Source organism: Sporanaerobacter sp., from assembly GCF_047830725.1.
In the GTDB taxonomy this organism is placed as follows: Bacteria; Bacillota; Clostridia; order Tissierellales; family Sporanaerobacteraceae; genus Sporanaerobacter.
The window spans coordinates 1,038,084-1,153,426 of record NZ_CP181252.1 but is presented as its reverse complement, the minus strand read 5'-3'; the positions used below and the strand labels follow the sequence as shown (position 1 = coordinate 1,153,426).

Below are 115,343 nucleotides of genomic sequence, written 5' to 3'. Positions count from 1 at the left end.
AAATGGTATTGTTATGGCACCCTATACAGATAAGAAAACATCTAGAAAATATAATCTAGATTTAACTGGAGCTGCAACTAGCGAATATGATGGAGTACCTACATTGGGAATTCCAGAATTGAAAATTAAAGAATCGGAAAAAACTGCCAAGGAATTGTTGGGCGGTGAAATGGGAATCTTCGTACTAATGGCCTCAGGTGGAGACTTTACGCCAGAAGGAAATTTTGGGACTCCTGTGCAATTGGCCTTTTTGTTTGATGGAGAAAAATTTGTAGGAAGACTTCCTGAACTAAATGTATCTTCAAATGTCTTTGATATGTTTGGAAATTCATTTAGAGGCGTAAGTAAAAACACTATAAGTCCTCTTTTAAATAGCAGATTCTTAATAATGGATATGAAAGTATCGGAAATATAAGCTGTCTTTTAAAAAATATCTTAGTGCTTTGCACTAAGATATTTTTTGGCCTTTATTCACTATGCTCTTTTAACAAATTCTCCTTCTTTCATTATAACTTCCATTTTTTCAACAGCAATATTATGAATGTCTTCTAATGGATTCCCATCAAGAACAAGTAAATCAGCAAACTTGCCATTTTCAAGAGTTCCTGTTATATCATCTATTTTAAGCATTTCAGCACCATTTTTGGTTGCAGCCATTATAGTTTCCATTTCCGTTAGTCCTGATTTGTTAAGTGTATATATTTCAGTGATAGCATATTTGCCATATGGAGTCAAACTACTACAGAAAGAATCAGAACCTACTGTGATTCTAATACCCTTTTTATTGGCATTTTGCAAATTGTCAATAATACGATTTAGTTCTTTTTCAGCAGTAGTTTTTCCTGGATACTTGTCATGAATTGGTCTATATGGTGGTTCATATACAGTAAACCATTCATAGAAGAATTGAAGAGTTGGACAAAATGTAATATCTTTTTCTTTCATTATTTGGAGACATTCTTCATTTAATTCTTGACCATGAATGATAGCTGATACTCCAGCCTTACAAGAATTTAATGCTCCTTCATACCCTTCAGCATGAGACCATACAGGTAGTCCTACCATATTGGCTTCATCAACAACTGCTTGAATTTCTTCCATACAATAATGAGGATCAGCCTTTGCGTCGTGCCTCCATATTCCTCCACCTGTTGACCAAATTTTAATAGCATCTGGATTTTCACGAATTCTTCTTCTCACAGCTTTTCTAAGCTCCCAAGGACCATCTACACGTTCAGCCCAAGGATGAGAGGCATCGTTATATTCTAATGGCAGTCTATGAGAATCTCCATGTCCTGCTGTCCTGCAAAATCCAAGTCCAGTTGCAACTACTCTTGGACCAGGGATGACACCTGCTTCAATCATATTTCGAATATGTATACCCGAACGAGAAATTTCTCCTACAGATGTAAGTCCGTGCTCTAATGCTTCACGAGCTTGTGCTACAGCGACTATTGTCTTTTGAATAACTGGTTCAAGAACCCAGTCTGAATCATCGTCAGTTAGATTTCCACTAAAATGAAGATGAGTATCAATAAGACCTGGCATAATGGTTTTCCCAGTGATATCTATTTTCTCATAATCTTCTCCAAATTCCATCATTGACCCAGCATATTGAATTTTCTTGTCTTCAACAAGCACCAGTGAATTTTTAACCGGCTCTCTTCCAGTACCATCTATTAGTAACCCACCTACAAATGCAACCTTCTTCATTTTTATCCCTCCTGCTATTTCTTGATTTCATCCCAATTTATATTGTACTCTATTCTATAGTCCTTATCAATAATCTTTTAAAACTAAAAGAAGATGGTATATACCATCTTCTTTTAGTTTCCTGCTACTGTTAAACTATTTATCTTTATAGAGGGAGAGCCAAAATAGTTCATATTTGGGAACGAAAATTTAGTGTCATTCCCTATAGCAGTTATATTAACCAATAAATCATAGAAATTTCCTGCAATAGTTATTTGACAAATCGGTTTAGAAATTTGTCCCTTTTCTATTAAAAATCCACTAGAAGATAGCGAAAAATCGCCTGAAATAGGATTGATTCCTGCGTGTAATCCTTGTATATCAGTAATCATAATTCCCATATTCATAGAATTTATCATATCTTCTAGAGTAGAATCTCCTTTTCCAATATACATATTAGTTGGTAAAACTCCTATAGAACCTTTATGAGAAGTTCTAAATCCATTGCCTGTTGATTTTAATCCTTCTTTTTCGGCAGTTTTTGTGTTGTGAAGAAAAGTCTTAAATATACCCTTCTCAATTATATATTTAGAAAATGTAGGATTCCCTTCATCATCAAAAGTTCTAGAAATTATACCATTACTAAGCAAAGGATCTTCCACTATATTCAATAAATCACTACCTACTTTTTCTCCAATTTTGCCCTTCATCATAGATAAATTTCTTTGCACTATATCTCCAAAAAAAACTTGGGCCATAGAGCTAAATAAATTAGCTGCTACATTGTTTCTAAGTATTATTTCATAATTCCCCGATGCTATTGTTGTAGCATTAAGCATATTTACAGCATCACTAGCAGCATCTTTTACTAAAACATTCTTATATTCATCTAATAAGTCATCAATGACCATATATGAATATCCTGTTTTTACATCTTCTCCATCCTTAGCTACAACAGAAAGATTTAAAATTCCAATACTATATTTATCTTCTAATTCTAATCCATTTGTATTTTTTATAAATACGCAATTTGTATACTCTTCATAGCTACAATTTTCAACTATATTTATCCTCTTATCATAATCAAAAGCTTCTTTTTCAATAGATTTCAAAAAATCTATTTTTTCTTCCTCTGTATATTTACTTAATTTACTATTTTTTTTACCTAAATTTTTATATTGTTCTTTTGGATTTGCCAATACTTCAATATATTCTTTTTCATTGCTTTCAGCATATTCAATTAAATTCCCAAGAAGTTCTTCTATGGAATCTTCTGTTATTTTTTCAGTATACGAATATCCCATTTTGCCTTTGTATATTCCTCTTAAAGACAAAGCATTTTCTTCCGCTATACTATAGCCTTCTAAATTCCCTTCATATATATTTATATTCATAGAAGAATTCTTCACCATATAAATTTCCATATCTTCAATTCCATATTCTTTTCCTCTATCAAATATCAATTGGGTATTCACTTATTCATCCTCCCTTCCACCTACCGTCATTGACTTAACTCTAATAGTAGGTTGGCCTGCCCCTATAAATATCGCTCCACTAGAAGCAAAACAATAACCTTGCCCTATTTTTAAATTGTTTCCTACCATATCTACATCTTGGAGGATTTTGCTTCCATTTCCAATAAGAGTCGCACCTTTTACAGGTTTAGTTATCTTGCCGTTTTCAATCATATAGGCCTCTGAAAGGGAAAAATTAAAATCGCCTGTAGCTGGATTTACAGATCCAGCATTTATATATTTTGCAAATAATCCATATTCAGTATTTTCTATTATTTCTTCTCTTGTACTACTTCCATTATCTATATAAGTATTAGTCATCCTTGAGGTTGGAGCAAATCTATAGGATTGTCTCCTACCTGAAGCTGTAGATTCCATGCCCATTCTTCTTCCATTTAATTTATCAATCATATAACTTTTTAGTATCCCATTTTCAATAAGAACATTTCTTTGAGTTTTCTTGCCCTCATCATCCACTCCAAGTGAGCCCCATGAATTCTCAATAGAACCATCATCTATCAATGTAACAACACTAGATGCTATTTGTTCTCCTATTTTATTTGAAAAAACAGATATTCCCTTTGATACAGATGAAGCTTCTAAGCTATGACCACATGCTTCATGAAACATTAATCCACCAAAGCCATTATCTACTACAACAGGCATTACCCCTGCTGGGCAATGATCTGCATGTACCATAGTTTTTGCAATCCTAGCTGCTTCTCTTGCATAGTCTTCAATATCTATAGTGTCATAGAACTCCAAGCCCATCAAAGCCCCAGGTCCTACATAACCTGTTTCCATTTGTCCACCATATTCTGCTGCTACTACCATTAGCATTCGTGTTCTGACTCTTTTATCTTCTACAAAAACACCTTCTGTATTAGCTATAAGAACATTTTGTTCTTGGTCTATAAAATTTATTGTTACTTGAGATATTTCATCATCATAATTTTGGGCCGCAGAAGTGGCTCTTTTCATAAGCTCTACTTTTTGCTTCATCTTTATATTACTTGGAAGTATTTTATATTTATGGACATTGGGTTGCACTATCTTATCAAAATTTATGACTAAATCCTTTTTATTTCCTTTAATAGTCTTTGACGCCTTTTCCGTGATTTTTATGAGATTGTCCCTTGATAAATCATTAGTATAGGCATAAATACTATTAAGACCATTAAAAATTCTAATACCTATACCATAATCTCTACCACTCATTCCGTTCTCAATACAGCCTCCTACAGTAGCCATTTCTGTAGTATAATTATCTTCCAAAAAAACTTCTACAAAATCGCCACCATTTGAAAGTGCTGTATAAAAAATATCCTCTATGATAGATTTGTTTAACATTTACATCTCTCCAATCTATCCATCCCTAAAAAAGATGACAAGCAACAAAATGATTTTTCTCTACTTCTTTTAGTTCTGGAGTTATTTTCCCGCATATCTCTTTGGCATGAATACATCTTTTCATAAATTTACATCCTTCAGGAGTATTTATAGGACTTGGAACTTCTCCTTCAAGTTTGATTCTATTTCTATTGTCCTCTATTTTAGGATCTGGTATAGGAATTGCCGATATCAACGCTTGAGTATAAGGATGCATAGGCTTTTCATATAAATCATGATTACTAGCTAGTTCTACAATTGAACCAAGATACATTACTCCTACTCTATCAGAAATATGTTTTACCATTGACAAATCATGGGATATAAACAAATACGTCAAGCCTAGTTCTCTTTGCAATTTAATTAACAAATTAACAATTTGAGCTTGAATAGACACATCTAATGCAGAAATAGGTTCATCACATACTATAAACTCTGGTTCCACTGCTAAAGCTCTAGCAATACCTATTCTCTGTCTTTGCCCACCTGAAAGTTCATGGGGAAACCTAGCACTATGTTCACTATTTAGCCCAACCTTTCCCAACAAGCTATCAATTTTTTCTTGTCTTTCTTTGTGGCTTAATTTTATATGAACATCAATCCCTTCACCTATAATATCTCCTATAGTCATTCTTGGATCTAACGAAGCATAAGGATCTTGAAAAATCATTTGAGCATTTTTTTTGAACTTAAGTTTTTCTTCTCTATTCATAGCATGAATATCTTTGCCATTGTAGTATACATGACCAGCTGTTGCCTGATAAATACCCAATACTGTTCTTCCACAAGTAGTCTTCCCGCAACCAGATTCTCCTACCAGTCCAAGAGTTTCACCTTTTTTTATATTGAAACTAACATTATCTACGGCTTTTAAGGTTCTATCTTTCCCCACAGAAAAATATTTTTTCAAATTTACTACTTCTATTAAATTTTCATTATTCATCTCTTTCACCTCTCAATACTGCTGGCCTTTCTGTTTTAGGAGCATAAGGGTGTTGTAACCAACAAGATAAACTATGTGTATCCGATAATTTTGTTATCTCCGGCTTTTCTTCTAGACATATTTCCATGCAATGCTCACATCTAGAACTAAATGGACATCCTTTTAAAGGTAGTATCAAATCTGGTGGTGTTCCTCCCAATGCATAAAGTTCTTCTTTACCTTTTGTATTTAGTCGTGGAACGGAACTTAACAATGCCCAAGTATAAGGGTGCATACTATTGTAGAAGATTTCATCCCTAGTTCCTCTTTCCACAACTTGCCCTGCATACATAACTTGAATTTTATCTGCAAAATTAGCAACAACTCCTAAATCATGAGTTACAAGTATTATAGCTGTCTCAAATTCTTTCTTTAATTCCTTTAATAAATCCAATATTTGTGCTTGTATAGTCACATCTAAAGCTGTTGTAGGTTCATCAGCTATCAATATTTTGGGATTGCACGATAGAGCAATAGCTATCATAACCCTTTGTCTCATACCGCCTGAAAGCTGATGAGGAAAGCTCTTTATTCTTTCCTTTGCATTTGGTATGTTCACCAATTCTAGAAGCTTTATAGCTTCTTTTTCCGCTTCTTTTTTATTTAATTTTTTGTGGATCTTCAAACTTTCCATAATTTGATTGCCTATAGTCATAGTTGGATTTAAAGAAGTCATTGGATCCTGAAATATCATGCTTATATCTTCTCCTCTAAAGGAGCTAAGCCTCTTTTTAGACATCTTTAAAACATCTTCACCGTTAAATATAATTTCTGATCCCTTTTTAATTTCAGCTGGAGGAACTTTTAGCAATCTCATTATGGCTTTTGCCGTTACAGTTTTGCCACAACCAGATTCACCAACCAATGCCAAAGTTTCCCCTTTGTCCAAATCAAAATCAATACCTCTTACAGCTCTAACTTCTCCTGCATAGGTATGAAAAGAAACTTGCAAATTTTTTACTTCTAAAATCTTTTCCACCATTATCCCTCCTTTTTATTGACGTAGTTTTGGATCTAGTGCGTCTCTAAGTCCATCACCTAAAAGCGTAAATGACAACATCGTTAAAGCAATCATCAAAGAAGGGAAAAACATTTGATGAGGATAGAAGATAAAGTTCTGTTGTGCTGCTGATGCTAATGCACCCCAAGAAGTATTTGGAGGCTGTACTCCAAGCCCTATATATGATAAAAATGTTTCAGCAAAAATGTATCCTGGAATATCAAAAGTTATAGCAACTATGACAATCCCAAGAACATTTGGTATAAGGTGTTTTGTTATTATCTTCCAAGGGCTTACCCCTAATGTCTCCGCTGCCATTATATATTCTTGTTGTTTTACTTGTAGCATTTGACCTCTAACCAATCTTGCCATACCACACCAGCCAGTCAATGTCAAAGATAAAATCATAGTTCCTAAACTTCTAGATTCAGTCACTATTGAGATGAGAATGACCACAATTAAATAAGGAATACTAATGAGTATTTCTACAATTCTCATCATAATATTATCTACTTTCCCACCAAAATAAGCTGCAATTCCTCCATATATACAGCCAATTATAGTATCTATAATTGCACCTAAAATACCAATTATCATGGAAATTCTACCTGCTTGCCAAACTCTTGAAAAAACATCCCTTCCCAATTCATCAGTACCAAACCAATGCTCACTATTAGGCTTCATATTTACTTTTGAAGGATCAACTGTTTTGTAAGAATACCCATTTAAATGAGGTCCTATTATTGTCATTATGATTAAAGTCAACAAAACAATAATCGATAACATAGCCACTTTATTTGTTTTAAGTCTTCTCCATGCATCTTGCCAATATCCCATTCTAGGTCTTGCCATTGTATCTCCCTTAGAAACATCCATTGGCACTTTTTTGAATTTATCCTTAGAAATTCCTTCCATAAATCTATCCTCCTACTTATCATTTGAAACTCTTATTCTTGGATCTACTACTCCATACAATAAATCAACAATTAATTGAGAAAATACAAACAATGCTGCAAAGAAAATCGTAGTACCTATTATCATGGTATAGTCTCTATCATTAATAGCACTTACATAATAAAATCCAAGTCCTGGAATTCCAAATATTTTTTCTATAACAAAAGAACCTGTAAAAATTCCAGCTATTTGTGGACCTAAAATGGTAATAGCAGGTAAAATGGCATTCCTAAATACATGCTTTCTAACCACATTGAAAGGACTAACGCCTTTAGCTTGAGCTGTAAGAATATAATCTTGATTGATCACTTCTAGTACATTAGAACGCATATACCTAGCATAAGTTGCTATAGAACCAAAACACATGGCAATAGTAGGAAGAATTGTATGTTTAAAATCCCCCCAACCAAATGTTGGCAACAACTCTAATTTCACAGTAAATACATACTGAAGTAATGCAGCTATAATAAACACTGGCACCGTAACTCCCAATATAGCAATAAACATAACCAAATAATCTGGCCATCTATTTCTATTTAAAGCTGCAACTATACCCAAAACTATTCCTATTGTGACTCCTATAAATAATGCCTGAAAACCTAGTTTCCCTGATATTTTGGCGTGTTTCAAAATAGTATCTGTAACAGGTCTACCAGGATATCTTAAAGACTCACCAAAATCTCCCTTTGTAAAAATATTCTTCAAAAATTTTCCATACTGAACTATGACTGGTTTGTTCAATCCATATTTTTCATAATAATTAAGTCTAATTTGTTCTGGCAATTTTTTAGCCATATGTGCTAATGGATCCCCAGGTATACTATGCATTAAAAAAAACGTCAATGTCATAATGATAAATAGGGTAAGAAACATATAGCCAATTCTTTTTACAATATATTTACCCATTGCAATTCTCCTTCCTGTTTGCTATAAGATAGCAGTTTGTAAACTAAATTCACAAACTGCTATCCATTTTTCAAACTATTGTCTTCCTTTAGTATATCCGTATTTGTATCCTGAAGTACCAAATGGCGTAACTCCCAAACCTTTAACATATTTGTATTTAAATACATTAGATCTTGGATATACTGTTGGCGCCAATACAGATTCATCATATAACAATATTTTTTCAGCTTCAGTGTAGTATTCTAAACGTTTCTTTTCATCCATTTCTTTAGAAGCTAAACTTATAAGTTCATCATATCTAGCATTAGACCAACCTGTTTGAATTGCCCCTGAGTCAGATTTTAACAAACTAAGCAATGATATAGGATCATTGAACTCTGCTCCCCAAGCCATATAGCCAATTTGGAATTCACCTTTCTCTACCATAGATGAAAACACTGGCCATTCAACAAATTCCACTTCAAAATTAACACCAAGGTTTTTGTTATACATTTGTTGTACATATTCCCCATAAGTCCTAAACCATTGATCAGTTGAACCTAGAGTCATTTTTACAGTAAGTTTGGATGGATCTGTATCCATACCCAATTCCTCTAATCCCTTAACTAAAAGAGCTTTTGGATCTTTATTTTCCTCTGCCAATTTCTTTAATGGCTCTTCAACTAAAGTTCTATACTCATCATCTCCAACATATATACTTGGAGATACCCAACCATATGCTGGAACATTAATGCCATGGAATATAACATCTGCCAATTCTTCTCTATCTATAGCTAAAGAAAAAGCTTTCCTCACATTAGCATTTTTGAATAATTCATCTTTAGTATTAAAAAACATGAAAAACGTATTTGGATTAATTACCTCAAGTTGCTCTAAATTCTTATTTTCTTTAAATCTTTCTATCCATTCTGGTTTGCCAACACCTGTTGAATCTATGGAACCATTTGCTAAAGAATTGTAAATCGCATTTTCATCAGAAAGTATTTTTATATTTACATTGTTCAATTTAACTTTATCTGCATCCCAGTAATTTTCATTTTTTGCTAAAACTATTTCGCTATTATGTGCCCAATTTGATATAATAAATGGTCCATTGTATACCAATGTATCAATTTCAGACCCATATTTATCTCCATATTTTTCTACCATATCTTGTCTTTGTGGCATCATGACTCTCTGATAAGTCAATTGCAAGAAATATGGTGTAGGAGATTCAAGAGTTATCTCAAGAGTTTTGTCATCAAGAGATTTAACACCCAATTCTTCTACTGGCAATTCTCCACTATTTACCTTTACTGCATTTTTTATAGGAGCCAATAAATATGCATATGGTGCAGCTGTATCTGGATTTAATGTTCTCTTGATACCATATTCATAATCTTGAGCTTTTACTGGTTCTCCATCAGACCATTTTGCATCTCTTATTTTAAAAGTCCATACAGTACCATCTTCATTGTGTTCCCAGCTTTCAGCACCTGCTGGAGCTAGAATATTCTTTAAATCTTTATCTTCCTCTAATCTAGTAAGTGGTTCAAGTACATTGTTTAAAATTCCATTTGAATAGGAATCTGAACCTTTAGAAGCATCTAATGTACTAGGTTCAGCACTCATGATAAGATTTAAATATTGTTCCTTATCAATTTCTTGTTCAGCTACTTCTTTACCACCTTGATCATTAACTTTAGATTCGTTTTTCCCACAACCCGTAAGAGTTGTTAGAAGTAATACTAACATAACAATTAGAGATAAATACCTTTTGGTTTTCATGATAAACCTCCTTATTTGTTTTTTATAATCCACGGAAAAGCTCTAGTACTATTAATGTAAAGCTTTTCACATTGGATTTTAGGGCCCTGTAACTACTTTGTTAGACTTTTAACTATAGATATTATTTATAGTCCATGCTTACAGTATAGAAAATTTTCTAACATTAGTCAATATTTTTCTAATATTGAATTAGAAAAATATCTAATATTTATTTTTAGATTGTTCACACATTAATCATATTGTGCTAATATATATATAGAATGGGGGTAGATGCTTTGGAATATGAAATAGAATACAACAAGGCCATGGAATTTATAAATGCCATATTTAAGTATTCAAATAGCAAGCAGCAACAGTCTATATGGAATAGTAAGGTTTTGAAAAATGACCCAGCAAAAGAACTACTGGATTTTTCTCCAAGTAAAGAAGTCAAAGATTGGCTTAAATATATAGATACTCACATTTCGCCTTTCTTAAGAAATGACTTAATTTTTATAGCAGGAAAAACCATTAATTTGTTAGATGTATGCTTTGATTTAGTTATAAAAAAAGATCTAAAAGAACCTTGTGAATTAATTGAAACTTTAAAAAGTTTGGACAGTTGGACCCTTGTTGAACTAATTTATGAAAAATATGATTCTAATATTAGTTTAGAAAATGATGATATGATCATAAAAAGTGCCCTAACTGAAATTTGCGATGAAGAAATATCTTCCATTTTCATGCAAATAAAAAATCATCCCGAGGAATACAAGACAGAAGTAATAAAAATATTTGAAACATTTTATGAATTGTATTATAACCCTTTTGAAAACAAAGTATACACATTTATGAAAGAAAGATGCAATAAACACAACAAAACATTCAAAGAAAATCCTATAAATTTTTTAAATACTATAGGACTAGGAGATTATTCAAAATTTATAATTGAAAAAAAGAAATTTAGAATTTTTGTCAGCTTTTATATTGATTTAGGAGTATTTCATTTCAATATTGATAACGATTTCATTATGCTATTTGGCCACACTATTGAACATAGATTTGAAAATAAACTGACTCGAGAAAAATGTAAAGCTCTATTCAAAGCCCTCTCTGATGAAACAAGATTAGATATAATAAAAATCACAAGCCAGCGTCCTTGGTACAATAAAGAATTAGCAGATTATTTTAATTTATCGACAGCAACTTTGTCCTATCATTTAAATTTGCTGCTTGATTTAGATATAATTAATTTCGAACCTAGCGTCAACAATAGATACTATTACACAACAGATAAAAAACATCTAAAAAAACTGTTTGATATGGCCTTAAATGAAATAGTTGAATAAATAAAAGGGAATCCCTCTAAGATTCCCTCTATTCCATCAATTCATAGTGACTATTTATAATTGGATATTTCAAAGTATCTAATACTCTTTCTAAAAGGACTCCCTCTCTTTCGGGATATCCAAATCCATAGCTTGCTGTAATTGCGTTTGTAATAAATTGAGCTGCTCTATTCAAAGCCATAGGCAAACTATCTCCTGTAAGTAGACTGCCAACTAAAACTGATGTAAATGCATCCCCTGTGCCTGGATATTTTACAGGAATATATTTACAATCCACTTTCCAAAACTTATTGTTTATCTTGTCATAAGCCATAACATCTGTAGTGTTTTCTTTGTCCTCATCTAGAACAGATGTTATGACAACTGTACTTGGTCCCATGTCTGACAATTCAACCAACCATTCTTTTATTTCATCTTCTCTGATACTTATAACATCAGATTTATTCAATAGATATGCTGCTTCTGTAAAATTTGGAGTGATAATATCTGCTTTTTTTATCAAATATCTCATCTTTTCTACCATATTCATATCCATAGTCGAATACAAATCTCCATTATCTCCCATGACAGGATCTATTACTATAAGATTGGAAGACCTTTTGAAACTTTCAATAAACTTAAATATTATATCTATTTGTTTTGGTGAACCTAAAAATCCACTGTATATACAGTCAAAGTCTAGATTTTCTCTCTTCCAATGATTCATATAACTTTCCATATGGCCAGTTAAATCTACAAATGTAAAATCTTCAAATCCATCTGTTTGAGTGGATAGTATTGCCGTTGGAAAGGGACATACTTGAATACCCATTGTTGAAAGTATGGGTATTATTGTGGTTAGAGACGCTCTGCCAAATCCAGACAAATCATGTATGGCAGCAACTCTTTTTACTGGATTTTTCATTAAGTTTCATCCCCTCGATAAAAATAATACTCTTATATGATTATAATACATTTTATACGATATCCATAGTCTTTACTTCAATTTTATAGTATATATCTAAGCATCGTTATGATTTCGCCATATATTCCTAAAATTGAGAACGAAATGAAACTATGTATAAATTTCAAGCCTTTTCTCCTAATGACTAATATGCACATCAAAATAACCACACTGTATAAAACACAAATTGTACTAATGATAATTTGTGTTTTTTGTCCTTCCACTCAATATGGCTATTTGTAAAAGAACTATTGTTACTGCTGAACCTTTTGGATAGGCTAAATATCTACTTTCCCATTTAGGTTGAAACTTTTCTTTATACTTCCTCAAACCATTAAAACTGTATATTTTATTTCCATATTGATAAAGATCTCTTACAAGTTTCTCTACATTTCTAGAATAAGGAACCACACCTACATTTGAAAGAGGTGCCATGCCAAAATTAAATCTGCTATATCCTTCAGATTTAGCCCATTCCATCAATTCAATAAACAAAGCATCCATAGTACCACTTGGAATATCATTCCTATATCTCATCAAATCTATAGATATACTTTCATTGTCATATAAAGGCATAAGATTGGCAAACGCAATTATCTTACCTTCTCGTTTCATTATAGCAATAGGAGTTCTGCTTAAATAATCCCTATCAAACCAGCCCATGGAATATCCTCTTTCTTTTCTATTTCCAAGCCACTCATCAGATATTTCTTTTATCTCTTCAAAAAAAGTTTCTTCAAATGGTGGATTCACTATCTCAAATTGGAGTTCTCCACTCTCCACTTTATTTTTTGCAAGCCGAAGATCTTTCTTTTTTTTGCCAGAAAGATTGAATTCATTTAAATTTATTATAGCTTCTTCTCCAAGCTTAAAGAAATCATACCCATAATCATGGTATATGGAAAAGTTTTCATCTGAAATTTCATAAAATACAGGTATCATAGCATATTTATCTGCAAATTCCCTAAATTCATATATAGCCTCTTTCAAAAAATCTCTTTCACCTATAGGTTCTCCCAATACCACTAGCTTATCCCCAATAGTAGCAAATGGAATAAGCATCCGTTTATCCTTCGTATAGTAAAAATACTTGTCTCTCAAGAAAAGTAAATGGGTCATTATATTGCCATTATTCTTATCTAAAAATTCTTCTAATTCCTTAATATCCTCATTGTCAGGATATTTAAATTTTGTCTTTCTGACTTTACTAAATAAAAAAACCCCCACAAATGCCCATATCATAAAAAATACCATACCTGCTTCAGCAAAAACTTCCTTTTTACTTCTAATTTTGATATGTTTAAAATGTCCAAGAATTGAATAGCTTATTGTTGCATAAAGTATACTCATAATTGCTGTTATTATAAGCAATAAAATTATATTTTTAAGTTTTATAGGTGCAGCCTCTCTATAAAAATTGTCTTTAGAAGAAAATAACAACAAATATATTATGATAAGCAAAAGTGCCTCTTCAAAGTCTAGACCTTTTATGAAAGTTAAAATAGATCCTAAAATCAATAAAGCAGCAGTTAAATTATATGCACTTTTGACCTTGTCAAATATTCCTTTAGATAAAATTATTAGCATTATTCCTATGGCCATGGAAGTAATTTTAGAAAATCTAAGAACAGGAACAGAAAGAATATTACTTATAATTTTATATCTTTCAACTAATGCAGGTATTGCTGCTGATAGAATAAGAATTATACCCGCAAAAAAAACTAAAACAGCTAATGCTTTTGTATTAAATTCAATCGTTAGTTTTGTAATTTGATTTTCCTTTTTAGTTTTAGTTTTAGTCTTAGTCTTTTCTTTTATTAGTTTTGACAAAAACAATATCATTGAAAGAACCCAGGGTACTACATAATAAAACAATCTATAGACAAGTATCCCTGCCAAGGCGTTCTCTGAAGTAGCACCTATAAGTTTTAATCCTATAAATGCCGACACGTCAAAAGAACCAAGACCACTTGGCAAAAAACTAATTATCCCTAATGTTATTGAAACTAAATACACAGGTATTATCTTTCTGAATGTAAGACCTTTTGAAAATATCATAATGGTTTCACAAAAAAATAAAGTTGCCATAGCCCAATCTAATATAGAAGCCCCAATCATCATAATTTTAAATCTATTAGATACTAGCTCAGTGTCTTCAAAGAATTTTTTCTTTAATATAGGTATTCGATCTATAAAAAAATACAAAGGTAAATAAAGAATAAAGCCAAGTAAAACAGCTAAATATAACTTATTTTTGCTTAACAATAATGAAAAATCATAAAACTTTAAAAATCCTAAGAGAATTAATACAGAAAGTCCTGTAATACTTGAGAGAATAATATATATGTTAATTCTTACAGCATTTTTAGTATCCACACCTTCTTTTTCATAAAGAAAAGTTCTTAAACCAGCACCTACTAAACCTCCCAGTCCAATAAAATTATTAATAGAACCAGAAATCCAACCTATTTTAAATACTTTAAAAAAAGGTATTTCAAAATGAAAATATTTATTTCCTACAAAATCGTATAATGTTAAAAATGTTATAGCTCCTAATCCACCTAAAAATATTAAAATAACTGTGACATTGTCAAGATTCTTTAATATTTTTAATGTATGTGGAAAATTAAAACTTTTAATTTCACCTTGAAATTCATATAACAATATAATGGATATTGTTACAGCAATAATGGCTTTTAATATCTTACTTCTATCTAATTTATCTCTCACAATATAAATCTCCTTTATCTTACTGGTATTGTCAAATAGACATCCAAACTTTTGTATTTAAAAAATTTACTTTGAGGAGTTACAAATCGTAAGACTTCCTAAGCAGCAAAGAAAATACACAACGTAGATATCTCATACTATAATAACTAATTATGCTAGAACTAATTCTGTATCTATTAAGCCATTTGTAGATAAATACAAATACAAAATTTTTAATACCTTAGTAGCTTATGAAACTTACATCTTAAAACCAGTAGAAATATTTCTACTGGTTTTAAGATAAATCTTTATAACAAAGATACCAATCTACACAACATAGACCTTCTTCACCTTCTACTCTTCTTAAAAGTTCTTCATAAGTTTGTGGTGCAGGTACAACAACTGGCTGACCAGGATACCAATTAGCTGGCGTTGCAACCTTTGCCATATCGGAGGTCTGCAGAGCAATCAAAAGTCGAAGCATTTCATTGGTGTTTCTACCATTGGTCAGTGGATAAACTAGTATTGCTCTTATTATTTGATTTGGATCTATAAAAAATACATTTCTTACTGTTGTTGTAGTCCCCGTAGTAGGCGAAAACATACCATACATTCTTGCTATGCTACCATCTCTATCTGAAATTATTGGAAAAGGTATTTGAATCCCTGTATTTTGATATATATTATAAACCCATGCCAAATGAGAAGAATTGCTATCTATACTGAGCCCCAAAAGTGCAGCATTTCTATCCATGAAGTAATTATATTGCTTTGCCAAAGCAATAAATTCAGTGGTTCAAACAGGAGTAAAATCACCTGGATGAGAAAACAGAACTACCCATTTGCCCTTAAAGTCTGAAAGTTTTATTGGTCCAAAAGTTGTCTGGGCTGAAAAATCAGGGGCTTTCATACCTATTTTTAAACAAACATCTTCATTCATTATATTCACCACCATAAAATATTTTATAATCTATCTACTACATAATATGCTTGTCATCATTAGGTGGTGAAATACTAATATTTACTTTTTCCTCAATTGTTCTATTCTATCCTTGACATTGTATGGAACCAAAGTTTTCTGTGAATAGGTAAGACCATCGTATTCACTAATTATTTCCGTTACTTCAAATATATCATCTTCTACCAATTCATCAACTTTATTGCTTAATTGCAAAGCTTTATACAAATCTTCTTGTGATGGTACCGTTGTTTTATATAAATTATTTAGATAATCCCTTACAATCGAAATACCATAGTCTAAATTCGGAGCCCAAAACCCTCCTAAATCTTCTACATACTCTACTGTTCCTGCCCATTTAGCTGTATTGGTCTTGTACCATCTTGGATGTGGTTCTCCTACTGGAGCAACCCCACAGTAGATACCCATATGATTAAAATGTCCCCTCACACCATCCTCTGGTGTAAGAAAAGTTTCATGATCTTCAGTTCTATCACCTATTGGATTAAGTATTTTTATTCCAGACCAATTGTTCATCTCTGGTCTCACTACTCCAGTATATCTTCCAAAATTAGTTTCTTTAGCTGCTTGTACATATAGTATTTCTGGATTCATTCCAGTCAATTCTCCATATTGCCAATAAATATGAGCTACATCCACAAATCTCTTATGGGCACCTTTTTTTATAGCCCATGCTTGTCCCTGTTCTACAGTTGCTTTAGTTCTTGACTTTATTTGAGTCTTTAAGGATTGAATTTTCGCTTCAATTTTCAAGAGTTTATCAATATCTTCTTGAGACACTTTAGATTTTTCTACATCTGGTAAACTATCAAATAATTTTCTTGCGCTTTCAGTCTTTGTTTTAGTTTCTACTGTAATTTCATTGATTTCACTTGAGTCTGGCAGTTCTTTAACCAATTTTACAAATTCTTCATCTTTTGAAATTTGTTTTACTGGTTCTGTAGGTTTAGAAATGATAGTTTCATCAAACTTCCTATTTGTCACAAAAGCTTGAAATCCTTTATAAATCACTTTCTCTTTGTATGCATCTGCATCTATTTTAGTTGAAAACTTTCCTGCCATTACACAATAATTTTGGTTGTTTGGATCTATAACTACAAAAGCATCTCCAAATCCTGCAGCTTTCAATGCAGCTTCTTGTACCAATGCTAGTTCTCCACTTCTATAAGTTCCGGTTTGGACATAATATAAATCAATATTTGTATTATTCTCTGGTTTAATTTCTGGAGTTTGTATCATATTTTTGCTAATATTGGCAAGTATTTTTGCACTTTCTGCTCTTGTTATCTGCTTTTTAGGACCAAAGGTCCCATCTGGGTATCCTGTCATATAACCAACATTTCTTACAGCTCCAACATAGCCAATAGCTAAATTACTTATCTCTGAGCAGTCCAAAAAATATGATGCAGAAAATATATCTTCCTCTAATCCACAAGTAATTCCTACAATTCTAGCTACCTCTTCACGTGTAATATATGTATTTGGCAAAATATTTTGACCTTCAGCTTCAAGAATATATCCAGCCTTGACTCCCTTAGCCACTTCATCATAGAACCAATTGCCTTTATTTACATCTGGGAAATTTATTTCTGCAGTTCCCGAATATCCCATTATTCCATTGATAATTTTATAAAATTCCGCTTTTTTTATATAATTATTTGGCTTAAAAGTACCATCTGGATAACCTTTCATGATATCTTTTTGACTTAAATATAGTATGTCATTCTTTGCCCAATGATTCACTATATCTGAAGCTCCTGCAAAAGAAGTAGTACCATTAGAAAATATAAATAATGACATAAACAAAATAGATAGTATCTTCTTCATCCTATTTTTCATCAAGTAATCCCCCATTCGATTTTTGCATTAATATATTTAGATTTTATATCAATTTATAACAAATTACTATCTAAATGCTTATATTGTCATAATATTTTAATATGTCATTTTCTCCCTATGCTCTTTAGCTCTTCTTCTGTTAAATATCTCCACTTTCCTACTGGCAAATCTTTTAAACTTATATTCATGATTCGAATTCGCTTTAAACTTATAACCTTATATCCAAGTTGATTGCACATTCTTCGAATTTGACGATTTAATCCTTGAGACAAAATGATTTTAAAAGTTCGGTCATTTATCTTAAATACTTTGCAACTCTTTGTGATTGTATATTCATTTTTAACTGGATTGTAAATTTTAACTCCTCTAGACATGTTTTTTATAAACGAAGAAGTGATTTTTTTGTTGACCATCACAATATATTCTTTTTCATGATTGTTTTCTTCTCTTAAAATTTCATTTACAATGCTGCCATCACTTGTAAGAAGAATTAATCCTTCAGAATCCTTGTCAAGTCTCCCAATTGGGAAAATTCTTTCAGGATAATTTACAAAATCTATAATATTTCCCTCCACATGTCTCTCAGTTGTACAAGTGATACCTACTGGTTTATTCAGTGCAATATATACATGGTCTTTCTTTTCCTCTAATACTTTTCCATTTACCTCAACTTTATCATCTGGTTTCACTACATATCCAAGTTCTGCAATTTGACCATTAACTTTCACCTTTTTTTGTTTAATCATCTCATCAGCTTCTCTCCTAGAACAAAGTCCTGTTGAACTAATAAAATTGTTAAGTCTCATACTACCATCCTTCCAATAAATCAACAAATTTTTCTGAAGCAGGAGAAAGAGATACACTTTTCAAATAACAAACTCCTATACTTCTCTTTGGTATCTCTTCAGTTGTTTGCACTTCATACAATACTCCCGCTTGTAGATATTCTTGTGAAAATTCTCGTATGACACATGATATGCCTAAATTAATTTTTGCAAATTCTAACAACAATTCATGAGAACCAAGTTCAATTTCTGGTTTAATTCTAATACCTTTAGATAAAATATATTTTTCTACATATTGTCTTGAATTTGACTTAGGTTCAAGTAATATAAGTGGAAATTTTGCTATCTCCTCTAGGGTTAAGTATTTAGATAGATCTTTCTTGTATTTTCCCCCATATACAAAGACATCATGAATTTCCATCAATTCTTTTACTTCCAAAGAAGAGTCCCTAATAGGCAAATTGCATATTGCAATATCAACTTCTCCAGATTTTAAAAGTGTACAAAGTTCGAGCGTTGTACGATTCACAACTTTTAGCTTGATATTTGGATATCCATTGTGAAACTTTTCCAAATAAGACAACAAAAAATAGCGTGAAATAGTATCTCCAACACCTATTTTCAATTCACCCACCATTAAATTTTTAGATTCCTGTAGCTTTTTTTCCCCTACACTGATTAAGTTCATAGCTGAATTTGCATATTCAAACAATATTTGACCTTCATTTGTAAGTATGACACCCTTAGGAGTTCTGGTGAAAAGCCGCATTCCAAGTTCTTCTTCAAGTTGCATGATTGCCTGACTGACAGCTGGTTGAGTCATAAAAAGCACTTTTGCAGCTTTTGAAAAGCTTTCACATTTGGCTACCTCACAAAAAATTTTATATAAATCCAATCTAACAGGCATATAAGCACTCCTTATATTTAGCATTCTTCTCACTTATTTTACTTATATCATAAGTTATTATATATCCCAAGAAATACTATGCAAAAAATTCTTGTTCCATTAAAATTTAAGCTTTTTTAGAGCATCTGCAAGATCTGTATTTATTGCTTCATTTTTAGATTTATTTTGCTCTTTTAAATATTTTGATACTTCTTTTTTAGAAACTGAATTTTTGTCTTTTTTCCTCCTCTCATTAAAAGAAGAGAGTTTTTCTCTATATCCACAGCTACATACAAATATTTGTCCTTCTCCTTCTCCACGCAATTCTAGCTTTTTATGACAATTAGGACATCTGGCATTAGTCACTTTAGATATATTTTTTCTATAACCACATTCTCTATCTTGACAAACAAGCATCTTGCCTTTTTTCCCTTTCACTTCAAGCATATACTTTCCGCATTGTGGACATTTAACCCTTGATATATTGTCATGTCTAAAAGTTTCATCGCTATTTTTTATTTCATTTGTAATAGCTTTTGAATAGATTCCCATTTCTTCTATGAAAGTATCCTTATTAAGTTTGCCTTTTGCAATAGCTTCCAATTTTTGCTCCCATTCTGCTGTTAAAGCTGGAGACTTCAAGTCTTCAGGAACCAACCCAAGAAGTTGCTTTCCCTTTCCAGTAATATAAATATCCTTCCCTCTCTTTTCAATTAAGAAGTTATTAAACAATTTTTCAATAATATCTGCTCTTGTAGCTACTGTACCAATTCCTCCAGTTTCTCCAATTATTTTAATCAAATCTTTGCTTTCATTTGCCATGTATTTTGCTGGGTTCTCCATAGCAGACAAAAGTGTTCCTTCAGTGAATTGTGCTGGCGGTTTAGTATATCCCTTAGTCTTTATAATAGAATTCACCTTCAAAACATCGCCTTTATTTATATTAGGTAAAAGTTGTTCCGGTATATCTTCTTGAACATCATCATCCTCATAGTTGTTGGCGTATACTTCTTTCCATCCTTGAGCCAATACCCTTTTCCCTTTTGCAAAAAAATTCTCATTTCCGATTTTAGCCTTAATAGTTGTTTGCTCAAATTCAAAAGGAGGATATAGTACTGCCATAAAACGTTTCACAACTAAATCATATATTTTCCGTTCCTTTTCATTCAATTTACTGAGTGGTAATCTCTCTTCTGTTGGTATGATAGCATGATGATCTGATACCTTGCTGTCATCAACAAAAGATTTATTTGCAACGATAGGTTTCTTTAAAATCCTTGAGGCCATTGATTGATATTGTCCAATTCCACAAGCTTTAATTCTTTCACCTAAAGTATCCACTATATCTGAAGTTAAATATCTAGAATCTGTCCTTGGATATGTGAGTATTTTATGAGTTTCATAGAGCCTTTGCATTATAGACAAAGTTTCTTTTGCAGAATAGCCAAAAATTTTATTCGCATCTCTCTGAAGCTCTGTCAAATCATACAATCTAGGAGAATAACTTTTTTTATAAGTTTTCTCCACATCATAAACCTGTGCATCTTTTTTCTCAATTGAAGCAAGTATTTTATCACATTTTTTCTCATCAAATGTTCTTATGTCTTTTGTGTGGTTATCTTGCCATACTAATTTTAAATCCTTAGTCGTAGCAGCAATACCATAAAACTCTTTTTCTTTAAAATTCTTAATTTCCTCTTCTCTTTTGGCAACCATGAAAAGAGTGGGCGTTTGAACTCTACCACAAGAAAGTTGAGCATTGTACTTGCAAGTCAAAGCACGAGTAGCATTTATCCCTACAATCCAATCTGCTTCAGCTCGAGCTACAGCTGATGCATAAAGATTTTCATATTCTTTCCCCTCTCTCAATTTGTTAAATCCATCTCTAATAGCTTTGTCTGTAACAGAAGAAATCCAAAGCCTTTTGATAGGTTTCCTTATATTAGCTTTTTCAATGATCCACCTTGCAACAAGTTCCCCTTCTCTACCTGCATCAGTTGCAATAACAATTTGTGATACATCTTTCCTGTTCATTTGCTCTTTAACAATATAAAACTGCTTTTGGGTTTGTTTAATGACGACTAATTTCATATGAGATGGAAGTATTGGTAAATCTTCAATTCTCCATGATTTATAACTTTTATTGTATTCTTCAGGGTCTGCAAGTGTCACTAAATGGCCCAATGCCCAAGTAACAATATATTTATCTCCTTCTAGGTATCCATTACCTTTTTTATTGCATTTCAATACTCTAGCTATATCTCTCCCAACAGAGGGTTTTTCTGCCAATACTAATATTTTATTCATTTTTCCATCCTTTCAAATATCTATATTTATTTTTTAATTTTTTTGTTCCTCTATCTTTTCAACCAGTTCATTCAAATAAACCCATCTTTCCATCTTTTTATCTAATTCAGAATTTAAATTGTCCTTTTCTTCAAGCAACTCTTGTAAAAGCAAATAGTCTGTAGAAGCTCCTTCTATTTTTTCATCAATTTCACGAATTTTATCTTCAAGTTCTAAAATGATTTCATCTATTTCCTCATACTCTCTCTGTTCTTTATAGGATAATTTTAAAGGCTTGTTCTCAATACTTGGCTTTTCTTTTTTAGGAACTTTTTTAGTCTCCTTGTTGATTTCTTGTTTCTTGTCCTTAACATTTTGTTTGAAACTCCAATAGTTTCCCGTGTATTGAACTATTTTCCCATCTCCTTCAAACACAAAAACTTTATCTACTACTTTATCTAGAAAATATCTATCATGAGAAACTACAACAACTGCTCCCGAAAATTCTTCAAGATAATCCTCTAAAATAGTGAGAGTTTCTATATCTAAATCATTCGTTGGCTCATCTAGCAACAATACATTTGGTGCTTCCATGAGAACTCTAAGTAAATGGAGTCTTCTCTTTTCTCCTCCAGATAGTTTTCCTATTGGAGTCCATTGTACTGACGGTGGAAACAAGAATTTCTCTAACATTTGAGAAGCACTGATTTTAACCCCATCTGATGTTGTTATATAATCTGAACCTTCCTTGACATAATCTATAACTCTCATATCATCATCTATATGATAAGTTTCTTGGGAATACAATCCTATCTTTACTGTATCCCCCACATCCACTTTCCCCATATCAGGCTCAAGCTTCTTTGCCATAATATTTATAAGAGTAGACTTACCGCTACCATTTGGTCCTAATATCCCAATCCTGTCATTTTTCAATAAAATATAATCAAAATCATCTATTACTTTTTTATCATCAAAAGATTTACTTATATGATCAATTTCTATTACTTTTTTGCCAAGACGTCTGCTTCCTACTGATATTTCAAGCTTTTCATCAGTTAAATCCACTACTTTCTCATTTAGTTCATTAAAACGTCCTATTCTGGCCTTTTGCTTTGTGGAACGGGCCTTTGCACCTTGCTTCATCCAAGCTAACTCTTTTCTAAGTAAACTTCGTCTTTTTTTCTCACTGGCAACTTCCATCTCTTCTCTTTCCAATTTCTTCTCCAGATAATTGTTATAATTTCCTTCATAGGAATAAAGATTGCCCTTATCAAGCTCAATAATTTTATTAACTACCATATCCAAAAAATATCTATCATGAGTTATCATGAGTAGTGCACCTTTCTTCTTAGCAAGATATTCCTCTAGCCATTCTATCGTATCGTTATCAAGATGATTTGTTGGTTCGTCCAGTACAAGTAACTCTGACGGATTTATCAAAGCACTAGCCAGTGCAATTCTCTTTTTTTCTCCTCCCGATAAACATTCTACTTTCGCCTTAAAATCTGAGATACCAAGCTTTGTCAATACAGCTTTTGCTTCATTTTCTAAATTCCAAAGATTCATTGCATCCATTTCATTTGTAAGATTAAGTAATTCTTCACTTGATGTATTGGGATTACTTATAGCCTCGTGATATTGCCTAATCAATATCATGTTTTTAGAATTACCTTTAAAAACTTGTTCTTCTACAGTAGCATTGGAATCAAAGAAAATTTTTTGAGGAAGATATTCTATTCTAACCAAACTCCCTTTGACAACTTCACCTTCATCTGCTTCTTCCATTCCTGCAATTATCTTTAGAAGCGTAGTTTTACCAGTACCGTTTATACCTATAAGACCAATCTTATCTCCTTCATTTATCCCTAAACTTATATTTTTAAACAATCGTTTCTCATTATAGCTTTTTGAAATATTTTCTACATTTAATAAATTCATACTTTTTCCCTTCTATATTCTTTGTTTGATTACAACAAATATTATAACATATTAGTATGTTTCTTAGCATTAACTGGGTCTTAATGTCTATATCTATTCATGTATTTTTTTACTAATATGTGGCTATTATAGCTTATATAAATAGGAATTTTACTATCTCAACATATATATACATATATTTGATATAAGCTAAGCTTATATCAAATATTATATCTATTTATTTTACTTATATCCAAAAATAGTATATATTATAATTGAAAGATGATTCTTGAGTTTAAAATAAAACTTTAAGGAGTGATTTAAATGGAGAGAATGGTTGGAACTGTTGTTAGAGGTCTTCGTGCTCCAATTGTAAAAGAAGGAGATAATATAGTTGATGTAGTTGTAGATACAGTATTGAAAGCTTCAGAAGCAGAAAATTTTTCTATAGATGATAAGGACATAGTCGCTGTAACCGAATCCGTAGTTGCTCGTACTCAAGGAAACTATGCAAATATAGATAATATTGCAAAAGATATAAATAAAAAATTTGGCGAAGATTCCATTGGCGTTATATTCCCTATTTTAAGTCGTAATCGTTTTGCCATTTGTCTTCGTGGTATTGCGAAGGGAACTAAAAAAATCATATTAATGCTTAGCTATCCAGCTGATGAAGTAGGCAATCATTTAATAGATATGGATTCTCTTGACGAAAAAGGAGTAAACCCTTGGACAGATGTTTTAACAGAAAGTGAATTTCGAGAACTTTTCGGATACAATAAACATCCTTTTACTGGTGTAGACTACATTGAATATTATAAATCTCTAATTGAAGAGTATGGAACTGAATGTGAAATTATCTTCTCAAATAATCCAAAAACTATTTTAAACTACACAAAAAATGTTCTTACCTGTGATATTCATACAAGATTTAGAACCAAAAGAATATTAAAAGAAAACGGTGGAAAAAAAATTTATAGTCTTGATGAAATCTTAACGACATCTGTTGATGGCAGTGGATATAATGAAAAATATGGACTTTTAGGTTCAAATAAAGCAACAGAAGAAAGCATTAAACTTTTCCCAAGAGATTGCCAACCTATTGTAGATAATATTCAAGCTATCCTTAAAGAAAAAACAGGCAAAAATGTTGAAGTTATGGTTTATGGAGATGGTGCATTTAAAGATCCAGTGGGAAAAATTTGGGAACTAGCCGACCCTATTGTATCCCCTGCTTATACTTCTGGCTTGGAAGGAACACCCAATGAAATAAAGATAAAATATCTTGCAGATAACAATTTCCCTAATTTAAAGGGTGAAGAACTTAAACGTGCTATTTCTCAGTATATTGAAAATAAGGAAGCAAATCTAGTAGGCAATATGGAATCTCAAGGTACTACTCCTAGAAGACTTACGGACCTTATAGGTTCTCTTTGTGATTTGACTTCAGGAAGTGGAGATAAAGGCACACCTATTGTATATATCAAAGGTTATTTTGACAATTATACAAAATAAATCAAGGGCGATTTTTAATCGCCCTTGATTTATTTTTCTTTAATCTATTTTGTTACAGGATATGTTACTTTCATAGTAAAATATTCAACCCAATCACTTGAAACTACTATCTTATATTTTCCAACTACTGAAACATCATAGGAAATTGAATTGGTTCCTTGAGAAACTACATTTCCAGATGAATCATATAGTTTCATAGATAAACTCGTTCCAAAAAACATATCTGACAATTCAACTGTTATTTTACCAGTTGCAGTAACATCTATAGCTTTTTCATATGAGCCCCACCAAGAAGCAGAACCAGAATAAGTCTCTGTTACATATTCAGTCTCTGGATTTGGCTCTTCACTCTTATTTTCAACAACAACTGATATTTCTTCAGATACTCCTACATTTCCTGATGCATCATATGCTTTGGCTTGAAGTTTATGAGTACCATTTGATACTTTTGTTGTATCCCAATTTATGCTATATGGAACTTTTGTACTTGTCCCAATATTTTCTCCATCAACATAGAACTCAACCTTTGTTACTCCAACATTGTCCTTAGCATCTGCAGTTATAGATACATTGCCATTTACAGTTGCTCCATTTTCTGGAGAGATTATGCTACATTTTGGTGCTTCTGTATCCTTATCCTCATCTTCATTACCGCCTTTTGCTACAGGATATGTCACTTTTAAAGTAAATGATTCACCCCAAAAACTTGTTGAAGATACCACTATTTTATATTGTCCAATTGCTAAAGTATCATAGGAAATCGAATTGGTTCCTTGAGAAACTACATTTCCAGATGAATCATATAGTTTCATAGACAATTTTGAAGACCCTTTTAATTCAACTGTTATTTTACCAGTTGCAGTAACATCTATAGCTTTTTCATATGAGCCCCACCAAGAAGCAGAACCAGAATAAGTCTCTGTTACATATTCAGTCTCTGGATTTGGCTCTTCACTCTTATTTTCAACAACAACTGATATTTCTTCAGATACTCCTACATTTCCTGATGCATCATATGCTTTGACTTGAAGTTTATGAGTACCATTTGATACTTTTGTTGTATCCCAATTTATGCTATATGGAACTTTTGTACTTGTCCCAATATTTTCTCCATCAACATAGAACTCAACCTTTGTTACTCCAACATTGTCCTTAGCATCTGCAGTTATAGATACATTGCCATTTACATTTGCTCCATTTTCTGGAGATATTATGCTACATATTGGTGCTTCTAAATCTCCACTTACTTCTCCAAAGTCTCCTGATGCAAATAAGGCGAAAGATTGTGGTCCTTGAGGTATATTATATGCTATTACTTCAATCTTATAATTTCCTACTTCTGGATTATCTATAAATATATTTTCAACATTGTTTAAACGATCAATTTCACTGTCAAATGGTTTTGTAAAATCATTTCCATAATAAACAACTCCCGATGGAGAAGTTATTTTCAAATCTAAATCATTTACAAGAGCTTTTGAAGCTGATGTGGAGCCTGGATAATCAGTCCAAACAAGAGAAACTCTTAAAGGTGTTTTATTAGATTTAATTGCATAAGTGTAATTTGCAACTTGTCCTGTAGATAAGCTCTTTGTTTCATCTTCATATTTATATTGTTTCGACTTTAATGAATCCACAAGATTTATACGTCCCCATCCTTGATCACGACTTGGGCATCCATAACCCATATCTGTAGCACCATTTATCACTGCTGCCTTCATCATTGCAGGGCTTGGAGTATGTTTCCATTCTTTTATCATATATTCTCTTGCAATTGCAACTGCACCTGCTGTAAGGGGAGTAGCCATTGATGTTCCACCCATATATGCATAATAATTATTATATTCTCCCCAAAAATTGCTTGTTGGTGCTTTTGAAGATTTTGTTGAAAGAATCCATGTCCCTGGAGCTACTATATCAGGCTTTACTCTTCCATCTTTACAAGTACCACGACTAGAAAATGATGCGATTTGATTTGGATTATCACCAAGTTGACCTTTTTCTGGTCTATAATTTTCTGAAGCTCCAACAGTTATACAGTTCTTTGCAGTACCTGGAGAACCTATTGAATTGTATACTGTACCACCAGATTTAGATTGTCCCTCATTTCCTGCTGCAAAAAGTATAATCATATTGTTGTTGTTCCAAAGATATTCATCAACTTGTCTTGAATTTGTATTGTACACTCCAGACCCAGCAGCACCCCATGAATTTGTATGAATTCGTGCTCCTTCATTCCATGACTGTCTAAATAAATCATTTAAATCATTTGGAAGCCCGCCAAGGCCATTTCTAGAATCCAATACAGATTGAAATACAAGATGAGCTTTAGGAGCCATGCCCTTAATTTGTCCATTGGAACTAGCACCGCTGCCAAGCACAGAGCCTGCAACATGAGTCCCATGTCCATGAGGGTCATCTGCTGTATTTCTTCCCAATGGAATAATTTTATCTATTCTTCCTTGAAAATCTTTATGCATACTAGTATCATTTTTCCCTGTATCAAGTCCTGTATCAGCAATACCTACAACTTGTCCTTCCCCAGTATATCCTAAATTCCATGTACCTTCTACGCCCATATACCCTTTAGCCACATCATTAAATAACTGAAATTCAGGAACTGGTTCAATAAACTTAACGGAATTTAAGTTTGCAAGCTTCATTATTTCTCCGCTATCTATCAATGCAATTATACTATCTATATCACTCTCTATTTCTTTTATATTAAGTGATTGTATTTGTTTTTCTGTATTCGTATCATCAAATGTAAGAATTCTAACCTTCATTTCTCCCCTTTTCTTTATATTTCCAAAACCATCCATGAAATCTGGATCTATCTTGAAAATAGGCTCATAAACAATGACATCATTGACGCATGAAAGTCTTTTTACATTTTTAGCAGTCTCAGGAGTCATCATCACTAAAAATGAAAAATCAGGAATATATTCTTCTATCTTAGCTCCTAAATTCTCAATTTCTGTTTTCATATAATCATACACTGGTCCATCAAAGCTAACTACATATGGTCCAGCTTCTCCGTTGTCATAAATCTTATTAGTGAGGGTACTTGAAACACTAGGTTTCACATTTGTATCATTCTCCATTCCTTTTAAGTAAATGATTGGAGAACTAGCATTTTCCTCTGCACTAACTGGCAGTGACCCTGAAAATATAGAAAGTAAAAGCACAGCTGTCAAAATCAGACTTATATTGCGCTTAAAAAACTTTCTCACATTAAACCCTCCTTGTTTTATTTTATTATCAAATACAATCTCTTCTTGATATTTTCGTCACCTCCTGTCCATTTATTAAAGAGAATTGTAATTAATAATCATAAAATTTGACAACATTAGCATTAGTTTTTGATAATCTTGTTGCATTATGTATTATTTGGTAATATCGTGCATTATATTACTTTTATGTATTTTTTTACTATGTATTTATATAATACCTCATATTTAACAAAAAAATATTACAATTTAGTTACAATTTATTTTTCTTATTCTTTTTAAATCAGCATCTAAAAACAAAAAAGGCTTCCCAAGGAAGCCTTTTTATTTGTTAAAAAACTATTTAATTATTCTTCAACTTTATTAGCCATATTTTCATTTCTCTTATTTAAAAGCATATCGTTAAATTCTTTATTTCCTTGGGCATCTATTTCTGTCATATACTTCTCAAATTCTACCATATTGTCTTTTTTCCACATATCTAACATTTGTTTTATAACTTCACAATGATAAAAGCTTTGAATCCTTTTTCACTTGTTTATCCCCTATCTTTTATATTTTCCACTTAATTATAATACTAAGCTTACTATTATGGAATTCTAAATTTATTTCATGTCCCATTTGTTCAACTAACTCCTTAGTTATGGCAAGGCCAAGGCCAGTATTTGAGACAGCAGGGACGGTTCTCACTGTCGCAAAAACCCGCGGCACCGATAATTACTACCTTGAAATACAACAATATTTTAGGTAAAATATAATATAAGCTTAAATTGAGAAAGGAAGAAATACTATGTTTACTCCAATTAAGAATACAACTGTTTCTGAAAAAGTAGTTGAACAAATAAAAGAAATGCTTTTGAGAGGAAATCTCAACAAAGGTGACAAATTGCCCTCTGAAAGACAAATGGCTGAAACATTAGAAGTAAGCAGATCTTCTGTAAGAGAAGCCTTAAAAGAATTAGAGATAATGGGACTAATAGAGTCTAAACAGGGAGAGGGAAATTTTATTAAAGATAATTTTGAAGATATATTGTTTGAACCTTTCTCTACATTTTTTTTAATAAAAGAAAGCAATGCAGAAGAAATATTGGAACTTAGAAATGTAATAGAAAAAGGAACAGTTGTATTAGCAGCTGAACGAATTACAGCTGAAGAATTAGAAGATATAAAAAATATTTTAATCACTGCAGAAAATTCAAATTCTGAAGATGAATTAGCCAAACTTGATGTGATTTTTCACTATAAAATAGCACAGGCAAGTAAAAACTTCCTTCTACAAAGTATATTAAATGCAGTTTCATCCCTTATTGAAGCATCTATAAAGGATATAAGAAAGAATATAATGATAGAAGAAAAGCATAAGGAAATCATAAAATCTCAACATCTTGATATATATAAAGCTTTAGAATCTCACAATCCTAAAGCTGCTGAAAAAGCAATGACAGATCATCTTGCTTTTGTAAATTGTGAAATGAAAAAATCCATAAAATAATAGTCACCTCTATTAGTAATAATAAAGGTGACTATTTGTATTATATGGCTACTTCTTCTTTTGGGAATGATGCATCTAAAACTGTTTCTAATACGTTTGCAGAACTTTGCAATTTTTTAATTTCGTCATCATTTAAACTTATCTTTAACACTCTTTCAACACCATTTCTTCCAACTATGGCTGGTATTCCTAGGTAAATATTATTTATATCATAATAGTCCTCAACTAAAGTAGAAACTGGTAATATGCATTTTTCATCACCTAGTATAGCCTCTACTATACGTTTGATAGCTAAGCCAATAGCATAGAAAGTAGCTCCTTTTCTATTAATGACTTCATAAGCTGCATTTTTAACATTTTCATGGATTTCTGCTCTAACAGCTTCATTGTATTTACACCCTACTTCTTTGGCGTATTCATCAATTTCAATACCTTGAATATTTGTTAAACTCCATGCTGGAAATTCTGTATCTCCATGCTCTCCTATGATATAAGTATGGACATCTCTTGCATCTATCTTTAATCTCTTGCTTATTTCATATTTAAGTCTTGAAGTATCCAAAACAGTACCAGAACCTATAACTCTTTCTTTAGGAAATCCTGATAGTTTATATGCTACATAACTTAATATGTCTACAGGATTTGAAACTACTAACAATATTGAATTTGGACTATATTTAACGACTTCTGGAACAATTGATTTGAGAATTTTAATATTTTTATTTACAAGATCTATTCTAGTTTCACCAGGTTTTTGTGCAGCCCCCGCTGTTATGATAACAATGTCTGAATCCTTAGTATCTTTGTATTCTCCAGCTTTAATATTTACAGGTTTTACAAATCCTGCACCATGACTTAAATCTAGTACTTCACCTAATGTTTTTTCTTTGTTAACATCAACTATCACTAGTTCTGAAGCCAAACCTCCAATAACTAATGCATAAGCAGCAGTTGCCCCTACTGAACCTGCACCTACTATTGATATCTTAGCACTTCTCTTCTTTTCCATTTAAGTCATCCTCTCCATAATATTAATTTTGGTTTAATGGTCTAGTGGTCTTACCACTTCTTTTTTATAATACCACACTGGAACATTAATGTCTACAATATATACGAGGACGGTTCTTTTTGTCGCATTTTTTTGGCGTTATTATCTCCATTAGTGCTATAATATTAAATATAGCACTAATTTTTATAAAAGGAGGTAATTTTGTGACTTTTGAAATTGGTAAAACTTACTTTGGATTTAATTTAGTAGATGAGTATGAAATAAAAGAAATACAGTCAATCGCAAGAATATTCTATCACGAAAAATCAGGTGCACAATTGCTCCATTTAGAAAATAATGATGACAACAAAGTTTTTTCAATTGGATTTAGAACTCCACCATCAGATAGCACGGGGGTTCCTCATATAATAGAACACAGCGTTCTATCTGGTTCTAGAAAATACAAAACTAAAGAACCTTTCATGGACATGGTAAAAGGTTCACTGCAAACTTTTATCAATGCTATGACCTTTGCAGACAAGACAATATATCCTATAGCAAGTAGAAATGAAAAAGATTTCTTCAACTTGATGGATGTCTATTTAGATGCAGTTTTTTATCCTAGCATATATGAAAAACCTGAAATATTTATGCAAGAAGGTTGGCACTATGAATTGTTTAAAAATGAAGATGATATAGAATATAAAGGTGTTGTCTATAACGAAATGAAAGGGGCTTATTCGTCTCCTGAGACAATTCTAGAAGAAAATATAAGTAAATCACTCTATCCTGATACTTGTTATCAATATTCTTCTGGTGGAAATCCTGATGTTATTCCAGAACTTAGCTATGAAGCTTTTTTAGATTTTCATAGAAAATTCTATCACCCTTCCAATAGCTATATATACCTATATGGAAATGGTGATATACAAAAACAACTTAAATTTATAGATGAAAACTATCTATCAAATTTTGATAAAACAAAAATAGATTCCCATATCCATAGTCAAGAACCTTTTAAATCTAGAAAAGAAATAGTAGACTACTATCCCATTTCAAGTGACGAAAATGAAGAAAATCGTACTTATTTAAGTTTAAACTTCGTATTGGGAGAAAAAACTGATTCAGAAACCTATTTGATGAGTAGTATATTAAGTCAATTGTTAATAGAATCTCAAGCTGCTCCACTTAAAAAGGCATTAATTGATGCGGGAATAGGAGAAGATATATTCCCAATAATCACAGATGGTATACAAATAGGTTTCGGTATTGTTGCAAAAAACACATCCTTAGATAAAAAAGAAGAATTTGAAAAAATAGTCTTTGATACTTTAAACAAATTAGTTAAAGAAGGTATTGATAAAAAACTAATTCAAGCTTGTATAAATATAGTTGAATATAATCTACGAGAAGCTGAAAATTTCCCAACTAAAGGCCTTATATATAATATACAATCCTTAAATAGCTGGTTGTATGATAGTAGCCCTACAACTCATCTACAATATGATGAAACTATAAACAAAATAAGAGCTAATATAGATAATGGCTACTTTGAAAAATTTATTGAAGAAAAAATCATAAACAATTCCCATAGTTCTATGGTCATTATAGAGCCTAAAAAAGGATTGGGAGAAGAAAAAATTGAGAAAACAAAAGAAAAACTAGCTGATTATAAAAAATCTCTTACTGAAGAAGATATAGAGAAATTAATTGAACAAAATGAAAAACTCAAAACAATCCAGTTGTCAGAAGATACTGAAGAAGCCAAAGCTACAATTCCAAAACTTTCAATATCTGATGTAGAACCTAAAGCTTTAATTATTCCTCAGGAAATAATTAAGGATGAAAACTACGCCATACTTTATCATGATATCTTCACTAGTAAGATTGCCTATGTAGACTTTTATTTTGATATATCTATGATTGATGAGGAATTGATTCCATATACAAATCTATTAGCTTGGATTTTAGGAAAGATGGATACAGAAAGTATGAATTATTCTGAAATTTCAAATGAAATATATGTAAATACCGGTGGAATTAATTTTAGTGTTAGTGCCTATGGAAAAAATAAAAGCAGTGAAGTTTTCCATCCTAAATTTATTGTAAGTGGCAAGGCTATAGGAGACAATATATCTAAACTATTAGAACTTACAAATACATTGATTACAGAAAGTAAATTAGAAGATAAAAAACGAGTTAAAGAACTACTTCAACAGTTGAAATCAAGAATAGAAATGATTATATTTGATATGGGACATTCTGTAGCTTCTGTAAGAGTTGGTTCCTATTTCTCGCCAATTATGAGATATATAGATAAAATAAATGGACTAGATTTCTACTGGTTCCTTTCAGATATCCTAGAAAACTTTGATGAAAATTGTGAAGAAATCATGTCCAATATTCATGAAGTATACAAAAAGATATTTAATATAAATAATTTAATTGTATCATTTACTGGAGATAAGGACGATTTCGCTATTGTAAAAGATAATCTAAAAGTTGTGACAAAAGAACTCAATAAAGAAGAATTAGAAAATAAAGAATTTAGTTTTTCTGAAGAAAAATTGAATGAAGGAATACTTTCAGCTGGCAATGTTCAATATGTATCAAAGGGCTATAATTTCAAAAAACTTGGATATGAATACAATGGCAGTATGCTTGTTCTAGCTACTATATTAAATGGCGATTATCTTCACAATAGAATAAGAGCAAGAGGTGGAGCTTATGGTGCAGGTATATCCTTTGATAGCTCTGGTCATGTAATTACTTACTCCTATAGAGATCCTAATCTTAAGGAAACTATAGAGGCTTATGACAATATGGCAGATTATATTAAGAACTTAAGTCTAGATGATTCCGATTTAACAACATTCATCATAGGAACTATAAGTCGTCTAGACCCAGCTTTGACTCCTCACATGAAGGGTCAAATAGCAACAATAAGATATATCTCTAATATAAGTCAAGAAGAAGTACAAAAAACAAGAGATGAAGTATTAAACACAAAGCTTAAAGATATAAAGGCTCTATCACCTATTCTTGAAGATACAATGAAACAAAATTATCTATGCGTACTAGGGAATGAACATAAGATAAGAGAAAATGAAGAAGTATTTAACAATATCGTTAAATTGAAAAAATAATAAAAAAGCGGGAGACCACAGGTCTCCCCTACATATTTTCAATAGATATGTTAAATGCCTTTTCCCATGCAAATATATTTGCTATAACTAATATAAGTATATAAATATATCTGCCATAGTCAATTTTTGTAGCCCCATAATGAACTCCAGCTAAAACCCCTATAATTAAAAACAATGGTATAACAATAAATCCCTGACTCTGACTTACAACTTCAAAAGGTTCAGAAAAAGGTAAAGTCTTTTTCATGCATTTAAAGCAAATCACGATAAATAGTATTATGTTTAAAAATACTATAACTAAATCTAAAGCTATTTTCCCTTTAAATATAATCATAAATATTATACTTTCAAAAACATACATAGGAAGCAAAAGATTAATGACAAAAGCTTTTAAAGTACCTTTAAATATATCTTTTGCCTCAGTAAAAGGCAAAAACTTATAAATCCAAGCAGCTTTATATTTTTCAGAATAACCTATGACCATAAGTATGGTTGGTATCATAAAGGCAACAAAATATATATTAAAGTACATCTTGCTATTGGCTATATTTGCCCATCCCTCATCTTTTGCCATTGACAATAAAAATATAAATGGGAAAACCAGAGAAAGTCCCAATGAAGGATAGGTTTTAAGCTTAAAATTCCTTTCTTTTTTCATCATATTGGTAGCAAATCTAAAAAACGTTCTTTCTTCTTTAGTTCTACAAAATATATTTGATAAATAGAAATTTAATCCTCTATCCCTAACTTTCACATTTCCACTACTATTGTTCAATTTCTGCAAATTGCTTTCAAAAGTAGGTGTAAGCTTTACATATATTATTATTGCTAATATAGGAACTATCAACGCTAAAACTGAAAATAATATTATGTGAGTATCATAATTTTTATTGATGATAAACTCAAAAGGTCCACCAAACCATATGGATGGAATTAAGTATTGCCACCATTTTGGAACAAAATCAATATTCATAACATCACTAAAATCAAACAATCTTCCTATAAGTTGATATCCTACAGATAATGCTATAGTTAAAACAATTTGTACATAATTAATAATATCTTTAAGCTTTTCACCGTCAAAAAACTTAAGTATCAATATATACAATAAAGCAGTTAAAGCTACTATCAATAAATCCATCAAAATTATTTCCAATAAAAATAATACAAAAAACATAAATCCACTTCTAAATAAGGATACAATAAGTGCTGGCCCTGTAAAAGAAAATGTTATATAAAACATGTATATCATTATATGCACAGTCTTTGCTGCACTTAAGGTCTTCCCGTCTACTGGCTTTGACAAAATTATATCTTTATCTCTTAAATCCAATAGTACAGAAGAAAAATCTGAAATCAAAATAGTCATCATCATAAACATCAATATCCCAAATAGAAAACTCATTTGAAATAGATAATTTTCTTTCATAATAACAAAAGGAACTAACATCAACCCTAGCAATATATAAAACCAAAGAGATTTTATGATACTATTTCCCTCTTCACTCTTCTTTTTGGAAGTATTATTTTGCATTACTGTAGGAACTCTTCTTTCATCTAACATAAGCTTAAGTTGAAGTATCTTTCGCATAGTATCATAATCTACTCCAAAGCTTTCAAACAATCCTCTAAATTTATCTATAAACCTTAGTATTTTAAAATCCTTCATATCCTACACCCCTTGAACTATGGATACAATTTCTTCTGCAATCTCTTTGTGTTCATTGAATCCAGTGAGTTCGTTAAATATCTCTTCCAATGAACCTTCCATAGATTTTTCTTTTAATTCGTCAAAACTTCCATCTGCAACAACTTGTCCATCATTTATAAGGACTATTCTACTACTTATCTTTTCAACGATTTCCATTATATGAGATGAATAAAATATAGTTTTCCCTTGAGAAGCCAATTCTGCTAATACTTCTTTGAAAACCATGACACTATTTGCATCCATTCCACTTAGGGGTTCATCTAAAAATAGAATATCTGGATTGTTCAATAAACTTGATATTATGACTACCTTTTGACGCATTCCCTTTGAATATGAGGATATCCTTGAATTATATACATCTTTTAGGCTGAACAATTCCATTAATCTCTCTGCCTTTTCATCAGCTACATTGTAATCAAGACCATATAGCTCTCCTATAAAGGTTAAATATTCTCTTCCAGTTAAACTATCATATATTTCAGCTGTTTCAGGAACATAGCCTATTCTCTTTTTGTATTCTACATTTCCACTTGATATATTTTGTCCAAATATCTTTACTTCCCCTGTATACTGTTCAATAAGCCCTAGCATTATCTTAACAGTAGTACTTTTCCCTGCTCCATTTGGCCCTATATAACCTATGATTTGTCCACTATAAACATCTAAATCTATTCCCTTCAACACCTTTTTAGTACCAAAACTCTTTTCCAATCCTCTTATTGTTATTATTGGTTCATTATGTGATTCCATAGACTCACTCCTTATTATCCATTATGCTAATAATTTTACCACAAAAATATGTTGAAGGAGAATCCTTCAGGTATTGATTTTCTCAATTAATACTTATATATCTTCATCATGAGCTTTTAATAAATGCTAGTATCAAACTAAATTCAGTCCCATTTATTTCGCATTTGATATTTCCCTTAATTTGTCTAACTAATTCATCTACAACAGCCAACCCTATACCACTAGAACTTTTACTTCTTGCCGAATCACTTTTATAAAACAAATCAAAGATTCTATTTGAATCAATCTTATCACTGATGTCAAATCCATTTTTAAATTCTAATATGATTTCATTGTTTACTTTTGACATTGCTATTACTGCACTATCTCTAGCATGTTCTAAGATATTTTTAATGATATTTTGTATAATTCTAATCAAAGCTATTTCATTTGAAACAATAGAATAATCTTCATCTTCATTGAATTCAATTGATAAATCAATGTTTTCTTTTTCAAATTCTTCATAGTATTGAAAAATTGTATTAACTAAAATTTTCTTTAAATCACATGTTTCTAATTCTAAATGAAATGTTTGATTTTGAAGTTTTGAATATATAAACAAATTCTCAATCATGTAATTTAAGACATTTACCCTATCTTGTAATATATCCGTATAATAATCCTTTTTGTTCAAATCATCACTTACTTTTAGCAATTGAATATAGCCATCTAACGAAGTTAATGGCGTTCTTATATCATGAGATAAGCTTGTTAAAGTGTTTTTTAAATAAATATCTTTATTTACATATTCCTTTTTTAAATTCTTTGATTGATTGATCAATTCATTAATTTCTCTAGCTAATTTGTTTATTTCTTTATCTTTCATATTGCAAAAAATAATTTTATTTGTATCATGTGAAATAATAAATTTTAATTGTTCAGTAATAGAACGAACTTGTTTCCGATAATTATATAAATATAATATAGCAATAAATAAAATAATAATGATAATAATTAACGCAAACTTCATCCTAATACTCTCCTTATTGAATATCTCTATTATTGATGACATACATACTAATTGCCATATATATTGTCATTGAAACAACCGCTATAAGTAATGGTCTACAATCTCCCAAACTTAATCGTCCAATGTTTCCTGAATTTAAAAAGTACATTATACTTTTTTTATTTGATTTTATGAAAGCATCAACAATTTGTAGTATACCAGCAGAAACTAAAATTCCTATCAATAAACTTGCAATTTCATTTTTTAAAAGTGTAATTAAAAATATCATAAATGATCCAAATGCCACATGTAATATCCATTGATAAACAATATATTTTATCAACAATCCTAAATCCTCCACAAAAACATATCCAAACAATATCTTACTACTTACAAATATTGTTACAGTTGCTACTGCCAATAAAATTAATGAATATATCCCTACGATAATCATTTTAGACAACAATATAAATCCACGATTTGATACTTGTCCTGCAATATTTTTAATAAAACCAGAAGTATTTTCTTTACTTACAAAACCCACAACAAACACGACCAAAAACATTAATACAATTTTGCTCTGAATATTTATTTTGATTAATCCATCAATGGGAACTTTATTATCTTCGCACCACTTTGGCGAAACACTTCCTATATATATTCCCCAATTAACTTCCTCCGAAGATGATTTTAGATTTTCTAATGCAGATGGATTGTTCTTATAATACTCTATATCTGAATAAGACATATAAATGGAGGCAAACATCATTAATATCAAAAACATCAAAATAATCCATGTGGTTTTACTTTTTCTCATACGATAAAAATCCATCCTAATTAGATTGTTCATCAATATTCCCTCCCGTTAAATGAATAAAATAATCCTCTATGGAAATAGATTCTATAGAAATGCTGTTAATGGAAATATCATTCTTATATAATTCCATTGAGATTAATCCACTATCATTTAATCTTTCATAAATATTTATCGTATGATTATCTATTACCTTGTAATTGTTAAATCCTAATTTGTCTAGGACTACAATTGCTTTTTTAGGTTCTTCTATCTTTATTTCAATATGATTGCAACATATTTCCTTAAGCTCAGCCTTTGATATTTCTTTTAATAGCCTTCCATCATTGATTATTCCAAACCTATCAACGATCTTTAACAATTCATCCAAAATATGACTTGAAATTATCATTGTTATCCCATACTCTTTATTGAGTTTCAATACAATATCTCTAACATTCTTTATCCCCTGTGGATCTAGTCCATTTATAGGTTCATCTAATAATAATAAATCTGGTTCTCCTACTAATGCCATGGCAATTCCTAATCTCTGTTTCATTCCTAAAGAATATTGTTTTACCTTTTTATTTGACTCCCCTTCTAGCCCAACAATTTGTAAGATAGAACCAATATATTTAGAATCATTTATCCCTAAGCATAAGCACTTTAACTTTAAGTTATCATATGCTGTTAAATTTGAGTACAGTCCAGGAGCCTCTATCAATGTACCTATTCTTGATAAAACCTTTTTCCTGCTAGCCCCACTATAGTCAAATAAAGCAATTTCTCCATTGCTAGGTTTTACTAATCCTGATATAATCTTTAAAAGAGTAGTTTTTCCTGCTCCATTTTTCCCAATTAGCCCATAAATTTCGCCTTTTTTTAAATTCAGGCTTATATTATTAATGGCAAATTGATTGCTATATTTTTTTGATAAGTTTTGAACTGAAAGTAAATAATCCATTTTCTTACCTCCTTCTTTTATAATCACTTACATTATAAAAGAAAAAGTTTAACAATTCGAAAATAAAGATTAAAGAATTGTTAAAGATTTATTTGCTTAACCGAAATCCTATTCCCCAAACTGTTTCTATATATTCTTCATCTGAATACTCTTTGAATTTTTTTCTTATATTACTAATATGTACATTTACTGTTTTATCTTCTCCTTCAAAGTATTCGTCCCAAGCAAAATCATAGATATCTTGCTTTGAAAACACTCTATTGGGAAAACTTAATAATAATTCTAAAATTTTAAATTCTTGCGGAGTTAAATCCACTTCATGATTTTCAATCATTACCTTATGCAAAGATTTATCTAGTGTCAGATTTTTATATTTCATCAATTTGTTATTTACTTTTTTGTTTTTATTTCTTAATTGCACAAACATTCTAGCCTTTAATTCTTCTATTTTAAAGGGCTTTGTAAGATAATCATCTGCTCCTAACATTAATACATCAACTTTGCTTTCCAATTCATCCTTCGCAGAAATAACAATGATAGAGGAGTCCGTCAAATTTTTTATTTCTGATATTAATTGTTCTCCTGAAATCCCCGGAAGCATTAAATCAAGCAAAATAATATCAAAATCATATTTCCCTAAATAAAGCAAAGCTTCTGTCCCAGAAAAAGCCTGTTTACAATTATAATTATTAACTGAAAGACTTTCAAAAATATAATTATTGATATTTGTATCATCTTCTACAATAAGTATTCTTGAATCATTCTCATTAACCATGCTACCCCCCCTTCTACCTATTCCACCTTACCAACTTTTTAGTACATTATATCATAACAAATATAATACAACCAGCAGGGACCGTTTGAGCTGAACTCTAATGTTATATGGTTTTGCGAACATTTCTTTATTCCAAAAACAAAAAAGGTAAACCCTGTTCCATCCATGTTTTCTGTGATTGAAAACAGAGGTTTACCACCTTGAAAAAGTAAGGACTATTACCTTTTTGTTATGGGGATCGTTCTTCCATTTATACTTATTGAATTAATAGATGATGTATCAATGGGCTTAGGGCTATCAAACAGAATAGCCTCATACTTTCCATCGTTAGAAAAACCAACTCCTCCTCCCCATTTAAGCTGTACACTCTCATTATTTCTATATACTCGCACATCAAAGTTCTCAGCGTCATAAGTATACTTGCTTCCTGAAAAATCTATGCCAAACGGTGTTATTACTATTTTATCAATACCAAGTCCATCAATGTCCATTTGTTTATTAATCTCAATAATATCCTTTTTGGAATCAAATTCAGCCGTTACCTGCCAATTTCCATCTATTTCATCAAATTTCGTGAATTCCCCAGTAAGTGTATAGTCTTCAATATTATTAATATCAATATCATAAATATATTCTGTATATTCATAATGCTCTGGTATTCCCTCATTTTTTACAATCTTACCATTTTCATCAGCAATGCTTAGAATTCTATCGATTTTGTTGTTTTTGTCAACCGCAAAGAAAGCTCTATCAATTTCCTGTATTAACTGACCCTTTTTATCGATAAGGTAAATGTTGGAAAAGGGTTTGACTGTTGAGTCCCTCCAAACCTGTAAATGTAGTTTGCCGTCTATAATGCCCATATTAGTAATTTTGCAATAATCAATTTTAGGGAATGTCTTAATTATTTCGTTTGGCTTTAGAAGGGACATTGCTACATTCCCATTTTGAGAAACGGTAGCGCTAACACCTATATCACCATTTCTGCTTACTTGCACGATCTTAGGATTCTTATTTACTTGGGTTAAATTGATATCATATTCTTGGCCGTTATAAATTTGAGGATTAGACTGGATTTCTTCCATACTAAATGTGACTTTCCCGCTTTTTGCCAAAGCAGAACTTGGAACAGTTTTGTATAAAACAGTCCATAACCCACTGTCTTTGTCATAATAAGCATTTTCTGCTCCGCCGCCGAGAACACCACCGTCAGCTTTTGCGTTAATATAAAATTCTGATGTTTCATTAAGGCGTTTTCCTTCAATATCTTGCATTGTAATATAAGCCTTAAGTCTGTTTCCATACGCTCCAACTGCCACAACTTCCATCTTTATACCATTGTCAATACAACTTAACTCAATTGGCTGAACATAGTGCCTATCAATGGGATTTAACTGACTTAATAACTCTTGAAAACTTGAATTTGTTGCGGCAAGTACGGTTGTAGCACCTAACACCACAATTACCGCCGTCACCAATATAAATCTTGCACTTACTTTTTTGGTACTTTTCATTTCAAAAAAATCCTTCCTTTCAATACTAACAGGTGATACAATGTGCTCCTTTACACTTTTACCGTGCAAGTATAGCTTTTTTTCAAATTCATTCACTATAAGACATCCCCTTCCAATAAATTTTTTAATTCGCCCAATGCAATTTTAGTTTTGTACCTCACGGTTGAAACAGGTTGATGGAGTGTTTTTGCCACTTCAGCATAGGTCATATCATTGTAAAAGCGCAATGTTATATATGGTGTATGCTTTGGATTTAATTTACATATTGCATCCATTATTTCAAGGTCATCTGTTGGCATATCATAAAACGCATTTATATTATCGTTGAGTTCCTCGGTACATCTTTTCTTTTTTAAGGAATTCTTACACTCATTGATAACAATACGCGTCAGCCAAGTTTTAAAATATTGCTTGTGTTTTAATTTGTTAAATGATTGATAGGCAGATAACACCGCTTCCGAAACGGCGTCCTTAGCATCCTCGCCGTTGTGCAAATAACCGATTGCGACCAAATACAACGATTTATCTATCTTTCTGTATTCCTGTTCAAAAAGTTCCTGTGAACACTTCTCCTCTTTTACATCTTGCAAACACTTCTCCTCCTTTACAAATTGATTTTGTAAAGCCTTTACACTTATTAGACAATTTAGAAATGAAAAAAGGCAAGAATTCATAAAAAATAAGGATACAAGGCAAAAACAAATTTGTTTCTACTTTGTACCCTTTGATTGATTAATCAGTTCATTAATTTCTCTAGTTAATTTGTTTATTTTTTATCTTTCATATTGCAAAAAATAATTTTATTTGTATCATGTGAAATAATAAATTTTTCTTTATTTATCAATATAATACTTGCTGAAACTAATATAATTGACCATAACACATTTGTTCCCAATAGTCTTTCTCCAAGAAAGATGTAAGAAAGAAATACGCCAAATATAGGTATGCTGAACTTATATATACTAATCTTACCAACACCATTGTATTTAAGCAAAATTGTCCACATGGAAAATGCTGCTGCAGATATAAATGCTAAATATAGAAGCAATCCATAGCCTTCTGGAGTGGAAACAAGTCCCCTTTGTCCCTAGACAAAATAAAAATATCATCATAGAAGATAAGAAAAATCTAAATCCTGCAAATATTATTTTTGCAAAAGTATCATCGGCACCTATAGAAAATAGCTTGTAACCTATTTTGATAGAAGGAAAAGCACTTCCCCACAACAAGCAGCTTAGAAGTGCTAATAAAACTATTATATAATTTTTAGTAAATATGTTTTCTCCCTTATCTCTCATACCCGAATCCCTACCTCATATTCATCATGATACAATTGTATCACAAAAATATTTTGCTGTCCCTACTGTCGTATGCTATTTTAAGATGCTTCTACATCTTCAAATTGGCTATTGTATAAGGAATAATAAAATCCGCCTTTTGCTAAAAGTTCTTCATGATTACCTTGTTCTACTATATCTCCATCCTTCATAACTAATATCAAATCTGCATCTCTTATAGTTGAAAGTCTATGAGCAATGATAAAAGCTGTTTTCCCTTCCATAAGATTTGCCATAGCCTTCTGTATAAGTATTTCAGTTCTAGTATCTACAGAAGATGTAGCTTCATCTAATATAAGCACCTTTGGATTAGATAAAATTGCCCTTGCTATAGTAAGAAGTTGTTTCTGCCCTTGGGATATATTGTTTGCCTCTTCATTTATAACCATATCATATCCATCTGGTAAAGTGGTTATAAACCTGTGAGCATGAGCTAATTTTGCTGCTCTTATTACTTCTTCATCTGTTGCGTCTAGCCTTCCATATCTTATATTTTCCATTATAGTACCACTGAAAAGCCATGTATCCTGCAAAACCATACCAAAATTACTTCTCAGATCACTTCTAGAAAAATCCACTATATCATGACCATCAAGAAGTATTCTACCACCATTTAAATCGTAAAATCTCATGAGAAGTTTAACTATGGTAGTCTTTCCTGCTCCAGTAGGTCCAACGATGGCAACTTTTTGTCCCGGACTAATGTCTTCTGAAAAATCCTTTATTATAATTTTATCTTCATTGTAACCAAATTTAACATTTTCAAAAGTTACTCTTCCCTCTACTTCTTCCAGTTTAATAGGTGTTTGAGATTCCGTAGCTTCCTCTTCTTCATCTAAAAATTCAAATACCCTTTCTGCTGCAGCCATAGTAGATTGCAATACATTACTTATTTGAGCCACTTGAGTTATTGGCTGAGTAAAACTTCTTATATACTGAATAAATGAAAGTATATCTCCTACCTCTATAGTCTTTTTAATAGTAAGCCATCCACCTAATATTGAAACTGCAACATAACCTAAATTTCCAACAAAGCTCATAATAGGCATCATTAAACCTGATAAAAATTGAGATTTCCAAGCAGAATCATAAAGTTCATTATTGATATCTTCAAATTCAGAAACCACTTGTTCCTTAGCGTTAAAAGCTTTCATTATATTGTGTCCACCATATACTTCCTCTATATGTCCATTAACTTCCCCAAGGGACTTTTGCTGTGCCTTGAAATATTTTTGACTTCTCTTAATTACTCCCATTACTACAATCATTGATATAGGTAATATCAAAAGTGCAACAATAGTCATCTGCCAAGATATAGATAACATCATAATGAGTACACCTATCAAAGTAGTAGCAGATGTTATTATCTGGCTTAAACTTTGATTTAATGATTGACTTACTGTATCTACATCGTTAGTAACTCTAGATAATACTTCTCCATGACTCACTTTATCAAAATATTTAAGGGGTAGTCTATTTACCTTTTGGAATATTTCTTTTCTTAATTTATAAGATACCTTTTGAGAAACCCCAGTCACTATAAAACCTTGTATATAAGAAAACAATGCAGACAATATATATAATCCTATCAAAGTCATTACAATATTTTTTATATAGGAAAAGTCAATTCCGTCACCACCAGATACCTTTGATATCAATCCTTCAAATATCTTAGTTGTTGCCTTTCCAAGTATTTTAGGTCCTACTATTGAAAAAATTGTACTTCCTATAGCAAATATTATTACTATGATTAGTTTCCCTTTATATGGTTTTAAATAGTTGAGAAGCTTAGAGAAGGTTCCTTTAAAATCCTTTGGCTTTTCAAATTTTCCAGCCCCAGGTCCGTGACCTTTTGGCCCTGGTCCCATTGGTCTTCTATTTGTATTGTTATCTTTACTCATTCGCAAGTTCCTCCTCTGATAGCTGTGATAAGGCAATTTGCTTATATACTTCACACTTTCTTAACAATTCTCTATGAGTCCCCATTCCTACTATTTTTCCTTCATCTAAAACAACAATCTTTTCTGCATTTTTTATAGTATTTATTCTCTGAGCTACTATAAGCATTGTTCTATTTTTAATCTCTGTATTAATCGCCTTTCTAAGTTCAGCATCTGTCTTAAAATCAAGAGCTGAAAAACTATCATCAAATATTAGTACCTTTGGTCTCTTAGCCAATGCCCTTGCAATTGAAATTCTTTGTTTTTGACCCCCAGATACATTGGTTCCGCCTTGTGCTACCTCAGATAATATTCCTTTCTCCTTTTCCTCAACAAATTCTTTAGCTTGAGCTATTTCTATAGCCTTTAATACATCTTCATCACTTACTTCGAAATTTTTCCCATATTTTAAATTGCTTTCTATAGTTCCTGTGAACAATACTCCTTTTTGAGGAACATATCCTATGTTTTCTCTTACATCTTTAAGGGTCATATCTCTAATATCTACACCATCAAGAAGAATTGCTCCACTTGTAACGTCATAAAACCTGGGGATTAAATTGATCAAAGTAGATTTACCACTTCCTGTACTTCCTATAAAGGCTGTTGTCTCCCCAGGATTTGCAGTAAAGGATATATCTTTAAGAACATATTCTTCTGCTCCTGGATATTTAAAGCTAACATTTTTAAATTCTATTGACCCTTCTATATCATCATTTAATTGTTTTGGACTTTCAGGATCTTTAATTGTAATCTCTTCATCTAATACTTCACCTATTCTCTGAGCTGATACTGAAGCCCTTGGAAGTATTAATGAAACTGCAGATATCATAAGGAAAGACATAATTATCTGCATTGCATATTGCATAAATGCCATCATATCTCCAACCTGTATATTAGCTTTATCTATTTCATGAGCTCCCACCCATATTATTAAAAGCATTATACCATTCATGATAAGCATCATGGTTGGCATCATTACAGTCATTATTCTTGAAACAAATAAATGGGTTTTTGTTAAGTCCTTGTTTGCAGCATCAAACTTTTCTTCTTCAGTTTTCTGTGTATTAAAAGCTCTTATAACCATCATCCCATTAAGAGATTCCCTCATCACTAGATTTACCTTATCAACAAACTTTTGTACCTTTTTAAACTTTGGCATAGCAGCAATAAAAAGAGTTCCTACAAGGATAAGTATAGCTATAACTCCAACCCCTACTATCCAAGCCATAGAAGTATTTGTATTAAGCGCTCTTATTACTCCACCAACTCCAAGTATTGGGGCATAAAACACCATTCTCAACAGCAACATTACAAACATTTGTACTTGTTGTATATCATTTGTACTTCTAGTTATAAGGGATGCAGTTGAAAAATTGTCAAACTCTGCATCTGAAAAAGATGTAACCTTTTTAAACACCTTATCTCTTAAATTTCTACCAAGAGAAGCAGAAACTCTTGCAGATAAAAACCCTACAATTACTGAAGCAATCATTCCTAATAAAGCAATAAGTAACATTGTTCCACCTGTAGATAGAATATAACTAGACTGAACCTTATCCATATTTATTCCTACCGCTTCATATTCAAGCTTTATATAATTTATAGCAGATTGAGTTATCATGGTGTCTGGAATGTCCTTGAATTGTTTATCCATTTCTTTTTTTAACATGTCAAATTGCTCTTTAGGTAAATTTTTAATTATCATAAAAGGATCAGTGCCTTCTGGCAAATTTGGCATAGCTTTTTGAAGTGCACCTTTTTCTACAGCATATTTACTAAGTATTGCCTTTCCTAAAAAGGAATTCATCCTGTCAATATCTTCTTTATTTGAAGTATTAAGTATATATAAATTCTCATTTTCTAATGCCTTATATTTCTTAGAAAAATCACTATATTCCTCTTTAGTTAAATTTTCTTTATTTATTAATTTGTAATTATTATCTATCAGATTATTTTCTTCTTCATTTAAAAATATCTTTATCTTATCCATTTCACTAGCCCTAATTACCTCAGGTACAGCTCTTTCAATACCCTTTTGCTGAATGCCTACATTGACTATATTTGACATATAATCAGGAAGAGCAAGGTCTGTCATAGCCTGGGCTAAAAGCAAAACTATTATTATAATTACAAATATGCTAAATGGTTTAAGCTCCTTTATTATCTTGAACATAAATTTCCTCCCTACAATATCTAAATTTCGCCATCCGCATCAAGTGCATTGTTAAGATTATCTCTCATTTGCATGAATAATCTTCTAAGAATTATCTTTTCTTCTGCTGTAATATTTGCAAAACATTCGTCTTGAACTTTATCCATTACTTTAATAGCCTCATCACACAATTTTCTTCCTTTTTCAGTTATATACACTCTAGTTATCCTCTGATCCAATTCATCTTTTCTGCGTTCTACTATGCCTTCCTTCTCCATTCTTTTCAACATTACTGTTATAGTAGAAGGCTTTATTTGCAGTTTTTCTGCCAATTCACTCTGGCTCTGACCACCTTCTTTGTTTAAGATAAAAAGCATAGGTGGTTGACCAGGATAAATCCCCACATCCTCAAGAAGTACATGAGTACGATAATAATGCAGTCTCAGTATTTCTAAAAATATAAAGTATAGTGAATCCTTATCTAGCTCTTTCATATTTTACCTCCAGTTTATGTTTAGCCTACTAAGTATAAAATAAATGATACTACTATTGTATAGCAGAGTCAATATATAGTTATAATTTTATTTATTCATATATATTCCATTAGCCTGCTAAGTGGTTTCTATTAAAAATGCGACAGTGAGTCTACTTGTCCCTTCTGTCATATTTCCAATAGCTTTTCTTTGGAAAAGTTGATTCCAATTGCTCCTAAAGGTGCTGTAATCAATATTGACAATACTGCTATAGCTAAAATAACATCTCCTGATTCTACTCCCAATGTCAATGGGACTGCTCCCATAGCAGCCTGTACAGTTGCTTTGGGGATATATGCAATAACACAAAATAATCTTTCTTTCCAATTTAAATCTGTACCTATTAGAGAAATCAATACTCCTATGCTTCTTCCTATTAGTCCAATGAATATAACTATAATACCTACCATTCCTGCCTCAAGGGCTACTCCAATATTTACCTGAGCACCTACTAGTACAAACAACAATATTTCTGCAAAAACCCATATTTTATTGAACTTTGCTGCTAATCTTTCACCTAAATCTGGCATTTTTTCTACTATTATAAAGCCTATAGTCATGACTCCTAACAAAGAAGCTATCTCTATCTTAGTCTTTAACAAATTTTCAAACTCAGTAAGTAAAATGGATACTCCAAGTATCAATAAGACCTTTTTAGTATCTCGTATATGATACTTGCTAAAAATTTTCACCATTATAATTCCAATGACAATCCCAGATCCAATTCCTAACAGTATTGATAATGGAATATTTAACAATTGTACTCCAATATTTACATGAGCCCCACTGTATAGTCCTAGAAAAGCACTAAATATAGTAATGGCAAACACATCATCTGTAGAAGCTCCTGCCAAGATTAAAGTTGGTATACCTTTGTTTGTCCCTATATTATTTTCAATCAAACTTAGCATAGATGGTACTACAACAGCAGGAGAAACAGCTGCAATTATAAATCCTAATATTCCTCCTTGAACAAAAGAAAAATCTAAAAATTTTGTTGATGCAAAAGCAATGAAAAGCCCTTCTATTAATCCTGGTATACAACTCATTTTTAATGCACTATTCCCAACTTTTTTCAAATCAGCTTTATTGATTCCAAGTCCTGCCCTTAATAGAATAATAATTAAAGCAATTTTTCTTAAATCTCCTGATATATTAATCATATCAGCTTGAAGCAAATTCAAACCATAAGGGCCTATAATCACTCCTAATATAAGCATTCCCAACAATCCTGGCAGCTTAAATTTTTCAAATAATTTATTTGCTGGTAATCCTAATAATAAAATTGCTGCTAAACTTTTTGCCATTGAAAATTCCTCCTCAAATGTAATTATGAAAACAAAAAACTCCTACAGATAATACCATGTATTACCTGTAGGAGTCATTAGCATAATGCAGTTTTGGTGAACTCCATCACCATTATTTATTTTTCTAGTGATATTATATAGTATCATAATATTCGTGTCAAGAAATCTATTTTATGTTCTTATCTTAAGCCTTTTGTGCTGTTTTAGAAAAATATAGTCCCATAAGCAAAAATACTACACCAAACAACAATTGCATTAAAATTTCAAATCTCATATCTGAAAAAGAATTAACCGTCATTTCATTTACTCTAACAAAATAATAAGTTGGGAAAAACTTTGATATCATAAGAGTCTTTTCGCTTAAAAACTGTTGTGGTACCATAACTCCTGATATAAATGAAGTTCCTAAAGAAAATACAGTAGCAAGTGCATTTATGACAAATTTATTCCTCGTAATATTGTTAATTAAAAACGTAAAACATAGAGCAGAAAGTGAAAAAACCACTGTATTTAATACATATTTTCCAAAATTAACTTCTCCAATATATTTTCCCTTTAACACAATACTTCCTACAATGAATATCAATGTAATCATGCTCGCTATTGTCAATTGTCCCAGATACATTTCCATATTAAATTTTAAAAATTTCTTGGAAGATATCTTCATTCTGCTAGCAATATTTTCGTCTTTAAAATCAGCCATTACAAGACCTATTGTTGAAATATAAATGGCCATGATCACATAACTGGTGAAATTGTAATAATACTTAAACCAGTTGGCTACCCCTTCGTTTGCCATTTTGTTTTTAGACTTTATGAGCTCTACATTTGCCTCTTCATTTAATGCCACTTCTAAATCTTCTAAATTAAATTCTCCATTTTCATAGGTAGCATTGGCAAGTATAAGAAATTTATTGATTTGATTTTGAATTTGCATAGATTCTATTTTTCTATCATCGTTATATACTTTAATAGAACTTTCTTTACTTATCACTTTTCCATCAAAATCCTCTGGTATCACTATTACCGCATCCGCCGTCTCTAAAAAAATCTGTTCCTTTATATATTCTTCATCTGGCATTGTGTCAATTATATCGTTCTTTTTTTCTAAATAATTCTTTAAACCTCTTGATAGTTCACTATTGCAGTTGTCAATTATTCCTATATTTAATCTTTTTCCCATGAAACTAGTTTCTCTTTTTGCAGTACCTGAACCATTTAGTATAGACAAAATAAAAAATATAAGTGTATAAGTAAGAATAACCCCCTTGTTTCTAAATGCTATTTTAGTAAAATATTTATATACTGTCATAGTTTTTCCTCCTTAAAAATATATAGGATGTAAATATTAAAGCTATGCAATAAAGGGATAAAATTAGAATTCCTTCTCTTGCACTCTTAGTACTTCCTAAAAGATTTATCCTATATAGATTGTTCGTAATGATAGAAATAGGATTTATTCTACTTAAAATAGGTGCATGTTCATCAATCATAATTTTTACATCAGGTCCTATCATTCCAGATATAAATGATAAAAACAATGTAATTGCCACAGCCATTGCATTTTTTACACCTTCATTTTTCTTGTTGGAAACACCTATAAATATTCCTAGAGCTATGCCAAACAAATTCCCCATTAATATTAAAATAGTACTATATTTTATCTCTGTAAATAAATTTAGCCTTAAAGCATATTTTATAAAAATAAGCAATATTCCATTGGCAAATAAATTAAGTATCAGTGCGACCACAATCCCTGCCAATAAAAACTCATGCTTTTTAAGTGGAGTAACATTGATCCTTGCACCTAAATTGGACATGTTGGCTTGAATTAATTTTACTATTTCAATACCGGAAAAAATCCCATAGGTTGAAACCATAGCAATTAGTGAATAAAAAATGATTATTACAGGATTTGCCTTTTGATTTCTATCTAAAATATAATCTATTGAAAAATCATATTTTTCAATAGGCCTGTTTAATTTTTTCATCTGCTTTATTTGTCCTATTATTTCCTTTATTATAGTTTGATTTATCCCAGATTCTTTTACTGCCAAATTTAAATCTTCATCTATATATCCATCGATTTCTCCATTGTCTAACTTTTCTATTATCTCATCATCAGTAATTTCGTGGATATTTATAAAATCTATTTCTTCTAATACATATAAAATAGGATTCCCGCTTTCTATTCCCACATTTATAATTTCTAATTCTCTATCTAGCATTCCATTAAATGCTGTATAGAAAAAAACTGCCATAATGAGTGGATATATTAAACTCCAAAATGAAAAACCAAAATCTCTAAACATATTTTTCCCTTGATATACACAGTTTCTAAATAATCTTTTCATATTAGTCCCTAAGCTCCTTTCCTGTTAACTCCAAAAATACATCATTTAATGAAGGTAATTGGCTATGAAGCTTTGTATAGGTCAAATTGTTGGCCTTTATAAACTCTAAAAGATTAGCTAAGTTGTTAATGCCATTTTCAAATTTTATAATATAATCCTCTCCCTCTCTCTCTACATCAATAACATGGGGTATACTTTTCATCTTTTCAATAACTTCACCTTGAATGTCTAAAAACCCAACAACTATCTTTTCTGATGTTGTTATCATTTCTTTTAATTCTTCTTTTGTTCCAGAAACCAAGTTTTTCCCATTGTCCATAATGATAATTCTTTTACATAACATTTCTGCTTCCTCTAAATAATGAGTTGTGTATATGATGGTACTTCCTTCTTCATTTAATTTTCTTATTCCGTCTAATATAAAGTTTCTACTTTGAGCATCTACTGCAACTGTAGGCTCGTCTAAAAAAATCAGTTTAGGCTTATGGACTATTCCGCAAGCAATGTTTAACCTTCTTTTTAATCCTCCACTTAACTTTTTGGGATAAAATTTCACATAATCCTTTAACCCAACAAATTCTATAGCTTCTTCTACATACTGTTTTCTTAATTTTTTATCATCTATATACAGTCCACAAAAATAATCTATATTCTCTTTCACTGTCAAATTGTTGAAAACTGAAACTTCTTGAGGTACTAGACCTATTTGACTTTTAATATCATAAGAATTGGGAGTCATCTTTTTATCAAAAACATCTATTTCCCCTTTATCAAATTTTAATAGAGATAATATGCAGTTTATAGCTGTAGTCTTTCCACAACCATTGGGCCCTAAAAGTCCTATAATTTCCCCTTCTTCAACTTCCATATTAAAATGGTCAAGAGCTATTAACTCTTTATATCTTTTCACTAAATTATTTACCTTCAATATCATATATATCACTCCTCGATTTCATCTTAAGATAATTATATGATTTTAAATAAATCTTTTGTAGTATATAAAATTACAATACAATATGACATTTGTCACTGATTAAATTGTATTTCATAATAAATATAAGTATAATTAAAATATAGAATATTTAGTGAAAAACTTTAGTATTTAACAGGAGGTCTCATATGAGAAATTTTGTAGAAAAGCTTTTTATCATGTTACTTTGCTTATACAATACTTATAAAATAGAGCCAGATGCAAATTTAGTTGTTTATTTTCTCATAAGCCTAATTGTTTCGTTAGCTTTAGACTTATTGGATGATAAAAAAATAAAATCTATTATATATCTTTTATTTGTAATACTATGTTTTTCTCATAATTTATTTGTTTTTTATTTGCCACTAATTTTATACAATATGTATTTGGATTTTAAGATATACACTTTATTTACATTACCTTTAATTCTAATGAACTTCTCCACAATAAACTTGATTTCATCTATTGGAGCAGTTTACCTTTCCATCATGACAAAAAAATATAATATTATTTTAGATGAAAACAAAGTAGTTCGAGATGATTTAAAAGAAGATACCTTTTACTTAAAAAAATATAATGAACAATTGAGAATAGATAAGGAAAAGAATATACATATTGCCATACTTACTGAAAGAAATCGAATCGCAAGAGAAATTCATGATTCTATAGGTCACACCATAAGTAGCAGTATACTACAGGTAGAGGCATTGAAAGTCATTTCAACTGAAGACCATGTAATAAAAAACTTGGATACCCTTCAAGAAACCTTACAAAATGGAATGAATGATATCAGAAAAAGTATTCACAATCTATATAATGAATCACTAGACTTAAAAAATCAAATTGAAAAACTTTGTAGTGAAATACCAGCTATTGATGTTGAACTCGTATATAGAATTGAAGATGAGCTTGGCTATGATTTAAAGTTCGACGTCCTATCCGTGGTAAAAGAGGCTATGACCAATTGTGCCAAACATTCCAATGCCACAAAGATGAAAATAAGTTTAATTAGTCAACCAAAGTTTTATTCTATACTAATAGAAGACAATGGAAGTCAATTTAATGAAAAAAATAAAGGCATAGGACTTCTTTCCATGAATGAAATAGCTCATAAATATAATGGATATTTCAATTATAGATTTGACCAGGGATTTAAAATACATATGACTTTAATGAAAGGATAATGCATATGAATATTATAATTGTAGATGATGATCCTTTAGTAGTAGAATCTTTAAAAATAATTATAAATGCCAACGGAATAGATATACTAGATGTAGGCTATGATGGTCTTCAAGCTGTAGAACTTTATGCTAAGTATAAACCTGATTTAATTCTTATGGATATAAGAATGGAAAAACTTAGTGGTATAGAGGCTGCCAAAGAAATTTTAAAAGTAGATACAAATGCCAAAATTTTATTAATCACCACTTTTCAAGATGATGAATATATCGGAGTAGCCCTTTCTCTAGGTTGCAAAGGATACATATTAAAACAAAATATCAAAGGAATTGTTCCTGCTATAAATGCAGTCCATTCTGGAAATTTGGTTTTTGATTCAAAAATTGTATCAAATATTAAAAAATATACTAAAAAAGATATAGACATAAATCTATCTGATAGAGAATTGGATATTTTACTTTTAGTAGCAGAAGGATTAAATAATAAAGAAATTGCTGAAAAACTTTATTTAAGTGAAGGAACTGTTAGAAATTATGTTTCTAATATGCTTGAAAAATTATCTTTAAGAGACAGAACACAACTTGCCATATACTATTACAAAATGAAATTTGGAGTAGAAAAGGAGGAATAAAAGCTATTATAGATGAATTAGATTTATAACTATAATTAATATATGAAGTCGTATAAGGAGCTGGTTATGATGGACGAAATAAATATTCAAAAAATTATATTACATATTTTGGATAATTCAGTGGCAATACCTTTATTGTCAGAAAAAGAACATCCATACAACAAAGATATAATGGAGTTTTTAGAAATTCATATAGAAAAAGTTTTTAAAGATATTAATATCAAAAAAGCTTTTTTCCCCGATAAAGAAAATCCAGTTAAAAATCTTTGCATAGATATTTCAAATGACAATGATAAATTTGTAGAAAGCACTAGAAAATTTGCTCAACTCATGTACAATATAATGCTTGAAAACCCTACAATACCACCTTGTGATTTAATTTGTTCTCTTTTTAATGGAGATGGGAAAAAATACTTGGGTTTCTTTATATTGAATTATAAACCTTCTTACATACACTATGTAGATGAATCAGAAAATAAACGAATCAATCAAGTAATTAAACAAAAAACAACATTACCAAATGAAAATCAAAAAATTGATGAATTTATAATAATAAATTTAGAAGACTTTTCAATTCTATTAAAAGAAAAAAAATATGAAATTAATGGAGAAAAAGACTATTATATATCTAAATACTTGTTAGAATCACAAGATACATTATCAGACAAGGAAAAGATAGATATTGTAAATATGGTATCTAAAAAAATAGTGAACGACTACTATGAAAATGATGTAACTAAAATGGCAGAAATAAAAAATGCTATAGTGGAAAGTGTCGAAGAAAAAGATGCTATAGATATAGACCATATTAAAACTAAAGCCTTTAACAATAATTTAGACCTTCAAAATATCTATGAAGAAGAAATAACAAAAAGAGGATTATCAGAAAAAACCATAGATATAAATGAAAATTTAAATAAAAAAATAGCCAGAACTCAAAAGTTAGTAACAGACGATGGAATAGAAATAAAAATACCTGTATCTTATTTGACCAGCAGCGATAAAGTCGAATTTTTAAATAACCCAGATGGAACCATATCTATTCTACTCAAAAGCATTAGAGAAATACAAGGCAAATAAAAAGCCACTAACTCACGACTGAAGTCAAGAATTAGTGGCAATTCGCCAAAACCGCAATATGAATTTTTCTATGCTCTTTTTTATTTATTAATTCATTTTTAAGAGAGAAAAGGTCTTTTCAGCCTATAAACTATCAACATAATCCTTTGCTTCTTTTAACCCCATACCTGTAGCTTCTCTTAATCTCTTTATTGCTTCAACTTTTTTATTTTCCATAACAAGTTCTGACAATTCACTTTTCAACTCATCGCTTATATACTCCCTAGATGGTTCAGGCAATCCAAGATGTTCCATAATTCTATCTAATTTTGATTCTATCCGTTTTTGATTGCTTTCCAATGCATTAATGCTTGAACTAAGAATTATAAATAAGATTATTAAACCCATGTATAATATATTTTCCATATCTTACCTCCATAATTAGTTAATATATATCAATATTTTCCTCTGCCTATTGTATAAACAATTTATCATAATCAAAAGCAATCAAGTCTTTTGCATTTCCACTTGTAATTTTAACATTAACTCACTATAAGGATTTATTTCATTTTATTTTACAAAAGTAACGCAATTATAGTCGCTAGCTTTTACCATTCCATTTTTCTGATAGAAATTAATTGTTTTTTCAGTTTGATCTGTCATTAAAACAATCTGACGAATTAATTTATATCGTTCTAAAATTAGTTTTAACAAATAACTTCCAACACCTTGACTTTGATAATTTTTTAGAATTAAAATATCTTGTATATAAATAATTGTGTAACCATCACCTACTACACGAATCAACCCGACTAATTTCTCATTATCCCAAGCAGTTAATACCTTCAGTGAATTACTAATAGCATTTTTTAGTTTTATTTTATCATCTGTATAGGCATACCATTCTACATCATTGTACAAATCCATTAATTGGTCAATCTCAGGTATGAAATCCTCTTTAATTATTATTTTGTCCATTTTTATCCTCCTCAAATTTTATTATCTAATTTGAAGAAGGTTTCTTAATTTACCCACCTTATTCACTCCTTTAAATCAATCTTGCCCTATAAATACAAATTAGGGTAATTTTTAAGCTGAATAATTCCTGCGCAATGGGATATAGTTGTAAAACTAATATCTTCTTTAGGAAAATTTTTTTTTAGTTCATCAAATACAATATATATTTCTTCATCATCCCATTCACCAGTCTTTATTTTGCACTGTTCTAGCAATGCTCTTGTTTCAAAAGCTATATCTCCAATAATGATTTCACCATCATTAGAAAGTTGCTTCTTTAATTTATTAATAAATTTTATTTTATCTTTGTCTTCTAAATGATGCATTGCATAAGTACTTATAATGTAGTCAAACTGTATATTTTCAAGTTCTTTAGGTAAACCCTTAGAAAAATCATATTGAAGTAATTTAGCTGAAGGCATTTTATCTTTTGCAATTTCTAGCATTTTTCTGGAAAAATCAATGCCATATATTTCATATCCATCATCATATAGTTTTTTTGTTAATACTCCTGTACCAAATCCAATATCCAATACTTTTGCTTTTTCTTTTCTATGAACTATATTGTAAATAGTATTTAGAACATCTTTATATCCTGCAAATGGATATTCATTATCCTCTTCACACAATTGAACACTTTTATCGTAGCCATCTGCCCATAAATCAAAACCCTTATTATCTAACATTAAAGAACCTCCAAATAATATAAATAATCTTTAGTTTGCTTTTTTCTATTATTACGCATTATATAACAATATTATAGCATAAACAAGGTTGTCATTCTGAGTAAAACAAAGAATCCTATCTTTAAAACTCCTCAGATAAATCTTTCCATTCAGAATTTGCACTTTGTATTAATTCATTTTCCTTTAGTTAAATATACTCATATTCCATAATGAATCCCATATTTGTTTTCATACTATTTTCTCTAACAAGAAAATAAATTAAATGATTTTACTTACTAAATGCAATCTACAATACCCTGGCTCATAAGATATAACTCCCTCATCTCTAAAACCATTATCTAAGAACCATTTTAAATCACCATTTGGGAAAGTTCCAACTTCGTCACTAATAGCAATAATCTTCGAATATTTATCCTTTAAATATTCTTCTAAAGCTTTAAGCGGAGCAGATTTATAATCATATCTATTTGAGGAAAGATATGCACATGTCAGAAAAGCAATATCTTCAGACTTTGGGATATCATAAGGAACTATCTTAGATGGAACATATTCAACTCCACCCAAAAGCTTATTTCTCTCAACATTAATAAACCCAAAAGTATCTAAACAACAATCCTTCAAAAACGCAAACTTCTTTTGGCAGTTTTCAGAACAATTTCTTCCTGTACATGTCCCAGCAACTTCTATGTTTTTTTCTGTCAAAGGTATAATCTCACCTGTATATTTTTCTCTTCCATGTTTTATTATAAAGGTCTTCTCTTCAGGATATTGATTATTTAATAGACTATCCAAAAATTTATCTGATATAGGACTAAAGTACCTATTTACACCGTTCACAACAGTCAAAGTAGGGAAAAATAATCGTTGTTTTTTTGCAATTTCAAAATTATCTTTAACACTATAAAGGGTTATCTCAAAATACTTACCGTACTTTTCAAGCAATCTCAACATCTCATTGTTTATTGGGCATTGCATATCCCAATAATAAAACTCTATTTTCATATGTGTCACCTTTTAGAGATATATATAGGTATAATATAAATGATATGCAATTAATTTAAGAATTCTTTTTGATATATATTTTTAATGCTTTTACAAGTAAAAATAGTAAATATATCCCTACTCCGAGTGTAAGCAATGAAATTATTATAGCTATTATTGGCTGTCCACTTGGAATTACCCTTACTGTTTTATCCATGACATTACCTCCTTTAACTATAAAACCTTAATTACACTTGTTGCACATAAATCTATTGATGTACAATATAAATGGTACACCCATTCCACCGAATCAAATAAAGCAGTAGGTTATTGAAATAAAACCTGCTGCTTTTGGTATATAATCTATTCTTTATTAGCCATGATAAAAAACCTATGACATGTAAAATCAACATAACCTAATTTTTCAATCATATTATGAATTTTTAACAATTTGTCAAAATATTTTTCTATTGTGAAATCAGGCACTTGCCATGGTATGGCTTTTAAATAATATACAATAGCTCCTATATCATAAAATCTTGTTTTTACTAAATCTTCTCTTTGTTCAAATATATTTAAGCCTACCTCTTCTAATTCAGCAACAGCGTTTTTTAAATTCCAATCAATGAACTCAACTGAAGCTTCTAAAATCTCATTTATTTCCTTATCATTTAACCCGCCAACCTGCTGGGTAATAAATATACCATTGTTGTCTAAAATTCTTCTGACCTCTTTAGGTGAATAGGATTCATGTTTATTTATTACAAGTTCAAAAGTTTCATCATTAAATGGCAGTTCTTCATCATCTTCAACTTTATAGACTTTTACACCTAAAGGCTCCAATCTATTTCTTGCAATAGATATATTAGACACATATCCTTCTGTAGCACAAGTATATTTAGGTAGTGGACTTAAAGTGGATAAAAACTCTCCTCCACCTGTCCCCATATCAAGTAAGGAAGAAATTCCGTACATTTCCCTCATTACTTTATTTCTATAATTCCAAGTCAATGGGAACTCTTGCATTCTTCCTGTTCTTTCTATATATGAAAAGTCCCATCCTTCAAACTTTTCATTTGATTTATCTATTAGATAATTAAACAATTCATTATTTGTCAATCTTCTCCTCATAGTTAATTCCTCCTTTAAATATTCTTAAAATCTACAATAAAACAATCTTTTAAGGAGGACCTCTTGTGAGTTGTTACAATCCATATACAATGAAATAAATATACATAAATATACTCCTTTTCATAATTTTCTTTCAATTCCTATTTGCATTAGATTATATATCAAGTTACTAACTTTATCAATCATATTTGGGATATAACTTATCATATAGATATTAGCCTAGCTTTACATTCTGCCATTATAATATTTATGTGATATAACAAATGCCAACAGTTGAATATACATTGACCCTATAGAAAAAAGCGCTGGAATTATATAATCAAATTATTTATAAATGATTTGATTTGTCAAATAACATAACAAAGGCATTATAGTATTTTTATCTGTAAAATCAACTTTTCCCTCGTATGTAGCTAAAAGCCCTCTATCATCAGTCAATTTCTATGAATCTTTCTTAGAAATTGCAATTTTAAGCATTGCCATCATAGATTTATGTATGAGCCCTAATTTCTTATAATCAATTCCACCACGTAAATGGAAAAACTTTATATTATCACACATTTCCTTTGAAAAATTCTTTTCTATAATCGGAAGAAAAACTTCCTCTCTATCAGTTGAAGCAAATCCTACCGTAAAAACTATTATTCTTTTATCTCTTAAAGATTCATAATTTCTAGTTATAATGGAAATTACAGCTATATTGTCCATATAATCTCACCACTCCATGTCTTTTAACTGAGTGATTTCATTGTAAGTCAGGAGATTGTCCCCCGACTTACTTTGCAACATAATTTTTATTTGTTTAATCTTATTTACACTTCCTTCAGTTATACCATTGCTTATCCCATATGATGCTGCATTTATTACCGCTTCCAAATCTGTTTTCAAAGATGCTATAAATTTATTTATACAGCTATCTTTATAGGAGTCAAGATAACTATAATTTCTGTTGCTAGTATTATAAACATTTGTAAATACCAATTTCAATATTTATTTCTTATATTTATTATCTATTCCATTACAATAATTATCATCTTTATAAAATTGCTACATCTATTTCTTTGACCCTGGACATTTGAAAAACAATATTATCATTCTTTCATTTAAAATATTGCTTAAACCCTATTTTTTTGTTTAATTTATAAAATGATCTTGATGCAATAAATTATACGTTTCATTAAAAAATTTATTTACTTTTTTAACATTCCTTTCATCAAGATATTTTTTCAAAGATTTTCCTTCATCAAAAATTATTCTAGTCCACCAAAATGGATAAACTACTGCATAGATATCATTCATAACAGCTATTTCATCTTGATTCAATTTTCTACATTCCATATACTTTTTAATAAAAACCCTAAACATCTTACATCTATCATCATACGTAAGGCCATTATCTAAATCCATTTCATAGCAAACAAATAAGCCCTCTATAATCATATCACTTACCAAAATTTCATCCCCAGCTATATTATAGTCAAAAATTCCTGCTACTCTACCATTCTCACATACTAAATTATTAGTAGAATAATCTCCTTGCGTAGCATATCTGGGCAATTTATTCCATACTGCTTTTAATCTTGATAACCTTTCCTCATAAAGGCTAATAATATTTTCATATAAACTAATGTCATATAAGCTAAAATCATATTCACCATTATTCCTATATTCATAAAAGGCTTTATAGCCTCGTGATATATCTGTTGTTTCATCAAAAATATCCCATATAGTATTTCCTGAAATATGACAATTGTTTTCTTGAGAAATACTATGCATTTCAGCCACTAAAGTGGCAATTCCATCTACTATTTTATAATTTATAAATTTTAATTCCTCTCCTAGATATTCTTCTACAGTTACTGCATAAATTAGATCATTCACAGTATAAGATATGCAATATTTATCACAAGATTTATATCTTTTAGCTGTGTTAATTCCATTTGCTCTCATGCATTCAGAAAAAATACTTTGTTCTTCAATTAACTTTACTGGATGCTCTTCTTCCAAAACAAACTTGATTATATAAGTCAAACTATTATCCATTTCTGCTTTTACAATAACTTTTGCTCTTGGTAGAGTACCTTTTTCATAGTCTTCAATCAAATAAAATATATTATTAATATTACCCTAAATTCCATATTGATTTAAAACATCTTGAATATGGTTTTTATTGATTTTCATAGCTATTTCCTCCATCTATCCACTTATCACAAACATCTTCCTTTCCTTCAGCCTTATAAAATTCTATAATCATAAAATATAATTTCTCATCTACTAGTTTTAAATGTTCAATGGCATATTTCTCGTATATTGGATACTTCTTTTTTAATAGGGTTTAAGAGTATGAATAGCGATATATAAAAGTTTGTATTTAATGATTATAGTACATCACAAGAATTGAGCTTTTACAAATGTATTTTATACTTTACCTTCTCTTTTAATCATAGACCTTTTCCATCTTTTTAACTGTAAATAAGACCCTTGTGGTAAAATACCTATAATAATAAAACATATCCCCAACCCTTGTAAAAATCCTAAAAATAAATCAGGTACATTAAAAAAACGTTACGACACATTCTTTAACTTTTTGTTTCATTTTCCCCAGTAAGCTCCTCAAGTTTTCACCTCCTTTGCCTTAATGGAGGTACTTTGCTAAAGAAACAACTCACCATATTGTATCATATTGTCTATTACATATAATAATAATTATGTGTAATAGGTGCGGGACGGCAAAGCCATCCCCTACATATGATAAAACCAATATTGTAGGGGCGACCTGTGGTAATCAGTTCTACTGGCAAAATGAATGGGATGTATTTAATACTTAATATAGATTAATAAAATTAAAGCATTAGGTTTTATTAAACGGAACCTAATGCTCTTATTTCAATATTTTATCTTATCCCCAATATGACAATTTCAAAAACATATTTACAATCTTTTGTAATTCAGAAAATTCTTCTTCACTTAGTACACCATAATCCCTACCACAAATATCTCTTGATTCCAAGCTCCATAAAAATGATTTAAAATTAGGATATTCTTGAATATTCTTCTTTAATAAATATATAAAATCCTCCAACTTCTGATAATTAATAGTATTATTGTTTTTTTCCTCTTCATATAAAGATAAGTCTACTATCAATTCTAGGGGTTTAGTAATTTTATATCTATAGGCATCAGTATTATTGGGTAAAAAATCACTTTTATAGTTTTCATAACTTTCACATACTATTCTATACATAGTATCTCTCCCTAAACTGTGGTAATCTTTTTATAAATTGATTTTTTTTAGATTCATATAAATCATCTCTCAATAATACCTCATTTATAATTTGATTTATTAATTCTTTATCAGCTATATCTATAAGTTCATCCATATCCTCTATGTCTTTTTGTTCTAGCCTGATTATTTTGCTTACAATTATATCTTCAGGGGACAATAAATACACATTTAAATATTTAAATTTGTTTAGCCTTATAGCTCTTTCCTTATATTTAGGTGATATTATAGTACTTTCATATTCTAACATATCAAAATCCCTTAATTGTACAAAAATCCTCCCTAATTTGGAGGGATAATTTAAATCTATAAAATCAAAATCCCTTGTGGCTCTTTCTGTATATTCCCCTAATATACAGGCAGCTCCTCCTAAAAAATATATGTCGAAAGGTTCAATATCAAAAGCTATAGCAACCTTTTCCATATCTAAAATTTTATCTTCTAATTGTTTCTTTAATTCCACACTTATCACCCTATAATAATATAATAACATTATTATATCATAATTTTCTGTATATAATTGCATATTAATATTCATTTTCAAAAACTATATTATCATTAACATCTTCAAAACCTTCTTTAGAGATAAACAACAATCACCCAAGATAATTATTAAGTTCACATTTTTCTGCTATATCTTTATATGTACTCAATCCATTTATATAAAATTCTACAACCACTGGTTGACTTTTATTGATTTCATAAATGGCTTCCATAAATTCTACAAATCTATCCTCATATTAAGGTTATACCCTTCAAAAGAGCATAGTAATTCATCCGCTTCTTCAACAATTAAACAATGGTCATAAACATCTAAACTCCCATGAGTATATTTTCAAAACAATCTTCTATTTTTTCATGGTTTATATTCTATCAAATTATTCTTTCATCATTGGCTTTAATAGTTTCATTTTCCCTTTACACCTCTCTCTTTATTTGATGAACTCGCCATCAACAGAATCTCTTACAGACTTTTCTTTCATTTTTAATCTTTTATATCTTAAACCGCATCCCATAAGAAAAGATGGTAACAAATTTTGAAATAGTGCTAATAATGGTATTAGGGGTATGCCCAAAAGGAAATCAATCATTGTAAATGGAGCATGATAAATATTAAATAATATCCAATATTCACTTAGCTCTCTAGGCACCTCTAATAAATTTTTACCAGTTATTGAAAATGTATATATCCATAATCCAATTCCAATAACGACAATAGTACTACCAACAAAAAAATCATATTTTTTATCTTTACTAATATCTAAAAATGTACCCATGTAAATATAAAAAATTATTAATAATATCGTTAAAAACAACCTACATACTATATTGGTTGTATACTTACCAAATAAAGGTCCAGTGGCAACAAAGATTATCAATAAAATAGAAGATACTATTACAATAATTAAATGTAATACTAATGCTTTAATATTATTTTTCACTATTGGGTTCTCCTTATACTTTTATTTAACTTTTAATAATCTCCTAAATATTTATACAATAACATAGCTTGTCCTACTTATGGTATGGTTCACTGTATCAGTTCTACTAGCAAAACTTATTTGGTAGTAGATGTACAAAACAAAATCAACCTTAATTAAATTCAATCATAATATTTTAATTCTTTCACCACAACGTCTACAATGATGTACATGATTCTTGGCATATATCAACCTATCAAGATTTTCATATGCTCCACAATTTGGGCATCTTAACCTTTTTCTATCTAATACAATATAGGAAAATAGAAAAACACCAGCAAATATAAATAAAGGCCATTTTATAAAACCACCAACTATTGATATAGAAAATAAAATAACAAAAATCAGACCGAGATTAATATCTTTTCTTGATATATGATTCATATGCTACACCTCCTTAAATCTAATAATATATATAATATAAAGAATGCGCCATTAAATATAATATTTATCATCTTCCCATTTCAATGGATTTGTTTCTATGTAATTCCATATTTCTTGGTATTCTTGTTCATTTCTGATTATATGGTCATAGAATGATTTTTGCCATAATGAAAAACCAATCTGTTTAGAGATAGAACCTTTAAATTGCTGGATAATACGAGATATTGTAGGGACGGTCTTTGACCGTCCGTTTCCATTATATAATATAATAATCATATGTATATGATTGGGCATAATAACATATTTGTTGATTTCAACATTTTCATAAATAGAATTAATTTTATTTATTTCTAAATCAATAATTTCTCCTATATTTGATAATGGTGATATTTCAAACTGGCGACCACAGGTCGCCCCTACTTCCCAAAATAGACTTTTCTTATCCTTGCTACATATAGTTATAAAATAATATCCTGCTTGTGAATAATCATAATTTTTTAATCTAATATTCTTTCTTCGTGGTAATTCATCCATCTAACCACCATCCATCTTGATATTATCCCTATGTCGCATTTTTCTACTTACACGTATTATACCACTTAATTCTAGTTTATGATAACCCCTTAAACATTATCCTATAACCATAGCTTGTCCTACTTATGATATGGTTCACCGTATCGACTCTACTCGCAAAACTTATTTGATAGTAGATATGCCTAAGAAAAAATAACAGAAGATTCTTTATTTTATTAGTTCATTAATTTTATTCTTTACCTCATTCATAACATCATCATTTGATAATACAAGAACAGGTCTCCTTTTACTGGATGTCAAATCTGTAAAAGGTATTGGAATTAGTAATATATCTCTTTGCTTATACATTATTCCATACCTCATCATCTATATCATTGTTCCAAAAGTCCATGCTACTTTTACTTGCCTCTTCTAACTCTTTAAACATATCTCTCTCATTTTTTATTTTTAAATATCCTATAAAATCTATTACTTCATGTATTTGATTTTCTGGAATTTCGTCTATAAGTTTTAATAAAATTTGTTTAGCAGTGTCCATTTTATCACTACCTTTCAAATAATATAATATATATTTATTATATCATATTATATATTACATATAATATAAATAATGCGTCATTAAATATAATATTTATCATCTTCCCATTTCAATGGATTTGTTTCTATGTAATTCCATATTTCTTGGTATTCTTGTTCATTTCTGATTATATGGTCATAGAATGATTTTTGCCATAATGAAAAGCCAATCTGTTTAGAGATAGAACCTTTAAATTGCTGGATAATACGAGATATTGTAGGGACGGTCTTTGACCGTCCGTTTCCATTATATAATATAATAATCATATGTATATGATTAGGCATAATAACATATTTGTTGATTTCAACATTTTCATAAATAGAATTAATTTTATTTATTTCTAAATCAATAATTTCTCCTATATTTGATAATGGTGGTCTTTCAAACTGGCGACCACAGGTCGCCCCTACTTATGATACGGTTCACCGTATCGGTTCTACTGGCAAAACTTATTTGTTGGTTGATGTATCGAAGAAAAATGAATTCAAGTAAAAAATATACCAAAAAACCAGTAGGTTTTCATCATAATAAGCCCACTGGTTTGTTTATTAACATCAATAATTCTTGCTAATTTTATAAATCATATATCTCTTTGATAAAATCTCTAAGATTAACTATCTTTATCCATTTATATGGATTTAGAACCAATAAATCATCATCTCCTGTTATTATATACTGTGCATTTCCATATACTGCCCCTTCAAGTATCATATTATCCTTTGGGTCCCTACAATCAGTTATTTTTTCATAAATTACTGGCACTATTGCCTTTATAGATAAAAGTGATATTAATTCATCTACTTCTGCAACAGTTATAAATTTACTAAATTTGGGCCTATATAGAACTTCTTTTACTTCTCTTAATTGCTCCTTTGACATCACTAGTAAAAAATCACCATCTATTGCCTCTTTCAGAACCAACCTAGCATTTTTACTTCCTAGAAAAGCACTCACAAATATATTGGTATCAATTACAATTTTAATCTTTTCCATAAAGATATCCTCTAACATCTTCAACTTCTTTAGTAATCTCTTCTAAACTAATAGAATCTTTTTCTGCACGCTCGTTAACTTTATCTAATATATCTAATAGTTTAGTACTAATTTCCTGTTCCATTTTCTTATATATTATTGTTTTTTCTTCTAGGGTTAAATTGTCTATCAATTTCCATACTTCATTGACATTTGCCTTCAATGTACTCACCCCACTATATTCTATAATCATTAAAGAATTATTTATACATATTATAGCATAAAATATTTCAATTGAAGTGTTTTTTTAAACCAACTTTTTTATATAACGTTTTTCAGTTGTGGAATTTTTTCCTATCATACATGAAATAGTATCTCCATTATTGAAAAATCCCTTTTTTCCATAAAACCTTATGGCCTGGCTATTGCCATCTAAAACCCAAAGCCCTACTTCTTTATATTTATTATTTACTGCATATTCCAAAACCTCCTCTATTAATAAAGAACCTACCCCTAAATTCCAATATTCTGGCAAAACATATATGGAAATTAATTCTAATTGACCTTCATATTCTTTATATCTTGAATTACCTACACATGTACAAGCTATTATGATATCTTCAATGGTAGCAACCCATGCATTCATAGTATTATCTTCCAAACCTTTTGTTATCATGTTTATCCATTGTGTATCTTGAATTCCATTTAAATATTCATCTGGTAATAACCCTTTATATGCTTTTCTCCAACTATTTGCATGGATAATACTCATTGAAGCAGTTTCTCGAATATTTGCTTTTCTTGTTCTTATTTTTGGCATATAATCAACTCCTATACCAATAGAAATAATAACCTTTGCTATATATACATATTGTACCATTTAATGCCAGTTAATAGTAAGCCCTAATTATTAACTTATGTCCCAACAGCTTGTCCTACTTATGATACGGTTCACCGCATCGACTCTACTAGCAAAACTTATTTAGTGATAGATATATCAAAGAAAAATGAATTAAAGTTTAAACAGAATCCTTAGTGAACAATTCTCTAACTTTTTTATAATAACTATCTTGCAATATATCTATCTTGCATCTATTTGTTTCTATCACAATAATGCCTCCATTATATTTCCCAAAATTCTACAAATGTAAATTAAAGAACTTCTTTTTTCTTTATAGAACTTATAAAATTAAAGCATTAGGTTTCATTATATAGAACCTAATGCTTTAGTTACAACGTTATTAAATATGGCCTTTTCTATATGAATTTAGACTATGGTAATTTTCTAAGCTGAATAATTCCTGCACAATGAGATATAGTTGTAAAACTAATATCTTCTTTAGGAAAAAATTCTTTCAATTCATCAAATATAAAATATATTTCTTCATCATCCCAATAATAAGCATACTTTTCTTTGCACTGCTCTAACAGCCTTCCTGTTTCAAAGGCTATATCTCCAATAATGATTTCACCATCATTAAAGAGTTGATTCTTTAATTTATTAATAAATTTTATTTTATCCTTATCTTCTAAATGATGCATTGCATAGGTACTTACAATATAATCAAATTTAATATTTCCAAATTCTTCTGGTAAACCTTTGGAAAAATTATATTGAATTAAATTAGCTAAAGGCATTTTCTTCTTTGCTATTTCTATCATTTTTTCGGAAAAATCAATACCATATATTTCATATCCATCATCATATAGTTTTTTCGTTAGTACTCCTGTACCAAATCCAATATCCAATACTTTTGCTTTTTCTTTTCTATGAACTATATTGTATATAGTATTAAGAACATCTTTATATCCTGCAAATGGATATTCATTGTCCCCTTCACTTAATTGAACACTTTTATCATATCCATCTGCCCATAAATCAAAACCTTTATCATCTAGCATTAAAGAAGTCCTCCTTACTAAGTTCATAATCAACAGCAGTTCTCAATTGGCCATTTTGGTCTTTCCAACAGCCTTTTCTTACTCTAACTTTCCGAGCCCCAATTTTATTTTCATAAACATATTGAGCCCTTTCGTTATCAAGCATTGTATCCCAAATAATTTTCTCTATTGGAAATTTGGAATTTATGACCTCATCTGTAAAAAGGAATTCAAATAACATTCTGATAATTTTAGGACCATATCCTTGATTCTGGTAACTAAAATCACATATTTTCCATCCAGGATATGCTGCATTATCATCTTTAATTCTATAACTTAGTTCCCCTACAAGTTTGCCATCAATTTCTATCACACAAAGCTGGCTTAATTTGCCTTCCCAGCTTCTGATATTATTCATAGTATCTTCTAAAGATTCCATCAAACCATTGGGAAAACCTGCATGTTCCATAACCCTACCATCATTCCACCACTTGTTTAATTGAATAGCATCATCGATAGTAGCACTTCTAATTACAATATTATCCTTCTGAATTCTCATACTTTCCTCCATTAAATTTATTTGGAGGGTTTATAGGACGTGAACCCTCCTTGCACGCTTAGCTGTTATTTTTATCATAGCAACCACTTCCTTTTTTATTATTTCTATGAAAACACCTATGGTGTTATCTACTTTAGTAAACCTTCAGTTATAAATTCGCTTATACAATCAAATGGATATTTCACTTATTTATACCTCCATTTGCTACATATAATATAAAAGATGTGCAACATTCGGGCGACCAAAGGTCGCCCCTGCCCATTGGTATTAGAATATCGTAGGGGCTAGCTTTGCTGGCCCGTTATTCCACTTAAATCTACTTATACGTATTATACCACTTATTTCTAATTAATGATAACCCCTTAAACATTATCCTATAATATATAGCTTGTCCCTATTTGTGATACGGTTCACCGTATCAGTTTGACTCGCAAAATAAATAGGGTATACCTGACAATAAATATATCTAATTAAAATTTATAATAATCTTTATTAATTTATAAAACCACTTGGATTAATCAAGTGGTTTGTTTTCTGTTATTGAATTATATACTTTTATAACTGGGCTATTTTTAGTTGCTATTTTCTCTATAAAATCTTCCTGTTCTTCTTTTGTAATAGGCTTGGTAATCTTCCCAAATATCCTTGTCATTTTATCATAATCACAATTAAAAGCATCAATACTTGCTTCTATCATTTCTACATTAGATATATTTGAAAAATCAACAGTATAGCCTGCAACTTGTGCTAAGTATTCAATCATAACTCTCTGGGCTCTACCATTCCCTTCTCTAAAAGGATGTAGTACATTTATTTCACCTAAATAATAAGCAAGTTTACCACATATATTTAATTTAGGGACTCCTATTAAATAGTTTTCCTTTTTTAATTCTGAAAATATTCTTTCTGCCTCTGCCTCAATATACATACAATTGCAAAATGGATTTCCCTTGGATATGTTTACAGTTCTTAATTCTCCAGCCCAATCATAAACATCCCTAAAGATATGTTTGTGTATGTCCTGTAAATGTTTTAAATTGAAATCTCCTTTAATTGGATTCTCCTTTATTTCTGCTATAGTTAAGGATGTATATTCCATTTCTGCTATACTAAGTTCTTCACTATTCGTAATATTAAATTTGTTTCTTAATGTAAAAGAATTTGGATAACAATACTTTACATCCCATTCATAACTATAATCATAATTCTTACCCATAATGCCATACCTATATCCTTACAGTATGTTTTTCAATAATTCTTTTCTTCATTTCCTCAAAACTTACTTCATCGGATAAGCATATTCTAATTCTCTCTTTATCTTCTTCTTTCAAATGCATTCCTTCCATAGCCATAGTTCCGCTTACTTCCTTGATTATTTGTTCTATATCCTTCATAGATATCACCTTTTTTGAAATTATTCTATACAATATATTATATCATATTATCTATTACATATAATAAAAAGAATGCGTCATTAAATATAATATTTATCATCTTCCCATTTCAATGGATTTGTTTCTATGTAATTCCATATTTCTTGGTATTCTTGTTCATTTCCGATTATATGGTCATAGAATGATTTTTGCCATAATGAAAAGCCAGTCTGTTTAGAAATAGAACCTTTAAATTGCTGGATAATACAAGATATTGTAGGGACGGTCTTTGACCGTCCGTTTCCATTATATAATATAATAATCATATGTATATGATTAGGCATAATAACATATTTGTTGATTTCAACATTTTCATAAATAGAATTAATTTTATTTATTTCTAAATCAATAATTTCTCCTATATTTGATAATGGTGGTCTTTCAAACTGGCGACCACAGGTCGCCCCTACTTATGATACGGTTCACCCTTTAATTTGTCTATATTATTTATTGTTTCATTGTAAAATCTCCATTCTGCATATTGAAAATATCTTAATTCTTCTCGCTCAAAATTATTTTCCTTAAATATTTCTTCAGACAATTCTTTATAAAATTCTATACGGGTATTAAATAAATCTAACAAACATTCAATTTCGCTTTTATTAAATTCTATCTTTTCTTTTTCATTTTCTTTATATTCTAAATAACTTTTATACTTTTGTTTCTTTTGTTTTATTTGTTTTGTCTCTTCTTTTATATTATTTTTATATCTATTTAAACTTATTATATTGTTTTCCATTTTAAAACACCTCTTTTTTTATTTCCTTATCTATTATTAGTATAACATAAGATTTTTTAAAGAGTTTTGAATAGATATTTTAAAAGATTTACTATTAGAGTAAAAAAGTAAAAACGGTTTCTAAAAGAATTAAATTAGAAAAAATGGTTTCTATTATATATAAAGTGTTTTAAGGCTATTTCTCTATACTTAAAGTATAGATTAAGTTTGTTTCTAATTAGTTTCTCTTTTTATATCTTCTATTTAGAGAAACGATTCTAAAATCGATTCTGGGGCATTTTTTAAGAAAATGGTAGTCTCTATTTTACGAATTATTCTTATTTTATGACTTTCTGGTATCTTTTCTATACTTAGATAATGATAAGAACAGTATTTTATAATTGCTTTTACTTCTTTAATAAAACTATATCTATCAAAATAGTGTTTAATTTTATAATCCATATTATTAAATAATATTTTTTGCATAGCAAAGATATGATTAATGTTATCGCCATACTCGTTTTTTCGTTCTGCATAATAATAATTAATATATTCTCTTCCGTCTGCTAATACTTCAAATTTATTGTCTATAATATCTTTAATTTCTGGGCTTTTAATAACATATTCTAAATAGTATTCATAAATCGTATCATTATTATATTTTTTATATAACATAGCAAGATAATATTTAAATGCTTCTAAATTACTATTCATAAAATATAAAAAATCTAAAATTGAAGAAGAAATTAAATATTCTTCCTTTTCCGTAAGTGTTTTAAAATGATTAATAAATTTTCCAGGTGTTGCTTTAAAATTCTTAATTTCCTCATCTGTAAGAGGTTTATATATAAAGATTTGATTTGTATTCATAAAACATCACTCCTTTTTAAGTTTTGTTATGGTTGTAATATACTATCTATATAAAGTCCCATTTCACTTTACACTTTAGATATAAAAAATTAATTGTTTTGATTAACATATTTAGATACTGTCTGTCTACTTAAACTAAGTTGTCTTGCGATTTCTGTATTATTTAAACCTTGCTCTTTTAAATTAATCACTTTTGCTATTGTATCTTGTTTTTGTTGTTCTCTATTAGTTAATCCATCTTCGTTTTCTTCTTCTCTTTTCTCTTCTCTTTTTTATTCTTCTGTTCTTGCACAAGTTTTTTAGATTTTATTGTTTTTAATTTACGCTGTTCTTCTTCTGTAATACAAAGTATCTCAATTAAATTTGCATTTGTGTAATTATAACCCTTTCTACACCATTTACCGTTTACTAAAACTTTTCCTCCTGAAAGCCATTCCAAATATGCTTTGTGGGCTGTTCTAACTATTGCATTTACTTGTGAAATTTTCTCTGGCTCTTTAAACGAATTATTTAATCTAACAGTATCTTGTAAGGCTTGTTCTAAATTTCCTTCATTTGACTGTAATGTGTGATATGTGTATAAAAGCAACATATAATTCCTTGTTCCTGTGCAATCTCCGTTTCTCATATTAATTAAACGCATTATATCCCTCATTCGTTCTAAATTCAGTTTTTTAAGTGATTTACCATATCTTTTACCGTTATCTTTTGCTACTTGAATTTTCTCAACTGTATATTCAGCCTTTAGAAGTGTTTTGGGTTTATCTTTTTGAATATATTTATCTGGAAGCCATAATTCTATAAATTCGTCTAAATCATAAATTGTATTACCGTAATTTTCAATAATTTCAACCTTTTTATGTTTATTGTTTTTTGTATTATAAGTTCCATCTATTCTCAAAACCCTTGCAGAATCCATAGCCCCTTTGTCTGCTCCGTAATCTTTAAGCGTATCGTAAATAAATTTCATGCAAGTCTCCCATTTTCTCTTTAAATCAAAATTTATTTTATCTTCTGTTCTAACTTTTATATTTTTGCTAAATTTTAAAATATAGTAAAACCCATTTCCACTACTAACAAGCCAAGTTGGATAAGGAATTATTTTACCAAAGACATCTTCTTCTAATAGCCATAATATCTGTTGTGCTGTTAATCCAGTATTATAAAAATCTATATCACTAAATAAACAAGTGTATTCAGATACGCATTTTACATTTCTCCATTTTGTATAAAAAGTATTTACAGAGAAAAACGCATTTTCTGTTTCACAATCAAATTCGTCTATTTTATAAAATTTTTGTTTTAATCTTTCATCTTCTTTATAACAACTTGCGATATAGCCTTCCGAATCTCTGTGTAATTCTTTTACAATATTGCCTAATTCGTTACTTTTATGAATTGTAAATTTATAATTTAATGGATTTGCTAAAAAAGCGTCTAAATCATCTAAATATGTGTCTGTATTAGTTAATTGAAATTCTTTTGCTAACATAGTATCATCTCCCTTTCGGGGGAGGACTTAATATTAGCCGTTTATATTTAATTCTACATAGTTTAAATATTTTCGTAATTATTTAATTATCCTATTGTGTCTCCCATCTCTCTTTTGTTAGTGTGCATATTATATAAAGACTTTTAATGATGTCAAGTTTTTTTCTAAAAAAGATATAAAATTTTTATATAATTAAAAGTTAGAGAGTTATGGATATATAATAATTTAAATAAGTGTAAAGTGTAATGTTTACAGGGTGTAAACTCAAATGGGACTTTATATAGATACTTATATAAGATAGCAAAACTATATTAAAACATGTGTTATGCTAAAAATAATGAAGTTAAAATTTTTCTAAAAAATACTTGACTTTTAACAGTATAAATTATTAGAATACTTAAAATTCAAAAAGGGGAGATGGTTTTATGATAGAAATTACAAATATAAAAGATTTAGAGAGTGTTTTTCTTAAACCTGCAACACAAGAGGATTATAAGGCTATTTTAGAAAACTTAAAAATTTATAAAACATTATATATAAATGATATTAATTATAATGTTTGGACAAAAGAATATATGGAAAGAGACAAAGAATTTGTGGCAAATGTAGTAGATAATTTAGAAAACAGGGATTTTGATAACAATAACAAAAAAGATTTTTATTATTTTCTTGGACACATTACAGACTATACTAAAAATAAAAACAAACATAAAATCTGGGATATAGAAGAATATTTCTTTACTGTAAGAAAACAGGTAAACTCTGGAGATATAATAATATACAAAGAAAATGGCTCTTTAAATTATTATCTTGGAATAGGAGCCGCTGCTGCAAATTTTAACTACGGATTCTCTTGCTTTAAAATCAAAAACGCTAAAAAAATGAAAGAATTAATTTATACTTACACAAAGAATAATTTAGAAATTACAACAGAAGAAACTTTAAAATTAATAAAAGAATTAAAATCATATTCTTAAGAGTAGTACTTTTTACTACTCTTTTTTCTGTAAGAAAAACTTGCTTTCACGAGTATTTCTGAAAGAAATACTTGCTAATCACGAGTTTTTTAGAAAAAAAACTTGACAACAATAAAAATGATTCTATTTAATATCAGCACTAAGGGGGTTGATATTAATGGATTATTTAGATTATAAAAAAATAAATTCTTTAGACAATTATTATGATGATAATATATTAGAATTACGTAAACTATCAAAAAATGATTTTAATAAATTGATTAAAACGATAGAAAATACTGTAAAAGAATTAAAAGAAAACAATTAACTATATAGCAATTTACTATTATATGTGTTATATTTATTATGTATCTTTGAGAGTGGGCGTATAGTCTATCTATAAGTCCACCCATAATAAAAGCACCAGTTTTTTTATCTGGTGCCTTTTTATTTTATTAATTTGTAGTAATAAAACAATTATATCCGTCCTTTTTAAGCCTATTTTGAAGATTTATAGCATTATCCTTTACGCTAAACGCTCCTGTCTGCACTCTATACAATTTATTACCGTTTACGGTTGCAGTAGTTATAAATGTGTTGTAACCATCTTTTTTAAGTCTATCTTCCATATTTTTTGCATTTGTATATACACTGTATGCTCCCACTTGAACTCTATATAATATAGTTGGTTTTGATTCTATATATTCTTTTAGATATATACCAGAACAATAAGCGACTTGATTTTTATAAGTAAATTGATACCAATTGTTAATAATACCTGTTACATTAATTATTTCTCCATTTTTTAAAGTTCCTAAAACAGCCCCGTGAATTGGAGTTGTTCTAACATTAAGTGCTGTAGCAGTTACTTGCATTTTTTTATTTACCTTTTGTATATCTATTGTATCTACTAATTTTGCTTTAAAATTTTCCCATTTTGATGGATTCTGAACGAATGGAGCAGGGCAATTTTTACCTGTTACATCGTAATGGCGTAAAACATTTTGAATTGGTATATTATGTTTTTTCATAAGCATTTTTGTTAGTTCTATAGTTTTATTTACAACTGTATCCGTTAAAGTCCAGTCTTTTTCTATACACATTTCTATACCAATACTATTACTATTACGGCAATATGGATGTTTATAAGATTTTGCTCCAGTGTGCCAACCATACCAATTATCCTCTAAAAGTTGAATGATTTCTTTTGTGTCTACAAAATAATGGGCACTTGCACCTGCGTAATCTCTATTTAAATACACGTAATGATTATACGCAGTAGCAGAAGGATTTGCCGTATAATGGATTACAATGTAACGAGGGGTTATTGTTTTGTCTTTTGTATAATTTTTATTTATAAGTAACTTCCGAATTTTCATAGATTACACCCCCTTAAATAATTATTTTTGTGTATCATTTTTTATAATTGAGTAAAGCCCGATTCCACTTGTGCTTATAAATACACTGTTTGCAAAAGTAGTCATAATCAGTTGTCCCGTGATATTTGAACCGTCTAAAATAAGAATTGATAAGCGAAGAATGAAGCATAAGAAAAATACGAGATACATAGTGTGGAAAGTGGTTTTAAAGATTTTTTGCGATATTTTATCTATTGGAGCCTTAATCAACTGGACAAGTAATACTAGCATTGGGACAAAAGTGGCATACTCTAATAACTGTTCAAATTGGACAAAATTGGTTAAGTTATCCATTAATTACACCCCCTTATTTTTTGAATTAATATTGATTTTAATTTCTTGAACATCATTTTTGATAGAATTTACAATTTCTAACTTTTCCGTTAACTCCTTTATTATTTCTTGATTTTTTGCAATCATTTGGTTTGTTTCTCCAAGCAATTTTTTAAACTCTTGCTCTCTCTGATTTATATCTTCTCTCATTTCTTTTTCTCTTTTCTGATTCTCTTTTAGAATCCAAAATATTAAAAATAGTGATAATGCTAAATAGACAGATTCCTTTAGCCCTGCTAAAATAATTTGTTCCATAGAAATCCCCCCTTTTGATAAACGGCTATAAATTTACATATAAGCATTGTAAATAAAGATAAAATGCGGTTTCAACTTTAATTTAAATTTACATAAAAAAATACCCTTACTAGTTAAAGTAAGGGTATAAGATTAAGTTTTTATATAATACCGCTATTCGAAAGCATCATTCCGACTATTAATCCATTTTCGAAGCCTTTATTATCTTGTGTTACAAAATAACCATTAAAATGTTTTAAAATTCTATCTGCGTAAAGCATTTCTTTATTTACAGGGAAAAAATACTCTTTAGATACTTCTTGCAATGTATAAAGATTTCCATATTTTAAATCTTCTTTATTTACTTTTTCAATATTTGCAAGTTCAATATATAGTGTTTCTTTATATTGTACTTCTTCTGTAATTTTATAACAATCACCTAAATTAATAGCCATAAAGCATCACCTCTCTTCTAGTAGACACGCAATAATATACCTTTCCAGTAGGAATTAATTATTTTTCCTAAATCTCCTAAACCAACGTAAACTATTCCATTAACAGAATAAAATGTTCCTATCTCTGTGCCTATTGAATTTGTTAATGTTATTAAATTTGATATTTTTCCACGTATACCTTGTGTTTTTGTAAATGCGTATATATTATAAACTGGAATTTTATTATTATAATAATTTTGTTTAAAATTACTATCGTATAATTGCTCAGTACTTCCTGCGTTAGATAGTAAATAAACTTGAGTGTTAGTTATATTTTCTACATCAAAACTTTTATTATATGAAATTAAACCATCAATTATTGAAACAAAAGTATCTGTATCGCTTGATGACGTTGGTGTATCTATTCGAATAACTAAATATGTTCCGTTGTTTTGTTTTAAATTATGAAATAAAAAATAATCTTGATTCTGTCCAATTAAAAAATTATAAATTATATCATAACTATCATCTTTGCTAAATGAATGCATTCTATCCCATACTTTTCCTCTTTCATTTTGTGCGTATATATACATCCATGTTCGTGTTACACTTTCTTCAAAAGCAGCGATACAAAAATCTGTACCGTTAAAACTAAAATGTAATGAACCAAGAATAGTTCCGTTGTCATAAGCATCTTGTCCAGTAACAACCCATGAAGGAATACCACTTGCTTTATTTGTTACTATAGCACTATCTATCCTTGCATTTAAAAAACTTATACAATTTTGTGCTGCTACATTAGGTTCAGTTCCTTTTGCAACGGTATAAGAATAAACATCAACTGACATAATACATACCCCCTTTATTATTCACTCCATCCGATACCGATGGATTTTCCATTATTATTATTTGTAATGTTGGTAATTCTGTTTTCACCATCTTTAGTAAAAGATAAACTTGTTTGACTACCATCTCTACGAATTATTACCATTCCACCATCACTAATAACTACATTTACTATCGAACTATCTATTTTTTGAAACTCTTCCGTAACTTTTTGATTAGTTAAATTCTCTATTTTTCCGAATTTTTCTTTAAAGTAATCAGTAAATTCATCTTCAGTATCTAAAATAATCGGTAAATCTTCTTCCTCAAATATTTTTTTATGAACTAATTTTAATTCAAATAACAACTCATCTGGAGCAAAATCAGATATATTAACTGTTTCTACGAAATATCTATTATAATCAATTCCTAATGTTGGTAAATTTACACTAATTAAACCACCTGGTTTTACAGGATATAAAATTGTAACTGTCATTTCTGTTTTTATTTTTCCGTATTTATTTAATAAAAATTCCGCTTTTGCATCTGCTTTTTCTTGTAAATCTATATCTGTTGCATTTTCTATTACTTCCCAAATACCAGTTCCACCAGTTTGTGTTTTCATTTTTGATATTTCTTCTATATCTTCTTTAATTGATTGAACTATATATCCGTCATCACCGAGCCCGCCAACTACAATTTGTCGATTTCTGTAATCATCTGTAGTTTCTTCTATTTCTGCTTCTAAAAATTCTATATCTGTTGTTTCTGTAATTAAATTTTTTCTATACATAATTGTTTCTGCGTAAGTATTTTTAAAAACTAATTTTTTATTATAATCGATATACCAAATGTAATGACTTTGACTTGCTAAATCATCTAATACTTCTGCGACTGTTTTTGTATTTGCAAAAATATCGTATTCTAATAATTGTAGCCCGTTATCAATATAATCAATTTCTGCTGAAATACCTTCTGCAACTAAATATTCTGTTAATAATTCTTTTACAATATCCCCTGCATACACATTGTCGTATACTTTTTCTGTTGCAACTACTCTACGGCTTGGAATAGTATTATAAGCACTACATGTTATATTAAACTCCAACTTTTTATCTATTCCTAGTCCTGCTTCAATTTTTCGCTTATTTATTCTAGTTATTATTCCAATACTTTTTATAATAGTTATATTATTGTAAATTACTGTAATTTCTACGTCCTGTCCTAAGACAGGAGGGGCAAACCCCTCTATATTGCTATCTATTGCACGGGTAAGTGTAAAATCACATGTATTATTATAGTTTGCGTCAAGAGTAAGTCTAAAACTTCCATCCTTTATAAATGTAGATACTTCTTGCCCCTCAATTTTTAAAGAAAAACTATTATATTTCATGAAATTACACCCCCTTCATTTTTAACTTTCTTACAATTTCTTTCGCAATTCTATCTACATCATCATCGCTACTTATTTTATTTCCAGTTATTTGTAAAACAATTTCTTGCTCTACATACTTATCTATTCTTTGTTGTGTAGTTACCATTTTTTCTGCTTCTTTTTGTGCTACATTATATTTCTGCCCATATAACTGTTGATATTGTGCCAATTGGCTATCGCTCATTTGTGCTAATGCTCTTATATAGTCCACATTTTGCGGCCCCATTGCTCTTAATTCATTTAAAAATGTCTCATTTACACCTTTATTGCTTAAAGTTGCAAGAGAAGATGTCCACTGTCGCATTGCTTTTACTTGTGCTTTCATGCGGTTCATAAGTCGTTCAGGTGAAACTACTTTTCTTTCAAAAGTATCAAACAAACTTAGAGAATCTTTAAAACTTTGTGTCTGTTGTCTTATAGATTCTACTAATCCTTTAACACTATCTGCAAGTTTATCTACACCGTCTTTTGCTTTTTCTGCTGTTTCATTAACATTATCAAATGTTGCATTTAACCAGTCGAAATTATCAAAATCTGGCATATCTGGCTTTGGAACTTTCGGCTTTTCTGGTTTATTTTTATTTTTTCCAAATGAAAAAGGTAGTTCTGCTTTTTTTCCACCTCTCCAGTAATCTGCAATTTTATTTAATTCATCTCGAGTTTTTTTGATTGCTTTTGATGGTGTATTTGCTTCTATATCTAACTGTAGTAAGCCTACTTGTTTCCATCCAAATTTATCTGCTAACCAATTCCAACCTTTAAGAAGTCCATTTACCATATTTTTAAATCCTTTTGCAATTCCTGCAAATACTTTATCTAATAAAATTTCACTTAATTTTTGAAATCCTATTAACATACTGTCTATTAGATTTATTGCAACAACTATAATTGCTCCTGCCGCTGTTTTTATAATGTTTTTAGCGTGTTCCCACATTGCATCCCAGTCACCTGTTAGTAAGGCACCTAAAAATCCAAATAACTCAGCGAAAATATCGAATATAGCCGATACAACAACAACAATAGAATCCCAAGCGTTTTGTAAAAATCCTATGTTTGCTTCTACATACGCTTTAAAAATTTGTACTAAATAATCAAAAAATGTTTTAAAAAATTGAGCCAAACCGCTAAAAAATGATTTTAATCCTTCCCAAGCATTTTGTATTGCATTTCTTACTTTTTCGTTTGTGAAATATAAATAAATTAAAACACCAACAATAGCAAGTATTACCGCAACAATTGGATGGGCTGCTACAATAGAAAATACTTTAGATAATCCTCCGAATCCTGTTTTTACCATATTTAATACTCCTGGTAGTTTAGAAAATGCACTTACCAATTTACTTCCAATAAGGAGAACTGGTCCAACGGCCGCTACAATAAGGGCAAATGTTGCAATGTGTTTTTTTGTTCCTTCGTCAAGATTTTTAAACCATTCAATTACATTGTTAATTTTTTCTGTAAGACTTGCTAATTTATCTTTTAATACATCAAATATCGGTTTTGCAAACTCTCCTGCCAACTCCATAACAGCATCTTTTAAAGTTGATAATCTACCTCTAAATGTCTTTGACGCATTTTCCATACCATTAAAAAATCTTCCTCCCTCTTCAGTTGCCGACTTAAAGGCTGCTGTTACCATGTCAGAACTTATTCCACCTTTACTCATTATGTCTTTTAATTCTCCGATAGATTTTCCAGTTTTTTTACTGATTTCTTGTAATGGGTTAAAACCTGCGTTTATCATTTGCATTAAATCTTGTCCTGTTAATTTTCCTGTCGATTGCATTTGTGCAAATGCTAATGTTAAACTATTAAATTTATCTTTATTACCTAAACTTATATCTCCTAACGTTTTTAATGTAGGCATTATACTCTCAGCAGAAGCACCAAAAGAAAGTAATGTCTGCGCACCATTTTGTAAATCACCCATTCCGAATGGAGTTTTATTTGCCATATTTTGTAAATCTGACACCATGCTTTGTGCCTTTTCTGCACTTCCTAACATAGTTGTAAAATTTACCATAGCGTCTTCCATTGTGCTATTAAATTTTAACCCTGCTCCGACTCCTGCCATAATTGGTGCTGTTACATATTTGCTCATGCCTTTTCCTATATTGTTCATACTTTTACTTGCTCTTTCTGCCTTTTTACTTATATCTTCCATTTTATTACCAAAATCACCCATCTTTTTACCGATTGAAGAAAATGTATTAGATAAAGAATTAAAATTCTTTTTAACATTTTGAAGAATAGATATTGATTTTTTCATATTAGTCTCATAATTACTTATATCTGCCTGAAGACGTGCTGTTAAACTAGCCACTTGTGCCATCTTTTACACCCCCTTATGTTTACATATATAGAATGCATTTTAATAAAAGATAGATAGCAATTTCAATTTTTTTAATAAAAAAAGGAAATGGTACTTTTACCATCTCCCTTGTTTAGCCGCACTCATATTCCTTTGTTTTTTTTGTTCTTCTTCCATTTTCCTTTTATAATCTTTTTCTGCTTCTTCTTCTATTTCTTCTTTTATATAAAAATATGCATTCCATTCACTTAATTGTCCCCATGTTATTTCTGTCAACATTAAATCTACATTAGCGTAACCTAATTTTTCCGCGAGAGAATAAGCAAAAAATCTATTTGAATTTAACTTTAGTTTTTTTTATTGTCTTCCAATACAGAATCGTTAAACTCTACAATTTCTGCATATACTTTTTCTATTACACTTGTATTCTTTGTAGCAAGCAATTCAATATCTGCTTCAGTAAACAATTGTTTCATATTTTCGTCAACAACAGATTTTACAATCATCATTATTTTTTGATTCTTAATTGCAACTTCATTGACTGCTTCTTCGTAATTTTCGTTCGATTTTTTAGAAAGTTGCTTTGCAGCCATTTTTTTAACATTTACCATATTCATAACTATATCGTCATTTTCTTTTGCACTTAACTGTTTTATCATTATTTCTCCGCCCCACTCGGGAACATTAATTTTTTTTGTTTTAATATCTTGTGCCTCTAAAATTTGACTTCTTGACAATAGTGCCATATAACATCACTCCTTTTATAAAAATATTATTAATGATAAAATTTACCTGATGAAATAAATGAAACTGTTGTATCTTGTATAGAATCTACCGCTAACTTTAACTCATTTTTTTCTAACATTGCATACATTCGAACTGGTTCATCAATTTCAGTAAATTTAATTTCTAATACAACCATATTTCTTTTTAATAAAGCATTTCTCAATGAATTGTCTAAAATATTAAAATGACTAAGTGTTCCGTAGGCATATTGTAATCCAAATATTCTTTTTCTACAATTACACTTGAAAGTAGTAGCATCAAGCGTTTCAACCTCATCGTTAAAATCAGCCGTATGTGCTTCTGCTACTGTCATCAATGGTAAATATGTGCAATCTATAGTTATAATTCTTGTCGCATCAATAGTTTCAAATTCGATTTTTCCATTTAATCTATCTATTGTATATTTTTCGCTTGTTATAACACTATTATCATATATTGTAATTGGTGTATTTTCTTTAATTACTTGTTTTAAAGTATCTTCGATTTGATAAGTTTTATTATCACTTGTTATAGTACTTAATCCTGTTGCTACTACGGCATCTCCACTTATTTTTACATCTACTTCATTGCCTGCTCGTGCTGTCATAATGCCCACCCCCTTATATTGCTCTTACTGGAAGTGTAATAGGTTCTCCGTTTCCCTCAAAGCCAACTGAAATATCTTGTGTGCCAGACGCATCTGCTTTTAGTGAAAATTTTGTAATCAAAACGGGAAATTGGACACCTTCTTTTTCTTCTCCTTCTGGATATATTCCAATGTAAGCATATGTTCTTGCTCTTAATTTTTTTTGCCCATCTGCATCGTCTGGGATATATTTACCTTCAAGAGAAAAACTTACGTCTCCTAGCCCAAAAATTCTTTTTTTGGATAAATCTCCAAAACATGTTACATCTAATGCTTCTACTAAATCTTCATAAGTTATACTATTTACTCCACTTATTAATGCTCCAGTTAAGCCATCCATAGGTGTATCACCTACAAGTATATATACTCTATTTTCATGGCCTGCTCGTGCTGTCATATTGCATACCCCCTTTAATTATTTCTTGTAACTTGTATATTAAAGTTTAAAGAATAGTGTACTCTTCCTTGATTGTCTCTTCCCATATTAAGGATGTCAGACGAAAGAGTAACTAAAATATAATTGTTATTATTAATAGTAAAATTACTTTTACCATCTAAAATATCTTTAACTTTATAACACCAATTCAATGCGTCTTTTCGATTTTGATGTCTAACCCTAACCTGAATAGAAGGATTTTCTATTTGTTTTGTTCCACCAAAAAAATACTGTGGTTTATTACCGCCTGAATGATAGACAGTTATACAGTTATCAGTTCCATCATCTTGCATTTCATCAATATAAATATTATTTGTTATACTTTGTAATAGAGTGCTAATATCTTTTGCTATATTCATTTGTCAGCACCCCCTTATTTATTTAATAAATCATCCACTTTCTTACCAATATAATCTACATATTTATCCTTATTTTCATTTAACGGTTGTTCAAGGAATTTTGCCTGTCCGACAGGATGATGTGCTTCTAAGTTCTCATGAACGTATATTGCGTATTCCTCATCAAAACCTACAATTACAGAAGGATTACTTCCACTTTCAGTCTCGGTAAAAGCCGAGCCTCGTAATGCTCCCGTATCAACAGGTGTTAAATCCTGGGCTTCTTGCTGTAAATCATTTCCACAATCCAAAAGTGCATCTTCCACTGTATCAAAAACCTCAGAAATACTTTTATTTAATTTATTTGTAAGTTCTACAAAGCCTTCTAATTTAATTCCCATTATACATACACCTCCCTGAATTCTATATTGCCGTCCAATCCAACTATTTCTGATATAGCAATTATCTTGAATTCTTTATTGTTATATACAATGTAATCTGTTAATTTCAAGTTTTCTTTTGTATATAAAGTTGCCGAACTTGTGACTTGTTGTCCTTCTGCATTTGCTACTATTTTATTTTTAAATTGCAATCTTCCTTTTATAGTTTTTATTTCTGTTTGTATATCGCCGTATTCATCTTTACCAATTATTTGTTTAATTTTTATATCTTGATTTGTATATTCATCTAACATATCGCAACACTTCCTATCATGTATCTACGCAAGTAATATAAAGCCTCTGGACAGATAGTTTTTTGTGTATCGGACAAATTGTCTGAAAAAGTTTCGCTTAAGTCTCCTAAACTATAACTTTTTACTCCTTGCTTCTGTAATTCTTGTCGTTTACTTCCACCTTTAAGCAAGTATAATGCTTGTTCACATGTTGCGTATATAATCGCATTTGGTATTCCATCGCTAAAAGGTAAATTTGTTGTTGTTCGTGGAAATTGTAACTCTTGATATAAATCTAATTTTCTACCTGCATACTGTAATCTATCTATTTGTCTTGTAGCCATTTTAAGTGCCTTTTCTTTTGTAGTTGTATCTGTGTTATCCCAAATGTCTGTATTTAAAGTATTAGAAAAATAACTATCTGCTTCTGATACAGTTACATAACTATCTATATATTTTACTAACATAAGAATCGCCCCCTTTTAAAATACTTGTTATATTTAATAGGAAGATACTTTTTGTTTTCAAGTTTTTTTTACAGAAAAACTCGTGTAAGCCCGTTTATTTTGCTAATGCAAAATAAATGCGTGTAAAGTAAGTTTATTTTTTAAAACAAAAAAAATAAGGGAAGATAATTAAGCATCTTCCCCTGATTTTTTCTTTTTAGTAGTTCTCTTTGATTTTTTCTCTTCTGTTTTCTCTTCTTTTTTAGATTCATTTATAAAATTAGTGCATAACATTATATGCATGTTATATATTTTTTCATTTGCAAATACTGCATTACAATTTTTACATTTTATCGTGCTTTGCTGTGTTAACATTTTAAGACACCCCCTTAAAAAAATAAGGGAGAGGTTTTTACACCTGCATCCCTTTATTTTATAAAAATATTAATATTAAACGGCTGGTACTGTAGAAACATAAATACCTTCTATTTTATTATCTAAAACCCATGCGTCATGATATAAGCGATAGTCAAACTTCCATGCGTTAGCATCTTGGTTTACATCTGGAGAAAATACACGTGGTAATGCAAGTTTTACTAACTGAACAACTGCTGTTTTACTTACTATCATAAAGTTAATTGCTACTGCTTCTGTTGCTGGAGTAAATCCACCGTCTTCTTGTCCTGCTGTTTTACCATCTTTAAATGTATAAGCAGTTTTAAATCTTGCTGTAGGAACTTTAACAATTTGCATTCCGTCAAATGTTTCAATTCTTCTATCAATGTTTCCATTTGAAGTTTGAACATCGAATCTTTTTACAAGTTCAGCACTATTTTTCATTAAATTGTAAGTTGGAATACTAACAAATAAAACTCTATCTGTTTCTGGAACTTCTGCATCATCGAGTGTTGCTATTGCAGTATCTATAGCAGTAATTACAGTATCTTTTGTAAGTGTTTCTTCTACTTTATTAGTTGCTTTTGTAGCGTAAGTAGAAAAACGATAAGCGTCAACTTCTGGTGCAACTTTAGTTCTAATAAATTCTCCTGAAAGTGAACCAAATGCTACCATTGCAGTTTCCTCATTATCCATGTTATCAATTTGGAAACTTCTTCCTCTGTCTTGTGTAAATGTATGTGTTACCCATTCAAGTGTAGCATTACCGTTTACATAGCCGTTACTTCTGTCGTAATCTCCTAACCCCTGTAGAGTCATCTTTGGAACAAGTACACTCTTTGCGTTTGCTGTTTCTTTAATTAAATCGTTTTGAACGTCTAAAACCGCTGATTTGGTTTCTACTGCATACTTTTTATCTAGTAAAGGAACATACTTTTTGATAGTTTCAATTGTGTTACCCATTATAAATCACCCTTTCGTTTTATTTTTTTAAAAAATATTAGAATAATCCTAATGCCTTCTTAAATAAATTTTCTTGTTTATCGGTTTTTTTGTCATCTAAAACAGGATTAGCACCGCTGTTTGATTGACTATTTTTTACGATTTCTGGATATTCTTTTTCTAATTCTTTTAACGCTTCTTGTAATCCAGTTACAGTTCCATCATCTGCAACTTCAATTTTTGTTTTATCTAATAATTTTGATGCTAATTTTAAATTGTATTGGTTATCATATTTTTGAAGTTCTGTTTTATAAAGCAATTCTTTTGCTTTATTTAAGACTTCATTTTGTGCTTTTGTTAAATTTTCTTGATAGTTGTTAATTACAGTATCTAAATCTGTAACATCTTCATCGTCTTTTAAATTAAGAATCTGTCTTAATTTAGTCTCATAATTTTTTGCAGTTAATCTATGTTGTTTTGCTTCGCCTCTTAAAGCCTTAACATAATCTTCACTAAATACTTTGTTTTCAATTTGTTCGTTTTTATTGTTATCATCATTTAAATTTTGGTTATTATTTAAATTTTGTTCTGACATCAAAATCACACTCCTTATTGGCATCAAGCCACGCTATTTTTTGAACTTTACACAATATATAAGAAGATAAAATACAATTTCAAGTTTTTTTTATAAAAAACTCGTGTAAGCAAGTTTTTATTTTAAAAATATTTTAGGCAGGAAGTAATAAATAAAATTTGTTTTGTCTTTACATTGTATCGCCAAAATCCATTGGATTTTGCTGGTATAAAGTAATAAGAGTAATCTTGTTTTGTAATATTAAAAAATCTAAATTGTAATAGAGTACACACTAAATATTTAAAAATAAGCAAAAAAATAAAGAGTAAAGATAAATTATCGTTTTTATTCTTTAAATTATTTTAAATATGTAAATTGTAGTTTTTTATTTATATTAAGTAATTTTTAATTTGTTTTATATTTTATATTTAGTAATTTGTAAGTTTTTATTAAGTTATTTATTTTATAATTTTATAATTTTATAATTTTATAATTTTATAATTTTATTTATTTGATATAGTTTTAGGTGAAGTTAGGAACACGGCTCTCTCTCCCCCCTGTTATAAAGTTAAAAAAATATAACTCTATAACAAGGAAGAAAATAAAGATTATGACTGGTTTTTGGAGCCAGCCAGGTATCCGTATCCTCTCGCTTATTCAGTATATCTATCAAGTATCGATATACTTATTAGCAACATCCTCTCTGACGTGCCCATGCCCGATTACCACGTACTGTAACTAACAGTTTGAGGAGCCCCCACAACGGAACTGTAAACCACAACTTGAATTGTATGGGAAAAAATGCTTTCCCATCTAACGGGGCATCCATACCGTAGTTAGCGGTAGAGTTCTTTTTCAGTGATATACTTTCAACACTCAGGCACTTTAATTTTTATAGCACAGCACCCGTCTTCTGTGCTTATTCACTTGTTTTATCGTAAACGCATATTAATCAATCATATTTCTTAATGTCAAGTCTTTTTTAGAATTTTTTTAAGTTTTTTCTTTTTTTCTTTTTTTTTAAGTGCTGACATTATATAGACAACTATTATAAAATTTCAAGTTATTTTATAGATTTTTTTTAAAAATTTTTATAAAAAAATAACGGCTCTTTTTAGAACCGTTACTATTAAGCGATTATAGAATAATTCCCGTCAGAATCTCGTCTATATATTTTATTTGATATTTTATTAATATCTTTATCTGTTAGTGCTAACTGTTGTAATATATGTTTATATGTCTGAAAAGTCGTTTCTCTATACTTTGCACAGAGTAGAGAGGACGATGAAGGTATACAAAAGAGGATATCATCTCCAATCTTATGTTTAATTTGTTTTTGAATATTATCCGATAAAAATAATGTAGCCCCGTAATCTGTATCGAACCTTAAAGTATATATTTCAAGAGTTTTTTCTAATTGTATCAAAGGGTTAGTTACTTTATTTAGATTTTTAAAACTTTCTGTTTTTAACATATTTACATCAACTTTAGCATTTTTTATATCCTCTCTTGAAATAAATCTAAAAACCTCACCTTCATCTGATACCCAAAATAAAGAAAGATTGCAAAATAAATCTTCACTAATAAAATCCTTCTGGATATTTTCACCGAACTCACTTAATTTTATAAAAGGAAAAACATTACTTAAATCAAGTTTAAACTTATAAGTATCTAAAATATCTCTAATTATTTTAATATAGTTTTTTAAATTGTTATTATATCCATATAATAGATACTCTTTATACATTGGTTTAATAGGAACAGAAACATTTGTTACACCTTTTGCAACATATATTCTATCTTTACCATCCAGTCTTACTTCGTCAAACTCTAATTTTAAATCTTTAATTATTTTATCTGTAAACTCTTTATATTCCATACTTTTAATCCTCCTTTTTAAAACAGTATAACGTTGTATAACATAAAAGTCTGGTCCTAAAAACAATAAGGCATTATAATAAATATAAGAGAAAAGAGTAGGGAGAGGGGAGAGAAGAGATGCAAGAACAAAGAGAACGGATAAAAAGATATATTTACTTGATACTATTAAGTAATATCGCTATTGCTGGATTTCAACCATTTATTCAAAATATAATTATAAAAATTATCCTTGCTATTTATACAATGTTAACAATGTTATTTACAATAATATATGTAAAAGAGAAAAAGTGCTAAATTAATAGCACTTTTCTTGTTCTAAAAAATATTTAAGATTTTTAGTGTTATAGTTGCAACTACCACTAATCCTGCACTTATTAATACCTTATTTATTTTTTGTTGTCTTACATATCCTTTACTATCTTTTAATACCTTTTCAACTTCTTTATTAAGCCATGCATCCAATACCTTCATTAAAATTTCTCCTTTCGAAATATCCTTTGTTTTAATTGTTAAACATGTTATACAGATTCATTCTCTACAATGTCAAGTATAATTTTCTATAAAATATAAATATTTTTCTATAAAATACTTGACACATGAAAGCAAGATTTCTTATAGTATTGAAAGTTTGAAAGGGGATGATTTTTATGAATAAACAACTAATTATGAATAATAGACAAGTTGAAGAAAAATTTAACAGATATAAAGATACAGTAATTTCCCTTACAATCTGGGAGAACCAGCCAATTGAAGTTGATTCCGTTTATTATTGTTCAATAAGAAATAAAGAGTTGATACAAGAGATTTTTAAAGAGATAGATGTAAGAGAAATACAAAGAATATATATATCAGAAAAGGAATACGATATTCATGTAAATAAGAAATATTTATTTAAGTTGATAAAAGGTAAAAATGTTAAAGTATTTAATTCTATGTATTAAAATTAAAACAGGAACCGTTTTGGCTCCTGTTTTTTGTATAGAGGTATTTTATAATAAAAATATTAATTAGTCGGTTTTGTTGAACGGAAATCTTTTAAAATTATATAGCACATATAAGTAGTAAGGATTGTAAATGGAATATACCAAAGTTTTAGTATTGATTGTCCTACGCTTGGAATCCTTCCAAATATAATTAGTAAAATAGCAAATACGCCATATCCTACAACAATTGGTAATATATTTATAAGTAAGTAAAAAAATTTTTTCATAATATTTCACTCCTTTTTTTCTTTTTCTTCTATATTATTAGTATAACGTGCCCATGCGAAAAAGGCCAGTGTTTTTTTAAATTGTAACCAAATTGCAGCATAAAAAAAACTGTTGCCCTTAAATATTAAAAACAACAGTTTGTATTTTATATATGTACTTTTATAATTCCCAAGGTTCGTGATGTGTATAAAGGGAAGGTGGAACTCCAACTAATTGAACATCAAATTTTAATGACGGTTCCACTTTTGAACTAGCATTATGAATTCTCATACTGATTGTCCAACCACCATCTGCAACAACTAAAATCGTGTTTTTTGAATTTGGCTTAAAAGATATATCATAAAACCTTGATGGTAAATTAAGTGTTGGTAATTTAACTTGTGGGCGCACTTTTCCTGCCGTTCTATTCAAAGTTCCATACATTGAAAATGCTTGAATTTTAGTTACTTTTCGATTATCCATTGTGATTACTTTATAAAAATCATTTGCACCTAATAGATAACTTAGTAATCTTTTAGGAATTTCCCCAGGATTCTCTTTATCTAATCTATTTAGTTCTTTTACAAAAGCATTCAATAATGGAATATAAAATCTTTCCTCTTTATCTATTAAATCTCTCCATAACATTTTCTTTTCTTTCATTTCTCTTAATTCATTAAATAGCGGATTAATGGTATCAAAATACTCTTTAGAACAAGGAATATCGAACCATATTTTTCCAAAATCTATTGTTGATGATAAACGGGAATGTTTTACAGCAGAATGGTTATGTTTACAACTTATACCGATTTCCCATTTGTTTTGTTTCCTAATACAGAGAACATCTCTGACATCTCCGCTTATTCCTACTGCATCTTCTTGTATTGTTAAAAACAATGGTATATTGTCTAGTGGATTTTCTAATTGTGGTTCTAATCTAAGGATAACCCTTACAGCAGCATTTGCACCGAGAGTTAATTTTTGTTTTGCCTTTTCATCTAAATTATTAAAAAAATCTTTAGCAACATGATAGGAACTTGTATCGTCTATTTCAACATTTTGGTTTTCTTTTAATGTATTATAAAATGATAATAGACATGCATATTCAAAAGCCTTGCCTTGTTTAACTTGTTTAGCCATCCTTTATACCACCTCTTGCGATAATTCTTTATTTTTACACTCTAAACATTCACATAATTTTTTATGCACTTTTTTTGCTACTGCTTCTGCTAATTTTACAGGCACAGCATTACCTATTTGTTTATATTTACTTGTTAAATCTCCCACAAACTCTAAATCCTTTGGAAAAGTCTGTATTACTGCTGCCTCTCTCCAACTAAATCTTCTTGTTATTCCATCTTCTCCAAATTTCCATAAATCCTTATCCAATTTAATCATATCAGGACTGGAAGGGTGTAATGGAACCTGTTTTGCCATTGCTGGTATAGTGTAACTCATTTCGTTCCAATCCCTTTTTCTATTTCTTGACATATATCGGCTTGAATATGGAGCATCGCAAACGTCTTCTTCTTTTGGCTCTGGCATATTTTTTAAAGCCTTTTTTAAAGTAACTTTTTGTGCTAAAGGTTTAGGAAATTCAAAATCTTCAATATTTAAATCGTTTCTAAATCCAACTATAATAATACGCTCCCTGTCTTGAGGAACTCCGTAATTACTTGCATTTAGTAACTTATAAAAAAGAGTATATCCTTTTGTATACATATCTTGTTTAATAGCCTCAAATATCTCTCCATTGCCTAAAGTTAGCATACCTTTAACATTCTCTCCCACAAATGCCAAAGGGGTTTTTTCTTCTAAATATTTAACATAATATTTATATAAAGTATTTCTACTATCATTTAATTCTCTTGGCCCCGCAAGACTAAACCCCTGACATGGCCATCCACCAAGTAAAATATCTCCTGCTGGAATAGTAGAAAAATCTATTTTTGAAATATCTCCACAAATTACTTCTGCGTCACTCCAGAGGCGATGTGTGGCACAAGCGTCTTCATCTATATCATTCGCCCATATAACTTTAAATCCTTGTCTTTCAAAGCCTAAATCTAATCCACCTGCACCTGCAAAAATGATACAGTAGTAAATTCTTTTTTATTTAATTTTGTAGATGCCATATTTTTAAGCACTCCTTTATAAATTACTATTATACTATATTTTGTTTTAGTATACCATAGCATATTCTAAAAGGCCAGTTAAATTTTGTAAAAAAATAATACCCTATATTTTATAAGGTATTATTAAATACTTTTTACTTTTTATTTTTTTCTCTTTTTATTCTCTCTTTGTTCTCTTTTTAATTTTTTACAGATTGTGCATTGCCCATGTCCCATAGCCCTTAATTGCACACTTGCAAGATATCTGTGTTCAGAATTGTTTGGACATATCCACCAAACCTTTTTGTGCGATTGATAACAAGTATTCCAAGGGGTTATATCACCATTCTTCTTATAATCCCAAAACGGCAATAGTTGTGGTAACATAGTAGCAACACAATTTTATAGCACTTGCCTTTGGATTCTTTTCTACACAATAAGGACATCCTTGCTTATTTAGAGTCCTATTATATGGAGCCGCTTCCCAAGATTGTCCACATTTCGGACATTTCCACCATACTTTCTTTCCACTCCCGTAACTCACTTTATTTATATCAATTTCATTTTTCTCTTTATCAAATTCTTTTGCAACCTCTGGATATCTATTTATTAATTTTGTTTCTTCTGTTAGTCTTTTCATAAAAACCACCTCTTTCTTTAATTTCAAGCATTTTATAGATTAATGCTTCTATTTGTCAAGTTTTTTTCTATAAAAAAACTCGTGTTAAGCAAGTATTTTTCTAAAAAATATTTTATAAATAAAAAATACCTCGGGGTATGTAATTCCCAAGGTTTTAATATTTCTCTTTAAATTATCTCTTCTATTTTCTCTTTATTTTTTTCTTCTTACTCTCTTGATTTTTCTTGCGAAGCAAATTTATAAAAATGTATTTCGCTTAAGATTCAATATCTGCATTGCTTTTGTTGCTGTTATCTCTCCATTTTTCCATTGTTTATATATCTCTTTAAAATTCTTTGGTTTTTGAACAGAAGGACGTCCAAATTTAGTTCCTTTTTTTAATGCTGAATCTATACCTTCTCGTTGTCGTTGTTTAATATTTATTCTTTCCTGTTCAGCAAGCCAACTAAGTATTTGTAAACTAAATTAGTAACTAATTCGCCTATTCCATCTAAATCCTTGTATTTTCTTGTATCAAGAAGAGGCATATCTAAAACTACAATATAAATATTATTATCTATAAGCCATTGCCATTCCTGTAAAATTTGAGCCTTATTACGCCTAATCTATCCAATGAATGAATAAATAGTGTATCACCTGTTCTTATACTTCGTTTAAGTGCTTGCCATTCTGGACGATTAAAGTCCTTACCGCTTTGTTTGTCTGTATATATGTCCCGTTCATCTATATGCTCATCCAGTTGGCGTATAGCATCTAACTGCCTGTCTAAATTTTGTTCTTTCGTACTAACACGCAAATATGCATAATTTCTTTGCACAATTTATCACTCCTATTATACTTAATTTACATAACTGTTTTCTTATTAAAGAAAAGTATTGCTAAAAGTTTTAAATTACACACTTTATTACAAAGTATACTTTTTTATAAAGTGTTTTTTAAATAATAATTTGTATACTATATTAAAGATTTTCTTATACGGTTTATTTGTATTTAGTTATTTGGAATATATGTGATACATTGTATCCAAAAACATATTAAAGAACTGATTGAATGTTTTGGAATACTATGTTGTATTTGTTTTTTTATAAAACCCAACATGACTTCTTAATAATATATTATATAAGATATGACGTTGGGTTTTTGTATAAGCCAGTATCTAAGCCTATTACAAGGATTTTACTTTTTGAGTTTTACAAAACGAAAAACAGTTAAGCAATAATAACTCTATATTGTTTAATAAAGTATACTTTTATAAACAACTAAAAACTATATTAAAAAGTATTTAAAAAAGTCTAACACACTACTTTTTAAACATTTATAAATAGTAATATACTTTTATAAACAGTATAACGTATAAACTATAATAATGCAGCGTATAAAATAAAAAACTTTTAAAGTAGTTAAAGAATTGTAGAGAATTGTAATACTATCTATATAAAGTCCCATTTTACTTTACACCCTGTAAACTAAATATAAAAAAAGTGATAGGCTCATTACCGAACAAGCCTACCACCTTAATAGAAAAAGGAGATGATTAAATTATGAATACTTTTCCGTTCTTTAATTATTTTCTGTAAAGTTGTTATTGTTAGTATATTATATAAACATACTTTGTAATTGCAAGTATTTTTTATTAATTTTTTATATTTTTTCTCTTTAATTTTCTCTTGCTAAAGTCTCTTTATATTTTCTCTTTATTTCTTTATAATTATCACTATTGGCTGTTTTCATTCTTCTAAATCCTGCAAGTGTCGCAGGGGCTTCATTTTTAAGAACTGTCTTATACTTTTCCCACTGCAATCTATCTTGCCTTAATATTTGTTTTTCTCTTTGTTGTTTATAATATTCTTGCACTTGTTTACTGTTTTTTGACGGCTCTTCAAAAGGTTCATTACTTATTTTAATATATTTATCTACATCGTTTAATTCTTCTATGAAAGGCTCTAATACATGACGGCAACGTGGATGGATATTAGCATAGCCATTACTAAACGCAATATCCAGTTTGGGAAATCTTTTATCTTTACCACTAATACTGTAAACCCTTCCCTCGAATTCTTGACAAATAGGACAGGCTCCAGGATGGCTACTCATCTTTACTAAATCATATCCCAGTTCCTCTACTTGTTTAATAGTAGCCGTATTTGTTATTTCTCTTGTTGTGCTTCTCGCTACCATATCTGCATAAGCATCCATTCTAATTTCTCGTCCATTTTTCGTTTTTATAGCACTAATACCGTTCTCTGCAAAGTTTTTTAATATATTCTTTTTACATTCTCTTAATGTCTCATTTGTACTTAATTTAAGCCCTACAGCATCCATAGACGCTTTTTGTATATTATCTTTTATTTGTCTTCCGATAAAATATTCCACGTCTGTTAAATCTCCTTGAAGATTTCTTATATAAACATTAATAGTTTTTCTATGCACTCTGCTTAAATTTTCTAATAAAACTTTTTCTTTAATATTTAATTTTCTATTAGTATATCTAATACCATTTATATAACTTTCTACTATTAAAGATTCTAATACAGAATTAGCCCTACTCTGTAGCAAGGCTAACTCTGAATTAGTTTGCTTTAATAATGATTTTTGATAAGTTGCAACATTTCCCCGTGCTTCAGTTTCTTGTATGATTTTTATTAATTCTTGTTGTGCATTTTTAAAAAGAATAATAAGTTGTTGTGTATATGCTAATTTAGCCATTTAACATCACCTCTCTTATTCTTTCTCTTCGTCTATCTCTTCGTCTATCTCTTCATCTTCTTCGATATGTGGATTAGGAATAAGCAGGGGATTGGCTTCCATTTCTTCTTGCACTATTCGTTCATATTCTTCTTCTGCTTCTTCTCTTGACATATTATTAGACATCATTATGCTCGTTACATGTGAAAGTGTAGGCTTATTACCATTTTTAATTTGCATAATTTCTGCTTCTTCTTTATCGTCATCAGTTAAACCATCTTTCCATTCTATTATTAGTTCATTTTCTTTTATATCGTAGCCTTCTAACTTTGCACAACCAGAAATAGCCTTTCTAATTGCTGTATCCATAGAATTCCTTATTCTGCTAACCTTTTGTAAAGCAGTTTCCATTTTTAATTTGTAAGCAATACCACTTACATTTCCATTCACATTTTCTTTATCGCCAAGTATAGTTCCACCCATTTCTGAAAGCGTATACAGTGCATTTTGTAATTCTTGTATAAAACGAAAATTTGCTTCTAACTGTGCATCCCATGTTAGATAGTTCACTTTTCCATCCGTTCCTTCTACAACAAAATACGAACCTGTCTTTAAACTATAACTATCAGTTTTTCTATCGTATTTTAGTGCAGAAGAAGGCCCTTGCATACTTGGTTCAGCGTGTTTATCAAGGATTTTAGATATTTGGCTAAATCTAACTTCTAACTCACTTACAATAGTATCTATTACATCGTAATCAGAAATTCCAAAGATATTATCAGATGTTGTCAGATTTACAACAGGAATAATAGCAAAATCACTTAATCCAGTTTCTATTGTTTTTTCTTCATCAGCAAATTCTCTCACGATTTTTCCACTTTTAACTAAAAAATATTTTATTGTATACCTACCTTTTTCGTGGATTTCACAATATAATTCTGTTTCTTTGTCATTAATTTGGCGTGGAATACAAAGAACATGATATTGTATTTTTCTTACATTTCTCGGGCTTACAATAGGAAACCATATCGCAGGTTGTGTTATATCTATTACACCTTTGTTTAATTCTTTATATAAATAAAATAAACCAACGCCGTATCTACTTGTATCCATCGCTGTTATATACATTAAATTAAAAACATCATTTTTATTTAAAATATCATCTAAAATCTTTTGTTTATTTTCGTCTTGAATAGTAATTTGAGGTGTTTCACCACATAACAAGTCAGCAACTTTTTTTGTTATTAACTGATGATAATTAAGTATCATATCAAAAGATACAATTTCTGTATAATCATTATTAATTCTTTTTATTCTATTAAATTGATTCTTATAAACTTCTTCGTGTTTACCTTCAAAAAGTTTTTTATAATCTATATAATTTTCTAATCTTTCTTTTTCAGTTGCAGGTGGAAAAGTTTGTCCCACCTGTAAAAATTTTAAATCTGTAAGCATAGGTACATACCCCCTTTTATGTTACTTTAATTTAATAAAACCAACTCCGTTTTTACTTCCCCAGAATTGTTCTGTAGCATAACGGATTGCGGCAATCGCATCATCCATGTACGGTACTGGTTCTTCGAACACATTTCCGTCCTTATCTACTTTATATTGCCAGTTTTGTATTTCTTTTAATGTGTTAATACATCTAGTATTTATATAAATTTTTCTTCCACGTAAATAATCAATACCAGATTTGACAGAGCCTTGTCCTTTTTCGGCTGATTTAATACTAAAAAATCCATTATTTCTAAACTCTCGTATTCTGTCTGGTTCAGCGCTATCAGCAACTATTTGAATATTTTTATCTACTATAAAATCTTCTGCTTTTTGTATTAATTCCATATTCGTTAATTTTTCTTTTGTATAATTCATCAAGAACATAAATATTATTATCTTTTATTCCAACTAAAATTAAAGCGGATGGATGGTTATAACCAAAGTCTAAACCATATACAAGGTAATCGTAATCTTTCCAAATATTATTTAAATCTAATTCTTTAACTTCCCAATTACTCAAAATAATGTTTTGGAATGTTCCCCAGTTCCCTAGAGCATAGACATTATAGAAATTTAAATCTTCATTTTTTAATAATTCAAGCATTTCTCTATATTCATTATCTATAAATTTATTGTCTAAATATGTGGATTTTAATATAGAAACTTTATCTCTAAAACTTTTATTTGTATTATCAAAAAATTGACTTTTTAACCAGGAGAGTTGGCTAACTGGGTTAAAAGTAAGATTTATTTGAAACGGAATATTATATTTATTTAAACCTCTTAAACGTGTATCTAATACTCTAAAATCATTCACATTTGCTTCACTTGCTTCTTCCATCCAAACATCTGTTAAAATACCACTTTCAAATGTAATAGACTTTAATTTTTCTACGTCGTCCAGCCCTGCAAAACGAATTTGATTTTTATTATATTTATTTGTAATCGTTAAATCACTTTTATTAATGTTAAATATTGGATATAAATTCCAATCGGAAATAATTTGGTTAAATAATGCAAAAGTAGAATATCTATTTGTTTTACCTACTTTTCTAACAACTAAAGTATTTCTACCTTTATCCCTCATATTTAAATAAAGTTTTTTTTGAGCCATAAATACAGATTTGCCTGAACCTGCTCCACCGTAAATCACTTCATATCGATTATCCGTATCCAGATAAGGAAGATAGACGGGATTGAATACTTGTTTAGAAATTCTTACTTCCATATCTATCACCCCTTCTAATCCTCTAATATAACTCTTATTGTTTTCTCTTCTGTATTCTCTTGTTGTGCAGGATTATCGCTCATTCCTAACATATTTTTAGCAAGGAAAATAAGGGCTTTCGTATCACCGTTCGTTACGCCTTTTTTATATAAAGCACGGCGAATAGACATTTTACATTTTTCTAATCCTCTTTCATGCGCTTCATTAAATGCTTTTTCAAACTTCTTTCTTCTATAAAATGTGCTTTCGTGGACTTTAAAATAAGCAGCGATTTCTGCCACTGTACAACCTTCAGATGCTAACTTTTCTACCATATCTAAATCAATGTCAATTTTTGGACGTGCCATAATATCGCCCCCCTTTTGCAAAAATTTTACGGGTTTTAACCTTGCAAAACCTCGTATAGAACTTTATAACCAATCATTTGATTAGTTTTCAAGTAAAAACTCATATCAATTGTTTTAAAAGGGAACAAAAGGGCATAAAAAAAAGCCCAAAACGGGCTTTTAGTAAGAATTTACTTCTATTTATCTATTATATTAAAAATATCTGAATTATCTACTTTTTTATAAGCAATGGCTTTTATTATATTTGTAAGAATTATACTATTATCTTTTATTTCTCCCACTAAAGTAAATTTAAAGTCTTTACTATAAGTAAGAATAAAATCTTTATTTTCTTTTATATTAATTACTTCTAATTGTTTTAATATCGTTTCTTTATCTAATTTATATTTTTCTATTAAACTATTACACTCTATAATTACCTTACTCAAATATATCAACTCCTTATTTTTAGTATAACATAATAAAAAGATACTAAATAGCATACTTTGTTGCTAAATAGCATCCTTTTGTTCTAATATATATAGTCCATACAATCCAATGCAAATTGCATCTGCTTCATCTTCTTCAAAATCTCTCCCAAACATCTCTTTTACTTTCTCTTTAGTATTCTCTTTTTGTTCTGCTCTTTTTCTTCCTTTTATCCCGTTCCAAGATTTCCAAACGGAAGGGGGAATTATCTCAAAAGGTGTATTTAACTCTATTAAAAGATTAATAATTACACCCTGTAAATTTGCTAAAATTTTATAGGTTTTTTGATTTTTCTGATATTGTATATCTTCTATAAAAACATATTCTATGTTGTTGTCTTGTATAAGTTCTCGTATGTATTCTTTAGTTTGTTGTATACGAATAAATAATTCTCCAGACGGTTTAAAATAACCAGATTTTTTAAGATTCTTATTTTTAAATATTGCAAAACCAGTAATTGCTGTAGACTGGTCGAGTGCAAGTATATTCATATTACCACCTCCTATGTAAAAAGGGGTATTTTTTATAAATACACCTTTTTAAATAAAAACCTAAAGTAATATATTTTATAAAAAACTTAATGGAGGTAAGTATAAGATATAAAATGATATATTATAATTGCAAGTATTTTTTAAATTTAATTTAATGGGATAGAATAAATAAATTCTAAATTATCTAAAATTGAAAGAGGAACTAATCTACCCCAGTTATTGTAAAGAAGTTCTCCATTTTTATCCGTAGTTTTTGATGAGCGTGATTTACAATTATGCATATTTTGTTTAAACCAAGCCACAAACTCATCTTTATAAATTACATATATTTTTTTGTTTGGTATAACTGTATAAATATAATCTGCTTCTGTTTTCCATATCCATCCCTTTTTACCATTACTTTTTGTCTCTATAAAAACATTTTTTGTTTGCAATGCTCTTTCTTCTGTCTTTACTTCTATTTTGTGTATTAATTTATTATCTTTATAAACTAATAAATCTATGTCAGGCTCCTGCCATTCTTTATTATCGCTCACATCCTTTACTGTATATCCCTTCTCTTCAAAAATTTTTGTTACAAGTCTTTCACCTGTTTTAGCAACTTCTAAACAATTATAAAAATAGTCTTTATTTTGTTGTTTAAGCATAAGTATCATCTCCCTCTTATGGGAAGATGTGCTTAATATTTATCTATTTTTATTATATTTTTTCTTTATTAAAAATTCTCGTAAGGCTTTTACTATTTTTCGTTTGTGCCACCTTCTCTCTGTTTTATGTTATAAGCATAATACAGAAAGATACTTTTTAATGTCAAGTATTTTTTTTCTAAAAAATACATAAAAAAAATAACACTTGTAAAAACAAGTGCTATAATAATGATTTTTATTAATTTAATACTCTATTAAGTGTCTCTTCTTTCTGCTCTTTAAATTTTCGATATTCTTTTTCGAATTTCTTTTCAAACTCTAATTCATTTGTACCTGTATTCTTTTCTATAAATTTTTCTATAAACTTACTATCTTTATCATTTTTTACTTCTTCTTGTAATTCATCAATGTAATTCCAAAACTTACTGCTTTTATTTTGTTTTTCTGTATCTAATATATATTCTTCTGCGTCTGCGTAGTATTGTTCTAAAAGATTAAGTTCTTTTTTCTTATTTAACCTTAGATATTCGTTAAATTCCTTAAAATCTTGAACTCCTAATATTTTACATAATCCTATTACGCTAGAATATTTATTATATTCTATCTCCTTTAAACTTAATTTTTTTGGCCCGAATTTTGCATTGCTTATAGTATCTATAACAATTTTATTATAAACTTTTTCTAAAAGTTCCCTTTTTTGTAGAAGAGATAAAGAAGTAAAATATTCTTCTGTGTTATTATATTCTTCTTGTTTTTTAACTTCTGTAAATAACGCTTCTCTTCGCTTTTCCGCTGATATTATTTTATTTTGTTGTTCTTTTTTTAACTCTTGCACCTTTTCAATTTCATCTTCCGTTTCTTTTATCATTTTTTCCAGTCGCTTATATTTTAGAGAATTCTTTTCTTCTCCTAATTGTCTATCTATTAAATTATCTATTTTTGTAATAAGTCTGTTTTCATTTTTTTCAATATTTTTTATATCTTCCTTAATTTTATTTATTTCTTTATCGAAAAGCATTTCTTCTCTTGTCCCGTGTTTTTCTCGTAAATAATTTTGATATTCTTTTACAAGTAAAAACGCTTCTTTTAGCCTTTTAAAAAAATCTTCTTTGATTAAATTAAAAACTCTCTCTTCCTGAACGCTATAATAGCCGTCACAGAGGTTTTTTCCTGCGTTGTATGTTGAACATTTATAATACACTTTTGCTTTTGATATACTACCGTCTGCTCGTCTGTGTCCAGGTTGTAAAGAAGATGTCATTTTGCCGCCACAATTTGGGCAATGTAAAATATTTATAAACATTTTTTTATGTGCATCTTCGTATTCTCTTTTTGTTATATAAGCCATCGCTTCTGCCATATTATTGTTTTTCCTGTTTATTTTTCTACTTCTTAATCTTTCTACAGTTTCAAGAAAAAATTCTTCCGTAATTATTGGTTCGTGGTTTCCTTGTGGTAAATCAAAAAAATCTATACTATAAATATCTGTCTTTTCCCAAATTCGAACACCTTGCTCTGTTTTTTTCTTTTGCTTTCTTTTTCCCCAAAATAATCGTCCACAATAAATTGGATTTTCTAATATTTTTTGAACCGTAGCAGTTGCAAATTGTTTACCTTTTCTTGTTCTATACCCGTTTAAATTAAGATATTGTGCAACATTTTTTATACTGTATTTTTCTATAGTAAAAAGGTTAAATATTAATTCTATAATTTGTTTTTCTTCTATGTCTGTGACTAATCTCTTTTTTATATCTTTCTTTTTTGTCTTTTTATCTTGTTTAAAATCTTTATTTTCTTCTTGCTTAGTAGAATAGAATTCATACCGATAACCCAAAGGTGCGGGTCCTCCATAATAGTTGCCAGCCTCTACGGACTTTTCTAAACCTGCTTTAACACGCTCCCTCAACTGGTCGATAAACAACTCATTTAACATAGAGTGTATAGATATCATAATTTTAGCGCTCTGGGAATCGATATTTCCCATAAATGCTCCATCACAAGTAAATAAACGCAAATTATTTTCTTTAAGAAGTTTAAAAATTTTTAAAGTATGTGATATACTTCTACTTATTCTTGATAAATCGTAACAACATACACCATCAATCCCTGAATTAGATTCTTGTAATTTCTCCAATAATTCTTTTAATTCGTCTCTTTCGACAATCGTTGTTCCACTAATTCCTGCGTCACAAAAATAAACAAAATTCTCTTTTTTATAGCCTTGTGATATAAGTAAAGCCTCACATCTCTCTTTTTGCACCTCTAATGAATATCTATCCTCTGCTGCTTGCTTCGCCGAAGATACTCTTGTATAAATTGCTACCTTACCCATAATACATTTCTCCTTTTCTGTGCTATTGCCTTCTATTTTTAAGCATAACACATAAATTTTAGAGTCCTGTATTAACGGTGATACGGCTCACCTCTACTTATCTTAAAGCCTCTATATATCTGTTCAAGAAGTATGAGTCTCATGAGTTGATGGGGAAAGGTCATCTTTGAGAAGGAAAGTTTGAAATCACTTCTATTTAATACTTCATCCGACAAGCCAAGTGAACCTCCGATTATAAAAGTTATATCTCCCTTTCCTTCCAAAGCTAAATCGTCTATTTTTCTTGAAAAGTCTTCACTAGATAAGTTCTTTCCATCAATGGCAAGAGAAACTACATAGGTATTAGCTATAAGCTTAGAAAGAATTCTTTGTCCTTCTTTTTCTTTAATTATATTTATTTCTTTTTCACTCAAATTTTCTGGTGCCTTTTCATCTATTACTTCTATTATCTCTAAATTACAATACCTAGACAGTCTCTTTGAATATTCCTTTATAGCTTCTTGCATAAACTTTTCTTTGATTTTTCCTACTCCGATTATTGTTATATTCATTATCTTTCAAGCCAACTTTCTACTTCCTCTATCAATTTGAAATTCGTAAAATCATATTGAAGAGGTGTCACTGTTACGTATCCCTTTTTTATATAATATCTATCTGTATCTTTTTCTAATTCATCTTTTCTTCTACCACTAACTATTAGAGACATTTCTTCTTCGTTGCCTTCTTCAATAAAATAATAGTCATAAATCATTCCACCAATTCTGCAAACTTTTATACCTTTTACATCGTTCTTACTATCAACACAAGGAGTATTTATATTAAGTACAGTTTTACTATTTAAAAATCTGTCATTGACAGTTTCCAATATGTATTTCAAATATTTTGCACCAATCTCATAACATGCTTTATCATCTTTTATCTCTGCTGAAACTGCAATAGAAGGTATATCATATATGTTTGCCTCTATTGCAGCCGAAACAGTTCCAGAATACAAAATATCCATACCTAAATTGGTGCCCATATTTATACCTGAAACAACTAAGTCAACAGGTTCATCCAATATTTTATCCAATGCAACTCTCACGCAATCTGCTGGAGTCCCTGATACACTATATGCTTGAGATTTTATTCCTTGAAGATTCTTCTTCTTAACTATTATAGGTTTTGTCAAAGTAATTGAATGACTTGTAGCACTCATTTGATTGTCTGGTGCTACTATTGTCAAATGATGCTCTTTCTCTAAACATCTTGCTAAAGTCTGTATTCCCTCTGCATTTATTCCATCGTCATTAACTAAAAGTAATCTCATACCTTTCCTCCTAAGTACCTAATTTTTTAACTCATATATTATTATAGCAAAAGATAATAGAAAATAATACAAAAGAAGAAATATAACAATTAAGCTACAATGATTATACCACTAAGTACTTAGGAGCTTTATCGCAATAATCACATGTATGAGGACTTGTCCAGTCGGTAAAACTTGTCTTGTCAAGCTCATATATATCTGGGGATTGCTCATAGATTTCCACAAAATCTTCTATGGCTTTTTCTAAATGCTCATTGCAAACAACATACATTCTTATCATCTCCATTTTTATATTCTACTATTAGTATATACAAAAAAAGTATTTTTAAAGGCCTGACATTCTGTCAAGCCTTCAATTTTAAAATAAATTATTTATTCAAATCTTATCTGTACTTTTTCTTCTCTGCCATTTCTAATGATAGTCAATGTAGCATTGTCACCTTTTCTATATTTATACAACATTTTCTTCAATTGATTCATGCTTTCAACTTTGTTTTCATCCAATTTAACTATAATATCTCCTGTACTAAGTCCTGACTTATCTGCTGGTGAATTTGGCATTATTTCAATGATTATTACACCTTCATCTACATTTAAATCTACTCCCAATTGTCTTTCATATTTATCTACTTCTACTCCTGTAATTCCTATATATACTGTTTTAAAATCTCCCTTTTTTATAACTTCTTGTAAAATAGGTTTAGCTACATTTATTGGTATAGAAAATCCAAGCCCTTCAGCCGTTTGAATCTTTGCTGTATTTATGCCTATTACCTCACCTTTAGCATTTAAAAGTGGTCCTCCACTATTTCCAGGATTGATAGATGCATCAGTTTGAATCAAATCCTCTATTATATTATAGCGATCTACTCTTATACTCCTATGAAGTCCACTTACAATACCTGATGTAACGGTTCTTTGGAAATCTAATCCTAAAGGATTACCTATAGCTACTGCAAGTTCACCTACTTCCAATGTGTCTGAATTTCCCAATTCTGCAGCAGGAAGCCCAGTTGCATCTACCTTTACTACTGCTAGATCTAGTGCAGGATCAAACCAAAGAACTTTTCCAATCTTTTTATCTCCATTTTCAAATAGAACTGTAATTTTTTTTGCATTTCCATCACCTATTACATGAGAATTAGTCAAAATATAGCCATTACTATCTACAATGACTCCAGAGCCAACTCCTTCTACTTCTCTTTCCCATATAAACTCTTTCACTACTTCTACCGTAGTGATACCAACTACTGAACTAACTGCTTTTTTTGCTACTGCAGTCACAGCAGTCACATTATCTTCTGTAGTAATCTTTATTTCTTGTTTAGCAATTGGTTCTTGACTAGAATAAATTTTAGGCATTGGAAGTATTTTCCCATATAAATAATTTGGTGCAATATAAGATGTTATGAGCCCGCCTATTATAGCAGCAATTAAAGCCACTATAAAATAAGAAAAGAAACTTCCCCTTCTTTTAGGAGGCTTTCTTTGAACTATTGGACTATCTACATAATAGCTTACACCAGGTTTTCTATCATCCATCCTAATCCCTCCCACAATTAAAATTTATATACTTTAGAAACTTTGTCTCTATGTGCAAGATCCAAAGTTATATCATTATGTATATCTATTCCAGAATCTTCTAATATGTTTTTCACAGTTTTATATGCTAAAAGTGGGAAATTATTTTCTTGACTTAGATGCCCTAGCAAAGCTATTTCTCCATTTCCTGAAATAATTTCTGAAATAATTTTCCCTGCATCATCATTTGAAAGATGTCCCTTATCTCCCATTATCCTTTTTTTAAGAGGCCAAGGATATTTACCAACTTTTAGCATCTCTAAATCGTGATTTGATTCTATCAAATAAAGAGATGAACCTTTAATACATTCTTTCATGTCTTTATTTACCCATCCTGTATCAGTTATAATACTTATTTTTTTATTTTTATAGGATATAACATATCCTACAGGCTCGAATGCATCGTGAGAAATGCTAAAAGGAAGTATTCCCAAATCTTTAAGTTCAAATTCTTTTCCTGTGTGAAATGTTTTTATATTGTATTCTTTTATATTTCCTATAATCTTTTCCATACCAGACCAAGTACCTTCATTTGCCAAAATAGGTATATCATATCTTCTTGATAATACGCCAACGCCTTTGGTGTGATCTATATGTTCATGAGTAACCAATATAGCATCAATAGTGTTTGGAAGTACATCTATATCACTCAACAACTCTTCTATTCTTTTTCCGCTCATTCCAGCATCTATCAAAATTTTTATATTATCCGTTTCTATGTATTGACAATTCCCACTGCTCCCACTTGAAAGGGAACAAAATTTAAATCCCATTGTTTTTCCTCCAATATCTCTATACTTTTTTTACATTAGCTCCTATTTTCTTTAATTTAGATACTAAATCTTCATATCCTCTTTCTATATGCTGAATTTCTCTTATCTCTGTTATACCATCTGCCATAAGTCCTGCTATGACAAGGGCTGCTCCTGCTCTTAAATCAGTAGCCCTAACTTCTGCTCCCATAAGTTTATATATACCTTTAACAACAGCTGTATTGCCATCTACACTAATATTAGCACCCATTCTTTTTAATTCATCTATATATTTAAATCTACTTTCAGAAACAGTTTCATTTACAATACTAGTCCCCTCTACTGTGCTTAAAAGGGCAACCATAGGTTGTTGCAAATCTGTTGGAAATCCTGGATAAGGAAGAGTTTTTATGTTTATACTCTTTAAATCAAAATCTCCATTAACTTGTATACTATCACCATATTCTATGACTTCTACACCCATCTCTCTAAGTTTGGCTGTCACTGGTTCTAGATGCACTGGTATAACGTTTTTGATGAGTAAATTCCCTTTTGTTGCAGCCGCCATTATCATATAAGTTCCCGCCTCTATTTGATCTGGTATGACAGAATAATTACATCCATGAAGCTTTTCTACTCCATTTATTTTTATGACATCTGTTCCTGCCCCTCTTATATCTCCCCCCATAGTATTTATAAAATTTGCAACATCTACTATATGAGGTTCTTTAGCTGCATTTTCAATAATAGTAGTTCCCTCTGCCATTGTAGCTGCCATCATAATATTTATAGTGGCTCCTACACTAACTACATCTAGATATATTTTGCTTCCTACAAGTTTGTCTGCACTACATTTTATCACTCCATGTTTTATCTCCACTTTTGCACCAAGAGCCTCAAATCCCTTTATGTGCTGATCTATAGGTCTTGAACCTATATCACATCCTCCTGGATATAAAACTTCAACTTCTTTAAATCTACTAAGCCCTGCTCCTAAAAGATAATAAGAAGCTCTCATTTTCCTAGTTATTTCATCTATAAGAACACATTTTTGAATATTCTTTGTATCTATATCCATAAAACCATTTTCATCTAAATATACATCTGCTCCAATCATTTTCATTATCTTCGCCAAATTAGAAACATCACTTATCATAGGTAAATTTTCTATTCTACATTTATCACTTGAAAGAACCGTTCCTATAATTATAGGAAGTGCTGCATTTTTGAATCCACTTATATTAACTTCACCAATTAATTTATTTCCACCTTTAATTATTACTTTATCCATTGTTAAACCTCTCTTTCTAATGGAGGAGCCAGTACTTATCAATAACATTATAACGCTAAATGTAAATATAATCTATATTAAAAAGAAAAAAGAAGAATCCACGATTCTTCCCATCAATATTCATCTAAAAATATTTTACTTCCGTCATCGAATTGTATCCTCCATGCTGGTATAGCTTTACCTTCTCTTGTTTTTTTAGGATCATTTACATCTTCATGTTTAAATGGATCAAAATAATAACACAATGAAATATCTTCAATAGTCTTTTCATAGGCTTCTTCCATTGTCAAAAGACCTAGTATAGCTTTTGGTGCTGTACTTATGTATATTTGATTTTCGCCAATCTCTTTGGCATTTAGCCAAAGTCGTTCAAATCTTTTGACTCCACATTTATCTATTTCAAATTTTGTATAAGTCTTCTCTATATACAATCCATCATATACTTTAGTATATTCTAAATAATATACACCATTATCATTTTTTATAAAGCTAAGCTTCATATCATCCATAGAAAACCCTTTTTCAGCCAAAAAATCTTCTGCAATAGAAATAGCTTTTTCTCTATCTAGTTTAGCATATTTTTCTCCATCATCACTGTTTTCATATATTAAAGTTTTCCCATCAAGAAGAGTAACTTTCTCTTTATTTATTTGAAACTCTACCTTTCCCTCCTCTTGTTCAACTCCAATAGTCTTTCCTCCAAAAAAGCTATTATTTATTTCATCTATGCCTTTTTTTTCATATTCAACATTCATCATACTCAAGGAAGGTTGTGTATTTGGTATTTTGCAATTTATTTTAATGTTTTTTGATTTAAGAAGTTCAACTACATTTTCTATAAAACTCTCTTTAATCGTAGGCTCATCTATTTTTTCATTGTCAAAAAGCACATGGGCTAAAAGCAAATTAGTTACAATAAAGGCTATTATTAAAATAGTTTTTGCTTTTGACCAATCCATTTATATTCACCATCCACACACTCTCCCTATACTTTCCCTTTTTCATATATTAATTTGCCAGTATAGACATCAAAAACATAAATCCTCCCCTTTATATTTATAGTCCATACTCCTATCAATTTTTCACTATCTTCTTTTTTACATGGATCAAAATATGCCAAAGAAATATCTTCAATGGATTCCATTATCTTCTCATTTAAATTTTCTATCTTTAAATCTTTATCAATGCCCATATCTTCTATGTATCTTTCTTCAAGCAAATCAAAATTCATATCAATAACTTCAAAAGCTGATAGCATATTCCCATTTTCAGCCGTTTCTTTGTATATAGGTAAATGCATATCTTTTCTGACAAATCTCTTATATGATTTTACATATTTATTAAAAACCTCTATTTGTATAAAATCTTCTACCTCATCATTCCCCAAAACAAGCGGAATGCCTCTTATTCTATACTTAAAAGTAAATTTATACCCAAAATTGTTGTCTGATTTTATCTCCTCAATTTTATCTAAATACATTTCCTTTGGTGGCCCTGAGTGGCTAGAAATAAAGTTAGCTGCAGTATTTAAACTAATATATAAATTTCTTTCTGTAACAGGTTCATCCAGCGGAGAAAAATATTCAAGCAAACCATTGTTGTGGATTTTCAAAACCTTTTGATTATATATATATATAGTTGAACCATTGTTTTCCACAATTTCTCGTAAATAATCTATATTCTTGTTGAAAAATTTCTCTGCAATCATCCTTATTTCATCTCTATTGTCTATCCTTATCTCGTTTTGAACAAATACGCAGGGAATTTCATTGGTCATTTCAAGAGGAATATATATATCATTGTTGCTACCTAATATATCTCTAATAGAATAATACCTTGTATACTCTTCTCCTACTTCTATGCCACTTAAAATTTCCCTTAGAGCCTTCGTTTGTATATTTAAATCTGATACTTTTAAATACATATCCTCATTACAAAAAATTATAAAAGGATTGCTTTTTTCAAGATAAATATATATATTATTTACTTTAGATATCTTTTCTGTAATATTGTTTGGCTCTTTAACATCCAGCGCTTTAGCTAGAATATAAGTGTTCATCTCTTCTGCAAAATAAAAATTTATAGATTTATTGTTTTGATATTTTAAAAATTCCTCTTTTTTTATATGCGATACTTCATAATTTTTTTCAGATAGTACTTTTTTTAAAATCACTTTCCCACCAGGCCAAAGGCCATATTTTTCATCTGAATAAAGAAGTGTATGATTTTTATCGCTGAAATTTAAAAGAATTTTATCAGGGATGAGCATATCTGAAAAAAGGTATGAACTGCCAATTCCTTCTTTGATCTTAAACACTTTGATAGATTCATCAGGTATTTCAATCCATAATTTTCGGGTCAAAAAAACACTAATGCAAACTAACAGTATAAGGAATAGTGTTTTTAAATCCTCTTTGTTCATAAAAGCTCATCTCCTTATACCATTGATTTTTTATTTGGGAGTACTTTTAAGTATGGTATCTGATGTCTTATCTGTTTTTATTTTATTAACTTCTTCATTTACTTTAGATAAATCTGATACATATATTATTTTTTGATCTATTACTTGATCAGATTCATTTCTAAAAGTAATCACAATCTTATTTACCCCCAATATAAGTTCCATCTGTTTTGAAAAAAGTCCTGAGCTGCCTATCTTTATAGTTTCACTATATCTTTTTATATAGTCTTTTTCTCCTGGCAGATTTTCCAAATCAAAATTATTTCTAGTCATATCAGTAGTACCATAAGCGTCTATAGTCACACTAGTTCCTCTTGGTGCTTTACCTGATATAACTATAATCTTATCTGGTGTAGCAAAGACATTTTCTTCTGGACTTATAACTTGATACTTATCATTGTCTTGTACAGCAATGCTTTTAGCACTTGCACTTCTTCTTGCATAAGAAGTACCTGCTGCATATCCAATAGGACTATTTATAAAAATTGTGGTTATAACTAATGTACCAATAATAAATTTTTTCCACATTTAACTAGCCTCCTTAATCAAAATGCATTTCATCGTCTTTATTATATAACAAGTATATTACAATCATATTACAGCCCAGTTAAAAATGAATTACACCCTAGTCCCTATAGGCAGAACAATGTCAACTTCTGTTCCCATATTGTACTCACTGCTTAAAACTATTCTTCCATTGTGAGCCTCTATTATCTGCTTTGCAATAGAAAGACCCAATCCTGTCCCTCCAAGATCACGGCTTCTTGCTTTATCCACTCTATAAAATCTCTCAAAAATTCTTTCCCTATCTTTTTCAGGAATTCCTATACCATTGTCTTTTATTTTTATGACAACATCATCTTCCACTCTATTGGCCCTAATATATATTGTTCCATTTTCAGGCGTATATTTTATTGCATTGGACAATATATTTAGTATTACCTGTTCAATGCCATCTTTATCACCAACAATATTGGGAAGATCTTCTTGGATGTTTATAACAAGGGCATGATTTTTCTCCTTAAAAGATAAATCTAATTTCATACACGCTTCTCTCAATATTTTTTCCACATCTATATCAACTTTTTTCCACTTTGTTTTGTTGTAGTCCATATTGGACAATTGCAACAAATCTCTGACAATTCTAGCCATTCTATCGCATTCTCCATCTATGACCATTAAAAACCTATTAGATAATTCTTCATCTAAATCTTGATTCTCTATCAAAGTTTCAGTATAGCTCTTTATTGTAGTAATTGGAGTCTTTAATTCATGGGAGACATTTGCAACAAATTCCCTTCTCATATTATCTAATCTATGCTGTTCTGTAATATCTTGAAATACTATTATTAGGCCTACTATATTATTTTTCTCATTTTTAAAAGGAGCGTACTTTACCTTATATACCGATTGACCTATTTCTACAGTTTCATCGCCTTCCAAATTGTCTATATTTTCTTGCTTCAATCTTTGCAAATTTATATTCTTGTCAAGTATTGTGATTTTTTCTCTTGTGTTTGGATCAGATAATTTTTCATAATCTATTCCTAAAATATTAGAAGCTATAGGATTTGAATGAATAATATAGCCTTCCCTATCTATAGCTATAACCCCATCAGCCATATATCTAAAAATTGTATCTAATTTACTTCTCTCTAAATCTATTTCCTTAATAGTATCTTTTAACTTTAATGTGAGATAATTGAACATACTAGCCAGCTGTCCTATTTCATCATTAGATTTAACTTCAACAAATTGATCAAAGTCACCCTTGGCCATTTTTTCTGCTTTAATTGTCACATCTCTTATTGGTTCTGTAATACTACTTGCAATTAAAAATCCTAAAAATACGGTTATAGCCAATGCTAGCAAAGTAGCTTTCGTGAGTATTATCTTTGATTCATCTATATTCTGGTATATTTCGCTTAAATCTGCTGTCATATAAAGTATTCCCTTTACTTGACCAAATTCATCCACAACTGGATAGGCTAAATGTTTCAATGTAGTATCTTCGTTGTTGTCTTTTACTATGCCCTCACACTTTTTTTCACTTTGAAAGGCTTTTAAAATAAGTGAAGGATCTAAAAATTTATAAACCAGTGCATTTTGTCCTACTATTTTTTCATAGTTTTTTGATGTAGTAGCTATAATAGTTGGCACATTTTCATTGTCTATAACATATAGAGTTTCTGTACCATCTAATCTCCACTCGTTAATTGTCTTTTGAATATCCTTAGCTACATTTCTCCAGTTATCTTCTGAAATATATGAAGAAGTATTGATTATAGTTTCCATATGTTGCTCCATGGTATTTGTTATATGGCTTAACTGTTGATTTTCAAGTTTTTCAACTATAAACACTCCTACTATGACCATGGCTATAAATATTAACAAAAAATATACTATAATAAATTTCCACCTTATACTTGAGAACATTTTTACTAACTCCTTCCGAAGTAGTAGCCTACTCCTCTCTTGGTAAGTATGTATTTATACTCTCCATCTTCATCTTCTATTTTTTCTCTAAGTCTTCTCACTGTTACATCTACTGTACGAATATCTCCATAATATTCATATCCCCATACCTCTTCTAACAACTGCTCCCGGGAAAAAACCTGTCCTGCACTAGACACAAGAAATTTCAACAATTCAAATTCTCTAAGGGTAAGCTCTACCACTTTCCCATCTTTTTTTACCTCGTATTTATTTAAGTCTATAGATAAATCTCCTGAAACTATTATATCCCCATTTGTTGACTCACCATTAGAAAACTCTACTCGTCTCAAATTTGCTTTAACTCTAGCCATAAGCTCTCTCATACTGAAAGGCTTGGTCACATAATCATCAGCACCTAATTCTAATCCCAGTACTTTATCTACTTCTTCTTCTTTAGCTGTAAGCATGAGCACTGGTATTTTTAATTCTTTTCGTATTTCCTTCAAAACTTGAAAACCATCTTTTTTAGGAAGCATAATATCAAGTAAAACTAAATCTGGCGAAGTCTTAAAAACTTTTTCAACAGCTTCTTCACCATCATAAGCCACTTCAACCATAAATCCTTCTTTTTCTAAATTAAACTTCACTATATCAGCAATAGATTTCTCATCATCAACTACTAATATCTTTTTATCCATAAACAAATCACTCCATTTATAGTTTGTCCTATTTTTATTAGCAATTTAATCAATATCTTTAAATTTAACCTTTAATGCCATTTCAACTGACTTTTTGATATTTTTGCCATTGCCAAGACTATCTAACAATGCATTAAATCTATTAAAACCATATTCATCAATTATATCTTTTACTACTTCAAAAGATTTCCTATAAGCCACTTCTTCTCTTATCCCTTGAAAATTGTTATTTAACTCTTCTATGCTTATATTTGAAGTCTCCCCTTTCCCTGCATCCCAACTAAATCCTATAATAGTATTCTCCATATATAATGAAATACCTTCTGTAAGCCACATAGGATAATTTCCTTTTGTCTTTTCATCTACTAAAAGATGAGTAAATTCATGAATATGAGGACCTGTTTCTCTATAAATTTCTCCTGCATTTTCGCCATCATCCCCTAACATATTAGGTGAAATGATATTTATTGTCCCACAATAATATGCCCCCAAGGGCAACTCTTTGTTCTTAAATTTTAATATATTTCTAAAATCATCTTCACTATTATAAATTATAACAATATTTTTATCTTTTGGAAAGCACTCAAGTTTGTTACATATTTCATCATAATATTCTTCTAGTACCTCTCCTGTAATACCTGCAATATCTTTGTCTTCATCTTTATATTTTATAAGAAAATGAGCAGTATTTAAAGTACTATATTTTCTAGTATATTTCAATATTCTTCTTTTTTCTATATTCTTTACAATAGGATAAGTGGAAACTTTTAAAAACCCTTCTAAAGATATGATTAAAAGTACTACAATAGACAGAATTGAAGTATATATAAATAACTTTTTCAAAGATTTTCCCCCTTCAATATTTATATATGTAGAACTTTAACAAATATTCTATTGAAATATTTTCCTAAATAATATATAATCTTTATATAATCTTTAATATCAAAGGGGAGTAGCCAACACAATTAGTCGTCAAGACGGATTTTTCCCGGCTGGTTGTCCTAAATTATAGGAGGCAAGACCTTTGTTTAGACTTATATGTCTAAACAAGGGTCTTTTTTGTTTCACTATATTATTTTATCAGTTTTCAAACATTCATTCAATAGGTTCCCATTAATTGACACTTTAGTTTAATCCCTTTTGATTAGTGGTATACTAACAATAAAATAAAACAAGGAGGAAATATATGGAGTGGTATAGAAAAAATATTGAAAGCACATTAGATGAATTAAATTCTAACAAAAATATTGGATTATCTGATGAGGAAGCAAAAAAAAGGATAGAAAAATATGGTCTAAATGAATTAGAAGAAAAAGAAAAAGCAGGGCTTTTTTCTAAAATAATAGCTCAGTTTAAAGACTTTTTAGTGTTAATACTTATAGGTGCAAGTATAGTTTCAATGCTTGTAGGAGAAATAACAGATTCTATTGTAATAATAGCCATAGTTGTTATAAATGCTGCTTTGGGAATCATACAAGAAGGTAAGGCAGAAAAAGCCCTAGAAGCCCTCAAAAAAATGGCTTCACCAAATGCCAAAGTCATTCGAGATGGACATTTGAGTATAGTGCCTGCAAACACACTGGTACCAGGAGATATAGTGGTATTGGAAGCAGGAGATATAATACCTTCTGATTTAAGACTTATTGAAAGTTCTAATTTAAAAATTGAAGAAGCTTCTTTGACTGGAGAATCTGTTCCCGTTGAGAAATCAGCAAATATTGTTCTTGATGAAGAAGTTTCGCTAGGTGATAGAAAAAATATGGCCTACATGAGTACTGTAGTCACCTATGGTAGAGGAAAAGGTATAGTTGTGGGAACTGGTAACCATACAGAAATAGGTAAAATTGCTGAAATGATTCAAACTTTTGAAGATGACACTACCCCACTTCAAAAAAAGCTAGATCAATTGGGCAAATATCTAGGAATTGGTTGTTTGATAATATGTGGTATTGTATTCTTAATAGGTATACTTCAAGGAAGAGAAATATTAGATATGTTCATGATCGCTATAAGTCTTGCTGTAGCTGCAATTCCTGAAGGATTACCTGCCATTGTCACCATAGTACTAGCTTTAGGAATGAGCAAAATGGTTAAGAGAAACGCAATTGTAAAAAAACTATTAGCTGTAGAAACTTTGGGTTGTACAACTACTATATGTTCTGACAAAACTGGTACCCTAACCCAAAATGAAATGACTGTAGTAAAAACTTATACTGGAAACAATGTAGGAGAAGTTACCGGAAAAGGATATGCTCCAAATGGGGATTTTTATATAGCAAACGAAAAAATAAATCCCACAGAAAATATAAACCTAAATTTACTTTTATCTATTGCTGCACTTTGCAATGATGCTACATTAGAATACGAAAAACAAGATGATATCTATAGAATTGTAGGAGATCCTACAGAAGGTGCTTTAATTACTTTAGCTGAAAAAGCTAATCTACTTAAATCTGAATTAAATGAAAAATATCCTAGAATGGAAGAAATTCCCTTTGATGCAGATAGAAAAATGATGACTACATTCCATGAAAATTTTATAGATGGAAAAATAGTATCTTTTACAAAAGGTGCTCCAGATATAGTTCTAAAAAGATGTAATAGTATTTACTTAAATGGAAATATTCAACCACTAACAGATGATATGAGAAAAGATATTTTAAATGCTAATAGCAATTTTTCTAAAGATGCATTAAGAGTATTGGCTTTTGGCTATAGAACTTATGACAAAATACCAAATGATATTTCATCTGACAATATAGAAAATGATGTGATATTTGTAGGACTAGTAGGAATGATAGATCCACCACGAAATGAAGCTATGGATGCAATAGATAAATGTAAAACTGCAGGTATAAACACTATCATGATTACAGGAGATTATAAGGAAACTGCTTTTGCCATAGCAAAAGAATTAG

Annotated in this window: 119 protein-coding genes, 1 pseudogene and 1 riboswitch (2 of these 121 cut by a window edge); of the genes and pseudogenes, 12 read left to right on the top strand and 108 right to left on the bottom strand. The window is 29.8% G+C overall.

Annotated features, from left to right (window positions below; all coding sequences use genetic code 11):
- Positions 1-415, top strand: the end of a protein-coding gene (locus tag ACFWUA_RS05675) for a metallopeptidase TldD-related protein (protein WP_416197102.1). It extends 818 nt beyond the left edge of the window; the window shows 415 of its 1,233 coding nt (coding positions 819-1,233); the start codon falls outside the window, past its left edge; it ends in the stop codon at positions 413-415.
- A 59-nt stretch (positions 416-474) separates the two neighbouring features.
- On the opposite strand, the gene ACFWUA_RS05670 is transcribed toward ACFWUA_RS05675, so the two are convergent.
- The 8 genes from ACFWUA_RS05670 to ACFWUA_RS05635 form a co-directional block, all read right to left on the bottom strand.
- Complete coding sequence (locus tag ACFWUA_RS05670; RefSeq protein ID WP_416197101.1) at positions 475-1,713, bottom strand: amidohydrolase family protein; 1,239 nt, start codon at positions 1,711-1,713, stop codon at positions 475-477.
- Positions 1,714-1,826: 113 nt separating this feature from the next.
- Entirely contained in the window at positions 1,827-3,167 is a 1,341-nt protein-coding gene (locus tag ACFWUA_RS05665) for a TldD/PmbA family protein (protein ID WP_416197100.1), read from the bottom strand.
- The gene (locus tag ACFWUA_RS05660) at positions 3,168-4,556 is read right to left on the bottom strand and encodes a TldD/PmbA family protein (protein ID WP_416197099.1); all 1,389 of its coding nucleotides are present in this window, start codon (positions 4,554-4,556) and stop codon (positions 3,168-3,170) included.
- 25 nt (positions 4,557-4,581) lie between these two features.
- Entirely contained in the window at positions 4,582-5,538 is a 957-nt protein-coding gene (locus ACFWUA_RS05655; RefSeq protein ID WP_416197098.1) for an ABC transporter ATP-binding protein, read from the bottom strand.
- Positions 5,531-6,559, bottom strand: coding sequence for an ABC transporter ATP-binding protein (locus ACFWUA_RS05650; protein ID WP_416197097.1), 1,029 nt, complete (start codon positions 6,557-6,559; stop codon positions 5,531-5,533). Before ACFWUA_RS05650 ends, ACFWUA_RS05655 begins: the two co-directional genes overlap by 8 nt.
- 12 nt (positions 6,560-6,571) lie before the next feature.
- Positions 6,572-7,492 (bottom strand): ABC transporter permease, encoded by a 921-nt coding sequence (locus ACFWUA_RS05645; protein WP_416197096.1) that lies wholly within the window; start codon positions 7,490-7,492, stop codon positions 6,572-6,574.
- Positions 7,493-7,504: 12 nt separating this feature from the next.
- Positions 7,505-8,437 carry an ABC transporter permease gene (locus ACFWUA_RS05640; protein ID WP_416197095.1) on the bottom strand — a complete coding sequence of 311 codons (933 nt, stop codon included), beginning with the start codon at positions 8,435-8,437 and terminating at the stop codon, positions 7,505-7,507.
- A 75-nt stretch (positions 8,438-8,512) separates the two neighbouring features.
- Entirely contained in the window at positions 8,513-10,204 is a 1,692-nt protein-coding gene (locus ACFWUA_RS05635) for a peptide ABC transporter substrate-binding protein (protein ID WP_416197094.1), read from the bottom strand.
- Between the two features lie 275 nt (positions 10,205-10,479).
- Here ACFWUA_RS05635 and ACFWUA_RS05630 point away from each other — a divergent pair, with 275 nt between their 5' ends.
- Positions 10,480-11,532 (top strand): ArsR family transcriptional regulator, encoded by a 1,053-nt coding sequence (locus tag ACFWUA_RS05630; protein WP_416197093.1) that lies wholly within the window; start codon positions 10,480-10,482, stop codon positions 11,530-11,532.
- A gap of 28 nt (positions 11,533-11,560) precedes the next feature.
- Here the strand turns inward: ACFWUA_RS05630 and ACFWUA_RS05625 are convergent, their stop codons facing one another.
- The 8 genes from ACFWUA_RS05625 to ACFWUA_RS05590 all read right to left on the bottom strand — a co-directional run bounded on the left by ACFWUA_RS05625 (position 11,561) and on the right by ACFWUA_RS05590 (position 23,900).
- The gene (locus ACFWUA_RS05625; RefSeq protein WP_416197092.1) at positions 11,561-12,436 is read right to left on the bottom strand and encodes a pyridoxamine kinase; all 876 of its coding nucleotides are present in this window, start codon (positions 12,434-12,436) and stop codon (positions 11,561-11,563) included.
- A 231-nt stretch (positions 12,437-12,667) separates the two neighbouring features.
- Positions 12,668-15,205 carry a bifunctional lysylphosphatidylglycerol flippase/synthetase MprF gene (gene mprF, locus ACFWUA_RS05620; RefSeq protein WP_416197091.1) on the bottom strand — a complete coding sequence of 846 codons (2,538 nt, stop codon included), beginning with the start codon at positions 15,203-15,205 and terminating at the stop codon, positions 12,668-12,670.
- A gap of 274 nt (positions 15,206-15,479) precedes the next feature.
- Complete coding sequence (locus ACFWUA_RS05615) at positions 15,480-16,094, bottom strand: peroxiredoxin (RefSeq protein ID WP_416199179.1); 615 nt, start codon at positions 16,092-16,094, stop codon at positions 15,480-15,482.
- 111 nt (positions 16,095-16,205) lie between these two features.
- Positions 16,206-18,002, bottom strand: coding sequence for an S-layer homology domain-containing protein (locus tag ACFWUA_RS05610; RefSeq protein ID WP_416197090.1), 1,797 nt, complete (start codon positions 18,000-18,002; stop codon positions 16,206-16,208).
- Positions 18,003-18,106: 104 nt separating this feature from the next.
- Positions 18,107-18,808 carry a pseudouridine synthase gene (locus ACFWUA_RS05605; RefSeq protein ID WP_416197089.1) on the bottom strand — a complete coding sequence of 234 codons (702 nt, stop codon included), beginning with the start codon at positions 18,806-18,808 and terminating at the stop codon, positions 18,107-18,109.
- 1 nt (position 18,809) lies between these two features.
- Positions 18,810-19,694 (bottom strand): LysR family transcriptional regulator, encoded by an 885-nt coding sequence (locus ACFWUA_RS05600; protein ID WP_416199151.1) that lies wholly within the window; start codon positions 19,692-19,694, stop codon positions 18,810-18,812.
- Positions 19,695-19,793: 99 nt separating this feature from the next.
- On the bottom strand, positions 19,794-21,980 hold the full coding sequence (locus ACFWUA_RS05595; protein WP_416199150.1) for a DNA topoisomerase III: 2,187 nt from the start codon (positions 21,978-21,980) through the stop codon (positions 19,794-19,796).
- Positions 21,981-22,013: 33 nt separating this feature from the next.
- Positions 22,014-23,900 (bottom strand): ABC-F family ATP-binding cassette domain-containing protein, encoded by a 1,887-nt coding sequence (locus tag ACFWUA_RS05590; RefSeq protein ID WP_416199149.1) that lies wholly within the window; start codon positions 23,898-23,900, stop codon positions 22,014-22,016.
- A 303-nt stretch (positions 23,901-24,203) separates the two neighbouring features.
- Here ACFWUA_RS05590 and ACFWUA_RS05585 point away from each other — a divergent pair, with 303 nt between their 5' ends.
- Positions 24,204-25,394 (top strand): coenzyme F420-0:L-glutamate ligase, encoded by a 1,191-nt coding sequence (locus tag ACFWUA_RS05585; protein ID WP_416199148.1) that lies wholly within the window; start codon positions 24,204-24,206, stop codon positions 25,392-25,394.
- A gap of 44 nt (positions 25,395-25,438) precedes the next feature.
- Here ACFWUA_RS05585 and ACFWUA_RS05580 read toward each other — a convergent pair whose 3' ends face one another.
- Positions 25,439-28,627 carry a S8 family serine peptidase gene (locus ACFWUA_RS05580; RefSeq protein ID WP_416199147.1) on the bottom strand — a complete coding sequence of 1,063 codons (3,189 nt, stop codon included), beginning with the start codon at positions 28,625-28,627 and terminating at the stop codon, positions 25,439-25,441.
- Positions 28,628-28,971: 344 nt separating this feature from the next.
- Positions 28,972-29,112 carry a hypothetical protein gene (locus tag ACFWUA_RS05575; RefSeq protein ID WP_416199146.1) on the bottom strand — a complete coding sequence of 47 codons (141 nt, stop codon included), beginning with the start codon at positions 29,110-29,112 and terminating at the stop codon, positions 28,972-28,974.
- A 302-nt stretch (positions 29,113-29,414) separates the two neighbouring features.
- Between ACFWUA_RS05575 and ACFWUA_RS05570 the strand changes: the two genes are divergently transcribed.
- The gene (locus ACFWUA_RS05570) at positions 29,415-30,116 is read left to right on the top strand and encodes a FadR/GntR family transcriptional regulator (RefSeq protein ID WP_416199145.1); all 702 of its coding nucleotides are present in this window, start codon (positions 29,415-29,417) and stop codon (positions 30,114-30,116) included.
- Between the two features lie 40 nt (positions 30,117-30,156).
- Here ACFWUA_RS05570 and ACFWUA_RS05565 read toward each other — a convergent pair whose 3' ends face one another.
- A complete protein-coding gene (locus ACFWUA_RS05565; RefSeq protein ID WP_416199144.1) occupies positions 30,157-31,125 on the bottom strand; it encodes an L-lactate dehydrogenase in 969 nt (322 codons plus the stop codon).
- A gap of 203 nt (positions 31,126-31,328) precedes the next feature.
- Here ACFWUA_RS05565 and ACFWUA_RS05560 point away from each other — a divergent pair, with 203 nt between their 5' ends.
- Positions 31,329-34,250 (top strand): insulinase family protein, encoded by a 2,922-nt coding sequence (locus ACFWUA_RS05560; RefSeq protein ID WP_416199143.1) that lies wholly within the window; start codon positions 31,329-31,331, stop codon positions 34,248-34,250.
- A gap of 28 nt (positions 34,251-34,278) precedes the next feature.
- Here the strand turns inward: ACFWUA_RS05560 and ACFWUA_RS05555 are convergent, their stop codons facing one another.
- The 16 genes and pseudogenes from ACFWUA_RS05555 to ACFWUA_RS05480 form a co-directional block, all read right to left on the bottom strand.
- Positions 34,279-35,919: a hypothetical protein gene (locus ACFWUA_RS05555; RefSeq protein WP_416199142.1), complete on the bottom strand. Its 1,641-nt coding sequence runs from the start codon at positions 35,917-35,919 to the stop codon at positions 34,279-34,281.
- Between the two features lie 3 nt (positions 35,920-35,922).
- Positions 35,923-36,711: an ABC transporter ATP-binding protein gene (locus tag ACFWUA_RS05550; RefSeq protein ID WP_416199141.1), complete on the bottom strand. Its 789-nt coding sequence runs from the start codon at positions 36,709-36,711 to the stop codon at positions 35,923-35,925.
- Between the two features lie 106 nt (positions 36,712-36,817).
- Positions 36,818-37,720: a sensor histidine kinase gene (locus ACFWUA_RS05545; protein WP_158281650.1), complete on the bottom strand. Its 903-nt coding sequence runs from the start codon at positions 37,718-37,720 to the stop codon at positions 36,818-36,820.
- A gap of 13 nt (positions 37,721-37,733) precedes the next feature.
- On the bottom strand, positions 37,734-38,549 hold the full coding sequence (locus ACFWUA_RS05540; RefSeq protein WP_352404687.1) for an ABC transporter permease subunit: 816 nt from the start codon (positions 38,547-38,549) through the stop codon (positions 37,734-37,736).
- Entirely contained in the window at positions 38,533-39,456 is a 924-nt protein-coding gene (locus ACFWUA_RS05535) for an ABC transporter ATP-binding protein (protein ID WP_352404686.1), read from the bottom strand. The genes ACFWUA_RS05540 and ACFWUA_RS05535 overlap by 17 nt, the downstream gene beginning before the upstream one ends.
- 88 nt (positions 39,457-39,544) lie before the next feature.
- Positions 39,545-40,231 (bottom strand): response regulator transcription factor, encoded by a 687-nt coding sequence (locus ACFWUA_RS05530; RefSeq protein ID WP_416199140.1) that lies wholly within the window; start codon positions 40,229-40,231, stop codon positions 39,545-39,547.
- Positions 40,232-40,449: 218 nt separating this feature from the next.
- Positions 40,450-41,841: a hypothetical protein gene (locus ACFWUA_RS05525; protein WP_072745107.1), complete on the bottom strand. Its 1,392-nt coding sequence runs from the start codon at positions 41,839-41,841 to the stop codon at positions 40,450-40,452.
- Entirely contained in the window at positions 41,841-42,335 is a 495-nt protein-coding gene (locus ACFWUA_RS05520) for a sigma-70 family RNA polymerase sigma factor (RefSeq protein ID WP_416199139.1), read from the bottom strand. Before ACFWUA_RS05520 ends, ACFWUA_RS05525 begins: the two co-directional genes overlap by 1 nt.
- A gap of 176 nt (positions 42,336-42,511) precedes the next feature.
- A pseudogene (locus tag ACFWUA_RS05515) lies at positions 42,512-42,805 on the bottom strand (EamA family transporter); the annotation flags it as partial.
- 318 nt (positions 42,806-43,123) lie between these two features.
- Positions 43,124-44,983 carry an ABC transporter ATP-binding protein gene (locus ACFWUA_RS05510; protein WP_416199138.1) on the bottom strand — a complete coding sequence of 620 codons (1,860 nt, stop codon included), beginning with the start codon at positions 44,981-44,983 and terminating at the stop codon, positions 43,124-43,126.
- Positions 44,976-47,198: an ABC transporter ATP-binding protein gene (locus ACFWUA_RS05505; RefSeq protein ID WP_416199137.1), complete on the bottom strand. Its 2,223-nt coding sequence runs from the start codon at positions 47,196-47,198 to the stop codon at positions 44,976-44,978. The genes ACFWUA_RS05510 and ACFWUA_RS05505 overlap by 8 nt, the downstream gene beginning before the upstream one ends.
- Before the next feature lie 20 nt (positions 47,199-47,218).
- Positions 47,219-47,671, bottom strand: coding sequence for a MarR family winged helix-turn-helix transcriptional regulator (locus tag ACFWUA_RS05500; protein ID WP_416199136.1), 453 nt, complete (start codon positions 47,669-47,671; stop codon positions 47,219-47,221).
- Positions 47,672-47,838: 167 nt separating this feature from the next.
- Positions 47,839-49,017 (bottom strand): cation:proton antiporter, encoded by a 1,179-nt coding sequence (locus ACFWUA_RS05495; protein WP_416199135.1) that lies wholly within the window; start codon positions 49,015-49,017, stop codon positions 47,839-47,841.
- Positions 49,018-49,078: 61 nt separating this feature from the next.
- Positions 49,079-49,137: riboswitch (Fluoride riboswitch) on the bottom strand.
- Positions 49,138-49,201: 64 nt separating this feature from the next.
- Entirely contained in the window at positions 49,202-50,329 is a 1,128-nt protein-coding gene (locus ACFWUA_RS05490; RefSeq protein WP_416199134.1) for an ABC transporter permease, read from the bottom strand.
- Complete coding sequence (locus ACFWUA_RS05485; RefSeq protein WP_416199133.1) at positions 50,316-51,371, bottom strand: ABC transporter permease; 1,056 nt, start codon at positions 51,369-51,371, stop codon at positions 50,316-50,318. The genes ACFWUA_RS05490 and ACFWUA_RS05485 overlap by 14 nt, the downstream gene beginning before the upstream one ends.
- A gap of 1 nt (position 51,372) precedes the next feature.
- Complete coding sequence (locus ACFWUA_RS05480) at positions 51,373-52,305, bottom strand: ATP-binding cassette domain-containing protein (RefSeq protein ID WP_416199132.1); 933 nt, start codon at positions 52,303-52,305, stop codon at positions 51,373-51,375.
- Between the two features lie 185 nt (positions 52,306-52,490).
- On the opposite strand from ACFWUA_RS05480, the gene ACFWUA_RS05475 reads away from it, so the two are divergent.
- The 3 genes from ACFWUA_RS05475 (at position 52,491) to ACFWUA_RS05465 (ending at position 55,234) form a co-directional block, all read left to right on the top strand.
- Positions 52,491-53,525, top strand: coding sequence for a sensor histidine kinase (locus tag ACFWUA_RS05475; RefSeq protein WP_416199131.1), 1,035 nt, complete (start codon positions 52,491-52,493; stop codon positions 53,523-53,525).
- A 5-nt stretch (positions 53,526-53,530) separates the two neighbouring features.
- Complete coding sequence (locus ACFWUA_RS05470) at positions 53,531-54,154, top strand: response regulator transcription factor (protein ID WP_416199130.1); 624 nt, start codon at positions 53,531-53,533, stop codon at positions 54,152-54,154.
- 69 nt (positions 54,155-54,223) lie between these two features.
- The gene (locus tag ACFWUA_RS05465) at positions 54,224-55,234 is read left to right on the top strand and encodes a nucleoid-associated protein (RefSeq protein ID WP_416199129.1); all 1,011 of its coding nucleotides are present in this window, start codon (positions 54,224-54,226) and stop codon (positions 55,232-55,234) included.
- Between the two features lie 123 nt (positions 55,235-55,357).
- Here ACFWUA_RS05465 and ACFWUA_RS05460 read toward each other — a convergent pair whose 3' ends face one another.
- The 28 genes from ACFWUA_RS05460 to ACFWUA_RS05325 form a co-directional block, all read right to left on the bottom strand.
- Positions 55,358-55,639, bottom strand: a complete 282-nt coding sequence (locus ACFWUA_RS05460) for a ribosomal protein L7/L12 (protein ID WP_072745121.1) — start codon at positions 55,637-55,639, stop codon at positions 55,358-55,360.
- Between the two features lie 144 nt (positions 55,640-55,783).
- A complete protein-coding gene (locus ACFWUA_RS05455) occupies positions 55,784-56,191 on the bottom strand; it encodes a GNAT family N-acetyltransferase (RefSeq protein WP_072745122.1) in 408 nt (135 codons plus the stop codon).
- Positions 56,192-56,277: 86 nt separating this feature from the next.
- Positions 56,278-56,916: a class I SAM-dependent methyltransferase gene (locus ACFWUA_RS05450; protein WP_416199128.1), complete on the bottom strand. Its 639-nt coding sequence runs from the start codon at positions 56,914-56,916 to the stop codon at positions 56,278-56,280.
- 258 nt (positions 56,917-57,174) lie between these two features.
- Positions 57,175-57,918, bottom strand: a complete 744-nt coding sequence (locus ACFWUA_RS05445; protein WP_416199127.1) for a hypothetical protein — start codon at positions 57,916-57,918, stop codon at positions 57,175-57,177.
- A gap of 55 nt (positions 57,919-57,973) precedes the next feature.
- Entirely contained in the window at positions 57,974-58,114 is a 141-nt protein-coding gene (locus ACFWUA_RS05440; protein WP_416199126.1) for a hypothetical protein, read from the bottom strand.
- Positions 58,115-58,260: 146 nt separating this feature from the next.
- Positions 58,261-59,028: a class I SAM-dependent methyltransferase gene (locus ACFWUA_RS05435; protein WP_416199125.1), complete on the bottom strand. Its 768-nt coding sequence runs from the start codon at positions 59,026-59,028 to the stop codon at positions 58,261-58,263.
- A 441-nt stretch (positions 59,029-59,469) separates the two neighbouring features.
- Positions 59,470-59,736, bottom strand: coding sequence for a flavodoxin domain-containing protein (locus tag ACFWUA_RS05430; RefSeq protein ID WP_416199124.1), 267 nt, complete (start codon positions 59,734-59,736; stop codon positions 59,470-59,472).
- Between the two features lie 6 nt (positions 59,737-59,742).
- Positions 59,743-60,015, bottom strand: coding sequence for a transposase (locus ACFWUA_RS05425; protein ID WP_416199123.1), 273 nt, complete (start codon positions 60,013-60,015; stop codon positions 59,743-59,745).
- Positions 60,016-60,162: 147 nt separating this feature from the next.
- A complete protein-coding gene (locus tag ACFWUA_RS05420; RefSeq protein ID WP_416199122.1) occupies positions 60,163-61,131 on the bottom strand; it encodes a hypothetical protein in 969 nt (322 codons plus the stop codon).
- A gap of 796 nt (positions 61,132-61,927) precedes the next feature.
- Positions 61,928-62,272 carry a hypothetical protein gene (locus tag ACFWUA_RS05415; RefSeq protein WP_352404675.1) on the bottom strand — a complete coding sequence of 115 codons (345 nt, stop codon included), beginning with the start codon at positions 62,270-62,272 and terminating at the stop codon, positions 61,928-61,930.
- A complete protein-coding gene (locus ACFWUA_RS05410) occupies positions 62,265-62,774 on the bottom strand; it encodes a DUF6036 family nucleotidyltransferase (RefSeq protein WP_084604293.1) in 510 nt (169 codons plus the stop codon). Before ACFWUA_RS05410 ends, ACFWUA_RS05415 begins: the two co-directional genes overlap by 8 nt.
- A gap of 469 nt (positions 62,775-63,243) precedes the next feature.
- The gene (locus ACFWUA_RS05405; RefSeq protein WP_072745129.1) at positions 63,244-63,753 is read right to left on the bottom strand and encodes a hypothetical protein; all 510 of its coding nucleotides are present in this window, start codon (positions 63,751-63,753) and stop codon (positions 63,244-63,246) included.
- A gap of 165 nt (positions 63,754-63,918) precedes the next feature.
- Positions 63,919-64,176: a hypothetical protein gene (locus tag ACFWUA_RS05400; protein WP_072745130.1), complete on the bottom strand. Its 258-nt coding sequence runs from the start codon at positions 64,174-64,176 to the stop codon at positions 63,919-63,921.
- Positions 64,177-64,227: 51 nt separating this feature from the next.
- Positions 64,228-64,710, bottom strand: a complete 483-nt coding sequence (locus tag ACFWUA_RS05395; RefSeq protein ID WP_416199121.1) for a transposase — start codon at positions 64,708-64,710, stop codon at positions 64,228-64,230.
- A gap of 207 nt (positions 64,711-64,917) precedes the next feature.
- Positions 64,918-65,058 carry a hypothetical protein gene (locus ACFWUA_RS05390; protein ID WP_416199120.1) on the bottom strand — a complete coding sequence of 47 codons (141 nt, stop codon included), beginning with the start codon at positions 65,056-65,058 and terminating at the stop codon, positions 64,918-64,920.
- On the bottom strand, positions 65,051-65,248 hold the full coding sequence (locus ACFWUA_RS05385) for a DUF2281 domain-containing protein (RefSeq protein WP_132029213.1): 198 nt from the start codon (positions 65,246-65,248) through the stop codon (positions 65,051-65,053). The genes ACFWUA_RS05390 and ACFWUA_RS05385 overlap by 8 nt, the downstream gene beginning before the upstream one ends.
- Positions 65,249-65,860: 612 nt before the next feature.
- Positions 65,861-66,280, bottom strand: coding sequence for a putative toxin-antitoxin system toxin component, PIN family (locus ACFWUA_RS05380; protein ID WP_416199119.1), 420 nt, complete (start codon positions 66,278-66,280; stop codon positions 65,861-65,863).
- Complete coding sequence (locus tag ACFWUA_RS05375; protein ID WP_416199118.1) at positions 66,267-66,482, bottom strand: hypothetical protein; 216 nt, start codon at positions 66,480-66,482, stop codon at positions 66,267-66,269. Before ACFWUA_RS05375 ends, ACFWUA_RS05380 begins: the two co-directional genes overlap by 14 nt.
- An 84-nt stretch (positions 66,483-66,566) precedes the next feature.
- Positions 66,567-67,079: a GNAT family N-acetyltransferase gene (locus ACFWUA_RS05370; protein ID WP_416199117.1), complete on the bottom strand. Its 513-nt coding sequence runs from the start codon at positions 67,077-67,079 to the stop codon at positions 66,567-66,569.
- Between the two features lie 452 nt (positions 67,080-67,531).
- Entirely contained in the window at positions 67,532-68,161 is a 630-nt protein-coding gene (locus ACFWUA_RS05365; protein WP_416199116.1) for a class I SAM-dependent methyltransferase, read from the bottom strand.
- Complete coding sequence (locus ACFWUA_RS05360) at positions 68,151-68,699, bottom strand: GNAT family N-acetyltransferase (RefSeq protein WP_416199115.1); 549 nt, start codon at positions 68,697-68,699, stop codon at positions 68,151-68,153. The genes ACFWUA_RS05365 and ACFWUA_RS05360 overlap by 11 nt, the downstream gene beginning before the upstream one ends.
- Positions 68,700-69,213: 514 nt before the next feature.
- Positions 69,214-69,915: a Fic/DOC family protein gene (locus tag ACFWUA_RS05355; protein ID WP_416199114.1), complete on the bottom strand. Its 702-nt coding sequence runs from the start codon at positions 69,913-69,915 to the stop codon at positions 69,214-69,216.
- A 10-nt stretch (positions 69,916-69,925) separates the two neighbouring features.
- Positions 69,926-70,093, bottom strand: coding sequence for a hypothetical protein (locus ACFWUA_RS05350; protein WP_416199113.1), 168 nt, complete (start codon positions 70,091-70,093; stop codon positions 69,926-69,928).
- 80 nt (positions 70,094-70,173) lie between these two features.
- Positions 70,174-70,434, bottom strand: a complete 261-nt coding sequence (locus tag ACFWUA_RS05345) for a transposase (RefSeq protein WP_416199178.1) — start codon at positions 70,432-70,434, stop codon at positions 70,174-70,176.
- A gap of 104 nt (positions 70,435-70,538) precedes the next feature.
- Complete coding sequence (locus tag ACFWUA_RS05340; RefSeq protein WP_416199112.1) at positions 70,539-70,871, bottom strand: hypothetical protein; 333 nt, start codon at positions 70,869-70,871, stop codon at positions 70,539-70,541.
- A gap of 243 nt (positions 70,872-71,114) precedes the next feature.
- On the bottom strand, positions 71,115-71,720 hold the full coding sequence (locus ACFWUA_RS05335) for a hypothetical protein (RefSeq protein ID WP_416199111.1): 606 nt from the start codon (positions 71,718-71,720) through the stop codon (positions 71,115-71,117).
- 89 nt (positions 71,721-71,809) lie between these two features.
- Positions 71,810-71,920 carry a LuxR C-terminal-related transcriptional regulator gene (locus ACFWUA_RS05330; RefSeq protein ID WP_416199177.1) on the bottom strand — a complete coding sequence of 37 codons (111 nt, stop codon included), beginning with the start codon at positions 71,918-71,920 and terminating at the stop codon, positions 71,810-71,812.
- A gap of 29 nt (positions 71,921-71,949) precedes the next feature.
- Complete coding sequence (locus ACFWUA_RS05325; RefSeq protein WP_416199110.1) at positions 71,950-73,212, bottom strand: hypothetical protein; 1,263 nt, start codon at positions 73,210-73,212, stop codon at positions 71,950-71,952.
- Between the two features lie 425 nt (positions 73,213-73,637).
- On the opposite strand from ACFWUA_RS05325, the gene ACFWUA_RS05320 reads away from it, so the two are divergent.
- Both ACFWUA_RS05320 and ACFWUA_RS05315 read left to right on the top strand, forming a co-directional pair.
- A complete protein-coding gene (locus tag ACFWUA_RS05320) occupies positions 73,638-74,189 on the top strand; it encodes a hypothetical protein (RefSeq protein ID WP_416199109.1) in 552 nt (183 codons plus the stop codon).
- A gap of 157 nt (positions 74,190-74,346) precedes the next feature.
- The gene (locus tag ACFWUA_RS05315; protein WP_416199108.1) at positions 74,347-74,496 is read left to right on the top strand and encodes a hypothetical protein; all 150 of its coding nucleotides are present in this window, start codon (positions 74,347-74,349) and stop codon (positions 74,494-74,496) included.
- A 127-nt stretch (positions 74,497-74,623) separates the two neighbouring features.
- Here the strand turns inward: ACFWUA_RS05315 and ACFWUA_RS05310 are convergent, their stop codons facing one another.
- The 19 genes from ACFWUA_RS05310 to ACFWUA_RS05220 form a co-directional block, all read right to left on the bottom strand.
- Complete coding sequence (locus tag ACFWUA_RS05310) at positions 74,624-75,547, bottom strand: N-acetylmuramoyl-L-alanine amidase (protein WP_416199107.1); 924 nt, start codon at positions 75,545-75,547, stop codon at positions 74,624-74,626.
- 336 nt (positions 75,548-75,883) lie between these two features.
- Positions 75,884-76,174: a BhlA/UviB family holin-like peptide gene (locus ACFWUA_RS05305; protein ID WP_416199106.1), complete on the bottom strand. Its 291-nt coding sequence runs from the start codon at positions 76,172-76,174 to the stop codon at positions 75,884-75,886.
- Between the two features lie 140 nt (positions 76,175-76,314).
- On the bottom strand, positions 76,315-76,608 hold the full coding sequence (locus tag ACFWUA_RS05300; protein ID WP_416199105.1) for a hypothetical protein: 294 nt from the start codon (positions 76,606-76,608) through the stop codon (positions 76,315-76,317).
- Between the two features lie 17 nt (positions 76,609-76,625).
- Positions 76,626-77,435, bottom strand: a complete 810-nt coding sequence (locus ACFWUA_RS05295; protein WP_416199104.1) for a hypothetical protein — start codon at positions 77,433-77,435, stop codon at positions 76,626-76,628.
- A gap of 17 nt (positions 77,436-77,452) precedes the next feature.
- Positions 77,453-78,805 carry a hypothetical protein gene (locus ACFWUA_RS05290; protein WP_416199103.1) on the bottom strand — a complete coding sequence of 451 codons (1,353 nt, stop codon included), beginning with the start codon at positions 78,803-78,805 and terminating at the stop codon, positions 77,453-77,455.
- A gap of 4 nt (positions 78,806-78,809) precedes the next feature.
- A complete protein-coding gene (locus ACFWUA_RS05285; protein ID WP_416199102.1) occupies positions 78,810-81,179 on the bottom strand; it encodes a tape measure protein in 2,370 nt (789 codons plus the stop codon).
- Positions 81,180-81,275: 96 nt separating this feature from the next.
- On the bottom strand, positions 81,276-81,434 hold the full coding sequence (locus ACFWUA_RS05280; protein ID WP_416199101.1) for a hypothetical protein: 159 nt from the start codon (positions 81,432-81,434) through the stop codon (positions 81,276-81,278).
- A 71-nt stretch (positions 81,435-81,505) separates the two neighbouring features.
- Positions 81,506-81,904: a hypothetical protein gene (locus ACFWUA_RS05275; RefSeq protein ID WP_262428584.1), complete on the bottom strand. Its 399-nt coding sequence runs from the start codon at positions 81,902-81,904 to the stop codon at positions 81,506-81,508.
- Between the two features lie 29 nt (positions 81,905-81,933).
- Positions 81,934-82,530, bottom strand: coding sequence for a hypothetical protein (locus ACFWUA_RS05270; protein WP_416199100.1), 597 nt, complete (start codon positions 82,528-82,530; stop codon positions 81,934-81,936).
- Between the two features lie 13 nt (positions 82,531-82,543).
- Positions 82,544-82,966 (bottom strand): hypothetical protein, encoded by a 423-nt coding sequence (locus ACFWUA_RS05265; RefSeq protein ID WP_416199099.1) that lies wholly within the window; start codon positions 82,964-82,966, stop codon positions 82,544-82,546.
- A 14-nt stretch (positions 82,967-82,980) separates the two neighbouring features.
- On the bottom strand, positions 82,981-83,364 hold the full coding sequence (locus tag ACFWUA_RS05260) for a minor capsid protein (RefSeq protein WP_416199098.1): 384 nt from the start codon (positions 83,362-83,364) through the stop codon (positions 82,981-82,983).
- A 14-nt stretch (positions 83,365-83,378) separates the two neighbouring features.
- Positions 83,379-83,744, bottom strand: a complete 366-nt coding sequence (locus ACFWUA_RS05255; protein WP_416199097.1) for an HK97 gp10 family phage protein — start codon at positions 83,742-83,744, stop codon at positions 83,379-83,381.
- On the bottom strand, positions 83,744-84,037 hold the full coding sequence (locus tag ACFWUA_RS05250; RefSeq protein WP_416199096.1) for a hypothetical protein: 294 nt from the start codon (positions 84,035-84,037) through the stop codon (positions 83,744-83,746). Before ACFWUA_RS05250 ends, ACFWUA_RS05255 begins: the two co-directional genes overlap by 1 nt.
- Entirely contained in the window at positions 84,031-84,483 is a 453-nt protein-coding gene (locus ACFWUA_RS05245; protein ID WP_416199095.1) for a DnaT-like ssDNA-binding protein, read from the bottom strand. Before ACFWUA_RS05245 ends, ACFWUA_RS05250 begins: the two co-directional genes overlap by 7 nt.
- A gap of 168 nt (positions 84,484-84,651) precedes the next feature.
- Positions 84,652-84,837, bottom strand: a complete 186-nt coding sequence (locus ACFWUA_RS05240; protein WP_416199094.1) for a hypothetical protein — start codon at positions 84,835-84,837, stop codon at positions 84,652-84,654.
- Positions 84,838-84,912: 75 nt separating this feature from the next.
- On the bottom strand, positions 84,913-85,821 hold the full coding sequence (locus ACFWUA_RS05235; RefSeq protein WP_416199093.1) for a hypothetical protein: 909 nt from the start codon (positions 85,819-85,821) through the stop codon (positions 84,913-84,915).
- 37 nt (positions 85,822-85,858) lie between these two features.
- Positions 85,859-86,395: a hypothetical protein gene (locus ACFWUA_RS05230; protein WP_416199092.1), complete on the bottom strand. Its 537-nt coding sequence runs from the start codon at positions 86,393-86,395 to the stop codon at positions 85,859-85,861.
- Between the two features lie 1,108 nt (positions 86,396-87,503).
- Complete coding sequence (locus ACFWUA_RS05225; RefSeq protein WP_416199091.1) at positions 87,504-88,253, bottom strand: DUF1444 family protein; 750 nt, start codon at positions 88,251-88,253, stop codon at positions 87,504-87,506.
- 317 nt (positions 88,254-88,570) lie between these two features.
- The gene (locus ACFWUA_RS05220; protein ID WP_416199090.1) at positions 88,571-88,726 is read right to left on the bottom strand and encodes a hypothetical protein; all 156 of its coding nucleotides are present in this window, start codon (positions 88,724-88,726) and stop codon (positions 88,571-88,573) included.
- 176 nt (positions 88,727-88,902) lie between these two features.
- Here ACFWUA_RS05220 and ACFWUA_RS05215 point away from each other — a divergent pair, with 176 nt between their 5' ends.
- Positions 88,903-89,196 carry a hypothetical protein gene (locus ACFWUA_RS05215; protein ID WP_416199089.1) on the top strand — a complete coding sequence of 98 codons (294 nt, stop codon included), beginning with the start codon at positions 88,903-88,905 and terminating at the stop codon, positions 89,194-89,196.
- Positions 89,197-89,625: 429 nt separating this feature from the next.
- Here the strand turns inward: ACFWUA_RS05215 and ACFWUA_RS05210 are convergent, their stop codons facing one another.
- The 26 genes from ACFWUA_RS05210 to ACFWUA_RS05085 all read right to left on the bottom strand — a co-directional run bounded on the left by ACFWUA_RS05210 (position 89,626) and on the right by ACFWUA_RS05085 (position 113,268).
- A complete protein-coding gene (locus ACFWUA_RS05210; RefSeq protein ID WP_416199088.1) occupies positions 89,626-90,585 on the bottom strand; it encodes a HaeIII family restriction endonuclease in 960 nt (319 codons plus the stop codon).
- Positions 90,586-90,588: 3 nt separating this feature from the next.
- Positions 90,589-91,536 carry a DNA cytosine methyltransferase gene (locus ACFWUA_RS05205; RefSeq protein ID WP_416199176.1) on the bottom strand — a complete coding sequence of 316 codons (948 nt, stop codon included), beginning with the start codon at positions 91,534-91,536 and terminating at the stop codon, positions 90,589-90,591.
- 185 nt (positions 91,537-91,721) lie between these two features.
- Entirely contained in the window at positions 91,722-91,946 is a 225-nt protein-coding gene (locus tag ACFWUA_RS05200; RefSeq protein ID WP_416199087.1) for a zinc-ribbon domain-containing protein, read from the bottom strand.
- Positions 91,912-92,199, bottom strand: a complete 288-nt coding sequence (locus ACFWUA_RS05195; RefSeq protein WP_416199086.1) for a zinc-ribbon domain-containing protein — start codon at positions 92,197-92,199, stop codon at positions 91,912-91,914. Before ACFWUA_RS05195 ends, ACFWUA_RS05200 begins: the two co-directional genes overlap by 35 nt.
- Before the next feature lie 556 nt (positions 92,200-92,755).
- Positions 92,756-93,016, bottom strand: a complete 261-nt coding sequence (locus ACFWUA_RS05190; RefSeq protein ID WP_416199085.1) for a recombinase family protein — start codon at positions 93,014-93,016, stop codon at positions 92,756-92,758.
- A gap of 839 nt (positions 93,017-93,855) precedes the next feature.
- Positions 93,856-94,905: a phage minor capsid protein gene (locus tag ACFWUA_RS05185; protein WP_416199084.1), complete on the bottom strand. Its 1,050-nt coding sequence runs from the start codon at positions 94,903-94,905 to the stop codon at positions 93,856-93,858.
- 15 nt (positions 94,906-94,920) lie between these two features.
- The gene (locus ACFWUA_RS05180; protein WP_416199083.1) at positions 94,921-96,339 is read right to left on the bottom strand and encodes a phage portal protein; all 1,419 of its coding nucleotides are present in this window, start codon (positions 96,337-96,339) and stop codon (positions 94,921-94,923) included.
- Positions 96,340-96,360: 21 nt separating this feature from the next.
- Entirely contained in the window at positions 96,361-96,729 is a 369-nt protein-coding gene (locus ACFWUA_RS05175; RefSeq protein ID WP_416199082.1) for a terminase large subunit, read from the bottom strand.
- Positions 96,689-97,612: a PBSX family phage terminase large subunit gene (locus tag ACFWUA_RS05170; protein WP_416199081.1), complete on the bottom strand. Its 924-nt coding sequence runs from the start codon at positions 97,610-97,612 to the stop codon at positions 96,689-96,691. The genes ACFWUA_RS05175 and ACFWUA_RS05170 overlap by 41 nt, the downstream gene beginning before the upstream one ends.
- Positions 97,613-97,626: 14 nt before the next feature.
- Entirely contained in the window at positions 97,627-97,959 is a 333-nt protein-coding gene (locus ACFWUA_RS05165) for a hypothetical protein (RefSeq protein WP_416199080.1), read from the bottom strand.
- A 176-nt stretch (positions 97,960-98,135) separates the two neighbouring features.
- Positions 98,136-98,387: a hypothetical protein gene (locus ACFWUA_RS05160; protein ID WP_416199079.1), complete on the bottom strand. Its 252-nt coding sequence runs from the start codon at positions 98,385-98,387 to the stop codon at positions 98,136-98,138.
- A gap of 63 nt (positions 98,388-98,450) precedes the next feature.
- Positions 98,451-98,918, bottom strand: a complete 468-nt coding sequence (locus tag ACFWUA_RS05155) for a crossover junction endodeoxyribonuclease RuvC (protein WP_416199078.1) — start codon at positions 98,916-98,918, stop codon at positions 98,451-98,453.
- Positions 98,919-99,064: 146 nt separating this feature from the next.
- A complete protein-coding gene (locus ACFWUA_RS05150) occupies positions 99,065-99,565 on the bottom strand; it encodes a hypothetical protein (RefSeq protein ID WP_416199077.1) in 501 nt (166 codons plus the stop codon).
- A gap of 238 nt (positions 99,566-99,803) precedes the next feature.
- Positions 99,804-101,897, bottom strand: coding sequence for a recombinase family protein (locus ACFWUA_RS05145; RefSeq protein ID WP_416199076.1), 2,094 nt, complete (start codon positions 101,895-101,897; stop codon positions 99,804-99,806).
- A gap of 71 nt (positions 101,898-101,968) precedes the next feature.
- Positions 101,969-102,448, bottom strand: coding sequence for a 23S rRNA (pseudouridine(1915)-N(3))-methyltransferase RlmH (gene rlmH / locus ACFWUA_RS05140; protein ID WP_416199075.1), 480 nt, complete (start codon positions 102,446-102,448; stop codon positions 101,969-101,971).
- Positions 102,448-103,206 carry a 5'/3'-nucleotidase SurE gene (surE, locus tag ACFWUA_RS05135; RefSeq protein ID WP_352404808.1) on the bottom strand — a complete coding sequence of 253 codons (759 nt, stop codon included), beginning with the start codon at positions 103,204-103,206 and terminating at the stop codon, positions 102,448-102,450. Before surE ends, rlmH begins: the two co-directional genes overlap by 1 nt.
- A gap of 103 nt (positions 103,207-103,309) precedes the next feature.
- The gene (locus tag ACFWUA_RS05130; RefSeq protein ID WP_352404809.1) at positions 103,310-103,492 is read right to left on the bottom strand and encodes a CxxH/CxxC protein; all 183 of its coding nucleotides are present in this window, start codon (positions 103,490-103,492) and stop codon (positions 103,310-103,312) included.
- An 86-nt stretch (positions 103,493-103,578) separates the two neighbouring features.
- On the bottom strand, positions 103,579-104,748 hold the full coding sequence (gene htrA, locus ACFWUA_RS05125) for a serine protease HtrA (RefSeq protein ID WP_416199074.1): 1,170 nt from the start codon (positions 104,746-104,748) through the stop codon (positions 103,579-103,581).
- A 17-nt stretch (positions 104,749-104,765) separates the two neighbouring features.
- Positions 104,766-105,560, bottom strand: a complete 795-nt coding sequence (locus tag ACFWUA_RS05120) for an MBL fold metallo-hydrolase (protein ID WP_416199073.1) — start codon at positions 105,558-105,560, stop codon at positions 104,766-104,768.
- Positions 105,561-105,579: 19 nt separating this feature from the next.
- The gene (locus ACFWUA_RS05115) at positions 105,580-106,830 is read right to left on the bottom strand and encodes a UDP-N-acetylglucosamine 1-carboxyvinyltransferase (RefSeq protein ID WP_416199072.1); all 1,251 of its coding nucleotides are present in this window, start codon (positions 106,828-106,830) and stop codon (positions 105,580-105,582) included.
- A gap of 113 nt (positions 106,831-106,943) precedes the next feature.
- Positions 106,944-107,789, bottom strand: coding sequence for a two-component system regulatory protein YycI (yycI, locus tag ACFWUA_RS05110; RefSeq protein ID WP_416199071.1), 846 nt, complete (start codon positions 107,787-107,789; stop codon positions 106,944-106,946).
- Positions 107,790-107,815: 26 nt separating this feature from the next.
- The gene (locus ACFWUA_RS05105; protein WP_416199070.1) at positions 107,816-109,252 is read right to left on the bottom strand and encodes a YycH family regulatory protein; all 1,437 of its coding nucleotides are present in this window, start codon (positions 109,250-109,252) and stop codon (positions 107,816-107,818) included.
- Between the two features lie 30 nt (positions 109,253-109,282).
- A complete protein-coding gene (locus tag ACFWUA_RS05100) occupies positions 109,283-109,819 on the bottom strand; it encodes a hypothetical protein (protein WP_416199069.1) in 537 nt (178 codons plus the stop codon).
- Positions 109,820-109,909: 90 nt separating this feature from the next.
- Positions 109,910-111,727: an ATP-binding protein gene (locus tag ACFWUA_RS05095; protein ID WP_416199068.1), complete on the bottom strand. Its 1,818-nt coding sequence runs from the start codon at positions 111,725-111,727 to the stop codon at positions 109,910-109,912.
- A gap of 5 nt (positions 111,728-111,732) precedes the next feature.
- Complete coding sequence (gene yycF / locus ACFWUA_RS05090) at positions 111,733-112,425, bottom strand: response regulator YycF (protein ID WP_416199067.1); 693 nt, start codon at positions 112,423-112,425, stop codon at positions 111,733-111,735.
- Positions 112,426-112,470: 45 nt separating this feature from the next.
- Positions 112,471-113,268, bottom strand: coding sequence for a peptidase MA family metallohydrolase (locus ACFWUA_RS05085; protein WP_416199066.1), 798 nt, complete (start codon positions 113,266-113,268; stop codon positions 112,471-112,473).
- A gap of 343 nt (positions 113,269-113,611) precedes the next feature.
- On the opposite strand from ACFWUA_RS05085, the gene ACFWUA_RS05080 reads away from it, so the two are divergent.
- Positions 113,612-115,343, top strand: partial view of a calcium-transporting P-type ATPase, PMR1-type gene (locus tag ACFWUA_RS05080; RefSeq protein ID WP_416199065.1) — the 5' portion only. 968 nt of this gene lie beyond the right edge of the window; the window shows 1,732 of its 2,700 coding nt (coding positions 1-1,732); it begins with the start codon at positions 113,612-113,614; the stop codon falls past the right edge of the window.

Excerpts from the sequence above, each read along its gene's own strand:
- ACFWUA_RS05400 (WP_072745130.1), bottom strand. The coding sequence starts at position 64,176 with ATGAATCATATATCAAGAAAAGATATTAATCTCGGTCTGATTTTTGTT.
- ACFWUA_RS05610 (WP_416197090.1), bottom strand. The coding sequence starts at position 18,002 with ATGAAAAATAGGATGAAGAAGATACTATCTATTTTGTTTATGTCATTA.
- ACFWUA_RS05430 (WP_416199124.1), bottom strand. The coding sequence starts at position 59,736 with ATGGACAATATAGCTGTAATTTCCATTATAACTAGAAATTATGAATCT.
- ACFWUA_RS05360 (WP_416199115.1), bottom strand. The coding sequence starts at position 68,699 with ATGAGAATTCAGAAGGATAATATTGTAATTAGAAGTGCTACTATCGAT.
- ACFWUA_RS05165 (WP_416199080.1), bottom strand. The coding sequence starts at position 97,959 with ATGGCACGTCCAAAAATTGACATTGATTTAGATATGGTAGAAAAGTTA.
- ACFWUA_RS05440 (WP_416199126.1), bottom strand. The coding sequence starts at position 58,114 with ATGGATAAAACAGTAAGGGTAATTCCAAGTGGACAGCCAATAATAGCT.
- ACFWUA_RS05115 (WP_416199072.1), bottom strand. The coding sequence starts at position 106,830 with ATGGATAAAGTAATAATTAAAGGTGGAAATAAATTAATTGGTGAAGTT.
- ACFWUA_RS05485 (WP_416199133.1), bottom strand. The coding sequence starts at position 51,371 with ATGAAAAGATTATTTAGAAACTGTGTATATCAAGGGAAAAATATGTTT.
- ACFWUA_RS05235 (WP_416199093.1), bottom strand. The coding sequence starts at position 85,821 with ATGGGTAACACAATTGAAACTATCAAAAAGTATGTTCCTTTACTAGAT.
- ACFWUA_RS05590 (WP_416199149.1), bottom strand. The coding sequence starts at position 23,900 with ATGAATTTATTAAATGTAGAAAATATTTCAAAAAGCTATAATGAGAAA.
- ACFWUA_RS05195 (WP_416199086.1), bottom strand. The coding sequence starts at position 92,199 with ATGAAAAGACTAACAGAAGAAACAAAATTAATAAATAGATATCCAGAG.
- ACFWUA_RS05605 (WP_416197089.1), bottom strand. The coding sequence starts at position 18,808 with ATGAGACTTAACAATTTTATTAGTTCAACAGGACTTTGTTCTAGGAGA.
- ACFWUA_RS05395 (WP_416199121.1), bottom strand. The coding sequence starts at position 64,710 with ATGGATGAATTACCACGAAGAAAGAATATTAGATTAAAAAATTATGAT.
- ACFWUA_RS05465 (WP_416199129.1), top strand. The coding sequence starts at position 54,224 with ATGGACGAAATAAATATTCAAAAAATTATATTACATATTTTGGATAAT.
- ACFWUA_RS05380 (WP_416199119.1), bottom strand. The coding sequence starts at position 66,280 with ATGGAAAAGATTAAAATTGTAATTGATACCAATATATTTGTGAGTGCT.
- yycI (WP_416199071.1), bottom strand. The coding sequence starts at position 107,789 with ATGGATTGGTCAAAAGCAAAAACTATTTTAATAATAGCCTTTATTGTA.
- ACFWUA_RS05275 (WP_262428584.1), bottom strand. The coding sequence starts at position 81,904 with ATGGCACTATTGTCAAGAAGTCAAATTTTAGAGGCACAAGATATTAAA.
- ACFWUA_RS05475 (WP_416199131.1), top strand. The coding sequence starts at position 52,491 with ATGAGAAATTTTGTAGAAAAGCTTTTTATCATGTTACTTTGCTTATAC.
- ACFWUA_RS05325 (WP_416199110.1), bottom strand. The coding sequence starts at position 73,212 with ATGTTAGCAAAAGAATTTCAATTAACTAATACAGACACATATTTAGAT.
- ACFWUA_RS05455 (WP_072745122.1), bottom strand. The coding sequence starts at position 56,191 with ATGGACAAAATAATAATTAAAGAGGATTTCATACCTGAGATTGACCAA.
- ACFWUA_RS05530 (WP_416199140.1), bottom strand. The coding sequence starts at position 40,231 with ATGGTTAATGAGAATGATTCAAGAATACTTATTGTAGAAGATGATACA.
- ACFWUA_RS05335 (WP_416199111.1), bottom strand. The coding sequence starts at position 71,720 with ATGAATACAAATCAAATCTTTATATATAAACCTCTTACAGATGAGGAA.
- ACFWUA_RS05295 (WP_416199104.1), bottom strand. The coding sequence starts at position 77,435 with ATGTCAGTTGATGTTTATTCTTATACCGTTGCAAAAGGAACTGAACCT.
- ACFWUA_RS05180 (WP_416199083.1), bottom strand. The coding sequence starts at position 96,339 with ATGCTTACAGATTTAAAATTTTTACAGGTGGGACAAACTTTTCCACCT.
- ACFWUA_RS05670 (WP_416197101.1), bottom strand. The coding sequence starts at position 1,713 with ATGAAGAAGGTTGCATTTGTAGGTGGGTTACTAATAGATGGTACTGGA.
- ACFWUA_RS05130 (WP_352404809.1), bottom strand. The coding sequence starts at position 103,492 with ATGGAGATGATAAGAATGTATGTTGTTTGCAATGAGCATTTAGAAAAA.
- ACFWUA_RS05320 (WP_416199109.1), top strand. The coding sequence starts at position 73,638 with ATGATAGAAATTACAAATATAAAAGATTTAGAGAGTGTTTTTCTTAAA.
- ACFWUA_RS05265 (WP_416199099.1), bottom strand. The coding sequence starts at position 82,966 with ATGACAGCACGAGCAGGCCATGAAAATAGAGTATATATACTTGTAGGT.
- rlmH (WP_416199075.1), bottom strand. The coding sequence starts at position 102,448 with ATGAATATAACAATAATCGGAGTAGGAAAAATCAAAGAAAAGTTTATG.
- ACFWUA_RS05550 (WP_416199141.1), bottom strand. The coding sequence starts at position 36,711 with ATGGAATCACATAATGAACCAATAATAACAATAAGAGGATTGGAAAAG.
- ACFWUA_RS05095 (WP_416199068.1), bottom strand. The coding sequence starts at position 111,727 with ATGTTCTCAAGTATAAGGTGGAAATTTATTATAGTATATTTTTTGTTA.
- ACFWUA_RS05625 (WP_416197092.1), bottom strand. The coding sequence starts at position 12,436 with ATGAAAAATCCAGTAAAAAGAGTTGCTGCCATACATGATTTGTCTGGA.
- ACFWUA_RS05500 (WP_416199136.1), bottom strand. The coding sequence starts at position 47,671 with ATGAAAGAGCTAGATAAGGATTCACTATACTTTATATTTTTAGAAATA.
- ACFWUA_RS05355 (WP_416199114.1), bottom strand. The coding sequence starts at position 69,915 with ATGGGTAAGAATTATGATTATAGTTATGAATGGGATGTAAAGTATTGT.
- ACFWUA_RS05315 (WP_416199108.1), top strand. The coding sequence starts at position 74,347 with ATGGATTATTTAGATTATAAAAAAATAAATTCTTTAGACAATTATTAT.
- ACFWUA_RS05415 (WP_352404675.1), bottom strand. The coding sequence starts at position 62,272 with ATGTATAGAATAGTATGTGAAAGTTATGAAAACTATAAAAGTGATTTT.
- ACFWUA_RS05510 (WP_416199138.1), bottom strand. The coding sequence starts at position 44,983 with ATGAGTAAAGATAACAATACAAATAGAAGACCAATGGGACCAGGGCCA.
- ACFWUA_RS05535 (WP_352404686.1), bottom strand. The coding sequence starts at position 39,456 with ATGGATTATTTACTTTCAGTTCAAAACTTATCAAAAAAATATAGCAAT.
- ACFWUA_RS05490 (WP_416199134.1), bottom strand. The coding sequence starts at position 50,329 with ATGACAGTATATAAATATTTTACTAAAATAGCATTTAGAAACAAGGGG.
- ACFWUA_RS05220 (WP_416199090.1), bottom strand. The coding sequence starts at position 88,726 with ATGAAGGTATTGGATGCATGGCTTAATAAAGAAGTTGAAAAGGTATTA.
- ACFWUA_RS05240 (WP_416199094.1), bottom strand. The coding sequence starts at position 84,837 with ATGTTAACACAGCAAAGCACGATAAAATGTAAAAATTGTAATGCAGTA.
- ACFWUA_RS05595 (WP_416199150.1), bottom strand. The coding sequence starts at position 21,980 with ATGAATAAAATATTAGTATTGGCAGAAAAACCCTCTGTTGGGAGAGAT.
- ACFWUA_RS05450 (WP_416199128.1), bottom strand. The coding sequence starts at position 56,916 with ATGTTAGATAATAAGGGTTTTGATTTATGGGCAGATGGCTACGATAAA.
- ACFWUA_RS05120 (WP_416199073.1), bottom strand. The coding sequence starts at position 105,560 with ATGGGATTTAAATTTTGTTCCCTTTCAAGTGGGAGCAGTGGGAATTGT.
- htrA (WP_416199074.1), bottom strand. The coding sequence starts at position 104,748 with ATGGATGATAGAAAACCTGGTGTAAGCTATTATGTAGATAGTCCAATA.
- ACFWUA_RS05310 (WP_416199107.1), bottom strand. The coding sequence starts at position 75,547 with ATGAAAATTCGGAAGTTACTTATAAATAAAAATTATACAAAAGACAAA.
- ACFWUA_RS05210 (WP_416199088.1), bottom strand. The coding sequence starts at position 90,585 with ATGGCTAAACAAGTTAAACAAGGCAAGGCTTTTGAATATGCATGTCTA.
- ACFWUA_RS05555 (WP_416199142.1), bottom strand. The coding sequence starts at position 35,919 with ATGAAGGATTTTAAAATACTAAGGTTTATAGATAAATTTAGAGGATTG.
- ACFWUA_RS05540 (WP_352404687.1), bottom strand. The coding sequence starts at position 38,549 with ATGAACAATCTAATTAGGATGGATTTTTATCGTATGAGAAAAAGTAAA.
- ACFWUA_RS05350 (WP_416199113.1), bottom strand. The coding sequence starts at position 70,093 with ATGAAGGATATAGAACAAATAATCAAGGAAGTAAGCGGAACTATGGCT.
- ACFWUA_RS05340 (WP_416199112.1), bottom strand. The coding sequence starts at position 70,871 with ATGGAAAACAATATAATAAGTTTAAATAGATATAAAAATAATATAAAA.
- ACFWUA_RS05270 (WP_416199100.1), bottom strand. The coding sequence starts at position 82,530 with ATGACAGCACGAGCAGGCAATGAAGTAGATGTAAAAATAAGTGGAGAT.
- ACFWUA_RS05370 (WP_416199117.1), bottom strand. The coding sequence starts at position 67,079 with ATGCCAAAAATAAGAACAAGAAAAGCAAATATTCGAGAAACTGCTTCA.
- ACFWUA_RS05480 (WP_416199132.1), bottom strand. The coding sequence starts at position 52,305 with ATGATATTGAAGGTAAATAATTTAGTGAAAAGATATAAAGAGTTAATA.
- ACFWUA_RS05305 (WP_416199106.1), bottom strand. The coding sequence starts at position 76,174 with ATGGAACAAATTATTTTAGCAGGGCTAAAGGAATCTGTCTATTTAGCA.
- yycF (WP_416199067.1), bottom strand. The coding sequence starts at position 112,425 with ATGGATAAAAAGATATTAGTAGTTGATGATGAGAAATCTATTGCTGAT.
- ACFWUA_RS05365 (WP_416199116.1), bottom strand. The coding sequence starts at position 68,161 with ATGCTAGATGATAAAGGTTTTGATTTATGGGCAGATGGATATGATAAA.
- ACFWUA_RS05390 (WP_416199120.1), bottom strand. The coding sequence starts at position 65,058 with ATGTATAAGCAAAGAGATATATTACTAATTCCAATACCTTTTACAGAT.
- ACFWUA_RS05635 (WP_416197094.1), bottom strand. The coding sequence starts at position 10,204 with ATGAAAACCAAAAGGTATTTATCTCTAATTGTTATGTTAGTATTACTT.
- ACFWUA_RS05150 (WP_416199077.1), bottom strand. The coding sequence starts at position 99,565 with ATGCTTAAACAACAAAATAAAGACTATTTTTATAATTGTTTAGAAGTT.
- ACFWUA_RS05640 (WP_416197095.1), bottom strand. The coding sequence starts at position 8,437 with ATGGGTAAATATATTGTAAAAAGAATTGGCTATATGTTTCTTACCCTA.
- ACFWUA_RS05435 (WP_416199125.1), bottom strand. The coding sequence starts at position 59,028 with ATGAGGAGAAGATTGACAAATAATGAATTGTTTAATTATCTAATAGAT.
- ACFWUA_RS05505 (WP_416199137.1), bottom strand. The coding sequence starts at position 47,198 with ATGTTCAAGATAATAAAGGAGCTTAAACCATTTAGCATATTTGTAATT.
- ACFWUA_RS05645 (WP_416197096.1), bottom strand. The coding sequence starts at position 7,492 with ATGGAAGGAATTTCTAAGGATAAATTCAAAAAAGTGCCAATGGATGTT.
- ACFWUA_RS05660 (WP_416197099.1), bottom strand. The coding sequence starts at position 4,556 with ATGTTAAACAAATCTATCATAGAGGATATTTTTTATACAGCACTTTCA.
- ACFWUA_RS05495 (WP_416199135.1), bottom strand. The coding sequence starts at position 49,017 with ATGGCAAAAAGTTTAGCAGCAATTTTATTATTAGGATTACCAGCAAAT.
- ACFWUA_RS05585 (WP_416199148.1), top strand. The coding sequence starts at position 24,204 with ATGGAGAGAATGGTTGGAACTGTTGTTAGAGGTCTTCGTGCTCCAATT.
- ACFWUA_RS05290 (WP_416199103.1), bottom strand. The coding sequence starts at position 78,805 with ATGAAATATAATAGTTTTTCTTTAAAAATTGAGGGGCAAGAAGTATCT.
- ACFWUA_RS05575 (WP_416199146.1), bottom strand. The coding sequence starts at position 29,112 with ATGTTAGATATGTGGAAAAAAGACAATATGGTAGAATTTGAGAAGTAT.
- ACFWUA_RS05145 (WP_416199076.1), bottom strand. The coding sequence starts at position 101,897 with ATGGGTAAGGTAGCAATTTATACAAGAGTATCTTCGGCGAAGCAAGCA.
- ACFWUA_RS05285 (WP_416199102.1), bottom strand. The coding sequence starts at position 81,179 with ATGGCACAAGTGGCTAGTTTAACAGCACGTCTTCAGGCAGATATAAGT.
- ACFWUA_RS05245 (WP_416199095.1), bottom strand. The coding sequence starts at position 84,483 with ATGTTAGTAAAATATATAGATAGTTATGTAACTGTATCAGAAGCAGAT.
- ACFWUA_RS05230 (WP_416199092.1), bottom strand. The coding sequence starts at position 86,395 with ATGTCAGAACAAAATTTAAATAATAACCAAAATTTAAATGATGATAAC.
- ACFWUA_RS05600 (WP_416199151.1), bottom strand. The coding sequence starts at position 19,694 with ATGCCTGTTAGATTGGATTTATATAAAATTTTTTGTGAGGTAGCCAAA.
- surE (WP_352404808.1), bottom strand. The coding sequence starts at position 103,206 with ATGAGATTACTTTTAGTTAATGACGATGGAATAAATGCAGAGGGAATA.
- ACFWUA_RS05250 (WP_416199096.1), bottom strand. The coding sequence starts at position 84,037 with ATGTTAGATGAATATACAAATCAAGATATAAAAATTAAACAAATAATT.
- ACFWUA_RS05570 (WP_416199145.1), top strand. The coding sequence starts at position 29,415 with ATGTTTACTCCAATTAAGAATACAACTGTTTCTGAAAAAGTAGTTGAA.
- ACFWUA_RS05255 (WP_416199097.1), bottom strand. The coding sequence starts at position 83,744 with ATGGGAATTAAATTAGAAGGCTTTGTAGAACTTACAAATAAATTAAAT.
- ACFWUA_RS05300 (WP_416199105.1), bottom strand. The coding sequence starts at position 76,608 with ATGGCTATTAATTTAGGTGATTGTTATAAAATTACAGAAGAAGTACAA.
- ACFWUA_RS05105 (WP_416199070.1), bottom strand. The coding sequence starts at position 109,252 with ATGAACAAAGAGGATTTAAAAACACTATTCCTTATACTGTTAGTTTGC.
- ACFWUA_RS05445 (WP_416199127.1), bottom strand. The coding sequence starts at position 57,918 with ATGAAAATAGAGTTTTATTATTGGGATATGCAATGCCCAATAAACAAT.
- ACFWUA_RS05650 (WP_416197097.1), bottom strand. The coding sequence starts at position 6,559 with ATGGTGGAAAAGATTTTAGAAGTAAAAAATTTGCAAGTTTCTTTTCAT.
- ACFWUA_RS05565 (WP_416199144.1), bottom strand. The coding sequence starts at position 31,125 with ATGGAAAAGAAGAGAAGTGCTAAGATATCAATAGTAGGTGCAGGTTCA.
- ACFWUA_RS05460 (WP_072745121.1), bottom strand. The coding sequence starts at position 55,639 with ATGGAAAATATATTATACATGGGTTTAATAATCTTATTTATAATTCTT.
- ACFWUA_RS05215 (WP_416199089.1), top strand. The coding sequence starts at position 88,903 with ATGAATAAACAACTAATTATGAATAATAGACAAGTTGAAGAAAAATTT.
- ACFWUA_RS05175 (WP_416199082.1), bottom strand. The coding sequence starts at position 96,729 with ATGGAATTAATACAAAAAGCAGAAGATTTTATAGTAGATAAAAATATT.
- ACFWUA_RS05545 (WP_158281650.1), bottom strand. The coding sequence starts at position 37,720 with ATGAAGTTTGCGTTAATTATTATCATTATTATTTTATTTATTGCTATA.
- ACFWUA_RS05155 (WP_416199078.1), bottom strand. The coding sequence starts at position 98,918 with ATGAATATACTTGCACTCGACCAGTCTACAGCAATTACTGGTTTTGCA.
- ACFWUA_RS05200 (WP_416199087.1), bottom strand. The coding sequence starts at position 91,946 with ATGTTACCACAACTATTGCCGTTTTGGGATTATAAGAAGAATGGTGAT.
- ACFWUA_RS05470 (WP_416199130.1), top strand. The coding sequence starts at position 53,531 with ATGAATATTATAATTGTAGATGATGATCCTTTAGTAGTAGAATCTTTA.
- ACFWUA_RS05185 (WP_416199084.1), bottom strand. The coding sequence starts at position 94,905 with ATGGCTAAATTAGCATATACACAACAACTTATTATTCTTTTTAAAAAT.
- ACFWUA_RS05655 (WP_416197098.1), bottom strand. The coding sequence starts at position 5,538 with ATGAATAATGAAAATTTAATAGAAGTAGTAAATTTGAAAAAATATTTT.
- ACFWUA_RS05385 (WP_132029213.1), bottom strand. The coding sequence starts at position 65,248 with ATGGACACTGCTAAACAAATTTTATTAAAACTTATAGACGAAATTCCA.
- ACFWUA_RS05260 (WP_416199098.1), bottom strand. The coding sequence starts at position 83,364 with ATGAATATAGCAAAAGATATTAGCACTCTATTACAAAGTATAACAAAT.
- ACFWUA_RS05170 (WP_416199081.1), bottom strand. The coding sequence starts at position 97,612 with ATGGAAGTAAGAATTTCTAAACAAGTATTCAATCCCGTCTATCTTCCT.
- ACFWUA_RS05225 (WP_416199091.1), bottom strand. The coding sequence starts at position 88,253 with ATGGAATATAAAGAGTTTACAGATAAAATAATTAAAGATTTAAAATTA.
- ACFWUA_RS05100 (WP_416199069.1), bottom strand. The coding sequence starts at position 109,819 with ATGTGGAAAAAATTTATTATTGGTACATTAGTTATAACCACAATTTTT.